At 74.4% G+C, this 110,769-nt stretch carries 97 protein-coding genes and 4 pseudogenes (1 of these 101 only partly in view); 37 read left to right on the top strand and 64 right to left on the bottom strand.

Annotated features, from left to right (window positions below; translation table 11 throughout):
- The 11 genes and pseudogenes from ACFRAV_RS00895 to ACFRAV_RS00845 all read right to left on the bottom strand — a co-directional run.
- Window positions 1-318 carry the 5' portion of a glycosyltransferase family 2 protein gene (locus tag ACFRAV_RS00895; RefSeq protein ID WP_382550122.1) on the bottom strand. Its footprint begins 573 nt before the window's first position, so only the first 318 of its 891 coding nucleotides appear in the window; the start codon lies at window positions 316-318; its stop codon lies off the left edge, out of view.
- A 209-nt stretch (window positions 319-527) separates the two neighbouring features.
- Window positions 528-1,466, bottom strand: a pseudogene (locus ACFRAV_RS00890) (glycosyltransferase family 9 protein); the annotation flags it as partial.
- Entirely contained in the window at window positions 1,463-3,007 is a 1,545-nt protein-coding gene (gene rfaE2, locus ACFRAV_RS00885; RefSeq protein ID WP_382550120.1) for a D-glycero-beta-D-manno-heptose 1-phosphate adenylyltransferase, read from the bottom strand. The pseudogene ACFRAV_RS00890 and the gene rfaE2, both read right to left, overlap by 4 nt.
- Entirely contained in the window at window positions 3,000-3,779 is a 780-nt protein-coding gene (locus ACFRAV_RS00880; RefSeq protein WP_382550118.1) for an SIS domain-containing protein, read from the bottom strand. The genes rfaE2 and ACFRAV_RS00880 overlap by 8 nt, the downstream gene beginning before the upstream one ends.
- Entirely contained in the window at window positions 3,779-5,020 is a 1,242-nt protein-coding gene (locus tag ACFRAV_RS00875) for a glycosyltransferase (RefSeq protein WP_382550116.1), read from the bottom strand. Before ACFRAV_RS00875 ends, ACFRAV_RS00880 begins: the two co-directional genes overlap by 1 nt.
- A complete protein-coding gene (locus ACFRAV_RS00870) occupies window positions 5,017-5,967 on the bottom strand; it encodes a glycosyltransferase (protein WP_382550114.1) in 951 nt (316 codons plus the stop codon). The genes ACFRAV_RS00875 and ACFRAV_RS00870 overlap by 4 nt, the downstream gene beginning before the upstream one ends.
- On the bottom strand, window positions 5,964-6,968 hold the full coding sequence (locus ACFRAV_RS00865) for a glycosyltransferase family 9 protein (protein WP_382550112.1): 1,005 nt from the start codon (window positions 6,966-6,968) through the stop codon (window positions 5,964-5,966). Before ACFRAV_RS00865 ends, ACFRAV_RS00870 begins: the two co-directional genes overlap by 4 nt.
- Entirely contained in the window at window positions 6,965-7,525 is a 561-nt protein-coding gene (locus tag ACFRAV_RS00860) for a D-glycero-alpha-D-manno-heptose-1,7-bisphosphate 7-phosphatase (protein WP_382550110.1), read from the bottom strand. The genes ACFRAV_RS00865 and ACFRAV_RS00860 overlap by 4 nt, the downstream gene beginning before the upstream one ends.
- Complete coding sequence (locus ACFRAV_RS00855; protein ID WP_382550108.1) at window positions 7,522-8,580, bottom strand: glycosyltransferase family 2 protein; 1,059 nt, start codon at window positions 8,578-8,580, stop codon at window positions 7,522-7,524. Before ACFRAV_RS00855 ends, ACFRAV_RS00860 begins: the two co-directional genes overlap by 4 nt.
- A complete protein-coding gene (locus ACFRAV_RS00850; protein WP_382550106.1) occupies window positions 8,577-10,202 on the bottom strand; it encodes a carbamoyltransferase in 1,626 nt (541 codons plus the stop codon). The genes ACFRAV_RS00855 and ACFRAV_RS00850 overlap by 4 nt, the downstream gene beginning before the upstream one ends.
- 264 nt (window positions 10,203-10,466) lie before the next feature.
- Window positions 10,467-11,456, bottom strand: coding sequence for an NAD-dependent epimerase/dehydratase family protein (locus ACFRAV_RS00845; protein ID WP_382550104.1), 990 nt, complete (start codon window positions 11,454-11,456; stop codon window positions 10,467-10,469).
- A 133-nt stretch (window positions 11,457-11,589) separates the two neighbouring features.
- On the opposite strand from ACFRAV_RS00845, the gene ACFRAV_RS00840 reads away from it, so the two are divergent.
- On the top strand, window positions 11,590-12,009 hold the full coding sequence (locus ACFRAV_RS00840; protein WP_382550102.1) for an SRPBCC family protein: 420 nt from the start codon (window positions 11,590-11,592) through the stop codon (window positions 12,007-12,009).
- A 99-nt stretch (window positions 12,010-12,108) separates the two neighbouring features.
- The gene (locus ACFRAV_RS00835; RefSeq protein WP_382550100.1) at window positions 12,109-13,491 is read left to right on the top strand and encodes a chloride channel protein; all 1,383 of its coding nucleotides are present in this window, start codon (window positions 12,109-12,111) and stop codon (window positions 13,489-13,491) included.
- On the opposite strand, the gene ACFRAV_RS00830 is transcribed toward ACFRAV_RS00835, so the two are convergent.
- The 4 genes from ACFRAV_RS00830 to ACFRAV_RS00815 are packed head-to-tail and all read right to left on the bottom strand — an operon-like array spanning window position 13,436 to window position 18,469.
- Complete coding sequence (locus tag ACFRAV_RS00830; protein WP_382550098.1) at window positions 13,436-14,572, bottom strand: XdhC family protein; 1,137 nt, start codon at window positions 14,570-14,572, stop codon at window positions 13,436-13,438. The two genes, ACFRAV_RS00835 and ACFRAV_RS00830, sit on opposite strands and share 56 nt — an antisense overlap.
- 29 nt (window positions 14,573-14,601) lie before the next feature.
- Window positions 14,602-17,094: a xanthine dehydrogenase subunit D gene (gene pucD, locus ACFRAV_RS00825; RefSeq protein WP_382550096.1), complete on the bottom strand. Its 2,493-nt coding sequence runs from the start codon at window positions 17,092-17,094 to the stop codon at window positions 14,602-14,604.
- Complete coding sequence (locus ACFRAV_RS00820) at window positions 17,091-17,579, bottom strand: (2Fe-2S)-binding protein (RefSeq protein WP_351117199.1); 489 nt, start codon at window positions 17,577-17,579, stop codon at window positions 17,091-17,093. Before ACFRAV_RS00820 ends, pucD begins: the two co-directional genes overlap by 4 nt.
- Entirely contained in the window at window positions 17,579-18,469 is an 891-nt protein-coding gene (locus ACFRAV_RS00815) for an FAD binding domain-containing protein (RefSeq protein ID WP_382550093.1), read from the bottom strand. The genes ACFRAV_RS00820 and ACFRAV_RS00815 overlap by 1 nt, the downstream gene beginning before the upstream one ends.
- 265 nt (window positions 18,470-18,734) lie before the next feature.
- Between ACFRAV_RS00815 and ACFRAV_RS00810 the strand changes: the two genes are divergently transcribed.
- The 3 genes from ACFRAV_RS00810 to ACFRAV_RS00800 all read left to right on the top strand — a co-directional run bounded on the left by ACFRAV_RS00810 (window position 18,735) and on the right by ACFRAV_RS00800 (window position 22,192).
- Window positions 18,735-20,453: a PucR family transcriptional regulator gene (locus ACFRAV_RS00810; RefSeq protein WP_382550091.1), complete on the top strand. Its 1,719-nt coding sequence runs from the start codon at window positions 18,735-18,737 to the stop codon at window positions 20,451-20,453.
- A gap of 161 nt (window positions 20,454-20,614) precedes the next feature.
- The gene (locus ACFRAV_RS00805; RefSeq protein ID WP_382550271.1) at window positions 20,615-21,418 is read left to right on the top strand and encodes a hypothetical protein; all 804 of its coding nucleotides are present in this window, start codon (window positions 20,615-20,617) and stop codon (window positions 21,416-21,418) included.
- Between the two features lie 96 nt (window positions 21,419-21,514).
- Complete coding sequence (locus tag ACFRAV_RS00800) at window positions 21,515-22,192, top strand: Type 1 glutamine amidotransferase-like domain-containing protein (protein ID WP_382550089.1); 678 nt, start codon at window positions 21,515-21,517, stop codon at window positions 22,190-22,192.
- Between the two features lie 49 nt (window positions 22,193-22,241).
- Here the strand turns inward: ACFRAV_RS00800 and ACFRAV_RS00795 are convergent, their stop codons facing one another.
- Complete coding sequence (locus ACFRAV_RS00795; RefSeq protein ID WP_382550086.1) at window positions 22,242-23,066, bottom strand: GntR family transcriptional regulator; 825 nt, start codon at window positions 23,064-23,066, stop codon at window positions 22,242-22,244.
- A 144-nt stretch (window positions 23,067-23,210) separates the two neighbouring features.
- Between ACFRAV_RS00795 and ACFRAV_RS00790 the strand changes: the two genes are divergently transcribed.
- Both ACFRAV_RS00790 and ACFRAV_RS00785 read left to right on the top strand, forming a co-directional pair.
- Window positions 23,211-24,059, top strand: a complete 849-nt coding sequence (locus ACFRAV_RS00790; RefSeq protein WP_382550084.1) for a (2Fe-2S)-binding protein — start codon at window positions 23,211-23,213, stop codon at window positions 24,057-24,059.
- Between the two features lie 241 nt (window positions 24,060-24,300).
- Window positions 24,301-25,290 carry a DUF2637 domain-containing protein gene (locus tag ACFRAV_RS00785; protein WP_382550082.1) on the top strand — a complete coding sequence of 330 codons (990 nt, stop codon included), beginning with the start codon at window positions 24,301-24,303 and terminating at the stop codon, window positions 25,288-25,290.
- Window positions 25,291-25,340: 50 nt separating this feature from the next.
- On the opposite strand, the gene ACFRAV_RS00780 is transcribed toward ACFRAV_RS00785, so the two are convergent.
- The 3 genes from ACFRAV_RS00780 to ACFRAV_RS00770 form a co-directional block, all read right to left on the bottom strand.
- Window positions 25,341-25,898 carry an ATP-binding protein gene (locus ACFRAV_RS00780; RefSeq protein ID WP_382550080.1) on the bottom strand — a complete coding sequence of 186 codons (558 nt, stop codon included), beginning with the start codon at window positions 25,896-25,898 and terminating at the stop codon, window positions 25,341-25,343.
- A 134-nt stretch (window positions 25,899-26,032) separates the two neighbouring features.
- Window positions 26,033-27,775: a pyruvate dehydrogenase gene (locus tag ACFRAV_RS00775; protein WP_382550078.1), complete on the bottom strand. Its 1,743-nt coding sequence runs from the start codon at window positions 27,773-27,775 to the stop codon at window positions 26,033-26,035.
- 92 nt (window positions 27,776-27,867) lie between these two features.
- Entirely contained in the window at window positions 27,868-28,785 is a 918-nt protein-coding gene (locus ACFRAV_RS00770; protein WP_382550076.1) for a protein phosphatase 2C domain-containing protein, read from the bottom strand.
- Window positions 28,786-30,467: 1,682 nt separating this feature from the next.
- Between ACFRAV_RS00770 and ACFRAV_RS00765 the strand changes: the two genes are divergently transcribed.
- Window positions 30,468-30,962 (top strand): DUF456 domain-containing protein, encoded by a 495-nt coding sequence (locus tag ACFRAV_RS00765; RefSeq protein ID WP_382550074.1) that lies wholly within the window; start codon window positions 30,468-30,470, stop codon window positions 30,960-30,962.
- Window positions 30,963-31,011: 49 nt separating this feature from the next.
- Here ACFRAV_RS00765 and ACFRAV_RS00760 read toward each other — a convergent pair whose 3' ends face one another.
- The 4 genes from ACFRAV_RS00760 to ACFRAV_RS00745 form a co-directional block, all read right to left on the bottom strand.
- A complete protein-coding gene (locus tag ACFRAV_RS00760; protein WP_382550072.1) occupies window positions 31,012-32,229 on the bottom strand; it encodes an SGNH/GDSL hydrolase family protein in 1,218 nt (405 codons plus the stop codon).
- A gap of 216 nt (window positions 32,230-32,445) precedes the next feature.
- Window positions 32,446-33,552, bottom strand: a complete 1,107-nt coding sequence (gene rsgA, locus ACFRAV_RS00755; RefSeq protein WP_382550070.1) for a ribosome small subunit-dependent GTPase A — start codon at window positions 33,550-33,552, stop codon at window positions 32,446-32,448.
- Between the two features lie 260 nt (window positions 33,553-33,812).
- A complete protein-coding gene (locus ACFRAV_RS00750) occupies window positions 33,813-34,583 on the bottom strand; it encodes a DUF4389 domain-containing protein (RefSeq protein ID WP_382550068.1) in 771 nt (256 codons plus the stop codon).
- A 151-nt stretch (window positions 34,584-34,734) separates the two neighbouring features.
- Window positions 34,735-35,721 carry an Acg family FMN-binding oxidoreductase gene (locus ACFRAV_RS00745; RefSeq protein ID WP_382550065.1) on the bottom strand — a complete coding sequence of 329 codons (987 nt, stop codon included), beginning with the start codon at window positions 35,719-35,721 and terminating at the stop codon, window positions 34,735-34,737.
- 554 nt (window positions 35,722-36,275) lie between these two features.
- Between ACFRAV_RS00745 and ACFRAV_RS00740 the strand changes: the two genes are divergently transcribed.
- Window positions 36,276-37,139 carry a universal stress protein gene (locus ACFRAV_RS00740; protein WP_382550063.1) on the top strand — a complete coding sequence of 288 codons (864 nt, stop codon included), beginning with the start codon at window positions 36,276-36,278 and terminating at the stop codon, window positions 37,137-37,139.
- A gap of 70 nt (window positions 37,140-37,209) precedes the next feature.
- On the opposite strand, the gene ACFRAV_RS00735 is transcribed toward ACFRAV_RS00740, so the two are convergent.
- Window positions 37,210-37,749, bottom strand: a complete 540-nt coding sequence (locus ACFRAV_RS00735; protein WP_382550061.1) for a hypothetical protein — start codon at window positions 37,747-37,749, stop codon at window positions 37,210-37,212.
- A gap of 384 nt (window positions 37,750-38,133) precedes the next feature.
- Here ACFRAV_RS00735 and ACFRAV_RS00730 point away from each other — a divergent pair, with 384 nt between their 5' ends.
- Window positions 38,134-38,778 carry a dihydrofolate reductase family protein gene (locus ACFRAV_RS00730; RefSeq protein WP_382550059.1) on the top strand — a complete coding sequence of 215 codons (645 nt, stop codon included), beginning with the start codon at window positions 38,134-38,136 and terminating at the stop codon, window positions 38,776-38,778.
- A gap of 133 nt (window positions 38,779-38,911) precedes the next feature.
- Here the strand turns inward: ACFRAV_RS00730 and ACFRAV_RS00725 are convergent, their stop codons facing one another.
- The 4 genes from ACFRAV_RS00725 to tuf form a co-directional block, all read right to left on the bottom strand.
- Window positions 38,912-40,033, bottom strand: a complete 1,122-nt coding sequence (locus tag ACFRAV_RS00725; RefSeq protein WP_382550057.1) for an AI-2E family transporter — start codon at window positions 40,031-40,033, stop codon at window positions 38,912-38,914.
- Between the two features lie 72 nt (window positions 40,034-40,105).
- A complete protein-coding gene (locus ACFRAV_RS00720; protein WP_382550055.1) occupies window positions 40,106-40,654 on the bottom strand; it encodes a putative immunity protein in 549 nt (182 codons plus the stop codon).
- Window positions 40,647-41,330: a hypothetical protein gene (locus ACFRAV_RS00715; RefSeq protein WP_382550053.1), complete on the bottom strand. Its 684-nt coding sequence runs from the start codon at window positions 41,328-41,330 to the stop codon at window positions 40,647-40,649. Before ACFRAV_RS00715 ends, ACFRAV_RS00720 begins: the two co-directional genes overlap by 8 nt.
- Before the next feature lie 248 nt (window positions 41,331-41,578).
- Entirely contained in the window at window positions 41,579-42,748 is a 1,170-nt protein-coding gene (gene tuf / locus ACFRAV_RS00710; protein ID WP_382550051.1) for an elongation factor Tu, read from the bottom strand.
- A 394-nt stretch (window positions 42,749-43,142) separates the two neighbouring features.
- Here tuf and ACFRAV_RS00705 point away from each other — a divergent pair, with 394 nt between their 5' ends.
- From ACFRAV_RS00705 to ACFRAV_RS00695, 3 genes and pseudogenes are all read left to right on the top strand, one after another.
- The gene (locus tag ACFRAV_RS00705) at window positions 43,143-43,760 is read left to right on the top strand and encodes a TOPRIM nucleotidyl transferase/hydrolase domain-containing protein (protein WP_382550049.1); all 618 of its coding nucleotides are present in this window, start codon (window positions 43,143-43,145) and stop codon (window positions 43,758-43,760) included.
- 32 nt (window positions 43,761-43,792) lie between these two features.
- Window positions 43,793-44,491 (top strand): annotated as a pseudogene (locus tag ACFRAV_RS00700) (VOC family protein); the annotation flags it as partial.
- Window positions 44,492-44,545: 54 nt separating this feature from the next.
- A complete protein-coding gene (locus ACFRAV_RS00695; RefSeq protein WP_382550269.1) occupies window positions 44,546-44,764 on the top strand; it encodes an EF-hand domain-containing protein in 219 nt (72 codons plus the stop codon).
- Window positions 44,765-44,834: 70 nt separating this feature from the next.
- Here the strand turns inward: ACFRAV_RS00695 and ACFRAV_RS00690 are convergent, their stop codons facing one another.
- Window positions 44,835-46,724, bottom strand: a complete 1,890-nt coding sequence (locus tag ACFRAV_RS00690; protein WP_382550046.1) for a CocE/NonD family hydrolase — start codon at window positions 46,722-46,724, stop codon at window positions 44,835-44,837.
- Window positions 46,725-46,848: 124 nt separating this feature from the next.
- Window positions 46,849-47,493 (bottom strand): TetR/AcrR family transcriptional regulator, encoded by a 645-nt coding sequence (locus ACFRAV_RS00685; RefSeq protein WP_382550044.1) that lies wholly within the window; start codon window positions 47,491-47,493, stop codon window positions 46,849-46,851.
- 92 nt (window positions 47,494-47,585) lie between these two features.
- Here ACFRAV_RS00685 and ACFRAV_RS00680 point away from each other — a divergent pair.
- Window positions 47,586-48,428: pseudogene (locus tag ACFRAV_RS00680) on the top strand (SDR family oxidoreductase); the annotation flags it as partial.
- A gap of 68 nt (window positions 48,429-48,496) precedes the next feature.
- Here ACFRAV_RS00680 and ACFRAV_RS00675 read toward each other — a convergent pair.
- Window positions 48,497-49,258 carry a thioesterase II family protein gene (locus ACFRAV_RS00675; protein ID WP_382550042.1) on the bottom strand — a complete coding sequence of 254 codons (762 nt, stop codon included), beginning with the start codon at window positions 49,256-49,258 and terminating at the stop codon, window positions 48,497-48,499.
- Window positions 49,259-49,447: 189 nt separating this feature from the next.
- On the opposite strand from ACFRAV_RS00675, the pseudogene ACFRAV_RS00670 reads away from it, so the two are divergent.
- The 4 genes and pseudogenes from ACFRAV_RS00670 to ACFRAV_RS00655 form a co-directional block, all read left to right on the top strand.
- A pseudogene (locus tag ACFRAV_RS00670) lies at window positions 49,448-49,693 on the top strand (pyruvate formate-lyase 1-activating enzyme); the annotation flags it as partial.
- Between the two features lie 190 nt (window positions 49,694-49,883).
- Complete coding sequence (locus tag ACFRAV_RS00665) at window positions 49,884-51,119, top strand: cysteine desulfurase-like protein (protein ID WP_382550040.1); 1,236 nt, start codon at window positions 49,884-49,886, stop codon at window positions 51,117-51,119.
- A gap of 162 nt (window positions 51,120-51,281) precedes the next feature.
- Complete coding sequence (locus tag ACFRAV_RS00660) at window positions 51,282-52,001, top strand: lipoprotein (RefSeq protein ID WP_382550038.1); 720 nt, start codon at window positions 51,282-51,284, stop codon at window positions 51,999-52,001.
- Window positions 52,002-52,088: 87 nt separating this feature from the next.
- Window positions 52,089-52,793, top strand: a complete 705-nt coding sequence (locus ACFRAV_RS00655) for a hypothetical protein (RefSeq protein WP_382550036.1) — start codon at window positions 52,089-52,091, stop codon at window positions 52,791-52,793.
- 60 nt (window positions 52,794-52,853) lie between these two features.
- On the opposite strand, the gene ACFRAV_RS00650 is transcribed toward ACFRAV_RS00655, so the two are convergent.
- From ACFRAV_RS00650 to ACFRAV_RS00635, 4 genes are all read right to left on the bottom strand, one after another.
- Window positions 52,854-54,368 (bottom strand): SulP family inorganic anion transporter, encoded by a 1,515-nt coding sequence (locus tag ACFRAV_RS00650; protein WP_382550034.1) that lies wholly within the window; start codon window positions 54,366-54,368, stop codon window positions 52,854-52,856.
- A gap of 66 nt (window positions 54,369-54,434) precedes the next feature.
- Window positions 54,435-55,106: a YitT family protein gene (locus ACFRAV_RS00645; protein ID WP_382550032.1), complete on the bottom strand. Its 672-nt coding sequence runs from the start codon at window positions 55,104-55,106 to the stop codon at window positions 54,435-54,437.
- An 80-nt stretch (window positions 55,107-55,186) separates the two neighbouring features.
- Window positions 55,187-55,627, bottom strand: a complete 441-nt coding sequence (locus ACFRAV_RS00640; protein WP_382550030.1) for a hypothetical protein — start codon at window positions 55,625-55,627, stop codon at window positions 55,187-55,189.
- Window positions 55,628-55,813: 186 nt separating this feature from the next.
- Window positions 55,814-57,178: a radical SAM protein gene (locus ACFRAV_RS00635; protein ID WP_382550028.1), complete on the bottom strand. Its 1,365-nt coding sequence runs from the start codon at window positions 57,176-57,178 to the stop codon at window positions 55,814-55,816.
- A gap of 220 nt (window positions 57,179-57,398) precedes the next feature.
- Here ACFRAV_RS00635 and ACFRAV_RS00630 point away from each other — a divergent pair, with 220 nt between their 5' ends.
- Complete coding sequence (locus tag ACFRAV_RS00630) at window positions 57,399-58,655, top strand: FAD-binding protein (RefSeq protein ID WP_382550026.1); 1,257 nt, start codon at window positions 57,399-57,401, stop codon at window positions 58,653-58,655.
- A 230-nt stretch (window positions 58,656-58,885) separates the two neighbouring features.
- Here the strand turns inward: ACFRAV_RS00630 and ACFRAV_RS00625 are convergent, their stop codons facing one another.
- Both ACFRAV_RS00625 and ACFRAV_RS00620 read right to left on the bottom strand, forming a co-directional pair.
- Complete coding sequence (locus ACFRAV_RS00625) at window positions 58,886-59,467, bottom strand: helix-turn-helix domain-containing protein (protein WP_382550024.1); 582 nt, start codon at window positions 59,465-59,467, stop codon at window positions 58,886-58,888.
- A complete protein-coding gene (locus ACFRAV_RS00620) occupies window positions 59,464-61,017 on the bottom strand; it encodes an MFS transporter (RefSeq protein ID WP_382550022.1) in 1,554 nt (517 codons plus the stop codon). The genes ACFRAV_RS00625 and ACFRAV_RS00620 overlap by 4 nt, the downstream gene beginning before the upstream one ends.
- Window positions 61,018-61,325: 308 nt before the next feature.
- Here ACFRAV_RS00620 and ACFRAV_RS00615 point away from each other — a divergent pair, with 308 nt between their 5' ends.
- Window positions 61,326-61,955 (top strand): ThuA domain-containing protein, encoded by a 630-nt coding sequence (locus ACFRAV_RS00615; protein WP_382550020.1) that lies wholly within the window; start codon window positions 61,326-61,328, stop codon window positions 61,953-61,955.
- Between the two features lie 121 nt (window positions 61,956-62,076).
- Window positions 62,077-62,841, top strand: a complete 765-nt coding sequence (locus ACFRAV_RS00610; RefSeq protein ID WP_382550018.1) for a DUF4097 domain-containing protein — start codon at window positions 62,077-62,079, stop codon at window positions 62,839-62,841.
- A gap of 22 nt (window positions 62,842-62,863) precedes the next feature.
- Here ACFRAV_RS00610 and fes read toward each other — a convergent pair whose 3' ends face one another.
- Window positions 62,864-64,162, bottom strand: coding sequence for an enterochelin esterase (gene fes, locus ACFRAV_RS00605; protein ID WP_382550016.1), 1,299 nt, complete (start codon window positions 64,160-64,162; stop codon window positions 62,864-62,866).
- Window positions 64,163-64,332: 170 nt separating this feature from the next.
- Complete coding sequence (locus ACFRAV_RS00600; RefSeq protein WP_382550014.1) at window positions 64,333-65,976, bottom strand: acyl-CoA dehydrogenase family protein; 1,644 nt, start codon at window positions 65,974-65,976, stop codon at window positions 64,333-64,335.
- Window positions 65,977-66,100: 124 nt separating this feature from the next.
- On the opposite strand from ACFRAV_RS00600, the gene ACFRAV_RS00595 reads away from it, so the two are divergent.
- On the top strand, window positions 66,101-67,345 hold the full coding sequence (locus ACFRAV_RS00595; RefSeq protein WP_382550012.1) for a YihY/virulence factor BrkB family protein: 1,245 nt from the start codon (window positions 66,101-66,103) through the stop codon (window positions 67,343-67,345).
- A gap of 10 nt (window positions 67,346-67,355) precedes the next feature.
- Complete coding sequence (gene mmuM, locus ACFRAV_RS00590) at window positions 67,356-68,279, top strand: homocysteine S-methyltransferase (RefSeq protein ID WP_382550010.1); 924 nt, start codon at window positions 67,356-67,358, stop codon at window positions 68,277-68,279.
- A 46-nt stretch (window positions 68,280-68,325) separates the two neighbouring features.
- Here the strand turns inward: mmuM and ACFRAV_RS00585 are convergent, their stop codons facing one another.
- Complete coding sequence (locus ACFRAV_RS00585; protein WP_382550008.1) at window positions 68,326-69,162, bottom strand: hypothetical protein; 837 nt, start codon at window positions 69,160-69,162, stop codon at window positions 68,326-68,328.
- 63 nt (window positions 69,163-69,225) lie between these two features.
- Between ACFRAV_RS00585 and ACFRAV_RS00580 the strand changes: the two genes are divergently transcribed.
- Window positions 69,226-69,825, top strand: a complete 600-nt coding sequence (locus ACFRAV_RS00580) for a redoxin family protein (RefSeq protein WP_382550006.1) — start codon at window positions 69,226-69,228, stop codon at window positions 69,823-69,825.
- A gap of 21 nt (window positions 69,826-69,846) precedes the next feature.
- Here the strand turns inward: ACFRAV_RS00580 and ACFRAV_RS00575 are convergent, their stop codons facing one another.
- The gene (locus ACFRAV_RS00575; protein WP_382550004.1) at window positions 69,847-70,512 is read right to left on the bottom strand and encodes a hypothetical protein; all 666 of its coding nucleotides are present in this window, start codon (window positions 70,510-70,512) and stop codon (window positions 69,847-69,849) included.
- Between the two features lie 143 nt (window positions 70,513-70,655).
- Window positions 70,656-71,627, bottom strand: coding sequence for an ABC transporter substrate-binding protein (locus tag ACFRAV_RS00570; RefSeq protein WP_382550002.1), 972 nt, complete (start codon window positions 71,625-71,627; stop codon window positions 70,656-70,658).
- Between the two features lie 96 nt (window positions 71,628-71,723).
- Here ACFRAV_RS00570 and ACFRAV_RS00565 point away from each other — a divergent pair, with 96 nt between their 5' ends.
- The 4 genes from ACFRAV_RS00565 to mgt all read left to right on the top strand — a co-directional run bounded on the left by ACFRAV_RS00565 (window position 71,724) and on the right by mgt (window position 76,068).
- The gene (locus ACFRAV_RS00565; RefSeq protein WP_382550000.1) at window positions 71,724-72,803 is read left to right on the top strand and encodes a FecCD family ABC transporter permease; all 1,080 of its coding nucleotides are present in this window, start codon (window positions 71,724-71,726) and stop codon (window positions 72,801-72,803) included.
- Complete coding sequence (locus tag ACFRAV_RS00560) at window positions 72,800-73,918, top strand: FecCD family ABC transporter permease (protein ID WP_382549998.1); 1,119 nt, start codon at window positions 72,800-72,802, stop codon at window positions 73,916-73,918. Before ACFRAV_RS00565 ends, ACFRAV_RS00560 begins: the two co-directional genes overlap by 4 nt.
- Window positions 73,919-73,975: 57 nt before the next feature.
- Window positions 73,976-74,785, top strand: coding sequence for an ABC transporter ATP-binding protein (locus ACFRAV_RS00555; protein ID WP_382550267.1), 810 nt, complete (start codon window positions 73,976-73,978; stop codon window positions 74,783-74,785).
- A 65-nt stretch (window positions 74,786-74,850) separates the two neighbouring features.
- Window positions 74,851-76,068 (top strand): macrolide-inactivating glycosyltransferase, encoded by a 1,218-nt coding sequence (mgt, locus tag ACFRAV_RS00550; protein ID WP_382549995.1) that lies wholly within the window; start codon window positions 74,851-74,853, stop codon window positions 76,066-76,068.
- 212 nt (window positions 76,069-76,280) lie between these two features.
- Here mgt and ACFRAV_RS00545 read toward each other — a convergent pair whose 3' ends face one another.
- Window positions 76,281-76,808: a flavoprotein gene (locus tag ACFRAV_RS00545; RefSeq protein ID WP_382549993.1), complete on the bottom strand. Its 528-nt coding sequence runs from the start codon at window positions 76,806-76,808 to the stop codon at window positions 76,281-76,283.
- Between the two features lie 65 nt (window positions 76,809-76,873).
- Here ACFRAV_RS00545 and ACFRAV_RS00540 point away from each other — a divergent pair, with 65 nt between their 5' ends.
- Window positions 76,874-77,422, top strand: coding sequence for a DUF1697 domain-containing protein (locus ACFRAV_RS00540; protein ID WP_382549991.1), 549 nt, complete (start codon window positions 76,874-76,876; stop codon window positions 77,420-77,422).
- 7 nt (window positions 77,423-77,429) lie between these two features.
- Here ACFRAV_RS00540 and ACFRAV_RS00535 read toward each other — a convergent pair whose 3' ends face one another.
- From ACFRAV_RS00535 to ACFRAV_RS00470, 14 genes are all read right to left on the bottom strand, one after another.
- Entirely contained in the window at window positions 77,430-78,197 is a 768-nt protein-coding gene (locus ACFRAV_RS00535) for a sirohydrochlorin chelatase (protein WP_382549989.1), read from the bottom strand.
- 11 nt (window positions 78,198-78,208) lie between these two features.
- The gene (locus ACFRAV_RS00530) at window positions 78,209-79,114 is read right to left on the bottom strand and encodes an ABC transporter permease (RefSeq protein WP_382549987.1); all 906 of its coding nucleotides are present in this window, start codon (window positions 79,112-79,114) and stop codon (window positions 78,209-78,211) included.
- Window positions 79,101-79,892, bottom strand: coding sequence for an ABC transporter ATP-binding protein (locus ACFRAV_RS00525; RefSeq protein ID WP_382549985.1), 792 nt, complete (start codon window positions 79,890-79,892; stop codon window positions 79,101-79,103). The genes ACFRAV_RS00530 and ACFRAV_RS00525 overlap by 14 nt, the downstream gene beginning before the upstream one ends.
- Window positions 79,893-79,959: 67 nt before the next feature.
- Window positions 79,960-81,063, bottom strand: a complete 1,104-nt coding sequence (locus tag ACFRAV_RS00520) for an ABC transporter substrate-binding protein (protein ID WP_382549983.1) — start codon at window positions 81,061-81,063, stop codon at window positions 79,960-79,962.
- 47 nt (window positions 81,064-81,110) lie between these two features.
- Window positions 81,111-81,299, bottom strand: coding sequence for a hypothetical protein (locus ACFRAV_RS00515; protein ID WP_382550279.1), 189 nt, complete (start codon window positions 81,297-81,299; stop codon window positions 81,111-81,113).
- Window positions 81,287-82,648 (bottom strand): sulfate adenylyltransferase subunit 1, encoded by a 1,362-nt coding sequence (locus ACFRAV_RS00510; RefSeq protein ID WP_382549981.1) that lies wholly within the window; start codon window positions 82,646-82,648, stop codon window positions 81,287-81,289. Before ACFRAV_RS00510 ends, ACFRAV_RS00515 begins: the two co-directional genes overlap by 13 nt.
- Before the next feature lie 2 nt (window positions 82,649-82,650).
- Entirely contained in the window at window positions 82,651-83,586 is a 936-nt protein-coding gene (gene cysD / locus ACFRAV_RS00505) for a sulfate adenylyltransferase subunit CysD (protein WP_382549979.1), read from the bottom strand.
- The gene (gene cysC, locus ACFRAV_RS00500) at window positions 83,583-84,170 is read right to left on the bottom strand and encodes an adenylyl-sulfate kinase (RefSeq protein ID WP_382549976.1); all 588 of its coding nucleotides are present in this window, start codon (window positions 84,168-84,170) and stop codon (window positions 83,583-83,585) included. The genes cysD and cysC overlap by 4 nt, the downstream gene beginning before the upstream one ends.
- Window positions 84,167-84,877: a phosphoadenylyl-sulfate reductase gene (locus ACFRAV_RS00495; RefSeq protein ID WP_382549974.1), complete on the bottom strand. Its 711-nt coding sequence runs from the start codon at window positions 84,875-84,877 to the stop codon at window positions 84,167-84,169. Before ACFRAV_RS00495 ends, cysC begins: the two co-directional genes overlap by 4 nt.
- Window positions 84,874-85,050 (bottom strand): hypothetical protein, encoded by a 177-nt coding sequence (locus tag ACFRAV_RS00490; protein WP_382549972.1) that lies wholly within the window; start codon window positions 85,048-85,050, stop codon window positions 84,874-84,876. Before ACFRAV_RS00490 ends, ACFRAV_RS00495 begins: the two co-directional genes overlap by 4 nt.
- Window positions 85,047-86,738, bottom strand: a complete 1,692-nt coding sequence (locus ACFRAV_RS00485) for a nitrite/sulfite reductase (RefSeq protein ID WP_382549970.1) — start codon at window positions 86,736-86,738, stop codon at window positions 85,047-85,049. Before ACFRAV_RS00485 ends, ACFRAV_RS00490 begins: the two co-directional genes overlap by 4 nt.
- Window positions 86,739-86,882: 144 nt before the next feature.
- Entirely contained in the window at window positions 86,883-86,966 is an 84-nt protein-coding gene (locus ACFRAV_RS00480; RefSeq protein ID WP_356135130.1) for a putative leader peptide, read from the bottom strand.
- A 716-nt stretch (window positions 86,967-87,682) separates the two neighbouring features.
- Complete coding sequence (locus tag ACFRAV_RS00475; protein ID WP_382549968.1) at window positions 87,683-88,267, bottom strand: GNAT family N-acetyltransferase; 585 nt, start codon at window positions 88,265-88,267, stop codon at window positions 87,683-87,685.
- 86 nt (window positions 88,268-88,353) lie between these two features.
- The gene (locus tag ACFRAV_RS00470) at window positions 88,354-89,664 is read right to left on the bottom strand and encodes a hypothetical protein (protein ID WP_382549966.1); all 1,311 of its coding nucleotides are present in this window, start codon (window positions 89,662-89,664) and stop codon (window positions 88,354-88,356) included.
- Between the two features lie 190 nt (window positions 89,665-89,854).
- Here ACFRAV_RS00470 and ACFRAV_RS00465 point away from each other — a divergent pair, with 190 nt between their 5' ends.
- A complete protein-coding gene (locus tag ACFRAV_RS00465; protein WP_382549964.1) occupies window positions 89,855-90,889 on the top strand; it encodes a M4 family metallopeptidase in 1,035 nt (344 codons plus the stop codon).
- A gap of 303 nt (window positions 90,890-91,192) precedes the next feature.
- Window positions 91,193-92,074 (top strand): aminoglycoside phosphotransferase family protein, encoded by an 882-nt coding sequence (locus ACFRAV_RS00460; RefSeq protein ID WP_382549962.1) that lies wholly within the window; start codon window positions 91,193-91,195, stop codon window positions 92,072-92,074.
- Between the two features lie 108 nt (window positions 92,075-92,182).
- Here ACFRAV_RS00460 and ACFRAV_RS00455 read toward each other — a convergent pair whose 3' ends face one another.
- From ACFRAV_RS00455 to ACFRAV_RS00445, 3 genes are all read right to left on the bottom strand, one after another.
- Window positions 92,183-92,740: a hypothetical protein gene (locus tag ACFRAV_RS00455; protein WP_382549960.1), complete on the bottom strand. Its 558-nt coding sequence runs from the start codon at window positions 92,738-92,740 to the stop codon at window positions 92,183-92,185.
- A complete protein-coding gene (locus ACFRAV_RS00450; RefSeq protein WP_382549958.1) occupies window positions 92,737-93,447 on the bottom strand; it encodes a 3'-5' exonuclease in 711 nt (236 codons plus the stop codon). Before ACFRAV_RS00450 ends, ACFRAV_RS00455 begins: the two co-directional genes overlap by 4 nt.
- 135 nt (window positions 93,448-93,582) lie before the next feature.
- Window positions 93,583-94,818 (bottom strand): SAV2148 family HEPN domain-containing protein, encoded by a 1,236-nt coding sequence (locus ACFRAV_RS00445; RefSeq protein WP_382550265.1) that lies wholly within the window; start codon window positions 94,816-94,818, stop codon window positions 93,583-93,585.
- A gap of 432 nt (window positions 94,819-95,250) precedes the next feature.
- Here ACFRAV_RS00445 and glgX point away from each other — a divergent pair, with 432 nt between their 5' ends.
- Window positions 95,251-97,386 carry a glycogen debranching protein GlgX gene (glgX, locus tag ACFRAV_RS00440; RefSeq protein ID WP_382549956.1) on the top strand — a complete coding sequence of 712 codons (2,136 nt, stop codon included), beginning with the start codon at window positions 95,251-95,253 and terminating at the stop codon, window positions 97,384-97,386.
- 208 nt (window positions 97,387-97,594) lie between these two features.
- Entirely contained in the window at window positions 97,595-99,943 is a 2,349-nt protein-coding gene (gene treY, locus ACFRAV_RS00435) for a malto-oligosyltrehalose synthase (RefSeq protein ID WP_382549954.1), read from the top strand.
- Between the two features lie 147 nt (window positions 99,944-100,090).
- On the opposite strand, the gene ACFRAV_RS00430 is transcribed toward treY, so the two are convergent.
- Window positions 100,091-100,573 carry an SSI family serine proteinase inhibitor gene (locus ACFRAV_RS00430; protein ID WP_382549952.1) on the bottom strand — a complete coding sequence of 161 codons (483 nt, stop codon included), beginning with the start codon at window positions 100,571-100,573 and terminating at the stop codon, window positions 100,091-100,093.
- A 182-nt stretch (window positions 100,574-100,755) separates the two neighbouring features.
- Here ACFRAV_RS00430 and treZ point away from each other — a divergent pair, with 182 nt between their 5' ends.
- Window positions 100,756-102,501 (top strand): malto-oligosyltrehalose trehalohydrolase, encoded by a 1,746-nt coding sequence (treZ, locus tag ACFRAV_RS00425; protein ID WP_382549950.1) that lies wholly within the window; start codon window positions 100,756-100,758, stop codon window positions 102,499-102,501.
- Between the two features lie 162 nt (window positions 102,502-102,663).
- Here the strand turns inward: treZ and ACFRAV_RS00420 are convergent, their stop codons facing one another.
- The 3 genes from ACFRAV_RS00420 to cyc2 form a co-directional block, all read right to left on the bottom strand.
- Complete coding sequence (locus ACFRAV_RS00420; protein WP_382549948.1) at window positions 102,664-103,632, bottom strand: aminoglycoside phosphotransferase family protein; 969 nt, start codon at window positions 103,630-103,632, stop codon at window positions 102,664-102,666.
- A 67-nt stretch (window positions 103,633-103,699) separates the two neighbouring features.
- Window positions 103,700-104,824 carry a M24 family metallopeptidase gene (locus tag ACFRAV_RS00415; RefSeq protein WP_382549946.1) on the bottom strand — a complete coding sequence of 375 codons (1,125 nt, stop codon included), beginning with the start codon at window positions 104,822-104,824 and terminating at the stop codon, window positions 103,700-103,702.
- Window positions 104,825-105,085: 261 nt separating this feature from the next.
- Window positions 105,086-107,413, bottom strand: coding sequence for a germacradienol/geosmin synthase Cyc2 (cyc2, locus tag ACFRAV_RS00410; RefSeq protein WP_382549944.1), 2,328 nt, complete (start codon window positions 107,411-107,413; stop codon window positions 105,086-105,088).
- Window positions 107,414-107,651: 238 nt separating this feature from the next.
- On the opposite strand from cyc2, the gene ACFRAV_RS00405 reads away from it, so the two are divergent.
- The 3 genes from ACFRAV_RS00405 to ACFRAV_RS00395 all read left to right on the top strand — a co-directional run bounded on the left by ACFRAV_RS00405 (window position 107,652) and on the right by ACFRAV_RS00395 (window position 110,638).
- Window positions 107,652-108,641 carry a hypothetical protein gene (locus ACFRAV_RS00405; protein ID WP_382549942.1) on the top strand — a complete coding sequence of 330 codons (990 nt, stop codon included), beginning with the start codon at window positions 107,652-107,654 and terminating at the stop codon, window positions 108,639-108,641.
- Window positions 108,642-108,680: 39 nt separating this feature from the next.
- Window positions 108,681-110,096, top strand: a complete 1,416-nt coding sequence (locus tag ACFRAV_RS00400; RefSeq protein WP_382549940.1) for an FAD-dependent oxidoreductase — start codon at window positions 108,681-108,683, stop codon at window positions 110,094-110,096.
- 149 nt (window positions 110,097-110,245) lie between these two features.
- A complete protein-coding gene (locus tag ACFRAV_RS00395; RefSeq protein ID WP_382549938.1) occupies window positions 110,246-110,638 on the top strand; it encodes a VOC family protein in 393 nt (130 codons plus the stop codon).
- Window positions 110,639-110,769: the final 131 nt, after the last annotated feature.

The raw sequence follows: 110,769 nt of genomic DNA, 5'->3' as shown, positions 1-110,769 counted from the left end.
GGTCAGCGCGCCGGGCTCCCACCAGGAGTCGTCGTCGCTGAAGGCCACGTAGGGGGTGTCGAGCAGTCGCACCCCGTGGGTGCGGGCGGTGGCGCCCTGGTTCTCGGCCAGGGCGACGGTCCTGACCTGCGGGAAGTCGCGGCCGATCATCTCCCGGGTACCGTCGCCGGAGGCGTTGTCGACCACGACGACGGGCGGGTTGTCGGGCAGCGCGAGCAGGCGGCGCAGGGTCCGGGCGAGGCTGACCCGCCGGTCACGGGTGGCGATCACCACGCCGACGGCGGGACCCGGGGCTTCGTCCGCTGCCGGAGTGGTCATGGCGTTCCGGTGCTCACGGTCGGTCCGGAGGGCGCGGTCGGTCCGGAGGGCGCGGCGGGGCCGGAAGGGGCGGCGGACCCCGACGGCCCGGCGGGTCCCGAGGGCCCGGCGGGTCCGCGACGTGTGCGCGGCCCGGCGCCCGCGGGGGAACCCCGGCCTGCGGCGGTGGGCCGTGCCGCCGCCTCCGCGGTGTCCCCGGCCCTCTCCCCCGGCAGCCGTCCGAAGGCGCGGAGGACCTCGTCCACGGTGATCCGCAGCAGGCCCGGGTCCGGGCGGCGGGCGTGCGGGTCGCCGGGCGGGCCCGGGTGCCACAGGACCTGGTGCCGGGGCCGGCGGGGCGGCCCCCAGCGGGCGGGCGGGGTGGGCCCGAAGAGGGTGACGGACGGCGTGCCGTGGGCGACGGCGAGGTGGGCGAGGCCGGTGTCGCCGCTGACGACGGCCCGGGCGGAGGCCACCAGCGCGGACAGCCGCCGCAGCGGCATCCCGCCGCCGAGCCGGTCGGGGCCGTCCAGCCCCGCGGCGTCGGCGACGGCGGACACCAGGTCCTCCTCCCCCGGTCCCCCGGTGACCACCACGCGGCGCCCCCGTTCCCGCAGCGCGGCCGCCACGGCGGCGAACCGCTCGACGGGCCAGCAGCGGGACGGCGAGCCGGCGCCGGGGTGCAGGACGACCGCGCCCGGCGCGGGGGAGGCGGCCTGGGGGCGGGGCAGCCGGTGGTCGGCGGGGTCGGCGTGGACGCCGTACCAGGCGAGCAGGCGGCACCAGCGGTCGCGTTCGTGTTCCTCGGCGTACCACGGGGGCCCTGCGACGCCGGGGGTGTCCGGGTGGGCGAAGGCGAACAGGCGGGCGGGCCGCAGCGCGGCCAGCAGGTCGTGACTGAGCGGGCCGTTGCCGTGCAGGTCGACGGCGAGGTCGGGCGGCGGCCCGGCCCAGTCGAGGGCGGCGGGTACGGCACGGCCCGGCGCGCAGGCCGGCAGCAGACGGTCGACGGCGCCCGACTCGTGTGCCAGAAAGCCGAGTTCGGCCGGCGCGGCGAGGGTGATCTCGGAGTCCGGGTGGGCCCGGCGCAGGCCGCGCAGCGCGGGGATCCCGGCCAGCAGGTCCCCGAGGCCCAGGGCGCGCAGCACCAGCACGCGGTGGCCGCTCACCGGGGGCCTCCCGCGTCCCGTGCGGCGGCGGCCCGGGCGGCGAGGCGGGTGGAGGACCGGCCGTCCAGGTAGGGCAGCAGGACGGCCTGGCCGCCCCACTCCTCGAGCAGGGCCGCCTCGGGCAGGTCGGCCCCGGCGTAGTCTCCGCCCTTGACCCACACGTCGGGACGGAGCCGGGCGAGGAGCTGTTCGGGGGTGTCCTCGTCGAAGACGGCGACCGCGTCGACGCAGGCCAGCGCCTTGAGCACGCGGACCCGGTCGGCGAGCGGGTTGACCGGGCGGCCGTCGCCCTTGCGGCGGCGCACCGAGGTGTCGGAGTTGACGCAGACGACGAGGCAGTCGCCGAGGCGGCGGGCCTCCTCGAGCAGACCGACGTGACCGGCGTGCAGCAGGTCGAAGCAGCCGCCCGCCGCGACCACGGTCCCGCCGGCCGCGCGGACCTTCCCGGCCAGGGCGCACGGGTCCTCGCTCCATGGCCCGACCGGGGGCACGGGGCGCGGGGCGCGGCCCCCCACGCGCGGAGCGGCTCCGTCCGCGTCCCCTCCCGCGGCACGCTCCGCCGTCCCGCCCGCGGCACGCCTCACCCTCCCCGGCACGGCACGCTCCGCCGTGCCTCCCGCGTCGGCGGGCGCCGCGGCGGCTTCCACGCCCGGGTCCGCGGTGTCGAAGCCGATCGCCCCCGCGGCGCCCGCGGCGACGAACTCGGTGGCGGCGGCGACCGCCCGGGCCACCGCCTCCTCGACCAGGGCCCCGTCCGCGAGGTGCCCGGCGGCGGTGGCGGCGAAGCGGTCGCCGGCGCCGCAGGGGTCGCCGGCGTGGGCGGTGGGCGCGGGGAAGAGCAGCGGGTTGTCGCCGTAGGACAGCAGGGCGCCTCGCGCGCCGAGGGTGACCACGACGGCGGCGGCCTGCCAGGCGCGGACGAGGGCGGCGGCTCCGCGGGAGACGGTGCGCAGGTCCTCCCCCGTGCCGCCCCCGGTGAACGTGCGGGCCTCGTTCTCGGCCGGGGTGACCAGCCGGGTCCCGGGGACGGGCGTGGCGCCGCTCGGGTGCGGGTCCCACACCTCGGGCGGCCGCTCGGCGAGGGTGTCGCGCAGCGCCTCGGCGGCTCCGCGGCCGTAGTCGGAGACCAGGACGGCGTGCGCGCGGCGGATCGCCTCCCGTGCCTCCTCGGTGGCGCCGGCCGCCCGGCCGTCGCCCCGGTCGACGCGGGCCACCGGCCGGTGCTGGGCGAGCAGCCGGGTCTTCTCCGGCAGCGGGCCGGTGACGGGCAGCGCGATCACCCGCACGGCCGGTTCCAGCAGCCGTCGCAGCCGGCGGGCGGCGGGGTCGTCGCCGAGCCCGGTGATCAGCGTGACCTGGCGGCCGTCCTGGGCGGCGAGGTACGCGGCGAGGGCAGCGCCGCCGGGGCGCAGCCGTTCGGCGCAGTCGGCGACCACCGGCACGGGGGCGTCGGGCGCCAGCCGGTCGGCGGTTCCGGCGAGGTCGCGGTCGAGCAGCGCGTCGCCGACGACGACCAGCGGGGCGCTCACCTTCTCACTCATGCCGGCGGCCTCCGCGCGGCAGGTCGTCGGGGGTGCGCCGGATCAGCCCGGCCTGCAGGGCGTGCGGGCCTCCGCCGGCGCCGCGGGCGGGCACGGTCGTGCGGCCCGGGGCGGCGTCGACGGCCCCGGCGGCCGCGGCGGCTCTGGCCGCCTCGGCGGCCTCGGTGCGGCGGCGGCCCTTGGCGCCCCAGCCGCGTTCCAGGGCGGCGTCGAACGCCTCGCACACCATGTGCACGGCGACCAGGTGCAGTTCCTGGACGGTGGCGGTGGACGGTGCCTCGACGGCGAGCACCTCGTCGGCGGCGGCGGCCAGCGGGTTGGGGGCCGGGCCGGTGAGCGCCCACACGTGAAGACCGGACTCGCGGGCGGCCTCGGCGGAGGCCAGCAGGTTGGCGCTGGCGCCGCTGGTGGACAGCAGCATCAGGATGTCGTCGTCGCGTCCGTGCGCGCGGACCTGGCGGGCGAACACCTCGTCGATGCCGTAGTCGTTGGCGATGGCTGTGGTGCTGGAGGTGTCGGCGTGCAGGGCGATCGCGGAGAACGGGGGCCGGTCGTCGCGGTAGCGGCCGACGAGTTCGGCGGTGAGGTGCTGTGCCTGGGCGGCGCTGCCGCCGTTGCCGGCGGCGAGCAGCCGTCCGCCGCCGGTGAGGACGGCGGCGAGCAGTTCGCCCCAGCGGTCGACGGTGTGCGGGGCCCGGGCGCGGAACTCGCCGAGGGCCTGGTCGAGGGCGTCGCAGTGACCGCCCGAGGCGGATACCGGTCGCATGTCCATCACGCCACCTCCGAGGAAGAGAGTTCGCGGCCGGCCGCCACCTGGCGGTAGACCTCTTCGACGCCGTCCGCGACGCGCCGCCAGGTGAAGCGGTCCAGCACGCGGGCCCGGCCCGCGGCGCCGTAGGCGCGGCGCAGGGCGTCGTCGTCGAGCAGTTCGCGGGCCGCCAGGGCCAGGGCCGCCGGGTCGTCGGGCGGGACGAGCCGGCCGGTGGTGCGGTCGGCGACGCTGTCGCGGTGTCCGCCGACGTCGGTGGCGAGCACCGGGACGCCGCAGGCCATCGCCTCCAGCGGGACGATGCCGAAGGGTTCGTAGGAGGGGGTGCACAGCACCAGGTCGGCGCTGCGCATCAGGGCGGGCATCCGGTCGCGGGAGACCGCGCCGAGCATCCGGAGGCGGTCGGCGACGCCGAGCTCCTCGGCGAGGGCGAGCAGCCGGGCCGCCTCGGGGACGGCGCCGGCGAGTTCCGGGGCGTTCTCGGTACGGCAGGCGAACGGGCCTCCCACCACGAGGAGTTCGGTGTCGGGGATCTCGGCGAGGGCCTGCACCGCCCGGTCGTAGCCCTTGCGCGGCACCAGGCGTCCGCAGGCCAGCAGCCGGCGCCGGTGCCGGCGGGCGGGCGCGCCGGCCAGGTCGGGACCGGGCCGGAACTCGGTGGTGTCGACCCCGCAGGGCACCACCGAGACCCGCTCGCCGGGCACGCCCATGGCGGCGAGTTCGGCGACCTCGTCGGAGCAGGTGGCGATCACCCGATCGCAGTCGCCGCCCAGCCTGCGCTCCAGCGACAGGCGCTGGACGGGGCTGGTGTCCAGGGCTCCCTGGTGCCGGCGCTTGACGGTGCCGAGGGCGTGGAAGGTCTGGACGACGGGGATGCCGTGCGGGCGGGCGCCGTCGCGGGCGGCCAGTCCGGACATCCAGAAGTGGGCGTGCACGGCGTCGGGCCGCTCGCGGGCCCACACCCGGTCCAGGTGTTCACCGAACTCCGGCATGTGGGCCAGGAGTTCGTCCTTGGGGATGGGCTCGGCCGGCCCGGCGGGCACGTGGTCGACGACGGTGCCTGCGGGCATCCGCACCCGGTCGGGCAGGCCGGGGTCGTCGCGGCGGGTGTGGACGGTGACGTCGTGGCCGCGCCGGGCCAGTTCCTCGGACAGGCGGGCCACGTACACGTTCTGGCCCCCGGCGTCGGGTCCGCCGAGCGCGGCGAGCGGGCTGGCGTGCTCGGACACCATGGCGATCCTCATCGGGTCACCTCCTTCAGCAGCCGTTCCCAGTCGTCGAGGAAGCGGGACAGCCCGTAGCGGGCGAGCGCGGCCGCGCGGGCACGTTCGCCGACGGCCCGGGCGTGGTCCGGGACGGCGACGAACTCCCTTACTGCGTCGGCCAGTACGTCGAGGCGGTTGGAGACGACTCCGGCGTCCTCGGGCACCGCCTCGGTCACCTCGGTGGTGGCGAGGGCGACCACCGGCATCCCCAGGTGCATGGCCTCCAGGAGGGAGAGGCCCAGGGAGGTCCAGCGGACGGGGTGCACGTAGACGCGGCGGCGGGCCATCTCGGCGTGCAGGTCGCGCTGGGCGAGTTCGTGGTCGCGGCAGCGTTCGGGGTCGACGCCGAGGGCGTCGGCGAGGCCGCGGGTGCCCATGCCGAAGACGTCGAGCGGGGCGGCGTGGGCCAGTTGCGGGAGCAGGTCGGTGCCGGTGGTCCGTCCGCGGCGCAGCGGTTCGTTGACGACCACGGCGGCGCGCGGGAGTTCGCCGGTCCACAGCGGTCCGGGGTCGACGATGCCGTGCTCGACGACCGTGGTCGGCGTGGAACCGGCGTCCCACATCAGGCGGTTGAAGTGGGTGACGTGGACGAGGGTGACTCCGGGGAGGTCGGCCGCGGGGTGGCGGGTGTCGGGGACGTCGCCGTCGGGGGCGTTGTGCTCCAGGTAGACCATGGGCGGCCGGCGGCCGAGCCACCGGTCCACCAGCTCGATCTCGTGCGGCCGTTGCACGACGACGAGGTCGATCCCGGCGTCCCGCAGGTCCCGCGGCGGCAGTTCGACCACGGAGTCCGGCCAGTCGAAGGTGCGGGCCCGGCCGAGCCCGTCCCGGCCCCTGTCGGGGGTGACGGGCACGACGTAGGTGTGCGGCCCCTGGACGAAGGCGGTCGTCCACGAGCCGTGCACGTGCCAGATCAGGATCCTCATCGCGACACCATCACTTTCTCCACCGCGGCGAGCACGTCGAGCCCGGTCACCGTGTTCAGGCAGGGGTGGCCGGGGAGCGGACAGGTGCGGGCTCTGCTGTCGGCGCAGGGCGCCTGCTGGTCGCCGAGCAGGAGGTGCGGGACGCCCCAGGGGCGCCAGCGTCCGGCGGGCACCACGGGGGCGAAGAGCGAGACCACGGGCGTGCCGACGGCGGCCGCGAGGTGGGCGGGTCCGGTGTTGCCGGTGACCACGGCCCGGGCACGGGAGAGCACGCCGGCCAGGGTGGGGGCGTCGGTGCGGCCGCCGAGGTCGAGGCCGTGGCGTCCGGCGACGCGGGCGGTCAGCTCGCGCTCGCCGGGCCCGCCGGTGACCAGCACCCGGTGTCCCGCGGCGGCCAGTTCGCGGACCGCCTCGGCGCAGCGCTCCGGGGCCCAGGCGCGGGCCGGGACGCTGGCCCCGGGGTGCAGGACGACGTAGGGCTCGGGTCCGGTGAGCGCGCTGGTCTCCGGGGGCGGCAGGACGGCGAGGCGCCCGTCGTCGTCCTCGGCGGGCGGGAAGCCGGCGGCCTCGGCCAGCCGCAGCGCGGCCTCGGCCTCGTGGTCGTGACCGGCGCGGTGGTGGCGGACGTCGAGCAGGGCGCCCGGGTAGTCCTCGCTGTCGGCGGCGATCCGGCCGACCCCGGCCAGGCGCAGCAGCAGGGCGGTGGGCAGCGGCGACTGGTGGAAGGAGGTGAGGATCAGCGCGCTGTCGGCGCCGAAGGCGGCGATCCGGTCGACGGTCCGCGCGATGTCGGCGCGGTCCACCGGCGGCGGCTCGAGGCCGACCCAGGGCGCGTCCCAGACGATCACCCGGTCCACGCCGGGCAGCAGCCGGGCGGCGCTCTCGCCGCGCGGGCCGCACAGCAGGGCCACCTCGTCGGCGCGGCGGGCGACCGCGCGGACGGCGGGCCCGGCGAGCAGCACGTCGCCGAAGCTGTCGAGCCGGACCACCAGGGCTCTCATGCGGGCCTCCCCGCCTCGACCGTCTGCCCGGCGCAGTCGAGGTAGGCGACCACCAGCCGGACCGCGCTCAGCAGGTCGGGGGCGACCGCGGGGGCGGTCTCGATCTCCTCGACGCGGGTGGCCGCCGTGGGCACCAGGACGGCGCGCGCCCCGGCCCGTCGTGCGGCCTCGACGTCGGCGCCGATGTCGCCGATCACCACGCAGCGTCCGGTGGGGACGCCGAGCCGGGCGGCGGCGGTCTCCACCATGCCGGGTGCGGGCTTGCGGCAGAGGCAGTCGTCCTCCGGGCCGTGCGGACAGATCTCCCACACGTCGAAGGGCCCGAGGAGCTTCTCCACCTGGGCGTTGACGGCGTCCACCTGGGCGCGGGTGAGCAGGCCGCGGGCGATCCCGGACTGGTTGCTGATCACCCCGACGGGCAGTCCGCGTCCGCGCAGCAGGGCCAGTGCCTCGACGGCGCCGGGCATCGGGCGGACCCGGTCCGGGTCGCCGTTGTAGGGGACGTCCTCGACGAGGGTGCCGTCACGGTCGAAGAGGACGGCGGTCGCGGGGGTCACGGGCCGGCCACCTCCTGCCAGGGCCGGGCGTCGCGGTGCCGCCACAGGCCGGCCAGCCGGTGGCGTACGGCGGCGGGCGGGATGAGGACGCTGGTGACCAGCATGGTGACCACCTCGTCGCGGGTGCGCGGCCCGGGCGCGATGCGCGCCCAGGCGAACTCGGCGGTGCCCAGCGCCCAGCCGAGGGCGGACAGCGAGGCGGCCTTCGGGCGTCCGGCGGCGGCGAGCAGGCAGGCCGCCGCGCCGGCCGCGGTGACCGCCAGGTGGCGGCGGATCCGGCCGCGCGGGGCGGCCGCCTGCTTCCACCAGTCGGCGCCGTGCAGCCGCAGCATCAGCGCGTCGTCGGCGTTGCCGCGCTGCCGGCGCAGCGAGACCCAGCGGTCGGCGGGGCGCACCGGATGGCGGGTGGTGCGCCGGCCGCGGCGGATCTGCCAGCCGGCGTCCAGGACGCGCAGCGCGAGGTCGGCGTCCTCGCGGAAGGCGCGGGGGAAGCGTTCGTCGAACCCGCCGACCTGCTTGAGGGCTTCGGCGCGGTAGACCATGTCGGCGGTGATCCACAGGGCCTGGGCGAGTGAGGCGGTGGCGCGCTCCCAGTCGGTGGGGCGGCGTTCGCCGGGCAGCGGAACGGCGATCACGCCCTGGATGCCGCCGGTGTCGGGCTCGGCGGTGGCCAGGTCCTCGGTGATCTGGTCGCACCAGTGGGGCCCGACCTGGACGTCGTCGTCGAGGAACGCGATCCACGGGGCGGCGGCCGCCCGGGCGCCGGTGTTGCGGGCCGCGGCCGGTCCCCGGCCGCCGCCGCGCAGCACGGTGGTGCGGGCCCTGAGGTCGCCGAGGACGGACAGTGGGTGCTCGAGCGCGGCGTCGTCGTCGGCGACCGTCCCCGGGCGGTCGTCGACCAGGACGATCTCGGCCGGCTTGGGCCCGTGGGCGGCGACCAGGGAGGCCAGGCAGTCGGCGAGGGTGTCGCGGACCAGGGTCGGGATCACCACCGCGTAGCCGGGCTCCTCGGCGGGCCCGGTCCCGGTCCCGGGCGTCTCGGCGGGGCCCGTCATGCGAACATCCCGGCGCGGCGGACGGCGTAGGGGCCGATGGCCAGCAGGTCGACGGGCGCGGAGCCGAAGCACTCCAGGGCGTCGCGCGGGTCGTCGACCATGGGCCGGCCGGCCGTGTTGAGGCTGGTGTTGACCACCACCGGCAGGCCGGTGCGCCGTTCGAAGGCGTGCAGCATGCGGGCCACCAGGGGCTCCCGGCGTTCCTCGACGGTCTGGATGCGGGCGGTGCCGTCGACGTGGACGACGGCCGGGATGCGGTCGCGCCAGGCCTCGGCGACCTCGTGCACGAACAGCATGTAGGGGCTGGGCAGCTGCCCGGTGAAGATCTCGGCGGCCCGGTCGGCGACGACCATCGGGGCCACGGGACGGAACTCCTCGCGGCCCTTGACCCTGTTGAGGCGTTCGAGGTTCTCCGCGCGGCCGGGGTGGGCCATCAGGGAGCGGTGGCCGAGCGCGCGGGGGCCGTACTCGCTGCGGCCCTGGAACCAGGCGACGACGCCGTCGCGGGCCAGTTCCTCGGCGACCGTCTCGGCGATGTCCGCGGGCTCCTCGAAGGGGACGGCCGCCTCCTGGAGGATCGCCCGCAGCTCGTCGTCGGTCCAGCCGCGGCCGAGGTCGGCGCCGGGCATCGGCTCGGGGTGGTCGCTGAGGTGCAGGGCGCCGCCGAGGGCGGTCCCGGCGTCGCCGGCCGCGGGCTGCACCCAGACGTTCCGGAACGGCCCCATCGCGGCGATCTTCGCGTTGGCCACGCAGTTGAGGGCGACGCCGCCGGCCAGCGTGAGCGACTCGCCGCCGCCGGCGCTGTGCAGCCAGTGGACCAGTTCCAGCATGACCTCCTCCAGCACCGCCTGGGCACTGGCCGCGAGGTCGGCGTGGTCCTGGGTCCACGGCTCGTGCTTGCCGCGCTGCGGGGCGTAGGCCGACCAGTCGACGCCGTGGGCGCGGAAACCGCCGTCGCCGGTGGCGTGGACGTGTTCGCGCAGCTGCTTGTGGAAGCGCGGCTTCCCGTGGGAGGCGAGCGCCATCACCTTGAACTCGTCGCTGCTGCGCAGGAAGCCGAGGTGGGCGGTGAGCTCCTCGTAGACCAGGCCGAGGGAGTGCGGCAGCGCCTGGGTGGCCAGGACGTCCAGCTTGCCCTCGGTGTAGCGCCCGGCCAGGTGGGAGGAGGACTCGCCGCGGCCGTCGAGGACCAGCACGGCGCTGTCCGGGAACGGCGAGGCGGGCCCCGCGGAGGCGGCGTGCGCCACGTGGTGCGGGACGAAGACGACCCGGTCGGGGTCGAGGCCGGGCAGCGCCTCGGCGAGGAACTCCGGTGCGCGGCGGGCGTACTCGAGGCGCAGCGGGTCCCACGGGTCGTCCAGGCCCATCCGGTCCGCCGGGCGGGCCAGCCGGGGGTCGAACGAGTAGGCGACCGCGTCCAGTTCCTCGGGGCGGACGCCGGCGTGCTCCAGGCACCAGCGGGCCGACAGCTCGGGAAGCTCCCAGGCGGAGAAGGGGACCGGGCGCTTGCCGTGCTTGCGTCGGCTGAAGCGTTCCTCCTCGGCCGCGGCGACCGTGCGGCCGTCGACCACCAGGGCGGCGGCGGGGTCGTGGAAGAGGGCGTTGATGCCAAGGATGCGCATGGAGTGCTCCGTCCCGGACGTGGCGTCGGGGTCTGGCGGTCTGAGCGGTCTGTGCGGGTCACGCGGTTCGTGCGGGTCATGCGGTTCGTGCGCCGGGCCGTGGTGGCGGGCCCGGTCGGCCCCGCGTCGCACCGGCGGGGCGGGTGGGCGGGTGCCGAATCGGTGGGCGGCGAAACCCGGCGCGGACCGCTGTCACCCGGTTGGCGCGCCCACCGCGCGGACGGCCGTCCGTGGTGCGCACGGCGGCCGCCGGCATGGGTGGGCTCAGGCCGCCTGGGCCGTTCCGGCGAACCAGCCGATGGTCTCCCGGAGCCCGTCGCTCCAGCCGGTGCGCGGCTGCCAGCCGAGGCGTTCGCGGGCCAGCGTGGTGTCGGGCCGGCGCCGCCCCGGGTCGTCCACCGGGCGGTCGACGAAACGGATCCGCGAGCCGGAGCCGGTCAGCTCGATCACCCGGCGGGCCAGCTCCAGCATGGTGATCTCCTCGGAGCCGCCGATGTTCATCGGTCCGCTCTCCTCCGACGCGGCCAGGGCGAGCACGCCCTCGACGGTGTCGTCGACGTAGCACAGCGAGCGGGTCTGCCCGCCGTCGCCGGCCACCGTGAGCGGCATGCCGTCCAGCGCCTGGGAGATGAAGGTGGGGACCGCGCGGCCGTCCCCGGTCCGCATCCGCGGGCCGTAGGTGTTGAAGATCCGCACGATTCCCGCGGCGGTGCGGTTCACCTGGCGGTGGGCGGTGGTGAGCGCCTCGGCGAACCGCTTGGACTCGTCGTACACGCTGCGCGGGCCGACGGGGTTGACGTTGCCCCAGTACGCCTCGTGCTGCGGGTGTTCCAGGGGGTCGCCGTAGACCTCGGAGGTCGAGGCCAGCAGGAAGCGGGCCTCGTCGACGCCCGCCCGCTCCAGCGCGTGGCGCGTGCCGGTGGAGCCGACCTCCAGGGTCTGCAGCGGCAGCCGCAGGTAGTCGGCGGGCGAGGCCGGGCAGGCGAAGTGCAGCACCAGGTCGAACCGGCCCGGCAGGTCGGCCAGCAGGCCCGGTTCGGTGACGTCTCCCTGGACGAAGGTGAACCCGCTGCCCTGCTCCAGGTCCAGCACGTTGGCGCGGGAACCGGTGCAGAGGTTGTCCACGCAGACCACCTCGGTGCCCTCGGACACGAGCCGGGCACAGAGATGGGATCCCACGAATCCGGCGCCACCGGTGACCAGGGCGCGTCGCCAGGGGCGTCGGGGTCGGCCGAACCAGTTGGGGCGGCTCATACGCCTCTCCTTCCTCTCGCCTGCGGCGGGGAACTGCGCACCGCGAGTACCCGCTTCGGGCGGCGCATGTCGAAGGCTCACCCGGTTGGGCGAATGCCGGGGTCGGGGGGCAGTGGTTCTCTACCATCGGCGGATGGCCGAATTCCTGATCGAGCGCACGGTGCCGCTGCCCCTCGACGAGGCGTGGCGGCGGGTGACGGACTGGCCCCGGCACGGGAAGGCGGTCCCCTTCACCCGGGTGACGGCGGACGACCGGTTCGTGCGGGCCCGGACGGGGGTGGGGCCGGTGGGGTTCCTCGACCTGATGGAGATCACCGTCTGGGACCCGCCGGCGGCGGGTGCCGGCGGCCGCTGCCGGCTGGAGAAGCGCGGCCGGGTGGTGCTGGGCTGGGCCGAACTGGAGGTCCGGCCGGGGCCCGGCGGCCGGGCCCACGTGGTGTGGCGCGAGGACGTCCGGCTGCGGTTCCTGCCGGGCCTCTTCGACGGCGTGCTGCGCGCCGCCGGGCGGCACCTGTTCGGCCGCGCCCTCAACCGGCTGCTGCGGTGGGAGTGACGCCGCCCGGGCGCGCGTGGGGTGCGGGGCGCGCAGGCGCCGCGTTGACTGGTCCGGGACCCCCTGGCACCCGGCGCCCGCGACCCGCCCGAGGAGAACGTGAGCACTTCCCCGGACTCGACCCCCGCACCCGCCCGCACGACGGCCCCGCCCGCCGCCGGCACCGCGGAGACGGCGCTGCGGCAGACCCTGCTGAGCCGGGGTTACCTGCGGCTGCTCCTGCTGTCCGCGCTGCTGGGCGTGCCGGTCGCCCTGGCCTGCTTCTTCTTCGTCGCGCTCCAGCACGAGCTCCAGCACTGGGTGTGGACCTCGCTGCCCGAGGCCCTCGGGCATCCGGCTCCGCCCTGGTGGTGGCCGCTGCCCGCGCTGCTGCTGGCCGGACTGATCGTGGCGCCGGTCGTGACCCGGCTGCCGGGGCGCGGCGGCCATCTGCCGGTGAACGGTCTCGGCGGCCCTCCCGTCGGTCCGGCGGCGCTGCCGGGCGTCGTGCTGGCCGCGCTGCTCACCCTCCCGCTGGGCGTGGTCCTCGGGCCGGAGGCCCCGCTGATGGCGGTCGGCAGCGGACTGGCGCTGCTGGCGCTGCGCCTGCGGAAGGGGACGGACGATCCGCAGGCCGCGGCGGTGGTGGCCAACACCGGCTCCACGGCGGCCATCTCCACCATCCTCGGCGGGCCGGTCGTGGCCGCCGTGCTGGTGGTGGAGGCGGCGGGCGTCGGCGGCGCCCGGCTGGTGGCGCTGCTGCTGCCCTGCCTGACGGCGAGCGCGACGGGCGCGCTGGTCTTCACCGGCTTCGGCAGCTGGACGGGCCTGTCGATCGGCGCCCTGACCCTGCCGTCGTCGGCCCTGCCCCGGGTGGGTCCGGACGCGGGCGACTTCCTGTGGGGCCTGCCGCTGGCCGCGCTGATCGCGGTGGTGATCACTCTCGCCCGGCGGCTGGGCCGGCGCGCCGCCGCCTGGAACGGAAGCGCCCACGGGGCCCCCGCGGCCTGGCGGGTGGTCGCCTGCGCCGTGGCGGTCGGCGTCTGCGTCGCCGCCTACGCGCTGGTCACCGGGCGCTCGCCGGCCGAGGCCGCGCTCTCCGGACAGGCCACGCTCGCCCAGCTCGCCGGCCGTCCGCACGCCTGGCCGGTCGCGGCGCTGCTCGCGCTGGTGCTCTTCAAGGGGCTGGCCTGGGGCATCAGCCTCGGCAGCCTGCGCGGCGGCCCGATCTTCCCGTCGGTCCTGCTGGGCGCGAGCGCCGGCATCGCCTGCTCCGGGCTGCCGGGGCTGGGCATCACACCGGCGCTGGCCCTGGGCATCGCGGCGGCGGCGACCGCGGTCACCGGGCTCCCGCTGACCAGTTCGGTGCTGGCAGTACTGCTCCTGGGGCGGGCGGCGTACGACCAGACGCCGCTGATCGTACTGGCGGCGGTGGTGTCGGTGGTCGTCACCCAGGCGCTGGGGCGGACGACCGGGAATGGATCGGGAGCTCACCGCCCCTGAGGGGCACGCCGGTGCCTCCCCGGCGGCAGGCGACGATCTCGGCCGCGATGGACAGGGCCGTCTCCTCGGGGGTGCGGGCGCCGAGGTCGAGGCCGATGGGGGACCGCAGGCGGGCCAGTGCCTGCTCGTCCACGCCTTCCTCGCGCAGGCGCGCCAGGCGGTCCAGGTGGGTGCGGCGGGAGCCCATCGCGCCGACGTAGGCGACGTCCAGGCCGAGCGCCGCGGTCAGCAGCGGCACGTCGAACTTGGGGTCGTGGGTGAGCACGCACAGGGCGGTGCGGGCGTCCACGACGGTGTTCTCCAGATAGCGGTGGGGCCAGTCGACGACCACCTCGTCCGCCTCGGGAAAGCGGCTCACGGTGGCGAAGACGGGGCGGGCGTCGCAGACGGTGACGTGGAAGCCGAGGAACCGGCCCGCGCGCACCAGGGCGGCCGCGAAGTCGACCGCGCCGAAGACGATCATCCGGGGCGGCGTCGCCGAGGTCTCCACCAGCAACGAGAGCGGTGCTCCGCACCGCGAGCCCTGCTCTCCGATCTCGATGAGGGAGGCGTCGCGCCCGGCGTCCAGCAGGGCCTCGGCCTGCTCGGCGACGGTCCGGTCGAGGTCGCTCCCCCGGCCGAAGCCGCCGGAGACGGCGCCGTCCGCGCCGACGAGCAGGGCGCGGCCGAGCAGTTCGGCGGGACCTTCCACGATCCGCGCCACGGCGGCCGGCTCGCGCCGCCGCGCCGCGGCGACGGCGGCCGCGTACACCGGGCGCACCGCGTCGCCCACGCGCACCGGGACGACGAGCACCTCGACGGTCCCGCCGCAGGTCAGACCGACCGCGATCCCGTCGGCGTCCGCGTAGCCGAAGCTCTCGCGCACCGTGCGGCCGTCCTCCAGCGCCCGCAGGCACAGCTCGTGGACGGCGCCCTCGACGCAGCCGCCGGAGACCGATCCGACCGCCTCGCCGTCCCGGTCCACGGCCAGCGCCGCCCCGGGGAGCCGGGGGGCGCTGCCGCCCACGGCGACCACGGTGGCGACGGCGAAGTCACGGCCCTGGCCGATCCAGCCGTGCAGTTCCCGCGCGATGTCCAGCATGGCCGCTCTCCTTTCCGCCGGGCGGACGTCTACCCGTCCGTGAGGTGTTCCGGCCGGACCGGCGCCCGCCGCAGGTCGAGGCCGGTCGCGGCGCGCACCGCGGCCAGGATCGCCGGCGTCGAGGACAGGGTGGGCGCCTCGCCCGCCCCGCGCAGCCCGTAGGGGGCGTTGGCGTCGGCCAGTTCCAGCACCTCCACCGGCATCGGCGGGGTGTCGAGGATGGTGGGGATGAGGTAGTCGGTGAAGGAGGGGTTGCGGACCAGTCCGGTGGCCCGGTCGACCACGATCTCCTCCATCAGCGCCACCCCCAGCCCTTGGGTGCTGCCGCCCTGGATCTGGCCGACCACGGCGAGCGGGTTGACGGCCTTGCCCACGTCCTGGGCGCAGGCCAGCTCCACCACCTTGACCAGTCCGAGTTCGACGTCGACGTCAACCACGGCGCGGTGCGCGGCGAAGGAGTACTGGACGTGGCCGTCGCCCTGCCCGGTGTGCCGGTGGAACGGCTCGGTGGGCCGGTGGCGCCACTCGGTCTCCACCTCGACCACCTCGTCACCGAGGATCTCCGCCAGGGTGGCCAGCGCGGTGCCGTCTGCGGCGACCACCTCGCCGCCCTCCAGCCGCAGCCCGTCCGTGGACCCGTCGGACGCCCAGCCGGGCCGCGTGGTGCCGAACCGTGCCAGGCCGAGCTCGAACACCTTCTCGCGCACCAGCTCGCAGGCCCGCTTCACGGCGCCGCCGGTGACGTAGGTCTGCCGGGACGCGGAGGTGGATCCGGCGCTGCCGACCCGGGTGTCGGCCGGGTGGATGGTGACCTGGGAGACGCCCAGCTCGGTGCGCGCTATCTGGGCGTGGACGGTGACGCCGCCCTGGCCGACCTCGGCCATCGCGGTGTGCACCGAGGCGACCGCCTCGCCCCCGGCGGCCTCCAGCCGCACCCGGGCCGTGGAGTAGTCGTCGAAGCCCTCGGAGAAGCCGACGTTCTTGATGCCGACGGCGTAGCCGACGCCGCGCACCACCCCTTCGCCGTGACTGGTGTTGGACAGTCCGCCGGGCAGCGCCCGCACGTCGACCGGGCCCGCCCCGGTCTCCCAGGGCCGCTCCTCGGGCAGCGGCAGTTCCTTGACCCTGCGCAGCAGTTCGGCCACCGGCGCGGGCGAGTCGACGACCTGTCCGGTGGGCATCACCGAGCCCTGGGTCATGGCGTTGCGCTGCCGGAACTCGACCCGGTCCATGCCGATCGCGTCGGCGAGGCGGTCCATCTGCGCCTCGTAGGCGAAGCACGCCTGCACGGCGCCGAAGCCCCGCATCGCGCCGCAGGGCGGGTTGTTGGTGTAGAGGGCGAGCGCCTCGACCTCCACGGCGTCCACCTCGTAGGGCCCGACGCCCAGCGAGGCCGCGTTGCCGACCACGGCCGGGGAGGAGGAGGCGTAGGCGCCGCCGTCGAGCACGATCCGCGCGCGGACGTGGGTGAGCCTGCCGTCCTTGGTGGCGCCGTGCTCGTAGACCAGCCGGGCCGGGTGGCGGTGGACGTGGCCGAAGAAGGACTCGTACCGGTTGAAGACCATCTTCACCGGGAGTCCGGTGCGCAGGGCGAGCAGGCAGGCGTGGATCTGCATGGACAGGTCCTCGCGCCCGCCGAACGCGCCGCCGACGCCGGCCAGGGTCATCCGCACCTTGTCCTCGGGCAGGCCGAGGACGGGCGCGATCTGCCGGAGGTCGGCGTGCAGCCACTGTGTGGCCACGTACAGGTCGACGCCGCCGTCCTCCGCGGGGACGGCCATGCCCGACTCGGGGCCGAGGAAGGCCTGGTCCTGCATCCCGAACTCGTACTCGCCGCGGACGGTGAAGTCGGCGCGGGCGGCGGCCTGTTCGACGTCGCCGCGGACGATCGGCTGGCGGTGCACGACGTTGGGGTGCGGGACGTGCGGGGCGTGGTGGTCGGTGCGGTCCTCGTGGATCAGCACCGCGTCGGGCGCGGTGGCGCTCTCCTCGTCGGTGATCAGCGGGAGTTCGCGGTACTCGACCTTGATCTTCGCCGCGGCGCGGCGGGCGATCTCGGGGTGGTCGGCGGCGACGGCCGCGACCGGCTCGCCGTGGTGGCGGATCCGGCGGTGGGCGAGGACGGGGGTGTCCTGGATCTCCAGCCCGTAGTGCCGCACCTCGGTGGGCAGGTCGTCGTAGGTGAGCACGGCGTGCACGCCGGGGGTGGCCAGCGCCTCGGAGACGTCCACGGAGAGGATCTCGGCGTGGGCCACCGTGGAGCGCAGCAGGTGCCCCCACAGCATGTGCTCGTGCCACAGGTCGGAGGAGAAGGCGAACTCCCCGGTGACCTTGAGGATTCCGTCGGGCCGCAGCACCGACTCGCCGACGCCGCCCGCGTTGCCGGAGCGCCGGGCGAAGCGGGTGGGCAGCCCGGCCAGCGGGCCGCGCGGCCCGAGCTCCGAGCGCACCCCCGGGATGACGGGCGCCGGACCCCGGCCGGTGAGGCCGGTCGTGCCGCGCGGGTCGGTGCTGTCGCTCATGCCCGGTCCCCTTCCGGCTCGGCGGAGCGCCGGGCGGCGGCCAGCCGGACCGCGTCCATGATCTTCTCGTACCCGGTGCAGCGGCACAGGTTGCCCGAGAGCGCCTCGCGGATGTCCGCGTCGGCGGGTTTCGGGTTCCGGTCCAGCAGGTCGTCGGCGGCGACCAGCAGCCCCGGCGTGCAGAAGCCGCACTGGACCGCCCCGGCGTCGACGAACGCCCGCTGCACGGTGGACAGTTCACCCTCCGGCGCGAGGCCCTCGACGGTGACCACCTCGCACCCCTCGGCCTGTCCGGCGGCGACCAGGCAGGCGCAGACCGGCACCCCGTCCAGGCGGACGGTGCAGGAGCCGCACTCGCCCTGTTCGCAGGCGTTCTTGGAGCCGGGCAGCCCGAGCCGCTCGCGCAGCACGTAGAGCAGCGACTCGCCCTCCCAGACGTCGTCGGCCTCCCGGGGGCGGCCGTTGACCGTCATCCGGACGCGCATCATGCGGCTCCCTCCGTGGCGCGGGCGCTCCCGCGGTACTCCTCCCAGGCCCAGCCCAGGGTGCGGCGGGCCAGCACGCCCACCGCGCGGCGGCGGTAGGCGGCGGTGCCGCGGACGTCGTCGATGGGTGAACAGGCGGCGGCGCACAGGTCGGCGAAGTGCCGCGCGGCCGCGGGCGGGATCACGCGCCCGCTCTCCCAGCAGCGTTCCTCCTCCAGCACCCCGCAGAGGAACTCCTCGGCCTCGCGGGCGCGCACGGGGGTGGGGGCGGCGGAGCCGATGCCGGTGCGCACGGAGCGGGTGTGCGGGTGCAGCGCCAGGCCGAAGGCGCACACGGCGATGACCATGGCGTTGCGGGTGCCCACCTTGGCGTACTGCTGCGGGCCGTCCGCCCGCCGTACGCGGACCGCGCGGATCAGCTCGTCGGGGGCGAGCGCGTTGCGCTTGGGCCCCAGGTAGAAGTCGTCGATCGGGATCAGGCGGGTGCCGCGGGCGGAGACGGCCTCGACCTCGGCGCCGGCCGCGAGCAGGGCCGGGTGCGCGTCGCCGGCCGGGGAGGCGGTGCCCAGGTTGCCGCCGACGCCGCCGCGGTTGCGGATCTGCGGGGAGGCCACGGTGTGCGAGGCGAGCGCGAGGCCGGGCAGCTCCGGCCGCAGCCCTTCCATGATCCGCGTGTAGGAGACGCCGGCGCCCAGCCGGACGGCGTCCCCGTCGGTCTCCCACTCCGTCAGCTCGGCGATCCGGCCCAGGTCGAGCAGCCGCTCGGGGCGGCGGTGGCCGAAGTTCAGCTCGACCATGAGGTCGGTCCCGCCGGCGAGGGGCACGGCGTCGGGGTACTCGGCCTTCGCCGCGAGCGCCTCCTCCCAGCCGGCCGGTCGTAGGAATTCCATGCCTGGGCCGCTCCTCCTGGACTGCGGGTCCACGCCCCGTGGCGCGAAGGGGTGGTCCGATACGTGTTGACGCTCGGTCCGGCCAGTACACCGCCCCCTCACCCGGTCGGGTCAGTCGCCGAAGACACGAAGGAATTCGCTGGCCAGGACTTCCATCTTGTAGATTCGTATGAAAGAGGGGTCCGTGCGATCCGTGCGTTTCCGTACGGGAACACGGCGGGCTCGCCTGCCCCACGACTTCGAGACCGGAACGGCGGCGACTGGAATGCGGCTCCGCGCACTGCTGGACACCCCCGGGCTCGGCCTGCGGCTGCTCGGCGGCGAGGACGAGCTGGACCGCGCGGTGCGCGGCGTCATGACCACGGACCTGAAGGACCCCAGCCGCTACCTCGCAGGTGGGGAGCTCGTCCTGACCGGTCTCGCCTGGCGTCACGAGCCGGCCGACTCGGAACGGTTCGTCCGGATTCTCGCCGATGCGGGCGTCGCCGCCCTCGGGGCCGGGGAGGCCGAACTGGCGGGCATCCCGGACGACGTGGTCGAGGCGTGCGCCCGGCACCGGCTGCCGCTGTTCGCGGTGGACGAGTCCGTTGCGTTCGCGAGCATCACCGAGCACGTGGTGCGTCAGGTGTCGGGCGAGCGGGCCGGGGATCTGGCGGCTGTCGTGGAGCGCCACCGCCGGATGATGACGGCGGGCCCGGCCGGCGGCGGCCCGGACGTGGTGCTGGAACTGCTGGGCTCGGACCTCGACCTGCGGGCCTGGGTGCTCTCCCCGGCCGGCCGCCTGATCGCGGGCCCCAAGGACGCCGGCGCCTCGCTCGCCCCGGAGGTCCGCACCCGGCTGGCCGCCGAACACCTGGCCGCCGCGCGCGCCGGACGACGGGCACCCCATCGGGTGACGGCCGCCGGGGTGACGTACTCGCTCTTCCCGGTCCGCGCCGCCGAGCGGTCGGGCCGGCCCGCGCGCCGGGAGGCCGCCCCGGCCGGTCCGGCCCTCGCCGACTGGCTGCTCGCCGTCCAGGCCGACGCCGCCGAGTGGCCCGACGCCCGGCTGGACCTGGTGAACGGCGTCACCCAGCTGGTGGCCGTCGAACGCGAGCGTCGCGAGGCCGGGCGCACGGTGCGCCGCAGGCTGGCCCAGGAGCTGCTCGAGCTGGTCCAGGCGGGCGCCGCTCCCGGCGAGATCGCGGCCCGCCTGCGGGTGGCCGCCCCGGTGCTGCTGCCGGGCCTGGACGCCGCCCCGGACTGGCAGGTGGTGGTGGCCCGCGTCGAGTGGCAGGGGGCCGAGGAGGGCGCCGAGGGCGCCCGCCGGGCGCAGGCGCTGCTGGAGGAGCTGCTGGCCGACCCGTCGGCGGCCGGGCCCGAGCCGTCCGACCGGCTGGCCGTGGCGGTCGCCGGGGAGGAGGCGGTCGCCCTGGTGCCGCTGCCGCCTTCTGGCGACGAGGCCCGGGGCGTGGCCGAGGAGACCGGTGCGGCGGACCGGCGGCCGGAGGGCCTGTCGGCCGAGTCCCTGCTGGCCGCGGTCCGCGAGCCGCTGGCGGCCGGTCTGGGCGACGAGGGCCGCGTGACGCTGGGCGTCAGCGCCGCCGTGCACAGCGCGGAGGGACTGCGCGGGGCGCTGGAGGAGGCCCGGCACGCCCGCCGGGTGGCCGCCGCGCGGCCCGGCGCGGTCTGCGCGGCCGGCCACCAGGAGCTGGCCTCGCACGTGCTGCTGCTGCCGTTCGTCCCCGACGACGTGCGGCGCGCCTTCACCGCCCGGCTGCTGGACCCGCTGCGGGAGTACGACGGGCGCCACCGGGCCGAGCTGATCCCGACACTCGAGGCGTTCCTGGAGGCCGACGGCTCGTGGACGCGGTGCGCCGCCCGTCTCCACCTGCACGTCAACACCTTGCGCTACCGGGTGGGCCGCATCGAGCAGTTGACGGGGCGTGACCTCTCCCGGCTGGAGGACAAGCTCGACTTCTTCCTTGCCCTGCGGATGAGCTGACCTGGGCGGTATCCGGCCCGGGGTACCCGGGGTCCGGCCACTTTGTGAAATGTTTCACCCGACCTCTTGGCCGGAACATCTGAATCGTGCTGAGATTCCGCCACCACCACATCCGGCTCGATGACGGCGTGCTCGGGGAGGGCAACGTGGCGTACACCGCCATGTCCGGTACCGCGACGAACACCGCAACACCCGCAGAAGGCGAGACACCGCAGGAAGCCGTATGGCGGCTGCGTTCGAGGGCGTGCTGGGCGGACGCGGCGGCCCTGCTCCCGGGCGACGGCCCCGAGGACACGCTGCAGCGGGCCGCGCTCCTGGTGGAGCGCTGTCTGTACACCGAACAGGGCTGGGAGGACGCCGAGGACGCGCTGCGCACGGCGGAGGCGGCGGCCCGCACCCCGGAGGAACGCGGAGCGGCGGCCTGCGAGAGGGGCTTCCTGGCCTACGCGGCCACCCTGCACGGCGTGCGCGACCGGGCGGACGAGGCCCGCGCCGCGCTCGGTCGTGCCGCCGCGCTGATCCCTCCCGCGACGCCCCGGCGGGCGCTGCTGGACTTCCGGCGCGGTCTGGTCGCCCAGAACCTCGCCCAGGCCCCGCAGGCGGCCCGAGCCGCCTACCGCAGGGCGCACGCCGGGGCCACCGCGCACCCCGACCCGCTGCTGCTCTCCTTCACCTGGCGGCACCTGGCCACGCTGGCGCTGCGGGACGGCGACGTCGCGGAGGCCCGGCACGGTTTCGCCGAGTCGCTGCGGCTGCGGGAGGAGATCGGCTACCTGGTCGGCACCGCCCCGGCGCTGGTCTCCCTCGCCGCGACGGAGCCGGAGAACCGGGCCCGCCGCCTGCGCGCCGAGGCGCGCCGCCTGCACCGCCTGCTGGGCGGCGTGCCGACCTGGCTGGCTTCGCAGGTGGAACCGGACGACAGCGAGGCGCCCGACGAGCCGGTCGCCACGGACGGCGCCGCCTGACACGCGCCGTCCGACCCCACCCGAAGGCCGTCCGACCCCATCCGAAGGCCGTACGAAGCCCCCCGCAGGCCGTCCGGCCCCCGTCCGAAGGACGTCATGCGCCATCTCCTCACCTCCGGCGGCGTCAGCAACCGGAGCATCCACGACGCGCTGGTCGCCCTCCTCGGCAAGCCGGTCGCCGAGTCCACCGCCCTCTGCGTCCCCACCGCCTCCTACGGGCACCCCCAGGTCACGCCGTCGGGGGCCTGGGACTTCATCGCCGGCCGGTCGTCCACGCCGATGTGCGACCTCGGCTGGAAGTCGCTGGGGATCCTCGAGCTGACCGCGCTGCCGAGCATGGACCGGGAGCGCTGGGTCTCCTGGGTCCGGGAGGCGGACGCGCTCCTGGTGAACGGCGGCGACGCGCTCTACCTGTGCCACTGGATGCGGCGGTCCGGACTGGCGGACCTCCTGCCGTCCCTGCGCGACACCGTCTGGGTGGGGCTGAGCGCCGGGAGCATGGTGATGACCCCCCGCATCGGCGAGGAGTTCGTCGAGTGGGAGCCGCCCACCGGCGACGACACCACCCTGGGGGTCGTCGACTTCTCGATCTTCCCCCACCTGGAGCACCCGTCGCTGCCGTGGAACACCATGGCCAACGCCCGGCGCTGGGCGGCCAGGATCGGCGGCCCGGCGTACGCGGTCGACGACGACACGGCCTTCGCGGTGGACGAGGACGGCACGGTCGAGATCGTCTCGGAGGGCCGCTGGGAGCTGCTGACGCCCGGGGCGTGACGCCCGCGGGGCGGCAGCGGCGGGACGGCCGGCGAACCGCCCCTCGGAACTACGCCTCCGCGCCGGCGAAGTGCTCCCCCACCAGCCGGCGGACCACGTCGAGGTCCTGCGCCACCAGGGCGTCCAGCAGCGCGCCGTGCTCCGCCGCGTCGGCGAGCAGTCCGGCGTGTCCGCGCGCCCCGGCCGCGCCGCCGGTCCGCGGCCACTGCGAGCGGCGGTGCAGGTCCTCGGTGATGCGCACCAGCTCGGCGTTGCCCGCCAGGGAGAGCAGCGCCCGGTGGAAGGCCCGGTCGGCCTCCGCGTAGGCGGCCGCGCAACCGGACGACGCGGCCAGCACGGTCCGCTCGGCCAGCGGGCGCAGTTCGGCCCAGCGCCCGGCCGGCACGGTGCAGGCCAGGCGCAGCACCACCGGCACCTCGATGAGGGCCCGCACCTCCGCCAGCTCGGCCAGTTCGCGGGCACCGCGCTCGGCGACCCGGAAGCCGCGGTTGGGAACCACCTCGACGGCCCCCTCGAGGGCCAACTGCTGCATCGCCTCGCGCACGGGCGTCGCCGACACGCCGAGCCGCTGCCCGAGGGCGGGGGCGGAGTGGACCTCGCCGGGCGCGAGCTCCCCGGAGACCAGGGCGGCCCGCAGGGCCTGCAGCACCTGCTCGCGCACCGAGGCGCGCCGCACCACGCGCGGCGCGTACGGCTCCCTGGGCCCGGGCAGCGGTCCCGCGGCGGTCGCCGGGCCCTCCTGCGGGTGCTCGCCGCGGGCTCCGGCCCCCGTCCCGCCCTCGGGGGTCCCGCCCGTGGCGTCGGGCCGCGGCCACGCCGCTTCGCCCGCTCTCTCTCGCGGGCGTGCCTGCTCCACGGGGACCTCCTGCGCCATGACTGCGGATTCCGGTTCAGGTTCCGGATCCGGGCTCCCAGCACGATAGGGGGCGGACGCCGGTGTTCCCACCCCCGGCCCGTATGAGTAAGGTAAGGCTTACCTGTTAATGCCTGATCATGCTCACGGGAACGGGAGTCCGTCGTGCCCCTTGCCACCTCGGCCTTTCAGGACGCGTACGACCGGCTCACGGCCGCCTTTCCGCACCTGACCGTGACGGAAGTCGCTCCTGGCGAGGCGCTGCCCACCGAGCGCGCCGACGCCGAGCCCGGGTGGGCGGCCTCGGCCGGCTTCACCGAGGACGGCCCCGAGATCGCGGGGCTGATCGCGCGGGACGGGGCGATGGTCGAGCAGTACTACGGCAGGCCCCCGCGGCCCGACGTCGGCGCCTCCCTGGCCCTGCACCGGTACGCCTGGCCGGTCTGCCTCCTCTTCACGGTCCCCGCCTTCCTCTCCCGCCGGGTGCCGCGGCTCACGGTGGACGACGTGGCCGTGCACCTGGAGACGGGGCGGATCGTCGTGCGGCCCCGGACCTTCGCCTGCCTGCCGGACGACCCGGCGGCCGCCCTGCCCGGCGCCCGGGTGGTGCCCGACGAGGACGCCCTGCGCGCCGAGGTGCGGGCCGCCGCGGCCGAGCACCTGAGTCCGGTCCTGGCCGTCTTCGGCCCGCGGATGCGGCGGCGCGGCCGGTCGCTGTGGGGCATGGTGACCGACGAGATGGTCGAGGGCCTGTGGTACGTCGGCAACCTGCTGGGCGAGGAGCGGCGGGCCGTGGAGGAGCTGGGCCGGATGCTGCCCGGCGCCACCCTGCCGCTGCCCGGCGCGGCCGGTTTCCGTGAGCTGCCCGGGCCGGGCGGCGACCCGCTCACCACCCGCGACCGCGTGACCTGCTGCCTGGCCTACACGCTCGCCGACGACAGCACCTGCGTCACCTGCCCGCGCACCTGCGACACCGAGCGCGTGGCCAAGCTGACGGCGGTTCCAGCGGCCTGACATCTGGTCGGATTTGCGTCCGTCGCCGTCAGACGGCCGCCTCGCGCACCACCCGCGCGCGGGATTGCCTTTCGAACGTAACTCAGCTTTTCCGTAAGGCAGTTCGACCCCGAGGCCGCCAACCCGGGGCCGATCGCCACCCCCTCGGTTCCTCTTGCTCCGAAACCCGGTACGCCGGTCTCCGGTTGGGCCAACATGGCCGCCAGCCAGGCCACCCAAGCCCGACGCAAAGGGACACCGGATGAGATTGACCGACGTTTCGCTGAATTGGCTGCTTCCCGGCGCCGTACTGCTCCTCGGCGTGCTGGCCGCAGTGGCGGTGCTCGCGCGCGGCCGGAAGGCGTCGACGGCGGGCCCGGCCTCCCCGGACGACTCCTGGGAGCGCAGCGAGGAGCGCCGCCGCCGCAAGGAGGCGGTGTACGGCACCGCCTCCTACGTCCTGCTGTTCTGCTGCGCCGCGGTGGCCGCCGCGCTCTCCTTCCACGGCCTGGTCGGCTTCGGCCGCCAGAACCTCGGCCTGTCCGGCGGCTGGGAGTACCTGGTGCCGTTCGGCCTCGACGGGGCGGCGATGTTCTGCTCGGTCCTCGCGGTGCGCGAGGCCAGCCACGGCGACGCGGCCCTGGGCTCCCGGATGCTGGTGTGGCTGTTCGCGGGCGCGGCCGCCTGGTTCAACTGGGTGCACGCGCCGCGGGGCCTGGGCCACGCGGGCGCGCCGCAGTTCTTCTCCGGGATGTCGCTGTCGGCGGCGATCCTCTTCGACCGCGCCCTGAAGCAGACCCGCCGCGCCGCCCTGCGCGAACAGGGCCTGATCCCGCGCCCGTTGCCGCAGATCCGGGCGGTGCGGTGGCTGCGCGCCCCGCGCGAGACCTACCGCGCCTGGTCGCTGATGCTGCTGGAGGGAGTGCGCAGCCTGGACGAGGCGGTGGAGGAGGTCCGTGAGGACAAGCGGATGCGGGAGCAGTCGCGGCGGCGGGACAGGGAGCAGAAGCGGGTGGAGCGGGCGCACCTCAAGGCGGTGAGCCGCGGGCACGCCCCGGCCGCGCTGACCGAGCGGGCGGCGCCCCAGGTCGAGCTCGAGCGCGCCGACGGCGCCGCCGCCCCCTCGGAGCCCGAACAACTGCCCCTGCGCAGCCGCCCGTCGCTGCCGGCTCCGGAGGAGGACACCATGGCCCTGCGCCAGCTCGACACCCTGGAGCGCAAGCTGAAGGACCTGGAGCAGCAGTTCGGCTGACCCGACGCCGGCCGCCTTCGTCAGGCAGCCGACGACGCCGGCCGCCCCGGTCAGAGCCGGACCGGTCCGGCTCCCGTGCGCGCCAGCTCGAACCACACGGACTTGCCGAGGGCGTGACCGCGCACCCCCCAGGCGTCGGCCAGGGTGGCCACCAGCAGGAGGCCTCTGCCGCCGGTGGCCTCGTCGTCGGCTTCCTCTCCCGCCGGGAGCCGCGGGGGCCGGCTGCGGACGAAGTCGCGTACCTCGACCCTCAGCCGCCGTCCGGTGACCGTCACCTTGAGCACCGCGCCGTGGCCCGTGTGCACCAGCGCGTTGGTGACCAGTTCGGTGGTGAGCAGCTCCGCCGTGTCCACCAGCTCCGCGTCCAGCGGGCGGCCCGGCACGTCGCACCGCACCAGCTCCCGTAACGCACGCCGCGCCCGTGGCACTGCGCCCAGGTCCGCCCGGCGCAGGCGCTGCCTGAGCCGGGGCCGCCGTACGCGGAGGCGTGGCCGGCCGACCGCCTGCCGATCGGCCGCCTGCGGATCCGGTGGCGCGCCTGGTCCGGTGGACGGCTCCGCCGCGTCGGCGACGGCGGAGACGCCCGCCTGTGATGCCTGCCTCTTCATGAGCCCCCGTTCACGCCGAATCGCACGTCCCTTTCTCGAACGCGCTCACGAGATGCATGCCCGCGTCCGGAACGCGGCACTCATCCCGTTCCGGTGGGCGGCCGGGCGAGGGTGGGGCGATCGCCGGGACCGGCTCAGGGACGCGGCACGTTGCGCAGGTTGGAGCGGGCCATCTGCAGCATCCGGCCCACGCCTCCGTCGAGCACCACCTTGGACGCGGAGAGCGCGAAGCCGGTCACCATGTCCTTCTTGATCTTCGGCGGGATGGACAGCGCGTTCGGGTCGGTCACCACGTCGACCAGGGCGGGGCCCTTGTGCCGGAACGCCGCCTTGAGCGCGCCCGGCAGGTCCTTGGGCTTCTCCACGCGCACGCCGAAGGCTCCGCAGGCCTCCGCGACGGCGGCGAAGTCCGGGTTGGTGTTGGCGGTGCCGAACGAGGGCAGCCCGGCCACCAGCATCTCCAGCTCGACCATGCCCAGCGAGGAGTTGTTGAAGAGGATCACCTTCACCGGCAGGTCGTACTGGACGAGGGTGAGGAACTCCCCCATCAGCATGGAGAATCCGCCGTCGCCGGACATCGACACGACCTGCCGGTGCCGGTCGGTGAACTGGGCCCCGATCGCCATCGGCAGCGCGTTGGCCATCGAGCCGTGGGAGAACGAACCGATCACCCGGCGGCGCCCGTTGGGCGTGATGTAGCGCGCCGCCCAGACGTTGCACATGCCGGTGTCGACGGTGAACACGGCATCGTCGTCGGCCATTTCGTCCAGGACCGAAGCCACGTACTCGGGGTGGATCGGGACGTGCTTCTCCACCTTGCGGGTGTAGGCCTTGACCACGCCCTCCAGCGCGTCGGCGTGCTTCTTCAGCATCTTGTCGAGGAAGCGGCGGCTGGTCTTCTCCTTCACCCGGGGGATCAGGCACTTCAGCGTCTCCTTGACGTCGCCCCAGACCGCAAGGTCGAGCCGGGAGCGCCGTCCGAGGTGCTCGGGGCGCACGTCGACCTGGGCGATCTGCACGTCGTCGGGGAGGAAGGCGTTGTACGGGAAGTCGGTGCCGAGGAGGATCAGCAGGTCGCACTCGTGGGTGGCCTCGTAGGCGGCGCCGTAGCCGAGCAGGCCGCTCATGCCGACGTCGTAGTTGTTGTCGTACTGGATCCACTCCTTGCCCCGCAGGGCGTGGCCGACCGGCGACTTGATCAGCTCGGCGAGCCGCATCACCTCCTCGTGCGCGTCCTTGCAGCCGGCGCCGCAGAACAGGGTGACCTTGCCGGCCTTGTCGATCATCTCGACCAGCGCGTCGAGTTCGGCGTCCCCGGGGCGGACCGAGGGGCGGCTGGTGACCAGCGCGGTGTCGTAGGCGCCCTCGGGGGCCGGCTCGTCGGCGATGTCGCCGGGCAGCGTGACGACGCTGACGCCGGAGCGGCCCACCGCGTGCTGGACGGCGGTGTTGAGCAGCCGCGGCATCTGCGAAGGGCTGGAGATCATCTCGCTGTAGTGGCTGCAGTCGCGGAACAGCCGGTCGGGGTGGGTCTCCTGGAAGAAGCCGAGCCCGATCTCCGAGGAGGGGATGTGGGAGGCGAGCGCCAGCACGGGGGCCATGGAGCGGTGGGCGTCGTACAGGCCGTTGATCAGGTGCAGGTTGCCGGGGCCGCAGGAGCCGGCGCAGGCGGTCAGCTGCCCGGTGACCTGTGCCTCGGCCCCGGCCGCGAAGGCGGCGGCCTCCTCGTGGCGGACGTGCACCCAGTCGATGCCCTTGTGGCGGCGTACGGCGTCGACGACGGGGTTGAGGCTGTCCCCGACCACCCCGTACATCCGCCGTACGCCCGCACGGGTGAGGATGTCGACGAACTGCTCGGCGACGTTCTGCTTGGCCATGGGTCCGCGTGCCCCTTCGCTGCGTGCTCACGATCCGAGTCCGGACCGCTCGTGTCCCCGTTCTCGGGACCATCAATCCACGCGGGACCCGATCACGCCTCCCAGACGGCCGCCGCCGTGCGGTCGTCGGCGTAACCCTTCACCCGCACCTGCACGTCCGCCAGGAAGCCGGCGAGCCCGGGCGGCTCCGGCGCGGCCCACCTGCGGCCCAGGTGGGCGAGGAGCGCGGGTTCCCCGCCGAGCGGGTCGGACAGCCCGGCGGCGCACATCAGCAGCCGGTCCCCCGGTCGGGCGACACAGGTGCGGAACCGGAACGGTTCGCGGGGCGGCTCGGGCGCGGGCTCGTAGGGGCTCGGCGGCGTCGTGATGCCGAGGTCCAGGGTCAGCTCGCCGGGTTGCGCGGAGGGGCCGGCCGGGCGGGGCTCGAGGTCCTGCCAGTCGCCGTCCCGCAGCCGGTACAGTCCGCCGTCGCCGACGCCGAAGAACACGCGGGTGCGGCAGTCGGGGTCGGCGGGCAGCAGCAGGCAGCGCAGCGTCGCCTCGTCGCCGCCCGAGCTCCACCCCTCGACCCGTGCGGTGGCCCGCAGGCGGCCGAGGCTGCGGTCGGTGAGCCGCTGGAGTCCGGCCCGCAGGTCGGCGCGGCGGCCCTCGCGGATGTCCTCGGCGAGGCGGGCGGCGCTGCGGCCGACGGCCTGGGCGATCCAGCGGCACGCCGCGGAGGCGGCCCGCTGTCCGGCGGGGGTGGCGCGGGCGCCGGTGGCCACGGCGACCAGCACCAGCGCGCGGTCGCCCACCCCGAAGCGGGCGGTCAGCAGCGCGTCGCGGCGCACCTCGCCCCGGTAGCGGGCCGAGTCCCCGCGCACCGAGGCGGCCCGCAGGGTCAGGCCGCCGTGCCGGGCGCCGTCCAGCACGGTGTCGGGGACGAGGTCCTCCAGGGCGGCGGGGTCCGCCATCGGCAGCGACGTGGGCTCGGCGTCGTAGCTCGGCGGCGCGTCCCCCACGTAGGTCACGTCCCGGCCCGCCGCGCCGCCGCCTCCTCCGCCTCCTCCGAGGTCCAGCGTCTCCCGGTCGGGCGGTAACGGGGCGCCCTCGCTGCCGCGGGGCGGTTCCGGCCGTGCGGCGGGCCCGCGCCCGGGGCCGGCGGTGTTCCCCCCGGGCCCTTCGGGCGGCGCGGGAGTGCGACGCCCGGGGGGCGCGGTGTCCCCCGGCGCGGGCACGCCGGTGCCGCGAGCCCCCGCGGCGTTCCGCAGGCCCTCCGCCTCGGCCGGACCGGCCGTACCCTCACCGGGGCGCGCTCCCGGCCCCTCACCCGCGTTCCCCGCCGGCCGTGTCCCGGGCCCGTCATCCGCGCCGTCCGGGCGGCGGGCCCCTGGGCCGTTGCCCGCGCCGTCCGCGGGGCGGATCCCGGGCCCCTCACCCGCACCGTCCGGGCGGCGGGTCCCTGGGCCGTCGCCCGCGCCGCGACCGGTGCCGTCCGCCGCCGGTCCGCCGGACACGGCAGGGTCACCGGTGCCGGGCCGGGCGCCGTTCCCGGCGACCTTTCCGGTGCCGAGGGCGCCGTCGTCACCGGGGGCGCTGCCCGCACCCGGTGCCTGCGTTGCGTCGGGGCCGCCTGGCCCTGCCTCTGCCCCGGCGCCGGTTCCGGCCGGTGGCGTCACCCCGGTGCCGAACCAGTCGGCCGCGGCAGGGGCCCGCCGTCGCCCCGCGTCACCCGCAGGACGCGCGCCACCCGCGCCGGCGCCGGCCCCGGGCCCACCGGACGCCCGGCCCAGGTCACCCCGGTCCCCGCGCGGCGACCCCTCCCCCGCGCCCGCTTCCCTGCCGTCCCGCATCGTCCCCGCGCCGGCCGGACCGGCCGGACCGTTCAGCGGCGGCCGGGCGGCGGGGCCGGGGTCGCCGGGTCCGCGTGCCGGGTCCGCCGGCCGCGACAGGTCGGGATCCAGGTCAAGGTCCAGGTCGAGGTCAGGGTCCAGATCCAGGTCCGGGCCGATGCCCGGAGCCGGGTCCTGACCGGTGGCCGGGCCCGGACCGGGGCGCGGGTCCGCGTGCTGACCGGTGGCCGGGGGCGGCCCGGAGCCCGGGGCCGAGGGCCCGCCCACGTCCGCGCTCGTCCCCCGGGGCCGACCCGGACCCCCCGCACCGGGGCCCCGCCCGTCCGCGCCGAACCACCCGTCGCCGATCGTCGGCTCGGCCCCGCCCCCCGCACCCGCGGGGAAGCCACCGTCGGGGGTGTCCCACGCCGTTCCGGCGGGCGGCGCGGAAGGGCCCGGCGCACCGGACTCAGGCCGGGGCGAGGGAACGGCGCGGCCGCCCGCAGGGTCGCGGACGCCCGCGGGGGCACCGCTCCCGCCCACCGTCCCGGCCACGGAGGCGAACCTGTCGTCCAGCGAATCGGGGGCCGCCGTCGGACCCGTGTCACCGGCGTCACCGTCGTACAACTGGCCCCACCAGTCGTCCTCGTGGTCGCGCTCGTCCTCGTCCCGGCGGCCGGTGGGCGTCTCCCCCTGTTGGCTCATGCTCCTAATCTTCGACCGCGCCACGCGTCTGAAACCGTGCATCGCGACGATCGGGCGGGACACCGCCCCCAGAACAATTTCTCGGACGACAACCCGAACAACCAGCCGAAGTCGTCACGAAACACCCGGCCGCGCCGAACCCTGCGCCCGCTCTCCTCCTCGGGCACCCTGGAGGAATGGGAGCGTGGGAACTCCTGCTGGCCGGAGTGATCATCCTGCTCGGCATGTGCGGAGTACTGACGCCCGGGGTGCCCGGGTCCTGGCTCGTGTGGGCCGGCGTCCTGTGGTGGGCGCTGAACGACCCGCGCCCGACCGCCTGGGCGGTCCTGGTGGGCGCCACCCTCCTGCTCCTGCTCGCCGGGCTGCTGCGCGCCCAGCTCACCCCCCGGCACGCCTCCCGCACCACCGATCTGGCCCGCCGCCCGGGGCCGCGCGGCTCCGCCGGTCTCGGCGCGTTCCTCGGCTTCTTCCTGCTGCCCGTGGTCGGCGCCGTGCCGGGGTTCCTGGCCGGCCTCTACGCGCACGAGCGCCTGCACGAGGGCCGCCGCCCCCGCGAGGCGAGGGCGGCGGTGCGCGGCATGATGCGGTCCGGAGGATCCGCGCTGCTGGTGGAGCTCTACGCGACACTCCTGATCCTCGGCGCCTGGCTCGTCACCGTCCTCGCGCGCTGAGCGCCCCGGGCCCGCCGCCGCTCCGTCCCCGCACGCGGCGGGGCGGCGGTCAGCCGGTGAGCTGATCGAGGTCGACCGCCCTGGCCAGCGCCTTCATCCCGGCGTCGTTGAAGTGCAGGTGGTCACCCGGGTCGAAGGCGGACCGGATCCGGTCGGGCTGCTTCGGGTCCCGCACCGCCGCGTCGAAGTCGACCACCGCGTCGAACGGGGCCTCCTTGCGGATGAAGCGGTTGATCTGCCGCCGCAGCGCCTCCCGCTGCGGGGTGTGGGCGAGATGCCCCCGGTACGGCGTGAGGGTGGCCCCGACGACCCGGATGCCCTTGGCGTGCGCCTTCTTCGCCATGGAGCGGTAGGCCTTCTTGAACGCCTTGATCCCGTCCTCGCCCGCCGCGTCGGTCATCACGTCGTTGATGCCCTCCAGCACGATCACCGTCCGCACCCCGCTGCGCCGCAGGACGTCGGCGTCGAACCGCTTGAGCGCGCCGGGCCCGGAGCGGTCGTTGAGGATCCGGTTGCCGGAGATCCCCGCGTTGAGCACTCCCAGCCGGTGCCGCGGGGGCAGTGCGGCGATCCGGTCGGCGAGCCGGTCGGGCCAGCGGCTGTTGCTGTCGGGGGTGGTGCCGACCCCGTCGGTCAGGCTGTCCCCGAGCGTCACGAGGCTGCCCGCCGCGCGGGCGGTGCGTACGTCCACCCCGGTGACGTAGTACCAGGAGCGGACCGTCGAGGTGTAGGCGGCGCCGCCCACGTCGGCGGCGTGGTCGGCGCCGTGCGCGAGGAAGTTGGTCTGCTTGGCGATCCGGTGGTAGGTCGCCGGGCCGTCGTCCAGCGGCGTGTACACCGTGACCAGCAGGTCGGAGCCGCCGGGCACGTCGAGCCGCACCGGGTCGCTGACGATCTCCCGCCCGGCCGGCACCACGGCCGTGGGTCTGCCGCCGAAGAGGACCCGCCGCATGGTGCCGGGCACCGCGTCCGGGCGGGGGAAGTAGCCCTGCTCCTGCAGCGCGACCGTGACCGAACCCAGGTGGAGCGGGTGGATGCCGAGCCGGTTGGACAGGCGCACCCGGGTCGCCGTGCCGCCGACGCTGGTGTGCACCACGTTGCGGATGGACGCGCCGGGCAGCGGCACGGCGGTCCCGGAGGCGGCGGCCGCCCAGGTCCCGGTCCATTTCTCCTTCTCCGCCCGGCGGTCGGGCGTCACCGCGTGGACGGGCGCCGTGCCCAGCAGTACCAGGAGCAGCGCCACGATGACCCGTACCGCCTTGAGCATGTGTTCCGTCCTCCGCGATGTTCAGTTGGCCGCGCGTCAGCCGATCCTCGACGAAGCCGACCGTTTCACAACGTAACGCGACCGACACGGAGCGTGTCGGTCGCGTCGCGGAGATCCACCCGGACGAGGGGTGGTGACGGAGGTTTAGCGCGGGGTGGGCGGGGTGGCGGCTGGTCCGTTCGGCCGCCGCCACCTCACCCTCCCGGGTGTCCCGGGTTACCGCGTCCGGCCCCGCTTGGCCTCCATCGCGGCCTTGCCCTCGGCGCCGCGGCGCTTCCACTCGCGCCGCATCTCGGCGCGGGCCCGGGCGTCGGTCTTGGCCACGATGTACTGGTTCTCACGGAGCAGCTTGCGGTAGCTCTCGAGCCGCCGCTCGGGCAGCTCGCCGGAGTCGACCGCGGCCAGCACCGCACAGCCGGGTTCGGCGACGTGCGCGCAGTCGTGGAAGCGGCAGTCGGCGGCCAGTTCCTCGATCTCGGCGAACACCTGCCCGACCCCGCGCCCCGCGTCCCAGAGGCCGACGCCGCGCAGGCCCGGCGTGTCGATCAGCACGCCGCCGCCGGGCAGCGCGAACAGGTTGCGGGTGGTCGTGGTGTGCCGGCCCTTGCCGTCCACGTCACGTGCCGCCTGCACGTCCATGGCGTCCTCGCCGAGCAGCGTGTTGGCGAGGGTGGACTTGCCCGCGCCGGACTGCCCCAGCAGCACGGTCGTGCCGCCGGAGACGGTCGCGGCGAGCACGTCGACGCCCTCGCCGGTCTCGGCGCTGACGGCCAGCACCGGCACCCCGGGCGCCGTCCCCTGCACGTCGCGCACCAGGTACCCGAGCGTCACGGGGTCGGGGACCAGGTCCGCCTTGGTCAGCACCACGACGGGCTGCGCGCCGGACTCCCAGGCCAGGGCCAGGAACCGTTCGACACGCGCGTACTCGAGCTCGACGGCCAGCGACACGGCGACGACCACGTGGTCCACGTTGGCGGCGAGGATCTGCCCCTCGGACCGCTTCGACGACGTCGAGCGGACGAACGCGGTCCGCCGCGGCAGGTAGTCGCGCACGTAGCGCGGCTGTCCGCCGACCGGGTCGACCGCGGCCCAGTCGCCGGTGCAGATGACCCTCAGCGGGTCGTGCGGGGTGACGAACGCGGTGTCCGCGCGGATCACGCCCTCGGAGGTGACCAGGTCGCACTGCCCGCGGTCGACCCGGATCACGCGCCCGGGCAGCAGCCCCTGCGCGGCGAACGAGGCGAACTCGGACTCCCAGCTCTCGTCCCAGCCGAAGCGGGTGAGCGGGTGCGACGAGATCGAGGAAGGAGAGGAGAGGTTCAAGGGAAACCCTTCGAAGGGCAGCCCCCGGCACCGCGCGTTCTTCGACGCGCGAGAAAAGCGAAAAGAGGTGAGGTCAGCCGGAGGCCACGGAGGTGAACGGAACGAACTGCTGGATGCGGGCAAGGCCCGTCACGGAGACAGCCATCGGTCACACCTCCTGGAGAATCCCGACTCGAACGAACGGCTCGCGTGCGCGGCGCCCACCGGGCGTCGCACGAACAGGCCACAGCCTAGGGCCGATCACGCCCGTGCGCCATCAATTAAATGGCTCCTCCCGGCGTCCGCGGCCCGTCCTGTCGCCCGGCGTCTCGTTCGGCGCCACCCTGGTCCAGCCGGAACGGCGGATAGACGTCCGTCATCAGCGCCACGTAGGCCGCCACCCGCAGCACCCAGCGGTTGCATCCGACGACCAGGTCGAACAGGCCTCGCGGATAACGGCCGGTGAAGGCCTTGGCGATGATGCCGAAGAACGCCAGGACCATGATCAGCCCTACCGACCACGTCCACGGACCGCCCCCGCTCCCACCCCCGTCACCGTGGTCACCGCCCCCTCCGTGGCCTCCACCCCCGTAGCCGCCACCACCCCCGTAGCCGCCGCCGGACAGGAAGCCCACCACGACGTAGTGCGGGATCGCCAGGAGCCACCACTTGACCAGCACCAGCCCGCGCGAGAGGCGACCGGGGCGGGCGATGTGCAGTCGCGCCGGGTAGTCGGGTTCCTCGCCCAGGCTGAAGGGCGGATAGCGGTCGGTCCCGAAGGCGCCGGCCGAGTAGTAGTGCACCCGCCAACTCCACCGCAGGACCCCGGCGTTGAAGGCGAACAGCGACCCCGGGTAGCGAGCGGTGAACAGGATCGCGAAGAAGGCGGCCACGCTCACCACCACGAAGGCGATCCACAGGAATGCCAGCACCACGTAGTGCGGTACGAGCAGGAGCCATTTCACCAGCCACAGCCAGCGGGACAGCCCGGCGTCCAGCTCCGCCTCCACCCGCACCGGCCCGGCGGGCACGGTCGTCGTCCGAGTGTCCATGCGGATCAGCTCCCACCGGTTCGGCTCCTGACGCCATCAGGATGCGGGCAGCCACCCGCCGTCGCCCGTCGAGACGTCCCGAGGGGTGGTGGAGGGACGGGACGCCGGGGCGACGGCGGACCGCGGGCGTGCCCTTCCGCCGACGGTGGGCTCACGCCTCGACGTCGAAGATGTCGTCGACCGGGCGGCGCCGTGTGCCCGCTCCGGTGGGGCCGTACCCCAGGCGCAGGATCATCTGCACGGCTCCCTGACCCTGGACCGGGTCGCGCAGCATCCAGCGGAGCGACCGGCGCTCCAACGGCTGGGTGGTCAGGCCGGTCGCCACCCGGACCGTGGTGGCCGCGAGGAGAACGCGTTCCAGTGCCTGTCCGGCGAGCACCCATGCCGGAGGATCGTCGTCGGACGTGGAGAGGACGGCCAGCTGCGGATGCCGTTCGAAGCGGACGCGGGCCCGCTCCCGGCCGGTGCCGTGTCCGAAGCCGCGGCTGTACCACGCCGTGTCCGTGCTCCGCGGGCCGACCGCGGACCAGGGCACGCCGTCGGCGGCCCTCTCCGGGGTCGGCCCGACGCGCAGCCAGCGGTTCTCGTCGGGGTCGCCGGCGTGTTCGGCGTGGTGCTCGGCCTCCGCGACGAGGTCGACCAGGAAGCGGACGTGCCAGCCGCCGGGGAACAGCAGCCGCGCCCCCTCGGCCTCGGCCTCCCGGACCAGCAGCTGGCGGACCTCGTCGGGCAGGGGGCGGTCCTCGAAGGGGAACCGGCTGGTGCGGCGGTGCGAGAGCGCCGCATGGAGACTCGCCAGCACTCCGGTGGCGGCCGCCGTGCCCTCGGTTCCGGGCCTGATGCGCGCCACGAGCCAGGGCTCCTCCGCCTCGGGCAGCAGGGAGGTGTGCACGGCCACCCCGCTGTGGGCGGCCGCGACCCGCAGGTTGAACAGCGCGGCACCACAGCTGATGAACTGGGCCCGGTGGTCGGGGTCCGCGTACGGCATGCCGCGGGTTGGGTCCGCCCTGAGGTCCAGCACCCCGGCGCCTCGGTGGTACACGAAGCGCCAGGGCTGGGCGTTGTGCATGGATGGCGCGGTCGCGGCGTCGCTGACGAGGTCGCGGACCGTCGGCGGGGAGATGTGCGGCGTCGGCATGGTTGACCTCCTCTCTTCCAGCGTTGCTCCACTCGAGGGGCGATGCCACACCGGACGGCGCGACGGGTGCGTGGATCCGGCGTGCGCCGCCGGGCAGGGAGGCGAGGCCGGCCGCGAACCGGCCGTGCGGGACCGCGAGCGACGGCCGCGGCATCGGCATCGGCATCGGCATCGGCATCGGCGGGATCGGGGCGCCGGAAGACCTGTTCCGCCCCTGGAGCGGTGACCTCGCGCTGCGACGGCTTCGTCACCGGACGGCCGTCGCACTCGACCCGGTCGGGAGCGCGGGCATGCGCACGGACGATCCGCACGGACGGCGGCCGCCCGTGCTCCTTCCCGGCCCGGTTGCGGCGCCGACCCCATATGGAATTTTTGTGCCGTGGACAGGTTGCGGCCCGCACCCGCCTCGGGGGCGCCGCTGCCGCACGGCACAGCGAGCGCCTGCGGCCCCGCGTCCCGGCGCAGGGGCTCGTGATGTTCCGGCGGCGCGCCGGACGGCGGCGCCGCGCCGGTCCCGGCACGGTGCGCGGACGCACCCCGGGCAGGGAGGCGCCATGAACGAGACGGCACGACGACCTGAGATCGTCGTCGGGATCGACCCGAGAGGGAACGGGCACCTGCCCGTGCGCTGGGCCGCGGAGGAGGCGGAGCGGCGTCGGGCGGACCTGCGTCTGGTGGTCGCCGTACCGCCCCCGCACGACACCCAGCACGTCGACGACAGCGCCCGCTTCCAGACGCGGGCGATCGCGGGCCGCAACGCCCTGGACTCCGCGGCGGACCGGGTGCGCGAGCTCGCCTCGGGGACCCAGGTCACCACCGCACTGCTCGAAGGGCCACCGGCCCAGGTCATGGCGGACCTGTCCGAGGAGGCCTCCCTGCTGGTGCTGGGGTCCCGCCACCTCAGCCGCACGGAGGAGTTCCTGAGCGCCGGATCACTCGTGGTCCCCGTCACCGCACAGGCCCGGTGCCCGGTCGCGGTGATCGGCGACGCCGAGCACGGCTCGCGGACGGCGCCCTTTCTGGTGGTCGGCGTCGACGGAAGCGAGGCGTCACGAGCGGCGCTGGCCTTCGCCGCCGAAGAGGCGCACCTGCGGGGCTGCGCCCTGCGCACGGTGGCCGTCTGGCAGCCCCCGGTCTTCACCCGGCATCCCGACCATGCCGCACTCCAGCACGCCGAGTCCCAGTTGCTCGGCGAGCTCACCGCTCCTTGGACGGAGCGGTATCCCGACGTGCCCCTGACCCACGACGTGTCCTCGGGCTCACCGGTCGAGGTACTGGCGGAGGCCGCCGAGCACGCGCTCGCGGTGGTCGTCGGACGCCGGGGACGTGGCGGCTACTCCGGCATGCGGGTGGGCTCCGTGGTGCACGGACTCCTGCACCGGGCCCGCTGCCCGGTCATCACGGTGCCGGAACCGTGACCGCGCCGGACCGGCAGAAGCCGCGGCCTCCTCGGCCCGGCCGAACGACGTGCCGAACGACGGGGCGCCCTCAGCAGGCGTCGTACTTCCAGTCGCCCCGTTCCTTCAGCCACGGCTGGTCGTGACCGAAGTAGGGCACGCCCTCGACCTCGTACTTCACGAAGACCCGGTCGTCCTCGCCGGCCGTCGTGTCCTCGCGCACCTTCACGCCGGTGGCCCGCCGCGGCCCGTACCGCTCGGCCATCCGCGTCACCGCGGCCTCGTACGCGGGGCCGCCGTGTCCGGCGGCCCCGCCGTCCGCGCCCTCCTCGTGGCCACCGGCGCCGTCCTGCTCCCCCGCGCCCTCCGCCTGGTGCTGCGTCTCGTCGCCGACCACGTGCCGGCAGCGGTCCGAGAGCATCCCGAACGCGGTCGCCGGGTCACCGCCGAAGTAGGCGGCGGTGTACTTCTCCACCGCCCCGGTCAGCGCGGCGTCCGCCTCCGTCAGCGGCAGCCCGTTCTCCGCCGCCCCGCTCGGCGCGCCGTCGGGCGGGGAACCGTCGCCCGAACAACCGGTGAGGGCGAGAAGGGCGGCGGCCGCACTCGCCGCCGGCATGACGCGGATACGCATGGGTCTTTTCTCCGTGGCAGGTGCATGGCAGATGACGGGACGAAAGGTCCGGAGTGCATGCTGCCACAGGGAGCGCCCGGCCACCGACGCCTTCAGCGCCTCCGGCTGCAGCGCCACTGGGACCGGCCGCTCCCTCTCCTGAGCCGCGCCCTGGGTGGCGGCTGAGGTTCCGGCCCGGAGACCGGACGCCCTGACCGGCCCGTCGCGGGGCCGCGCCGTCCCGGCCGGTCACCGTCGGCGCGCCGACGGCGGTTCGCTGACGGCATCCGGGGGGCGTGCGCGCAAGACTCGGGCCGGGGGAACGCGTCGGCGTCACGCGGCGGCGATGAGTTCTGCCGGGCGCAGGAGTCCCCCGTCGTCGTGTCACCGCACAAGGAGGAACGCGTGGCCCAGCTGTTGAGAGTGCAGAACTTCACCGTCTCGAGCGACGGCATCGGCGCCGGGGAGGACCAGACGCTGGAGAGACCGTTCGGTCACGTCGATCCCGCGCGTCTGCACAGCTGGGCCTTCGCCACCGCGAGCTGGCCCGGGCGCACCGACGGGGGAGGGAGCCGAGGGATCGACGACTACTTCACGCGGGACTTCACCCACAACATCGGCGCCGAGATCATGGGCCGTAACAAGTTCGGTCCGCAGCGCGGCCCGTGGGAGGACCACGAGTGGCAGGGCTGGTGGGGCGACGAGCCTCCGTTCCGCACCCCCGTGTTCGTCATGACCCACTACCCGCGGCCTTCCTTCACGCTGTCCGACACCACGTTCCACTTCGTCGAGGGCGACCCGGCCACGGTGCTGGCGCAGGCGCGGGAGGCGGCGCGGGGCAAGGACGTGCGGCTCGGCGGAGGCGTCGGCACGGTCCGGCAGTTCCTCGACGCCGATCTCGTCGACACCCTGCACGTGGCGGTCGCGCCGGTGGAGTACGGCACCGGACTGCGCCTGTGGGAATCCCCCGACGAGCTGCTCGACCGCTTCCACCTGGAGGTCGTGCCGAGCCCGAGCGGGGTGACGCACCACCTGTTCTGGCGGCGGTGACCCGCACCCGAGGAACACCCGAGAAAGACCCCAGGAACACCCGAGCCCGCCCGGCACGCACGGGGCGCGGCACGGCGGAGGCCCGGACCCCTGCACGACGGGTCCGGGCCTCCGGGGCGCGCGGCGGCCGGTCTCAGACCGTGGCGACGGTGGCGCCGCCGTCCGCCTCTGCGTCCGGCGGAGGCTGCTCGTCCGACTCGGTCAGCTGCTCACGGACGTAGTTCCACACCACCGCGATCAGCGCGGCGGCCGGGACGGCGAGGAGGCTGCCGACGATGCCGGCCAGGTTGCCGCCCAGGGTGACCGCGAGCAGGATGACCGCGGCGTGCAGCCCGAGGCCCCGGCTCTGGATCATGGGCTGGAAGACGTTGCCCTCCAGCTGCTGCACGCCGACGATGATCGCCAAAACGATCAGCGCGTCGGTGAGTCCGTTGGAGACCAGGGCGATGAGGACCGCGACGAAGCCGGCGAACAGGGCGCCGATCACCGGCACGAAGGCGGACACGAAGGTCAGCACCGACAGGGGCAGCACGAGCGGGATGTCGAGGAGCCACAGGCCGATACCGATGAGCACCGCGTCGATGAGGCCGACGAGGGCCTGCGAGCGGATGAAGGCGCCGAGGGTGTTCCAGCCGCGCTCCGCGACGGCGGGCACGTGGACGGCGTACTTGCCGGGCAGCTGGCGGCCGAGCCAGGGCAGGAACCGCGGGCCGTCCTTCAGGAAGAAGAACATCAGGAAGACGGCGAGGACGGCGGTGACGACACCGTTGATCACCGTCCCGACGCCGGTGACCACGGCGGAGACCGTGGCGCCCGCGCTGTTCTGCAGGCGCTCGACCGCGGAGTCGAGTGCCTTGCTGATCTCCGCGTCGTCGATGTTCAGCGGCGGTCCCGCGGCCCATTCCCGCAGGTGCTTGATGCCGTCCACCACCCCGTCGACCAGTTCGCCTGACTGGGAGGACACCGGGACGGCGATCAGGGCCACCACACCCGCCGCTATCACCAGGGCGAGCACGGTCACCACCGAGGCCGCGAGGGTTGCGGGCCAGCGGCGCTCGCGCAGGAAGCGGGTGACGGGCCAGGTGAGCGTCGTGAGGAACAGGGCGACGACGAGGGGCCACAGCACCGGCCACATGCGGCCCAGGAGCCACAGGGCGGCGGCGACCGTCAGCAGGAGCAGCAGCAGCTCGGCGGAGGTGCGCGCCGAGGAACGGAGCGCGGCGCGGGTTCGTATGGCACTCAACCTGTCAGGCATGAGGTCACTCTAGAGGCAGCCCCAAGTGGTGCCGGTGAGGCTCCAGTTGCGGGTCGCCGGACGGCCCCGGTGTCACCGTGGGCCGCGGTCGCGCAGGGTGGCGTCCAGGGAGCGCAGGAGTTCGCCGGTGCGGCCTCCGCCGGACGGGGCGGCCGGATAGCGCCCGAGCACGTCGACCAGAGCCGCGGTGGCGTGCCCCGCGGCCCGCCGCAGGTGGTCCTCGCCGACGGCACGGTCGTCCCCGGCGGCCAGTTCGGCGGCGCGGGCCGCGTGCGCGGCCGAGCCCAGGATGTGCTTGACCTGCGTGGCCTTGGCCAGCGGGTGCAGGTAGGCGGCGCCCGCCGCGGCCATGGCCGCCCGGGCCGCCTCGCGGGCCGCCGCGCCCTCGGCGGCCTGGGCCGCCTTGAGCGCCGCCCAGGCCGCGTCGCGCAGCGCCTTGCCCCGCTCGCCGCCCCGCGCGAACTCCCGGGCGGTGTCCAGGGCCCGCCGCGGGCGCGGGTCGTCGGGCCGGTCCGCCTCGAACACGTCGAGCACCGCCCGCGCGCAGGTCGCGGCGAAGGCGGTGACCTCGCGCAGGTCCTGCCGGCTGAGCGGAACCGGCTGGGGTCCGACCTCAGCCACGGGCGAAGGCCTCCCTGGTCACGTCCCGCTCGAGGGTGGCCGCCTGGTACCCGTAGGTGCGGATCTCCGGCACCTTGATCACTATGCAGAAACGATCCACCGACTCCAGGGCGCGCGCCACCTCGGCGTACCTGCGCCGGAGGTGGTGAACGGCCGCCCGGTTGGCCAGCGGGCTCTGGCCGCAGAGCAGGAGGACCGGGCGGCTCGCCTCCGGCGGCGTGAACTTGGCGACCAGCGCGTACTCCTGGACGTTCTTGTCGAAGGGGTACCGGTGCTCGCCGACGACGAGGGCCACGGAGTCGGGGTGACCCTCGCGGTACGGGAGCACGCGGACGCCGGGGAGGTGCGCCGCCAGGTGCCCTCCGGTGCGGACGTTGGCCTCCCCGAGCGGACCGCCGACGCAGAACTCGGTCCGGTCGTCGTTGCTGCCCCGGAACGTGTTGCTGGACTCCGTCACCACGTCGCTGCCGAACTGACCCGCCAGGGCGGCGATCTCGGCTATGACGTCGACGTCCTTGCGGTGGGTGACGTCGGGCAGGCCGTGCTTGTTGCCGACCACGACCAGGCACGGCTCACCCGGCACGACCCCGAAGAACGCGGCCTTGCGCCGCAGCGTCCTGGAGCGCTTGCCGCGCTCCCAGAGCCAGCCGCAGCCGCCTCCGATGAGGCTGGTCACCAGGCCGATCAGAACGTTGGCGATTACGGAAGAGATCGCTGCCCCCTGGGTCCCGGCGGGGCCGGCGCGCCCCGTCCGTCGGGGTGTTTCTACCACCCGCCGGTCGGGGACGGCCGCCGGTCGCCGGTGCCGGTGCCGGTGCCGGTGCCGGTGCCGGTGCCGGTGCCGGTCACCGGACATCTCCGCCACGCAGGACGGTTCCGCCCCCGTTCCCGGGGGCGGACCCGCACGACGGGCAGGACCCGCCGTCAGCCGACCTCCGTCACCGTGCCCGCGGCGACGGTCCGGCCGCCCTCACGGACGGCGAAGCCCAGGCCCGGCTCCAGCGGGACGTCGGAGCCGAGCTCGACCGTCATGTCGACGCTCTCACCCGGCCGCGCCGTGCCCGTCTCCCCCAGGTCGACGTCGCCCATCACGTCCGCGGTGCGGATGTAGAACTGCGGGCGGTAGCCCGTGGACACCGGGGTGCGGCGTCCGCCCTCGCGGGCCGACAGGATGCGCACCCGCGCGGTGAAGCGGCGGCTCGGCGTGACGCTGCCCGGCGCGGCGACCACGTGCCCGCGGCGCACCGCGTCCCGGGCCACCCCGCGCAGCAGCAGGGCGACGTTGTCGCCGGCCTGGGCCGACTCCATCGGCCGGCCGAAGGTCTCCAGCCCGGTGACCACCGACTCCAGCCCCGCGCCCAGCACTTCCACGCGGTCGCCCATGCGGACCGTGCCGCGCTCCACCGCGCCGGTGACGACCGTGCCCCGCCCGGTGATGGTCAGCACGTTCTCCACGGACAGCAGGAAGGGCGCCTCCAGGTGCCGCTCGGGCATCGGCACGTAGGTGTCGACGGCGTCGAGCAGCGCCTCGACGGCGGCGACCCACCGCGGGTCGCCCTCCAGGGCCTTCAGCCCCGACACCCGCACGACGGGCGCCTCCTCGCCCGGGTAACCGTGCGCGGCCAGCAGGTCGCGGACCTCGAGCTCGACCAGGTCGGTGAGCTCCGGGTCGCCGGCGTCGGCCTTGTTGAGCGCGACGACGATGTGCTCGACACCCACCTGGCGCGCCAGCAGCACGTGTTCGGCGGTCTGCGGCATCACCCCGTCGAGCGCGGACACCACCAGCACCGCGCCGTCGAGCTGAGCGGCGCCGGTGACCATGTTCTTGACGTAGTCGGCGTGCCCGGGCATGTCGACGTGCGCGTAGTGCCGGGTGTCGGTCTCGTACTCGACGTGCGCGATGTTGATGGTGATGCCGCGCGCGGCCTCCTCCGGGGCCCGGTCGATGCGGTCGAACGGGACGTAGCGGGAGGCCCCGCGGTCGGCGAGCACCTTGGTGATCGCGGCGGTCAGGGTGGTCTTGCCGTGGTCGACGTGACCCATGGTGCCGATGTTGAGATGCGGCTTGGTGCGGACGAATGCCGTCTTGGGCATGGCTGTTCCTCGCGATGCGACGCGCGGTGTCCGGCCCTCTCCTTCTGGGGAGCGGCCGGCGGGGACCCCGGATGCGGTTCTCCGACCCTCCCCCTACGGGGTCCGCCGGTAGTTCTGTCCGGGGAGGGTCACCTTCGGGCGCCGTCGGCGGCAGCGCCGACCGCTGCGCCTGCCGCGAGGAGTGCGGCGGCAGCCTTCGGAGCATCCGCGACCGCGGATGCTGCGACGAGGGCGAAGGCGTGCCGGAACATGTCCGAGAGCATGGCGGACGGGTGGCGGGCCCGTCGAACGGTTTTCGCGGGCTCGTCGGGTCGTCCGCGGCCCCGCTCCCCCACGGCCGCCCCGTGGGCTTATTGGGGTGCCGCTTCCCCACCGGTGGTGCAGACTCGCGCGCATGGCGGAGACGGCGGCGTTCAGGGACGCGGTGGAACACTGGGCGGCCGGCGGGCCCGCCGGGCAGGCGGGTGAACTGGCGGCGCGGCTGGGGCTTCGGACGGTGGTGCTGCTGGAGGGTCCGAGCGACCTCGCGGCCGTCGACGCGCTGGCCGCCCGGCACGGCCGGGACCTCGCGGCGGAGGGCGTGTGCGTCGTGACGATGAACGGCGCGATGAACGTGGGCCGCTTCGCGCGGGTCCTCGGGCCGCCCGGCCTCGGCCTGCGGCTCACCGGTCTCTGCGACGAGCGTGAGCGGGGCTACTTCGACCGCGCGCTGGAGCGGGCCGGGGCGCCCGCGCGGGACGTCTTCGTGTGCGTGGCGGACCTGGAGGACGAGTTCATCCGCGCCCTGGGCACGGAACGGGTCGAGGCCGTGGTCGCCGCCGAGGGCGACCTGCGTGCCTGGGAGATCTTCCTGGGCCAGCCCGCTCAGCAGGGCCGCCCCCGCGAGCGGCAGTTGCGGCGCTTCCTGGGCACCAAGAAGGGCCGCAAGATCCACTACGGTCGTGCGCTGGCCCAGGCACTCGGTCCCGGCGAGCTGCCCGCCCCGCTCGACGCCCTCTTCGCCGGCCTGTGACCCCGCAATTCCTTCCGAAGGAGACCGCCGACATGCCCTCGTACCTGCACGCGCTCACGTTCGACGCACTCGACCCCGCCCGCCTCACGCGTTTCTGGGCGGGCCTGCTGGAACGGGAGACCGGTGACGACTTCACCGTCCTGCCGACGGGCGACACCGGGTTCCTGCTCCGCTTCGTCGCGACGGACGAGCCCAAGTCGGTGCAGAACCGGCTGCACTTCGACCTGACCAGCGACTCCGTGGACGATCAGAAGGCGACGGTGGCCAGGGCGCTGGAGCTCGGCGGCCGCCACGCCGACGTCGGCCAGACCGGGGAGGAGGGGCACGTGGTGCTCGCCGACCCGGAGGGCAACGAGTTCTGCGTCATCGAACCCGGCAACAACTTCCTCGCCGGGTGCGGCTTCGTCGGCGCGCTCCCCTGCGACGGCTCGCAGGCGGTGGGGTACTTCTGGAGCCGGGCGCTGGGGTGGCCGCTGGTCTGGGACCAGGACGAGGAGACGGCGATCCAGTCCCCCGCCGGCGGCACGAAGATCACCTGGGGAGGCCCGCCGCTGATGCCGCGGGGCGGGGACCGGGACCGGATCCGCTTCGACCTCGCCGTCCCGGCCGGCGAGGACCTGCGGGCGGAGATCGACCGGCTGGTGTCGCTGGGCGCGAAGCACCTCGACGGCGACGGCCACGACGGCGGCCGGGTGACCCTCACCGACCCCGACGGCAACGAGTTCGCGGTGCACCGGGCCCGCTGGCCTGGCTCCGGTTCAGATCGTGACGACGGACGGATACGCATGACGGACATCGTGAAGGCTGCGGCGCGCAAGGTCTTCGAGCGCTACGACCTCGACGGGGACGGTCAGGTCACCGCGGAGGAGTACCGGCAGGTCGTCTCGGAGCTCGAGGGCTCGGAGATCACCGCGGAGCAGGCGCGCGCCCTGATCGACCCGCTCGACACGGACGGCGACCGCCAGATGTCCTTCGAGGAGTTCTGGGCGGGCATGAACGCCTGACCGTGCGCCGGTGCGTGCACGAGGGGCCCGGCGCGGGTGACGCGCCGGGCCCCGGTCGTGTCGGCACGGATCAGAGGTGGCGGCCCGGGGTCACCGTGAAGGTGGCGGGACCGGCCGGGAGGGTGACCGTGTACTGACGGAGGTAGGTGTCCAGGAAGGGCGAGCGCGCGCCCTGGGTGGGCACGTCGTCGGCCGGGTCGTCGAGAGCGAGCCGCAGCTGCGCCCCGGTGACCCTGATCGTCTCGCCCGAGGGCGTGTCGCGCCAGGAGCCGCTCTGCACCGAGCCGACCTCCACGGCGAGCACGTGGCCCGAACCAAGCGTCCAGTCCGTCGACTTGAGGTCGACGGAGAGCCGCCCGGTCTCCACCAGGGAGACCTGCTCGTCGAACATCACCGCGCTGCCGTCGGGGGCGACGTCGTACAGCTTGAGCATGACGTTGCCCTCGCCCCGCGCGGTCAGCCGGATCTGCGGCGTGCCCGTGACACGGACCGGCCTGTGCACCGGCTTCGACCAGACGAAGAAACTGGAGCCGACCTCCCCGGTCCTCTGCCGCTCGGCGACGCCCTTCGCCAGCCCCTCGGGCGCGGGCGCCTCCACGGCCGGAGCGTTCTCCATGTCCCACGTGCCGGATGGCGGTTCGGGCGTCCTGGCCGCGCTCTCCTGCCCGCCGGCGGCCAGGTCGGCCCGGGCGGACGCGCCGCCGTCGTCCACGTAGGAACCGCCGCCCAGCGACAGCGTCACCGACCGCTCCACCACGGGCCAGGTGCGCTGGGCCCGCCAGGCGCCGGTGCTGTCCTCGACGGAGTAGGCCGGGTACCGCACCGTGGGCCGGACGCCCTTCAGGTACTGGTCGTAGAAGGACAACGTCTCGTCGTACCAGCCCTCGCGTCCCATGGCGAGACGGCCGTCGCCGACCCGGTCGCCGCCGCGCACGTGGTCCCACTGGCCGAGCCAGCCGCGTTCGGGGCCGCGGTGGTTGTCGAGGTACTCCTCCATCTCCTCAGGCTTGGTGTTGTTCTCGACGAAGCCCTGGGTGACGAAGAGCGGGGTGTCGCTGCCGGCGGCCATCCTCGCGAGATCGCGCGCCTTCCAGTGCTCGCTCTCCTGGTCGGCGATGCGGTATCCGGCGGTGTTCTGCTCGACGCACTCCGGGTGCGACTGCTCCCAGCGGGCGTTGGCCTGGTAGCGGGCGTCGTCGTCCGCCATCGGCGGGAAGGTCGCGATGCCGTTGTAGGCGTTGGCGGTGCCGGTCACGTTCGGGCGGGGCACGCCGTTGGAGTAGATGTACTGGTACATGTCCCACACGGGCTCCTGGGCGACGACCGCCTTCAGGGCCCGCTGGTCGAGGTTGTTGCCGATCAGGCCGGTGACGGCGTCGTAGGACTTGCCGTACATGCCCACCGCGCCGGTGGACCACGGCTGCCGGGCCGCCCAGTCGATCGCGGCCTTCACGTCGGCCTGTTCCCCGGGTCCCGCCCAGTCGAGACAGCCGGTGGAGCCGCCGAAGCCGCGCAGGTCCACCATGACGAAGGCGTAGCCGTTGTCGAAGACGTCGGCGCCCTCGAGGAAGTCGTTGAACCGGGGGGACGGGCCGGTGTGGGTGAAGCCCTCGGGGCCGGTCTGGCCGGCGTGCGAGAAGTAGGGGCCGACGGAGACGATGACGGGCACCTTCTCGCCGGGGTCGAGCCCTTCCGGCAGCAGGACGTCGGCGTGCAGCTCGGTGCCGGAGTCGTCGGCGGACGGGAAGTAGTGCTGGGTCCAGACGGAACCCTCGGGGACGCGGTCGTTCTCCTGGTGGCCGACCGGGCCGGTGGCGGTGGCCACGGCTCCGGTTCCGTCCGCCGTTCCCGCGGGCGCCGCGCTCGCGGGGCCGGTGACGGTACCGGTCAGTGCGAGTGCGCCGACCAGTGCGGAGGCGGCCCAGGCGGTCGCGCGACGTGCTCTCACATGCTCCTCCATGGGTGGGTGCGAAGCAGTGCCGGTGGTGCGGTCGAGCTGGGCCGAGGCCCATGGCGCGCGAGCCTATGATCGTTCGGACGTCAGTTCAACGGGGCGGCGAGGGGCGGCTGTTGGCCTTCGGGCATCAAGGCCGGCCGGTCCGACCTCGCTTCCGGGTTCCGGCGGCGTCGGATTCGGCCCCGGTGGCGGGGACGGAATCCAGCCACTCCAGGAGCCGGCTCCCCTCACGGGTCATCACGTCCGGGTCGCGCAACGCGTTGGCCATGAGGGACATGCCCTGGTACGCGGAGACCAGGGTCAGCGCGAGGTCGTCCGGGCCGGGCGCCCCCATGGCGCGGAACTGCCGCCCGGTCCACTCCAGCAGACGCCGCATCACCGCGCCGGCCTCGCCGCCGAGCGTTCCGTCGGAGCGCTTGCCGAGCTCGACGGCCAGGGTGCCGGTGGGGCAGCCGTGGAGGGCGGCCACCTCGCGCTGCTCGATCCACGCCTCGACCAGCCCTTTGAGCCGGTCGCGCGGGTCCGCCGACAGCTGGAGCCGTGAGGTGAGTTCGTCCAGGTAGGCGCTGTGCTCGGACAGCGCGGCGAGGACCAGTTCATCCTTTGTCTTGAAGTAGTAGTAGACGTTCCCCACAGGTACGTCGGCCGCCCGCGCGATGTCGGCGAGGGTGGTCCGCTCGACACCCTGCCGGTGCAGGATACGGGCCGCCTCGGTCGTCAGCCGACGGCGTTTGTCTGCGGCCCGCACCTTGGGCGATTTCGAGTCAGTCACCCAACTGACTATAGATGCAAGCCGGTTGACCCGTGTAGCGTCTCCGGCACCGGAGTTAGTCAGCCGACTCACTCACCTACGGAGGGTTCCCCATGATCGTGGTGACAGGCGCCACCGGCAACATCGGGCGCACGCTGGTTCCGCTGCTCGCCGAGGCGGGCGGGGAAGTCGTCGCCGTCTCGCGGCGGCCGCGGCCCGAAGGGCTGCCCGACGGTGTCCGGCACGTGCGGGCGGACGTCGGTGACAGCGCGGGCATGCGTCCCGTTCTCGAGGGCGCGGACGCCTTCTTCGTCCTGCTGGGAGGCGAACTGAACGTCTCCGGCGAGAGCCCGGCAGCGCTGCTGGAGGCGGCGGTGGACGCGGGGGTGAAGCGGGTCGTCCTGCTCTCCTCGCAGAGCGTCGTCACCCGCCCCGACTCCCTCTCGCACGCCCGGCTGCGTGCGTTCGAGGACGCGGTCCGCGCGGCGGGCGTGGGTCACACCGTCCTGCGGCCGGGCGGGTTCGCCTCCAACGCCTTCGCCTGGGCCGATACGGTCCGCGCCGAGCGGACGGTGTACGCCCCGTTCGGCGACGTGGCCCTGCCGGTCGTCGACCCGGCCGACATCGCCGCGGTGGCGGCGGCCGCCCTGCTGGAGGAGGGGCACGCGGGGCGCGAGTACACCCTGACCGGGCCGCGGGCCGTCAGCCCGCGCGAGCAGGCGGCGGCCCTCGGAGAGGCCCTGGGCGAGGAGGTCCGGTTCGTCGAACTCTCGCGGGAGCAGGCGCACGCCCGGATGGCACGGTTCATGCCCGAGGACGCGGTCACCGGCACGCTGGACATCCTGGGCGCCCCGGTTCCGGACGAGCGGACGGCCGGCCCGGACGTGGAGCGGGTCCTGCACCGCCCGGCCAGGCCCTTCGCCGACTGGGCCGCGCGCAACGTGGAGGCCTTCCGACAGGACCCGCACGCGCCCGAGGAGGGAACGGTCACCTCGCGCGCCGTTCGCGCCGCCCGGCGGTCACGTCAGGCGCTGACCGCTCCCGCGGCCGACGCGATCTCCGCGCGGATCTCCTCGAGCCGGTCGTCGAGGTAGAAGTGGCCGCCCGGGAAGGTGCGCAGCCGGAACGGTCCCGTGGTGTGCAGCGACCAGCGCTCGACCTCGGCGACCTCGACCGCGGGATCGCTCTCCCCCGCCAGGGCGATCACCGGGCAGGCAAGGCGCAGCCCGTCGGGGGCGCGGTAGTGGTTGCTGGCGTGGAAGTCGTTGCGGACGGTCGGCAGGACCAGTTCGAGGAAGGCGGGGTCCTCCGGGATCGGGGCGCCGGTGTCCCCGCGCAGGAGCTCCAGGATGTCGAGCACCTCCCGGTCGCTCTCCAGCGCCGGCAGCTCGCGACGCGTCGTGAGCGACGGGGCCCGCCGGGCGGAGGCGAACAGCGCGCGGACCCTCGCCCCGCCCCTCTCCAGCCGGACGGCGGTCTCGAAGGCCACGGCCGAGCCGAGGCTGTGCCCGAACAGCACCAGGGGGAGGTCGGTCCACGGCTCGAGCTCGCGGGCGATGTGGTCGGCGAGCTCGCCGACGTCCGGGACCAGGGGTTCGGCGATCCGGTCCTGCCGCCCGGGGTACTGGACGGCCAGCGCCTGGACGGCCGGCGCGAGGGCGCGGGAGAGCGGATGGAAGTAGGTGGCGCCGGCACCGCCGTGCGGGAAGAACACGACGTGCGGCGCGTCCGCCGCCGCGGTGTGGAACCGGCGTATCCAGGCCGTTCTCTGCGGGCGCTCGCTCACTGCCCCGTCCTCCCTGCCGCTCGACTGCACACGTGCCATCCGATCATCGCACCGCCCGCTCGACTGCCGATCGGCTGCCCCACCCGCCCCTGACCTGCGACTTCACCACCCAGCGCCATTCGAAGGGATTTACCTTACGCCAAGGGGAATGTTCCGCTTCGTATCAAATGTTGTGATAAATGCGAAGTGCTGGAGTTCGCCCGGCGACCGGACCGGCTGGGGGTGCGCACCCGCATCCGGTACGTGCTGGTGCCCGGCTGGACGGACGACGCCGGGGCGATCGGCGGCCACGTGCTGCCGTTCCACGAGCTCGGGGCGGCCAAGTACGAGGCGATGGGTTTGCCCTTCCCGCTGAGGGACACCCCCTCGCCGGACGCGGAGCTCGTGGAGCGGGTCCGCGGGCCGTTCCGGGCCCGGGGGCTGCGCGCCTACTGAGTCCACCGAGCAGACGCCTGGGGGAGTTGAGACCACCGGGAGGTCACAGGCCTCCGACCTTCCGGCGAAGGGTCCGGACGCGGAGCGGCTTTGGGGAGCCGCCGAGCGTCCGGACCTGCACGTTCCGCCCCTCGCACACTGCTGCGATCATGGCCTGAAGTCGCCCTTCGACCCGCCCAGGAGGCCCCCGATGTCCCTCGAGACGTCCCTCGACGCGCCCTTCGACGCCGCCGCCGTGCGCGCCGCCTTCCCCGCCCTGCTCGCCTCCGACTGGGCCCGTTTCGACGCCCCCGGCGGCACGCAGACGCCCGCGCCGGTCGTGGAGGCGATCGCCGAGGCCCTCACCCGCCCGCTGGCCAACCGCGGCCGGCTCACCGAGGCGCAGCGCAACGCGGACGACGTCGTGGCCGGGGCCCGCCGTGCCATGGGCGACTTCCTCAACACTCCCGCCTCCACCGTGGTGTTCGGCCGCAGCGCCACCCAGCTGGTGTACGACCTGGCCCGCACCCTGGCCAAGGACTGGGGCCCGGGCGACGAGGTGGTCGTCACGCGGCTGGACCACGACTCCAACATCCGCCCGTGGGTCCAGGCCGCCGAGGCGGCGGGCGCCACCGTGCGGTGGGCCGGATTCGACACCGTCACCGGTGAACTGCGCCCGGAGCACGTCGAGGCGGTGCTGTCGCCGCGCACCCGTCTGGTCGCGGTGACGGCCGCCTCCAACCTCAACGGCGCCCGCCCGGACGTGCCGGCCCTGGCCGCCCTGGCGCACTCCGTGGGCGCGCTGCTGCACGTCGACGCGGTGCACTACGCCGCGCACGTCACCGTCGACCTGCCCGCCCTCGGCGCGGACACCCTGGTCTGCTCGCCGTACAAGTTCCTCGGCCCGCACCTCGGGGTGCTCACGGGGCGGGCGGAGCTGCTGGAGTCGCTGCGCCCCGACAAGCTGCTGCCGTCCAGCGACGCCGTCCCGGAGCGCTTCGAACTGGGCACGCTGCCCTACGAGTTGCTGGCCGGCACCCGGGCCGCGGTGGACTTCTGGGCCTCCCTCGCGCCGGCCGGCGCCGACGGCACGGACCGCCGGGCGCGGCTGGTCGCCGCCTTCGCCGCGGTGGAACACCACGAGGACCGGCTGCGGGCCCGCATCGAGGAGGGGCTGGCCGAACACCCCGGCGTCACCCTGCACTCGCGGGCCGGGCTCCGCACGTCCACGCTGCTGTTCACCGTCGAGGGCGTCGAGGCGGCCGAGGTCTCGCGGCGGCTGGCGGACCACCGGGTGGACGCCCCGGCGAGCTCGTTCTACGCCCTGGAGGCCTCCCGCCACCTGGGGCTGGGCGACGCGGGCGGCGTGCGGGTGGGCCTGGCCCTCTACAACGACGACGCGGACGTCGACCGCCTGCTGGCGGCGCTCCGCACCGTCCTGGGCTGAGCCCCGAGCCGCGCCTCAGCCTTCCGGCTGCGTGAGCCGGAAGGCCGCCCCCGGCGCGGCGGGCCGCCGGCCGTCCGCCAGGGCGGCGCGGACGCCCGCGGCCACCTGCGAGGGGAGGACCGGCACGGGATCGGAGATCCGTCGCGGGTTACAGTGCGCTGCTTGATCACGGACGACCGGAAGGGGCGGGAGATGCGGAGAGCGGCGAGCGGGGTGGTGGTGTGCGCCGTGGTGGGGGCGGTGCTGTCGGGGTGCTCCGCCGGGGAGGCGGAGCGGGGCTCGGCGGACGGGCGCGGCAAGGGTCCCTCGGCGTCGGCCCCGGGTGGGGAGAAGGGCGGTTCCGCGGAGGTCGCGAAGAGTGCGGGGACCGTGGGGCCGGACGGGTCGGCCTGCGAGCTGCCGGTGGCCTTCGACGTGGCGAAGGGCTGGAAGGCCGAGACCGTGCAGGGGGCCGAGGCGCTGGGTGAGGACGTGCCGGAGGAGCTGGAGGGCTTGGAGGAGCTGTTCCGTCAGGGGCCGGTCGCGGCCGCCTGCGAGGTCGACGCCAAGGGCGCCGGGCACATCGGCTTCCTCCGCGTGTGGACGGGCGATCCGTCCGACGACGACGCCACCGCCGTGCTGAAGGAGTTCGTCGCGGCGGAGGCCGAGGGCTCCGAGAAGGCCGAGTACAGCACGTTCCGGACCGAGGACAAGCTCGAGGCCGCCGCGGTGAGTTACCTGACCACCAGCCCGCTGTGGGAGAAGCTCGTGCCGCAGCGCGCGCTCGCCGTGGTCACCCCCGACGGACCCGTGGTGCTGCACCTCGGAGGCTCCGACGAGGAGGAGCACCGGGCCATGCTCCCGGCGTACGAACTGGCCCGCACCACCCTGCACACCACCTGACCGGACTCCGGCGTCCCCCGGCGGAACCGCCGGTACCGGCCGGCCGTCCTCCCCCGTGTCCGTCGAGTGCAGGGGAGGCACGACATCGTGGCTTGGCAGAACAACACCCCACCGCCACCACCACCGCCACCGGTTCCGCCGCAGCTGCCGTCCGCGGGCAGCCGGGCGAAGGGCTGTCTGGGGAGTCTGCTGTCGCTGGGCGTGGTGATCGCGCTCGGGTTCGGGGCCTCGCAGGTCTTCGACGACGACGACACCTCGGGGCCGTCCGCGTCGCCGTCCGCGTCCTCGTCGTCGTCCGGCGGCGACGGGAAGGCGCGCAACTGGAGCAAAGGTGACTGCGGCGGCCCGGACCCGGAGAAGGGCTCCGACAGTTACCGGATGGTCGACTGCGACGACTCCGGGGCGACCTTCGAGGCGCTGGAGATCATGGACGCCTCCATCATGCCGGAGTCCATCCAGTGTCCGGCGGGCACCGACCTGATCATCGAGGTGTCGATCACCTACGGCCGCTCGAGCTCCGGCGGCGGCATCCCCACGGAGACCGTCTGCGGCCGCAACCTGTCCGGCGACCACCCCGGCGACGCGGGCGCGGGCGGCGGTCAGCTGGTCAAGGGCGACTGCGTGGACGACCGGGCGCAGGAGATCGCCTGCGCGTCCGCGGGGTCGTCGGACCTGAAGGTCCTCGGACTGGTCAAGAAGAAGGCCGACTGCCCGTCGGGGACGACGGAACCGATGGAGCTGCTGTTCGCGATCGGCCGGCCGTACGACGTGATCTGCGGCGGCAAGGTCTGACCGTCCGGTCCCGCCCGCGCGAGCGGAGGGCCCGGTCGAGGCCGGGCCCTCAGCGGCGGGTCATTCGGAGGACAGGCGTCCCGCCAGCTGTTCGTGGATGCGGGCGCTCGCCTCGTTCAGGCCGACCACGGTGACCCGCTTGCCCCGCTGCGCGTACTTGTTCTCGACGGCGTCCAGCGCGGCCACCGAGGAGGCGTCCCAGATGTGGGCGGCGGACAGGTCGATGACCACGTCGTCCGGGTCGCCCTGGTAGTCGAACTGGGTCACCAGGTCGTTGGACGAGGCGAAGAACAGCTCACCGTCGACCCGGTAGACCACCCGCCCTTCCTCGGGCCGGACGGCGGCGGTGACGTTCACCAGATGCGCGACCCGCCGGGCGAAGACCACCATCGCGGTGATCGAGCCGACCACCACGCCGACGGCCAGGTTGTGGGTGACGACCACACAGACGACGGTGATCACCATGACCGTCGTCTCCCCCACCGGCATCCGCCGGAGCGTCCGGGGCGCGACGGAGTGCCAGTCGAACGCGGTGATCGAGACCATGATCATGACCGCGACCAGCGCCGCCATCGGGATCTCGGAGACCACCGGGCCCGCCGCCACGCACAGGATCAGCAGGAAGAGGCCGGCCAGGAAGGTCGACAGCCGGGTGCGAGCGCCGGAGACCTTGACGTTGATCATGGTCTGGCCGATGACCGCGCAGCCGCCCATGCCGCCGAAGAAGCCGGTGACGATGTTGGCGATGCCCTGGCCGACGGCTTCCCGGGTCTTGCTGGAGTGGGTGTCGGTGATGTCGTCGACCAGCTTGGCCGTCATCAGCGACTCCATCAGGCCCACCAGCGCCATGGCGAAGGAGTAGGGCGCCACGGTGGTGAGGGTGTCGAGGGTGAACGCCACGTCGGGCAGCCCCGGCACCGGCAGCGCCGACGGCAGCTCACCGCGGTCGCCGACGGTCGGCACGGCGATCCCGGCCGCCACGGTGATCACGGTGAGGATGACCACGGTGACCAGCGGGGCGGGCACCGCCTTGCTGATGCGGGGGAAGAAGACCAGCATGGCCAGACCGGCCGCGAGCAGCACGTACACCGCCCAGGGGACGTCCGTCAGCTCGGGGATCTGCGCCAGGAAGACCAGCATGGCCAGCGAGTTGACGAAGCCGACCATCACCGAGCGCGGCACGAACCGCATCAGCCGGGCGACGCCGAGCAGGCCGAGCGCGATCTGGAAGACGCCCGCCAGGATCACGCCCGCGATCAGGTACCCGAACCCGTGCTCCCGGTTGAGCGGGGCGATCACCAGGGCCACCGCGCCGGTGGCCGCCGAGATCATCGCCCGGCGACCGCCGACCACCGAGATGGTCACCGCCATCAGGAACGAGGCGAAGAGGCCGACCGCGGGATCGACGCCCGCGATCACCGAGAAGGAGATCGCCTCGGGGATCAGGGCGAGCCCGACCACCAGGCCGGCCAGCACCTCGGTCCGCCAGACCTTGGGGTCGCGTGTCCAGGCGGGCAGGGCGGGCCGGGGGCGGCGACGCGCGCCGGCCGGGGCCGGCGACGGCGTGAAGGACATACGGGACCGATCTTGAACAGGGGCGCCGGGTGGGCGCTGCGGGGAGGTGGGGCCGAGGGGGCGGGGTCAGCTGCCGTTGTAGCGGCCGGGCCGGTGGTTCATCGCTATGACCATGTTGAGGACGGCCACGCCCGCCAGCGAGGCGAGGACCACCATCGGTTCCACCAGCGGCAGGGCGCAGAGGATCACCACCGCGTCCAGGGCGAGCTGCACGTACCCGGCCCGCCAGCCGTAGCGGTCCTGGAGGTGCAGGGCGAGGATGCCGAAGCCGCCGCCGCTGGCGTTGTGGCGGAACACCACGATCATGCCGAGGCCGACGCACAGGCCGCCGAACACCGCGGCGTACCAGGGGCTCATCCCGGAGAGGGTGACCAGTTCCTGCTGGACGGGGGTCAGCGCCGAGGTGAGCGCGACCACGGCCAAAGTGCGCAGGGTGAACGACCGGCCCATGCGGCGCACGGCGAAGTAGTAGAAGGGCAGGTTGACCACGAAGAACACCACGCCGAGCGGCAGCCCGCCCGCGTAACTGATGAGGAAGGACGTGCCGGCGAGACCGCCGGTGACGCCGCCCACCGCGTGCAGGAGGGTGAGTCCCCAGGACATCAGGAAGGCGCCGATCACGTACGCCGCCAGGTTCTCCGCGAGGGTGTGCGGAGTGGCCGCGGCGGCGGGGGCCGGGGCCGGGGAGTCGACCGCGGCCTCGGAGTCGGCCGTGGTCGAGAGGGCAGAACTCGACATGACCGAAAAAGTACCACCCATTTTTCGCACGCCTGTTTCCAGGCGATGTCACCCCGTGGTACAGGGCAGCCGCGGGCCGCTCAGGCGGTGACCTCGTACCGGCTGCTGCAGATCGCGGTGTCGCCCTTCACCGCGCACACCCACATGGTGTAGCGGTTGCCCTCGCCGAGGTTGCCGCTCGCCCAGTCCTCGTACGGCGAGTTGTGCCCCGCCGTGCTGGCGATGCGGCCCGTGCTGAGGTGGGCCCGGATGCCCCAGCCGTCGGCGAGGCTGTCGTTCGCCACCAGCGTGTCACCGGGGTAGTCCAGGTAGGGGTCCTGCCACCAGTAGGCGTAGCCGGCGTGGCTGCCGTTGTTCTTCACGTCGATCCGCACGTCGCCGTTGGCCATGAAGACGGGGCTGAAGGTGAAGTTGGGCAGGGCGGAGGCCGGGGCCGCGCCGGCGGTGAGGGCCGCGCCGGCGAGCAGTCCGGCGGAGGCGAGCAGGGCGAGCGCCCGGCGGCGCCAGGTGCGTATGGTCATGCGAATCCCCCGGTTCCGGTTCCGCGCCGGCCGCCGGCGCAGCGGTGCGCCGCGCGGGAACGACCGCCCGGGCACCGGCATCCTGCCCAGCCGCCCCACCGGTCACACCCGGACACGGCGCCGCCCGCGCTCCGGGCCCTCGTGGGGCGCGGTGGCGCGGGCGGCGTTCTGGCGCGGACCGGGCGGTCAGGCCTGCTCGACCGTCGCGGCGGCGATCTCGTTGTCCACGTAGCTCTCGTCGGCGGGGAGGCTGTCCATGAAGGAGCTCACCGAGAAGACCGCGCGGCCGGGGCCGGGCTGGCCGTAACCGGGCGGGGAGGACAGGCCGAAGTCGTCCATCGTCTGGCGGTAGGCCTGCAGCAGCCGGATGTGGTACTCCAGCGGCGCCCCGTCGGGGTTGGTCTTGCCCAGCGGCGTGGTCGGCTCCGGGCACCAGGTGGTGAAGCGGGGCGTGATGCCGTTCGACATGAAGAAGCGCAGGCCCTCGGTGGTGGAGGCGATGGCCTCGTCGACCGTCTTGAAGCCGAACGGCTCGGCCATCTCGATGCCGGCCACGAAGTTCGGGATCACGTTGCGCGGGCCGAAGATCTCCGCGGAGTCCAGGATCCGCTTGTGCCACTCGTCGCGGCCGACGTAGCGCTCCTTGCCCGGGCAGTGCAGCTTGAACAGGTACTCGTCCCACACCTCGTAGTTGGGGTGGTAGATCTTGACGCCGTAGTCCTTGAACCGCTGCACGTCGTCCTTGGGCAGCGCCTGGGCGACGACCTTGCCGATCCAGCGGTCCGGGAAACGCTCCTCGATGGCCTTGGCGTAGTGACCGTAGAAGTCGGCCTCGTCGCGCCCGGCGACCTTGGAGGTGATGGCGCCGCCGGTGAGCGTGTAGGCGGTGGAGACCTTCTGGGTGTCGTACCTGTCGATGATCTCCAGGGCCTCCAGCACCTCCTCCACGTCCTTGACGCCCGTGTAGGGGCGGCCGGCCTTCTTGTGCTGGCGCCAGTTGTGGTTGATGTCGCAGTACTGGCACTCCTCCTTGGCGCCGAAGTACTGGCACACCCGGAAGACCGTGAGGTAGATCAGGTAGCCCCACTGGATGGTGGGCGCCACCTCCATCACGGACTTCCCGTTGGAGAGCTTGTGCCGGTAGTACTCGGGCATCGGCGGCACGCCGACGTCGGCGATGCGCTTCCCGTCGAGGTAGAGGCCCAGCACGTTGTGCTCGTCGGCGGCGACCCGGTAAGGGGAGGTCGGGTTGACCCGGACCGAGACGACGGTGCGCCGCAGGTCGTAGGGACCGCCGGTGAGGATGATCTCCTCCGGCGGGCGCCGCAGCGCGGCCTCGCCCAGTTCGGGCAGGGTGCCGTGGTCGAAGGAGAAGATGAAGTAGGACTTCGGCTTGACCTCGCCGTCCTCGTTGTCACTGAGGGCCGAGGCGTCGAAGGCGACGCCGCCTCGCAGCAGGTCCTCCTTGAACACGGCCTCCCGCGGTACCCCCGGGAACCGCTCCATCAGATCCTCGACCAGCGCGGTACGACTGCCCGTGTCCGTGCTCATACCGTTCTCCTTCCCGTGCAGCGACTTCTCACCGTATGCCGCCGGTGACGCGGGCGCGGTACCGGGTCCCCGTGTCACGTGCCCCGGACCGTACGGATGTGGGGGACCTCACAGTCGTCCGGGCAGGTGAGGGGTTTCCCTTTCCCGGGTGAGAGGCTGAAAGCCGGACCTCGCGCCGCGTGTGTCCTCGCGGTACCGCGCCCGCACGAAGGAACCTCGCATGCCCCGCACCACCACCGACGCCCTCACCAACTGGGCCGGCAACATCGTCTTCTCCCCCGCCGGGACGGCCCGGCCGGGATCGGTCGGGGAGCTCCGGGAAACCGTGGCCGGCGCGCGCCGCCTGCGGGTGCTGGGCAGCGGCCACTCCTTCAACACCATCGCCGACCCCGGCACGGACGGCCTGCTGCTCTCGCTGGACGAACTGCCGGCCGAGGTCGAGGTGGACAAGGCCGCGCGCACCGTCCGGGTCGGCGGCCAGGTCCGCTACGCCCGGCTGGCCCGCGAGGTGCACGCGCACGGTCTGGCGCTGGCCAACATGGCCTCGCTGCCGCACATCTCGGTGGCCGGGTCCGTCGCCACCGGCACCCACGGATCCGGCGTGGACAACGGCCCACTGGCCTCGGCGGTGCGCGAGGTGGAGCTGGTCGCCTCCGACGGCTCGCTGCTCAGGATCGGCCGCGACGACGCCCGTTTCGGCGGCGTGGTCACCTCGCTGGGCGCGCTGGGCGTCGTCACCGCCCTGACCCTGGACCTGGAGCCGGCCTTCGAGGTCGAGCAGCGGGTCTTCACCGAGCTGCCGCTGGCGGGGCTGGACTTCGCCGCCGTCGCGGGGTCCGCCTACAGCGTCAGTCTCTTCACGTCCTGGCGGCGTCCGGTCTTCGAGCAGGTCTGGGTCAAGCACCGGACGGACCGCGGCCCTCTCGACTTCGGGTGGGCGCCCGCGGCCGACGCGCCGCTGCACCCGGTGCCGGGCATGCCGGCGGGCAACTGCACCGAGCAGTTGGGCGTTCCGGGCCCCTGGCACGAGCGGCTGCCGCACTTCCGGGCCGAGTTCACGCCGAGCAGCGGCGACGAGCTCCAGTCGGAGTACCTGCTGCCGCGCGGCTCGGCCGTGGAGGCGCTGCACGCGCTGGCCGAGGTCCACGAGGAGATCGCGCCCGTCCTGCAGATCTGCGAGGTCCGCACGGTGGCCGGTGACGGGCAGTGGCTGAGCCCCGCCTACGGCCGGGACAGTGTCGCGCTGCACTTCACCTGGGTGGACGACACCGCGGCGGTGCTGCCGGTGATCGGCCGGGTCGAGGAGGCACTGGCGCCCTTCGACCCCCGCCCGCACTGGGGCAAGGTGTTCACCGTGCCCGGGCCGGTGCTGCGCGGGCGCTACACGCGGCACGCCGAGTTCGCGGCCCTCGCCGCGGAGCTGGACCCGCGCGGCGCCTTCCGCAACGCGTTCGTCGACGAGTTCCTGGGCGGCTGAGCGGGCGGCGCCCCGAGACGGGCGCCGCCGATCCGCCGCCCGCCCCTCGGCCCGCTTCAGGGCGTCCCAGCCTTCCCCGCTGTCCCGGCCGGGGTCGACGACCAGAGGTCGCCGGCCAGGCGCTCGACGGCACTGGAGGAGCTGATGGTCAGCGAGGACATGATCGAGGACGTCACCGCCTTCGCCACCAAGCGCGCCCCGCGGTGGAAGAACCGCTGAGCCTCGGGGCCTCAGTCGTTCAGGACGTCCCGGATCAGGCTCGCGACCAGTTCCGCGAGGTCTTCGGACGGCGCGGCGGTCAGGGTCTCGAGCGCCTTGGACGAGCGGCTGATCATGATGCCGGCGAGAGCGGCGGCGGCGGTCTCCGCGCGGAGCCGGGGGCGGTCGAGGCCCGCGTCCCTCGCGCGCGCCTCCAGGGGTTCCACCAGTCGGGTGAGTAGCACCGACATCGCGGCTTCCTGGATCTCGGGGTTGTCGTGCGGGCGGATGGCCGCCTGGAGGGCGGGCGTCGGCGCGGCGGACGGCGCGTGCCGTTCGAGCATGGCGCCCACCGCCTCCGGGTCGGTCAGGTCGGGCGGCTCGGCGCCGCGCACGTGACCGGCCGGGCGCAGCGCCTCGAGGTACAGGGCGGCCTTGCCGCCGAAGTACCGTGCGATGAGCGTCGGGTCGAGGCCGGCGGCGCGGCCGATGTCGCGCACGGTGGTGCGTTCGTAGCCGTGTTCGGCGAACAGGTCCCGGGCCGCCTCCAGCAGGCGGGCCCGGCTGTCGGTGGAGCTGCGGCGCCGGCGGGCGGCGGCTTCGTCGGAGGTCATCGGTTGCGGCCTCCTGCCGGTACCTCGTCGGGCTCGTAGGCGACGGCGCCGACGACGGCGGACTCCACGCTCTCCTCGACGGCGCGGTCGGTGGCGACGGCGTCCACGCCGGCCGGCTCCGGCCCGTCGGCGGCCGGACGGCCGCGCAGCTGCAGGACCAGGCTGACGACGGCGGTCAGGAGGCACATCCCGATGCCCACCCAGGCTCCGACCGTGTAGCCCTGGGTTTCGGGATAGCGGCTGGAGGCCGCGGTGTGCGCGGTCAGGATGGTGGCCGACAGCGCGCTGCCCACCGAGTAGCCGACCTGCCGCAGGACCTGGTTCAGGGCGAGGGCGCTGCCGGTCTCGCCCTGCGGCACGGCACTGACGATCATGCGCGGCATGACGGCGAAGGAGCAGCCGATGCCCAGGCCCGCGAGGCCCATGACCACGAACAGCTCCCACAGCTGGTCCCGGTCGGCGATGAAGAGCAGCAGGGCGGCAGTGAAGGCGAGCATGGCGAGGGGCAGCACCAGGCCGGGACGCAGCCACCGTCCGAGGTAACCGGAGAGCTTGCTGGAGAAGTAGCTCGCGGCGGACATGGGCAGCAGCACGAGGCTGCCGACCAGGACGGACGCGCCCAGCCCGTAACCCGTCGACTCGGGGGTCTGCACGTAGCGGATGACCATCGACATCAATATGTACATGCCGACGCCCGCCAGGACACCCGCGATGTTGGCGGTCGCCACGGTGGGGTTGCGCATCAGCCGGAGGTCGATCAGCGGAAGTCGGGTCCGCAGCTGGTGCCAGATCCAGACCGCGAGGACGACGAGGGAGAGCGCCGCGACGCCGATCAGCCGGGTGGAACCCCAGCCCCAGTCCCCGCCCATGCTGAGGCAGAGCATCGCTCCGGCCAGGCCGAGCCCGAGCATGACCGCTCCGGTGAGGTCGAAGCGCTGGGAGACGCGGTGGCCGCTGCCCGGTACGACGAGCGCGGCCAGGACGAGGGCGATCAGGCCCAGGACGGCCGCCATGCAGAAGGCGACCTGGTAGTCCAGGTGCTCCGCGACGACGCCGGTCAGCGGGTATCCGAGGCCGACGCCGACGACCGCTGTCACGGACAGGGTGGCGAGCGTGGAGCGGGCTCGTGCGGGTGAGAGGTGGTCGCGGGCCACGCCCATCACCAGCGGAAGCAGCGACAGCCCGACGCCCTGCAGACCTCGGCCGAGCACCAGGAGCCCGAAGACGCCGGTCGGCAGGGCAGCCAGCACGCTGCCGAACGTCATCGCCGCGAGTGTGGCGATCAGTAGGCGCAGGCGGTGGGGGCCGTCGGCGAGCCGGCCTATGACCGGCGCCGACACGGCACCCACGAGCAGGGTGATCGTCAGCATCCACTGGGCCGTGCCGAGGGCGACGTCGTAGTCCGTGGCGATCGTCGGGACGAGCGGTGCCCCCAGGCTGCTGATCACGGCGGTCAGAAGGCCGATGTAGACCAGCAGGGGCACCAGGAGGCGGCCTCGCCAGGTCGTGCCGTCCACCAGGGCCGGACCGGGACGAACCGATGTGCTCAAGGCGCTCCTCCGATGTCCACAGACGATGTCATCACTTGTAGACTAACGAACTCCAGAACAATCCGGACACCGGAAGCCGCTCGGACGGGCGTCGACGGCAGTGAATCCGAGCACGGTGCGCTCGCGCGGGGGATCCCGCCCGGCCCCGTCCGCGTTGCCGTCGCCGTCGTGGGGACACATGGAAGGGCGAGGGCTCACGGCCTGGGCCAGCAGCGTCCCCGCCGGCGTTCGACCGACCCCGCCCTGCTGCGCATCTTCCTCCGCGACCGCGCCGGCCGCGGGCGGGGCGCACGGCCTACCGTGGCGCCATGACACGCCGCCTGCTGGTCCACACCCGCACCACCGACTACCGCCACGACTCGATCCCCGCCGCGCTGGCCGCGGTGGGCGGCCTCGAGGGGTTCACCGTGGACGCCACCGAGGATCCGGCCGCCCTGGAGGGCGACCTCGCGCCGTACGCGGCGGTGGTGTTCCTCTGCACCTCGGGCGACATCCTCACCGACGCCGGCCGCGCCGCGCTGGCCGCCGCGGTCGAGTCCGGGACCGGTTTCGCCGGCGTGCACTCGGCGGCCTGCACCGAGGAGAACTGGTCCTGGTACACGGACGAGCTGCAGCGGTCGCGGTTCGCCGGTCACCCCCCGTTCGGGACGGACGTGGTGCTGGTCGAGGACCGCGCGCACCCGGCGACGGCCCATCTGCCGGCCGAGTGGACGTGGAGCGACGAGTGGTACGACTTCGACCCGGTCCCCGACCCGGCGGAGGTCTCCGTGCTGCTCCGCGGCGGCGAGGACCGTCACCCGCTGGCCTGGCACCACCGGCAGGGCCGCGGGCGCGTCTTCTTCACCGCCCTGGGCCACGACGCCGCGGCGTACGCGGACCCCGCCTTCCTGGCCCACCTGCGCGGCGGCCTGGAGTGGGTCTGCGAGGGCCGGAGGTAGGGACAGCCCCCGTACGACGAAGGGGGCGCACCGGATCGTGACGGCGCGCCCCGCTCCGTAGCGTCGGAAGCGTCGAAACACGTCGACGTGCACACCCCGCCCGACCTGAACGGAGGCCCTCGTGGCCGCAGTCAACCGCACCGCCCGTGTCGCCCTGGTGAGCGCCGGCGCCGTCCTCGCGCTGGCGGCCCTGAGCGGCTGCGGCGCCGACCTCGACGACGCGAAGCCGGAGAAGCGGTCCTTCGCGGCGACGGCGGGCCCCCTCACCATCGACACCGACAACGGCGACGTCGCGGTGCGCCCGGCCGACGTCGAGAAGATCGAGGTGACCCGGTGGTTCGCCGGCCGGGCGCTGATCGGCGACCCGGAGGCCACCTGGGAGATGGACGGCGACCGGCTGGAGCTGCGGACCGACTGCGGTCTGCTGGCCGGCAACTGCTCCGCCCGCTACGAGGTGCTGGTCCCCCGGGACACCCGGCTGACCGTCACCGGCGACAACGGCGACATCCAGGCCGAGGGCTTCGGCACCGCGCTGCGCATCGAGACGGACAACGGCGACGTGGAGGTGACCGGTTCCACCGGTCCGCTCACCCTGGAGGGCGACAACGGCGACCTGCGGGCCACCGGCCTGACCTCCTCGCAGGTGACGGTCGAGTCCGACAACGGGGACGTCCAACTGGTCTTCGACGCCGCACCGCGCCGCACGAACGCCACCTCCTCGAACGGCGACGTGACGCTGGAGGTGCCGGAGGGCACCGCCTACCGGGTGGACGCCGAGGCCGGCAACGGCGACGTCACCACCGGGCTGGCCACCGACCCCGAGGGCGCCCACCGGCTGGACGTGCGCTCCGACAACGGCGACATCGTGCTGCGGACGGCGAGCTGACGCCTACCGCCGGGCCAGGTGCTTACGCCTGCCGGGCGGCGTGGTCGCCGAGGAGGGCGGTCAGCCCGTCGGCCAGCTCGGTGCGCCAGCACAGGTAGTCGTGGCCGCCGTTGAACTCGCGGTAGGAGAAGTCGGCGTCCCGCTCGGCCAGCGCCTCGCGCAGGTTGCGGGTGGCGGGGGCCAGCACCCACTCCTGTGCGCCGGAGGAGAGCCACAGCAGCACGCCGTCGGGCACGCCGTGTTCACGGATCGCGCCGGTGATCCACTCGCCGTCGGTCTCGGCGTGGTTGGGCCACCAGAACGAGCCGGAGCAGGAGAGGGCGTTGCCGAACCGCTCGGGGGCGCGCACCGACGCGTACAGGGCGGCGAGTCCGCCGAGGCTCTGCCCGGCGACCACCGTACGGGCCGGGTCGTCGGTCAGCGGCAGGATCCCGCCCGCCCACGGGAGGAGTTCGGTGCGCAGGAAGTCCACGAAGGTGTCGCTGGGCGCGAGTTCGCGGTAGCGGCGCTGCGAGCCGAGGGACTCCGGCAGCACGACGGCCACCGGTGGGAGGGCGCCGTCGGCGATCAGGTTGTCCAGGAGGGCGGCTACGTCCAGTTCGGGCTGCCACATCTCCCCGTCGAAGAGGATGACGACGGGAAGCTCGGCGTCGGGCTCACGGGTGGCGGGCTCGTAGAGCCACACCCGCCGTTCGTTGCCGAGCAGTTCGCTGCGCACCAGGTGCTCGGTCACGGCGCCGCGGGCCACGTCGGGGCGGCGGCGCCAGAGCTTCTCGGCGGTGGGCGCGTCGGGCAGCTCCAGCACGGACTGCGGTTCCCCGCCCCAGCGACGGGCCAGGGTGCGGGAGTTGAGGGGGTCCACGCGCAGGCGGCCGCGCAGCCAGGGCCAGTACCGCTGGTCGTCCGGGGCCGGGGCGTCCGGGTCGTCGCCGTCGTCGACGCAGAGCGAGTAGGTGGCCTGCCAGTCGGTGCGCATCCGCAGCGTCCAGTGCCACACGTCGGTGCCGGGGAGGCGGCGCATCAGGTTGGCGGCCGGGTCGCGGGGATCGGCGAGCTTGTTGGGCAGGGCGAGGACGGCGCGGACCCCCTCGTCGCCCCGCCAGAGGAAGGTGACCAGCGCGTGGTCCGGCGTGCCCTGCGGGTCGGGCTCGACCAGGGGGGTGCCGGTGGCGCGGACCTCATCCCAGAACGCCTCGGTGCTCCCGGCCCCTGACGCGGCGAGCGCGGCGATCCGCGGGCTCTCCGCGAGCTCCATGGGGGCCGGCCTGGGGGTGCGCGGCGGGTGCGGGAGCGACTCGCGGGGCGGGGCGGGGAAGGACATCGGGCGGCATCTCCAGGGCTGCGGGGCTCGCCGGTCAGCCTACGTGGGGGCTCCCCGGGGCGAGGAGGCGGGCACCGGCCCGCCCGGAGTGCGGACCGGCGGTCCGCGGCGTGCCCGGGGGGGGGTGCGGCCGGTGCCTCCGGGTGGTGCCGGGACCGCGCGGGCGGGGCTCAGGCCACCGGGCGGGCCCGCTCCACGACCTCCGCGAGGTGCGGCGAGTGGGGCAGGGTGCCGAACGCGTTGCCCCAGTCGCCGCCGAGCCGGGAGGCGCAGAACAGGTCGGCGACCTCCGGCGGCGCGAACCGCACAAGCAGCGAGCCCTGCAGGACCAGGGCGATCCGCTCGACGACCCGGCGGGCCCGTGCCTCGGCGCCCTCCATGTCCGCGAGTTCGGTCAGCAGCTGCTTGATCGCGCCGTCCAGCCGGTGGTCGGCGCCGCGTGCCTGCCCCACCTCGCGCAGGAAGGCGTCCAGCGCCCCGGGCTCCCGGCGCAGCGCGCGCAGCACGTCCAGAGCCTGGACGTTGCCGGCGCCCTCCCACACCGAGTTGAGCGGGGACTCGCGCAGCAGCCGCGGCATGCCGGACTCCTCGACGTAGCCGTTGCCGCCAAGGCACTCGGCGGCCTCGGCCACCAGGGGGGTGCACCGCTTGGTCACCCAGTACTTGGCCGCCGGCACCGCCAGCCGCAGCAGGGCGCGCTCACCCTCGTCGCCCCGGTCCTGGACGGCGTCGTAGGCGGCCGCCAGGCGCAGCCCCAGGGTGGTGGCGGCCTCGGACTCCAGGGCCAGGTCGGCCAGCACGTTGCGCATCAGCGGCTTGTCGACGAGGAGGCCGCCGAAGGCCTCGCGGTGGCCGGCGTGGTGGACGGCCTGGGCGACGGCCTGCCGCATCAGGGCGGCGGAGCCGAGGACGCAGTCCAGCCGGGTGGCCGCGACCATCTCGATGATGGTGCGCACCCCGCGGCCCTCCTCGCCGACCCGGCGCGCCCAGGTGCCGTCGAACTCGACCTCGGCGGAGGCGTTGGAGCGGTTGCCCAGCTTGTCCTTGAGCCGCTGGATGCGGAAGACGTTGCGGGTGCCGTCCGCGAGGACGCGCGGCAGCAGGAAGCAGGTGGGGCCCTCGCCGGTCTGGGCCAGCACCAGGAAGCCGTCGGACATCGGCGCGGAGCAGAACCACTTGTGGCCGGTGAGCTCGTAGGCGCCGTCCTCGGCCAGCGGCCGGGCGACGGTGGTGTTGGCGCGGACGTCGCTGCCGCCCTGCTTCTCCGTCATGCCCATCCCGAAGACGGCGCCGGGCTTCTCGGCGGCGGGGACGAGCGCCGGGTCGTAGACGGTGGAGGTGAGCCGGGGCTCCCACTCGGCGGCGAGCGCGGGCTCGGTGCGCAGGGCGGGGACGGCGGCGTGGGTCATCGAGACCGGGCAGCCGTGCCCGGCCTCGACCTGCGACCACACCAGGAAACCGGCGGCGCGCCGCACGTGACCGCCGGGGCGGGACCAGGCGGCGGTGAGCTGCGCGGAGACCGCCTTGCGCATCAGCTGGTGCCAGGACGGGTGGAACTCGACCTCGTCGACGCGGTGCCCGTAGCGGTCGTGGGTGCGCAGCGTGGGCGGGTTCTCGTTGGCCAGCCGTCCCCAGTCCTGCACCTGGGACGACCCGGCGCTGCTGCCGAGGCCGGAGAGCTCGGTGCGGGCCTCGTCGAGCAGCTCGGGGTCGAGGTGCCGTTCCACGGCCTCGGTCAGCGCGCGGTCCGCGCTGTAGACGTCGTACCCGGCCAGGGGCGGCGGCTGATTGGTCACGGTGTGCGTTGCCGGCATGGGCGGAACCTACCCTGCCGGACCCGTCGATCACAGGGGCCCGGGAGTCCGGTCGCCCGCCGCGCGGTGATCTCCGCCACCCGGGAATGTCAGGGACGCGCCGCGCTGCCGTTACCTTTACCCCGTGCAGGCAGCAAGCGAAAACACCGACGAGCCCTCCGGCGGCCGCCTCCACCGGGCCCGCGTCCTCTACCGCAACGTCTCCAAGCGCCGGACGGCCTGGCTCCTTCTGAAGGACACGGTCAACTCGTGCATGGAGTACCGCATCCTCGGCCTGGCCGCCGAGGCGGCCTTCTTCACCCTGCTCTCGGTGCCGCCGTTGCTGCTCAGCCTGGTCGGTCTGCTCGGGTACGTGGACGCCTGGACCGGCGCGCAGACCATCGAGGGCGTGGAGCACAACATCCTGGAGGCGTCCCGCAGGGTCCTCACCGACCGCGGCGTCACCGGGATCGCCCAGCCGATCCTCGACGACGTGACCTCCGGCGGCCGGCCCGACGTCATCTCGCTCGGCTTCCTGCTGGCCCTGTGGTCCGGTTCCCGGGCGGTCAACGTCTTCGTCGACACCATCACCGTGATGTACGGCCTGGACGGGGTGCGCGGCATCGTCCGGACCCGGCTGATGGCGTTCCTGCTGTTCGTGGTGGCGCTGCTGATCGGGTCGGTGGCGCTGCCGCTGATGGTGGCCGGGCCCGACGTGGTGATGCGGGTGCTGCCGTGGTCGGAGTCGCTGGTGCAACTCCTCTACTGGCCGGTCGTGGTGGTCCTGGGAGTGATCTTCCTGACGACGCTGTACCACGTGTCGGTGCCGGTGCGCTCGCCGTGGATGGAGGACATCCCGGGCGCGCTGGTGGCACTGGCCATGTGGGTGCTGGGCAGCGTGCTGCTGCGGCTGTACCTGACCTCGACCATCGAGGGGCCGACGATCTACGGCTCGCTCGCCGCGCCGGTGGCGATCCTGCTGTGGATCGGCGTGTCGGCCTTCGCGGTGCTGGTGGGCGCGGCGGTCAACGCGGCCATCGACCGGGTCTGGCCCGCCGCTGCCACGGCAGCCGCCCGTGAGGCGAACGAGCGGCTGCGGAAGGCCCAGATCGTCGACTACGTGGCGCGCACCGCGGGTTCGCTCGCGCCCGACGACGAGGCGCACACCCCGTCGGAGTTCCCTGAGCGCTGGTCCCGTTTCCTGCCGCCGGAGGACGTCAGCGGCCGCCTGCTGCGCGCCCACGCCCGGCACGCGGCCAAGAGCGGCGCCGCCCGCAACGGCGCGGCGAAGAACGGCAAGAGCCGCGACGAGACGACGGTCAAGGAGGACACCGAGGTGGTGCGCAACAACGAGGCCGTCAAGAACGGGATGACGGACCACGAGTCGTAGGCTCGACGGTATGACCGGCGCCCCGACGCTCCCCTTCGCCGAAGCCCTGGCCTCGGCCTCCGGTCTCGTGCTGGACGGCGGGCTGGCGAGCCGGCTGGAGGCGGCGGGGCACGACCTGGACGACGCCCTGTGGTCGGCCCGGCTGCTCGCCGAACGGCCGGACGCACTCGTCGAGGCGCACCTGGACTACTTCCTGGCCGGGGCGGACGTCGCGATCACCGCGAGCTACCAGGCCACCTTCGAGGGCTTCGCGCGCCGCGGGACCGGTGCGGGGAGGGCGGCCGAACTGATGGCCTCGAGCGTCACATTGGCCCGCGAGGCGGCGCGGCGCGCCCGGGCGGGCGGCGTGGAGCGGGACCTGTACGTCGCCGCCTCCGCCGGGCCGTACGGGGCGATGCTCGCCGACGGCTCCGAGTACCGGGGGCGGTACGGACTCACCGTCGACGAGCTGGAGCGCTTCCACCGGCCGCGCCTGGAGGTACTGGCGGCGGCCGGGCCGGACGTGCTGGCCCTGGAGACGGTGCCGGACGCCGACGAGGCGCGGGCGCTGCTGCGGGCGGTGCGGGGGCTGGGGGTGCCGGCCTGGCTGTCGTACACCGTCGACGGCGACCGCACCCGGGCCGGACAGCCGCTGGAGGAGGCCTTCGCGCTCGCCGCCGACGCGGCGGAGGTGGTGGCGGTGGGCGTCAACTGCTGCGCGCCCGCCGACGTGGCGGGGGCGGTGCGGACCGCGGCGCGGGTGACGGGGAAGCCGGTGGTGGCCTACCCGAACAGCGGCGAGAGCTGGGACGCGGGGCACGGCTGGAGCGGAGGCTCCGCCTTCGACCCCGCGGCGGTCACCGGGTGGCACGCGGCGGGCGCGCGGCTGGTCGGCGGCTGCTGCCGGGTGGGCCCGTCCACGATCGCGGAGCTCGCCCGCGCGTGGCGGGCCTGAGCTCCGCAAGCCGCCACTCACCCGCGTGTACCGGCCCCGAGCTCCCTCAGGCGCCGCTCACCTGCCGCGCCGCCGGGGCCCGGCCGCGCAGGACCGGCAGCTCCAGGCAGTCCCCACGGTCCGACAGCCCCTCGCCGAGGGCCGGCAGCGACAGGAGCTCCACCGGGCGCCCGGCCGTAGCCGCTGCCTCGAACTTGTGGTGACCGTCGAGCAGGAAGTGCGCCAGACACCAGTGCCGGTAATGGTCGGTTCCGTCGCCGGCGGCCGGCTCGCACACGTCCAGGATCGAGACCGCCACGGCCGTCGGCACCGCGCCGCCGTTCATCAGGTCGGTGTACTCCTCGACGCGTTCCCTGGCGTTCCAGGTGGGCGGAACCATCGGCACGACGAACTCGTAGAGGTGGGCGAACGCGTCGACCGCGGTTTCGTAGGTCCGGTAGTACGGAGTGTGCGGGTACTGCGGCAGCCCCCAGAACGCATCGATCCCCCAGGTCGCCACCTGCTCGCCGCCGAAGTAGTCGCCGTCGTGGCCGGGCACGACGAGACGGGGCTCCACCCGGAGCAGCTTCGGAAGGTACTCGCCCTCCGGCAGCAGCGCCCCGAACGCGTCGAGCACACCGCCGTCGTCCGGGTCGGCGAGCGGGCCGGTGAGCCGCTCCCGCACGCCGTCCAGGGACAGCGTCTCCCGCGCGGTCTCGAGCCTGCGGAACAGGAACGGGCAGGTCCCGCACCAGTGGGCGAGCTCGAAGGCAGGATCCGCGTCCACCACGAGCAGCCTGCGCCCCGGGCCGGGGCCGAACGCCCGCGGTTCCGTCTCGAAGCGCAGCCGGGCCTCGGCGGCCTGGACACCCAGCGTGCGGGGATCACCGTGTCGGATCGTCACGTCCCCGACGGTACGCGGCACCCGGGACGACGTCGCGCGGAGGGCTGTGCGAGGCTGCCCGGCATGAAGCGCGCCCGTGTGTCACGGACGGTCCTCACGATCGCCCTCGCCGCGACCGGGTCGCTGTACCTGGCCGCCTGCGGGAACGGGGCGGGCGGGGAGGACCGGGCACGTGCCGCCGGAGGCGGGACGACCGCCGGGGTGACCGTGGTCGCCGAGGACGAGCGCCGCCCGCTGGGCGAGATCCGTGGCGAGACCCTGGACGGGGAGCGGCTGGACGTCGCCGACCACCGGGGAGAGGTGGTCGTGATCAACGTCTGGGCCTCCTGGTGCGGGCCGTGCCGGGCGGAGATGCCCCACCTGGTGCGGACCGCCGAGGAGACCCGGAGCGACGGCGTGCGCTTCGTGGGCATCAACACGCGCGACGGCGACGAGGACCGCGCCGTCGCCTTCGAGGAGAGGTACGGCGCGAACTACCCCAGCCTGTACGACCCCGCCGGCGAACTCCTGCTGTCCGGCTTCCCGAAGGGGACCCTGCCCCCGCAGGGGGTGCCCTCCACGGTGGTCGTGGACCGGGAGGGCAGGGTCGCCGCACGCGCCGTGGGACCGCTCTCGCGCGAGGGGCTGCGCGGGTTGATCGACCCGGTGCTCGCCGAGGGCTGACCGGGCCTTGCCCGAGCTCAGTCAGAGGACCGAAGTCCCTTGACGGGCCTCCTCCGTGCGCCCGCCGACGAGCACCGTGACCACCGTCGCGGCGGCGGCCGTCCAGGCGCAGAACACGAGGTTCAGCCGGCCGGTCCCCAGGAACGTCATGAACAGGACCAGGCACACACTGAACGCCACGGTGGCGCCCCGCTGCACCCGGGTGCCCGTGGCCCAGATCTCGCGCAGCAGTCCGCTCCCGCGCCAGTACCGCCAGAGCGTCCCCACCGCCATCAGCGGGAAGACGGCCGCGAACAACGGCGGCATCGGCAGCGGTCGTTCCGTGAGCACCGCGTGCGGGTCGTTCCGCAGCAGTACGAGGACGCCGAGCACCAGGGCGACTGCTCCGGCCAGGGCGACCAGCCCTGCCACCATGCGGACGCGGCCCAGGGAGGCGGCCAGCGGCCGTGGCGTCGGCACCGGGCCCGCGGCCGATGGCCGCCTCGCCCGCCCGGGGTTCGAGGCCGACGGCCGCCCCGCCCACCTCTGGTTCGCGACCGGCCACCGGCGCCTCGCCGCCGGGCTCGCGGCGAGGCGCAGGAAAACCCGGGCCGCGCCCCGGAGGTCGGTCGCCAGGACCAGGCCGACGGCCGTCGCCGCGAGGCCCCCGCACACCGCGAACAGTTCGCCGCCCACTTCGCTCTTCATCGCTACCGCCCCACCCTGCTTCCCGCTCCCCCGCCGACCCGCCGACCGTAGGCGGGACCGATGGGGCGGGAACATGCCGAGGTCCGGCAGTCTTCGCCGCTGCGAGACTGCCGGACCGGGGCTGAGCGAGGGCGCGCCGGGTGTTACTCGGCCATCGCCTTCTCGATGTCCTCCAGCACCGACACCGCGGCGAGCGCGCCGCCGAGGCTGGTCCACTTGGAGCCGTCGATCTCGGTCACCGAGTCGGACTTCACGGCGTCCAGCTGGGCGAAGGCCGGCTTGGCCTGGAGCTCGTCGAGCAGGGTGCCGTCGGCCGGGGTGAGGGTGCCGATGAACAGCCAGTCGCCGTCGATCTCGGAGAGGTTCTCGTCGCTGAGCGGCGTGGAGTGGCCCTCGCCCTTCTCCTTCTGGATGCCCGGACGCTTGAAGCCGAGATCGTTCAGCACGTCGGAGATGAACACGCCCTGTTGCATCACCGCGGTGCCCTTGGGCGAGTAGCGGGCGACCGAGACCTCCGCGCCGGCCTTGTCGCCCAGCTTGCCCTCGAGGGCCTCGACCTTGGCGTCGTAGTCGGAGAGGAAGGTCTTGGCCTCGTTCTCCGCGCCGAGCACCTGCCCGGTGATCTCGAGCGCCTTCTTCCAGTTTTTGGTGTCGTCGATGGTGACGACGGTCGGGGCGATCGCCCGGAGCTGCTCGAGCACCTGCTCGTCGGCCATCTGGCCGGCCAGGATGACGTCCGGCTTCGCCTCGACGACCTTCTCGATGTCCGGGCCGGTGACGGCGCCGACGACCGGGATGCCCGCGGCCTGCTCGGCCAGGTAGGCGGGGGCGCCCTGCTGGCCGCGGCCCGCGGTGAGGCCGACCGGCTTGACGCCGAGGGCCAGCGAGGAGTCCAGGTCCATCTCGCTGAGCGCGAGCACGCGCTTCGGGGACTCGGGCACCTCCACCTTCTTGCCGGTGGCGTCGGTGACGCTCACCTTCGCGCCCTTGTCCCCGCCCTCCGCGGCGCCGTCGGCGCCGTCATCGGTGGTCCCTCCGCAGGCGGTCAGCGTCAGCGCGCCCGCGACGGCGGCGGCGGTGGCGGCCACCCTGACTCGGGAGATTCGGGCATTCATACGCATGATCGGGCACTCCGGAACGTCGAACGGCGGGGGCGGTTAAGGCAGATGCGCGTCACATCCGCCCGGCGTTTCGTAGGTTAGGCTAACCTAATGCTGACTGCGCAAGTAGGGGTGGGTGAGCCAACCTCCCCGCCCCGGCCGGCGGGCCGCCTGCACCGGCCCACGCTCTGGACGGCCCTCGGTCTCCTGGGCGCGCTCCTGGTCTGTGTCCTGCTGTCGTTGCTCGTCGGCACCGGCAACAGTCCCGTCGCCCGCGCCTGGGACTTCCTGCTGGGCGAGCCCTCGGCCCGCGCGGACGCCCAGCTCCGGCTGGCCGTGGTCGACGTGCGCCTGCCGCGCACCGTCGCCGCCGTCCTGGTCGGCGCCTCGCTGGGCGTGGCGGGCTGTCTGCTGCAGGCGGCCACCCGCAACCCGCTCGCCGAGACGGGGCTGCTGGGCGTCAACTCCGGCGCCGCGCTGGGCGTGGTCGTCGGCCTCACCTATCTCGGCGTGAAGTCGCCCTACGGCGTGCTGGTGTGCGCGCTGCTCGGCGGGATGACGGCCAGCGCGGTGGTGCTGCTGCTGGCCGCCTCGGGGCGCGCGGCGGGCTCGCCGCTGAAGCTGGTGCTGGCGGGCTCGGCGCTGGGCGCCACCTTCCACGGCATGACCTCGTACGTCCTGCTGGGCACCCAGTCGACCTTCGACGTCTACCGCTACTGGACCATCGGCTCCCTGGCGGGCGTGGAGACCTCCGACACCTACCCGCTGCTGCCCCTGATCGCGCTCGGTCTGCTGATCGCCTACGGCAGTTCACGGCCGTTGGCCGCGCTCGCCCTGGGCGACGACAGCGCCCGTGCCCTCGGCCACCACCCCGGCCGGGTCCGGCTGGTGGTCGCCGTCGCGGTCACCCTGCTGGCCGGCTGCGCCGTCGCCCTGGCCGGGCCGATCGCCTTCCTCGGGCTGCTCGCCCCGTACGTGGCACGCGCCGTCACGGGCCCGCGCATCGCGGGACAGTTGACGCTCTCCGGGCTGGTCGGGGCGTGCGTGATGATCGCGGCGGACATCCTCGCCCGGGTCGTCATCCGCCCCTGGGAGACACCGGTCAGCGTGCTGCTCGCCTTCATCGGCGGCCCGCTGCTGATCTGGATCGCCCGCTCCCGGCGGTTCTCCACCGCGGGAGGCGCGGCATGACGCTCTCCGGCACGCGCGCGTCCGGTCCCGACGCGAAGACGCCCACCCCGGACGCGGGCACCGCCTCCCCCGCCCCCGACGTGACGCCCCCCGACAGCACGGTGGTGCGGGCCGGCCGGATCTCCTGGCTGTTCCCCCGCCGCACCGCCGTGGTCGCCCTCGGTCTGCTGCTGCTCGGCGTGGTCGTGGTCGCGCTGGCCTCGTTCGCCAGCTCCACCGGCATGAGCTTCACCCGCACCGTCGAGGGCCTGCTCGGCACCGGCGACGCCGCGACGGTGATGCTGGTGCGGGATTTCCGGCTGCCCCGCATCATGGTGGCCCTGCTGGTGGGCGCCGCGCTCGGCGTGGCGGGCTGCCTGCTGCAGACCTTGGCCGGCAACCGCCTCGCCACCCCCGACGTGATCGGCGTCAACGAGGGCGCGACCGCCGTGGTGGTGGCCTCGGTGGTCGGCTCCAGCACGGGGACCATCGGCGACTGGTGGCTGGGCCCGCTGGGCGCCGCCGCGGCCGCCGCGCTGGTGGTGCTGTGCGCGGGCGGCGTCGGCACCCGCGGCCACCGGGTGCTGGTGGTCGGCATCGGCGTCTCCACGGTGATCGGCGCCGTCACCGACCTGGTGATGTCCCGGGAGAACGACAACACGGCCGGCGGCGTCTTCCTGTGGACCGTGGGCAGCCTCAACGGCCGTGACTGGTCCGTCGGAACCCCGCTGCTGTGGGTCCTGGCCGTCCTGGTGCCGCTCGCCCTGGCCGCCGGCAACCGGCTCCAGCTGCTGCGGCTGGACGACGAACTCGCCGCGAGTCTCGGCGTCGACCTGCGGCGCACCCGCGGGGCGGCGCTGGCCCTGGCGGTCGCCCTGTCGGGCTGTGCGGTCGGCGTCGGCGGCCCGATCGCCTTCGTCGCGCTGGCCGCGCCGATCGTGGCGTCCCGGCTGGCCGGGCCGACCCGGGTTCCCGTCCTCGGCTCCGCGCTGGCCGGCGCGGTGCTGATCGCGGCGGCGGACGCGCTGGGCCGGGTCGTCGCCCCGGTGGAGATCCCCGTCGGCGTCGTCACCAGCGTGCTCGGCGGGCCCTTCCTGCTGTGGGTGCTGTTCCGCGACAGCTCCGAGTCCGTCTGAGCGCCCGCGCCCCGTGTCGTGCCAGAACCCCTGAGAGGAACATCCGTCTTGAGCCCCATGAGCTCCGCCGAGGGCCTCCGCCTGGAGGTCCAGGGCCTGGTCGCCGGGTACGGCGGCCGGCGTGTGGTCGACGGCGTCGACCTGTCGGTGCCCGCCGGGAACGTCGTCGCGATCGTCGGCCCCAACGGCTGCGGCAAGTCGACCCTGTTGCGCTCCATGGCCAGACTGCACGACCCCGAGACCGGCACCGTGCGGGTGGGCGAGGAGGACGTGCGGAAGCTGAAGCGCCGCACCGCCGCCCGCCGCATCGGCCTGCTGCCGCAGGCGCCCACCGCGCCCGAGGCGGTCACCGTGGCCGGGCTGGTGCGCTACGGCCGTCACCCGCACCAGGGGCTGCTGCGCCAGTGGTCCCGCGAGGACGAGGCCGCGGTGCGCGCCGCCCTGGAGGCCACCGGCACCCTGGAGCTGGCCGGCCGCCGGGTGGACCGCCTCTCCGGCGGCCAGCGGCAGCGCTGCTGGCTGGCGGTGGTGCTGGCCCAGGAGACCCCGGTGGTGCTCCTCGACGAGCCGACCTCCGCCCTCGACCTCGGCCACGCGGTGGACGTCCTGGAACTGGTCCGCGAGGTCGCCGCCGCCGGGCGCACGGTGGTGATGGTCCTCCACGACCTCGCGCTGGCCGCGCGGTACGCCGACACGGTGGTCGCCATGAAGGACGGCAGGGTCGTCGCCGAGGGGGCGCCCCGCGAGGTCGTCACCGCCGCCCTGGTGAAGGAGCTCTACGGCGTCGACGCCGACATCCTCACCGCCCCGGGCGACGGCTCCCCGGTGGTCGTCCCCGCGGCCCGCGTCCCGGCCGACCGGCTCTGACCCGGCGGGTCGTCAGCTCCCGAAAACGGGGTGAACTGCGCACCCGGCCCGGTTAGGTTCGGGGCATGACCGCCTCCCGCCCCGCGCACGTCGCCATGTTCTCCATCGCCGCCCACGGGCACGTGAACCCGAGCCTGGAGGTGATCCGGGAGCTGGTGCGGCGCGGGCATCGCGTCACCTACGCCGTCCCTCCGCTCTTCGCGGAGAAGGTCGCCGTCACGGGCGCGGAGGTCAAGCCGTGGAACTCCACCCTGCCCTCCCCCGAGGACCCGCCGGAGGCCTGGGGTGCGACCCTGCTGGACAATGTCGAGCCCTTCCTCGACGACGCGATCCAGGCGCTCCCGCAGCTCGAGGCCGCCTACGAGGGCGACCGGCCCGACCTGGTGCTGTACGACATCGCGGCCTACCCGGCCCGCGTCCTCGCCCACCGCTGGGGCGTGCCCGCGGTCTGCCTCTCCCCCGCCATGGTCGCCTGGGAGGGGTACGAGAAGGAGGTGGGCGAGCCGATGTGGGAGCAGCCGCGGAGGACGCCGCGCGGGCGGGCCTACTACGCCCGGTTCCAGAAGTGGCTGGACGACCACGGCGTGCCGCTGGACCCGGACACCTTCGGTGGACGCCCCGACCGCGCCCTGGTCCTCATCCCCAAGGCCCTGCAGCCCAACGCCGACCGGGTGAACGAGGACGTGTACACCTTCGTCGGCGCCTGCCAGGACGAGGCGGCGGCGCAGGGCGGCTGGGAGCGTCCGGCCGGGGCCGGGAAGGTGGTCCTGGTGTCGCTCGGGTCCGCGTTCACCAAGCGGCCCGACTTCTACCGGGAGTGCGTGAAGGCGTTCGGCGACCTGCCCGGCTGGCACACGGTGCTGCAGGTCGGCAGGCACGTCGACCCCGCGGAACTCGGGGCCGTGCCGCCCACCGTGGAGGTCCACGACTGGGTGCCGCAGCGCGCGATCCTCGCGAAGGCCGACCTGTTCGTCACCCACGCGGGCGCGGGCGGCAGCCAGGAGGGCCTGGCGAGCGCGACCCCGATGGTCGCGGTCCCGCAGGCGGCGGACCAGTTCATGAACGCGGACGCCCTCGCGGGCCTCGGCGTCGCACGGCATCTCCCCGCGGAGGAGGCCACCGCCGATTCACTGCGCGCGGCGGCCCTCGCCCTGGTCGACGACCCCGAGGTGGCCGCCCGCCTGTCCACGATCCGCGCGGAGATGGCCGAGGAGGGCGGCACCCGGCGCGCCGCCGACCTGATCGAGGCGGAGCTGCCCGGCGGCGAGGGTCTCTCCGTCTGATCGTGCGGCGCGGCCCGGAAAGCGAGGAGCCCTCACCGAGGCCGCACCGCCCGACGGCCCGCCCGCCAAGGCCTTGCCCCCCAACCGAGGCAAGCTTCGGCCGTCCGTCATCGCATCGGCCGTCCGCCGGGGCGTCGGCCGGCTCCGAGGCGTGGAAGGCCCTCCGGGGCGTAGCAGGCCCTCCGAGGCGTGAGACGTCCGCCGCGGGGCGGTCAGCGTGGGAGCGCGTCGACGGCCGCCTGCCACGGGTAGGCGGCCACGTCGTCCTCGCGCGGCGGATGCGGCACGAAACCGCCCTCGCCCAGGAGCACCCGCACCCCCGCCTCCCGCAGGAACGCCACGTGCCGGGCGACGGCGGGGTGGGCCGCGAGGGCCTCGTTGAAGTACGGCAGCGCCAGGGTCGGCAGTCCGCGGCCGAGCCCTTCGGTGAGCGCGAGCAGGGCCCGGCTGTCGCACATCGCGCAGGCCCAGCGGGCCAGCGAGTTGACGGTGAGCGGGGCGGCGAGCAGGGCGTCCGGCGCGGGCAGGGCGTCGTCCGCCCCGGTCCCGTACTCCCAGCGCACCTGCGCGCCCGTGCGCTCCCGCAGCTCCTCCGGGTCCCCCACCCACCGGCGGGCGGCGGGCGTCAGCAGCACGCACACCCGCCAGCCGGCGTCCTGGGCGAGGCGCACCCCCACGTCCAGCCGGTCCAGCGGCGGCGCGGCGCAGCCGATCACGTACAGCGTCCTCGTCGTCGTCACCCGCGCAGTCCACACCGGGCCGCCGACTCCCCGCAAGCGCACGGGTCCCGCCGTAGGGTGACGTCATGACGAGGTATGCGGCCCTGCTGCGCGGGGTCAACGTGGGGGGCGGCCGGAAGATGCCGATGGCCGAACTGCGGGCCGTGCTCGAGGAGCTCGGGCACGAGGACGTGCGGACGTACCTGCAGAGCGGTCAGGCGGTGTTCACCGCCGCGGGCGGCGACGAGGAGGCGCTGGCCGCGGAGCTGGGCGCCGCGCTGGAGAAGCGGTTCGCCTACGCCTGCGAGGTGCTGGTCCGCGACCACGCCTACCTGGCCGGCGTCGTCGCCGACTGCCCTTTTCCCGCCGCCGAGTTGGAGGGGAAGCAGTTGCACGTCACCTTCCTCGACCGGGCGGTGGAGGAGGACCGGTACGCGGAGGTGGACCGCGAGGCGTTCCTCCCGGAGGAGTTCCGCCTCGGCGACCGGGCCGTCTACCTGTACCTCCCGGACGGCATGGGCCGCTCCAAGCTCGCCGTCCAGCTGTCCAGGCCCCGTCCGGTGAAGGGCCTGACCGCCACCACCCGCAACTGGAACACGGTCCTCAAGCTGGCCGAGCTGACGGCGGCGCCCTGAGGCCCCGTCACGCCCCCAGCGCGCTCAGCGCAGGGCTCCGGGCCGCGTCGTAGCGGGCGAGGAGCACCCGGGCCACCTCGGGGGACGGGCCGAGGACGTCGGCGAGGACGTCGGCCCCGGCGGACGCGGCGCCGGCCGCGATGCGGTCCGGGAGGCGGCCGGGGGCCAGGACGTAGGGTGCGACGGCCACCCGTGCGCAGCCGGCGGCGCGGAGCTCCCGTACCGCGTCCTCGGTGCGGGGGAAGCCCTCGGGAGATGCCGCGGAGGCGAACGCGGGTCGCACGGCGCACCAACCGGTGTGCCGCAGCTCCCGCGCGATTTCAGCGATCACCGCGATCGCCTCCGGGTCCGTGGAGCCCGCCGACGCGAGGACGATCCCCGTGGCGGGCCTGTCGGCGGGGGTGAGCCCCGCCTCGTGCAGCCGCCGCTCCAGCGCCGCGAGGAGCAGCGGGTCGGGGCCCAGCACCTCGGCGGTGGTGATCCGCAACCGGGCCGGGGCCTGGCGAAGCACGGCCGGGATGTCGGCCTTGGCGTGGAAGGCGCGGGTGAGCAGCAGCGGCTGGGCGACCACGTCGCGCACCCCCTCGGCGGCCAGCGACTCCAGCGCCCCGGTCACCGAGGGCACGTTGAAGTCGAGGAACGAGGTCTCCACCCGCAGGCCGGGCCGCTGTTCCCGCACCCGCTCCACCAGGGCGTGGACGGTGGCGGCGTGGCGCGGGTCGCGGCTGCCGTGGGCCATGACCAGCAGGACGGGGCGGGCGGAGGCGTGGTGCATGGCAGGACCGTTCAGTTCTTGACGAGGAGGCCGCGGCCGCGCAGGATCCGCCGCTCCAGGGGACTGAAGATCAGCAGGTCGATGGCGATGCCGACGACCAGGATCAGGATGATGGCGAGGAAGACCAGGGACATGGAGGAGGCGTTGCGGCCGTTCTCCAGCAACTGGCCCAGCCCGATGCCGAGATCGGGCGAGGAGGCGATGATCTCGGCGGCCATCAGGGAGCGCCAGGAGAACGCCCAGCCCTGCTTCATGCCGGCCACGTAGCCGGGCAGCGCGGCCGGCATCACGATGTGCCAGGCGCCCTTCAGCCCGGTGGCGCCCAGGGTGCGGCCCGCCCGCAGGAACAGCGGGGGCACCTGGTCGACGCCGGAGACCAGTCCGTTCGCGATGGAGGGCACCGCGCCGAGCAGGATCACCGTGTACATCATCGAGTTGTTCAGGCCGAGCCAGATGACGGCCGGCGGGACCCAGGCGACCGAGGGCAGCGACTGGAGGCCGGAGAGGATCGGCCCGATCGCGGCGCGCACGAACTTCACCCGGGCGACGAGCAGACCGAGCGGCGTGCCGATGACGAGCGCCAGCAGGAAGCCGAGCAGGCCGCGGGAGACGCTGGTCCAGATGTAGCCGAGCAGTTCGCCCTCGAGCCAGGACTCCTCGATCTCGGCCCACACGTCCGAGGGCGCGGGCAGCTTGGTCGGGTCGTCGACGATCTTCAGCGAGACCAGGAGCTGCCAGACGAGCACGACCAGCAGGACGGCGACGACCGGCGGGAGGACCTTCTGCAGCAGGGTCTGCCGCAGCGAGGTGCGCCCGGTCTCCACCGACTCCAGGGCGTCCAGGCCCGCCTCGAGTCCGGCGGTGTCGTCCGCCTGCCGGTCTTCCCTGGTGACGGCGGTGGTGTCAGTGCTGGCCATGTCGGCGGATCTCCCCACGGAGTTGTTCGGTGATCTCCAGTGACAGCTCCGCGACCGCGGCGTCCTCGATGCGGCGCGGGTGCGGGATGTCGACGCGCCATTCGCGGGCGATCCGGCCGGGCCGGGAGGACAGCAGCACCACCCGCTGGGCGAGCCGCACCGCCTCGCGCACGTTGTGGGTCACGAAGAGGACCGAGAGGTTGGTCTCCCGCCAGATGCGGGTGAGTTCGTCGTGCAGCACGTCGCGGGTGATGGCGTCGAGCGCGGCGAACGGCTCGTCCATCAGCAGCAGCCGGCTGTCCTGGGCGAGCGCGCGGGCCAGGGCGACGCGCTGGCGCATGCCGCCGGACAGCTCGTGCACGCGCTTGTCGTAGGCGCCCTTGAGCCGGACCAGCTCGAGGAGTTCCTCGGCCCGCTCGCGGCGCTGGTTCTTCTCCACCCCCCGCAGCTTCAGGGCGAGTTCGATGTTCTTCCCGGCGGTCAGCCAGGGGAACAGGGCGTGTTCCTGGAACATCAGGGCGGGACGTCCGTCGGTGGTGATGTCGCCCGCGGTGGGCCGGTCGAGGCCGGCCACCAGGTTGAGCAGGGTGGACTTGCCGCAGCCGGACGCCCCGAGGAGGGTGACGAACTCGCCGGGGGCGACGTCGAGGGTGATGTCGTCCAGCACGAGCTGGGTTCCGGTGGGCCCGGCGAAGGACTTGGAGACGTGCTCGATGCGCGCGGCACTGCGGACGTCGGTCCGGTTGTCCTCGGCCGTGGCGAGGGTGATGGTCGCCATGGTCACCTCCTGGGGAAAGCTCACGGGTGGGTGGGGTCGTTCGGCGCGGCCGCCGGCGCCGCCGCGGTCAGCCGGCACCGAGGCCTGCGTCGTCGACGGCGGGCTTCCCCGCCTGTTTCAGGACCGCGTTGAGCGGGCGCAGGTCGTAGATGCCGTCCAGCAGCGGGCTCTCGAGCAGTCCGGCGTCCACGGCGTGGGCCGCCTGGGTCTCGAGGGTGGCGGCCAGCGGGTCGTCGGTGACCTGGATCGACTTCCACGCGGGGTCGAGGATCTCGGCGGGCAGCGCCTTGCCGGAGTCCTCCTCCAGCTGGGCGTTGGCGGCCTGCTTGGCGTCGGCGGGGTGGGCGTCGATCCACGCGTTGGTCTTCACGGACGCCCGCAGCACCGCCTCGACGGCCTCGGGGTGCTCGGCGAGGAACGTCTGCGAGACGACGATGTTGGTGATCACGAACTTGTCGTCCGGCCACAGGCTGCTCTCGTCGAGGAGCACCTCGCCGCCCTCGGCGACCAGCTTGGAGGCGGTCGGCTCGGGCACCCAGGCGCCGTCGATCGAGCCGGACGCGAAGGCGCCCGGGGTCACCCGGTTGTCGGAGCGGACGACGGAGACGTCGCCCTTGCCGCTCTGCGGGTCGGCCGTCCAGCCCTGCTCGGAGATCCAGTGGAGGAAGGCCACGTCCTGGGTGTTGCCGAGCTGCGGGGTGGCGATCCGCTTGCCCTTGACGTCCTCGAGCGACCCGATCCGCTTCGGGTCGACCACCAGCTTGACGCCGCCGGACGCGGAACCGCCGACGATCCGCAGGTTCTTGCCCTCCGACCTGGTGTAGCCGTTGATCGCCGGGGAGGGTCCGATCCAGGCGATGTCGACGGAGCCGGAGTTGAGCGCCTCGATCGCGGACGGGCCGGCGCCGAAGACGTGGTACGAGGCCTCGGTGCCGCCGAGTTCCTGCTGGAAGAAGCCCTTCCGGTGGGCGACCAGCGGGGTGGCGTGCGTGAGGTTGCCGAAGTAGCCGATGCGCACGGTGTCCAGGCCGTCGGTCTTCGCCCCCACCGGGACGACGTCGGACGCGTCGTCCTTCGCCTGCGAGCCGTAGCCGCAGGCGCCGAGCGCCAGCAGCGGCAGCACGGCCGCCACGGCGAGGCCCCGGCGGAACGGGGAGCGGTTGGCAGGCACGGGAGGGTGTCCTCTCGGTGGCCCGGCGGTCACCGCCTGTCGTCGTGTCAGGCGGGGGCCGGGAGGCGGTCGGGTCTTCGTTCGGTGCGGAGTCGGTGGTGCCGGACGTGCCGGGTGCGGCCCGCACATCGGGCGACTCCGCCCTGCCCGCTGCCGAGGGTGCCGCTGCCGACGCGGCCGCCCTCCTTGGCGAACGTGTCGAAGAAACCGGGGGTGTTCATGGTCAGAAGTCCCACCCGTCCTCGTCCGCCCGGGCCGCCTCGGTGACCTGCTTGGCGGAGGCGAAGGAGTCACCGGCCATGCCTGCGGTCAGCGTGGAGCCGTCGGCCGGGTCGATCAGGATGAACGCCCCGGTGGTGCGGGAGGTCTCGTAGGCGTCCAGCGGCAGCGGCTCGGCGGTGCGCAGGACGACGCGGCCGATGTCGTTGGCGGCGAGCTGCCCGGGCCTGGGGTGCAGGGAGAGGTCGTCCAGGGTGAGCCGGGACGGGATCTCCTTGACGACGGCCTTCACGGTGCGGGCGCCGTGCTTGAGCAGCACCCGGTGGCCCTCGGTGAGCGGCCGGTCGGCGACGTGGCAGACGGTGGCCTCGACGTCCTGGCCGGCGGCGGGAGCGTCCTGGCTCGGGGCGATCAGGTCGCCGCGGGAGATGTCCAGGTCGTCCTCGAGCAGCAGGGTCACCGACTGGGGCGCGCGGGCGCTCTCCACCGGCACGCCGAGCAGGTCGATGCCGGAGATCCGGGTGGTGCGGCCGGAGGACAGCACGGTGACCTCCTGGCCGACGCGGAACGAGCCGGCCGCGATCTGGCCCGCGTAGCCGCGGTAGTCGGGGTGCTCGGCGGTCTGCGGGCGGATCACGTACTGCACGGGCAGCCGGGCCGGGAGCGTGTCGACGGTGCCCTCGGCACCGCCGACGACAGGCACCGTCTCCAGGTGCTCGAGCACGGTGGGGCCGCCGTACCAGTCCATGTGGGCGGAGGGCTCGACGACGTTGTCGCCGGCCAGCGCCGAGATGGGGACGGTGGTCACCTCGGGCACGCCCAGCTCGGTGGCGTAGGCGGTGAACTCCTCGGCGATGGCCGCGAACACCGGCTCCGCGTAGTCGACCAGGTCCATCTTGTTGACGGCCAGCACGACGTGCGGGACGCGCAGCAGGGCGGCGATGGCGGCGTGCCGGCGGGTCTGCTCGACGACGCCGTTGCGGGCGTCGACCAGGATCACCGTGAGGTCGGCGGTGGAGGCGCCGGTGACCATGTTGCGGGTGTACTGCACGTGGCCGGGGGTGTCGGCGAGGATGAACCGCCGCCGCGGCGTGGCGAAGTAACGGTACGCCACGTCGATCGTGATGCCCTGCTCACGCTCGGCGCGGAGGCCGTCGGTGAGCAGCGCCAGGTCGGGCGCGTCCTGGCCGCGGCTCGCGGAGGCCCGCTCGACGGCCTCGAGCTGGTCGGCGAGCACCGACTTGGAGTCGTGCAGCAGCCGGCCCACCAGGGTGGACTTGCCGTCGTCGACGGATCCGGCGGTGGCGAACCGCAGCAGCGTGGTGGGTTCGGCGGCCCGTGCGGCCTGCTCGGTGGTGGTCGTCATGGTTAGAAGTACCCCTCGCGCTTGCGGTCTTCCATCGCTGCCTCGGAGAGCTTGTCGTCGGCGCGGGTGGCGCCGCGCTCGGTGAGACGGGAGGCCGCGATCTCGGCGATCACCTGGTCCAGCGTGGCGGCGTCGGAGTCGACGGCGCCGGTGCACGACATGTCGCCGACGGTCCGGTAGCGGACCTGGCGGAACTCGAGGGGCTCGCCGTCCTTGGCGCCGCCCCAGTCGCCGGCCGTCAGCCACATGCCGTTGCGCTGGAAGACCTCGCGCTCGTGGGCGAAGTAGATGGCCGGCAGCTCGATGGCCTCGCGCTTGATGTACTGCCAGACGTCCAGCTCGGTCCAGTTGGAGAGCGGGAAGACCCGCACGTGCTCGCCGGGGGCGTGCCGGCCGTTGTACAGGTTCCACAGCTCGGGGCGCTGGCGGCGCGGGTCCCACTGGGAGAACTCGTCGCGCAGGGAGAAGACGCGCTCCTTGGCGCGGGCCTTCTCCTCGTCGCGGCGGCCTCCGCCGAAGACCGCGTCGAACTTCTCGCTCTGGATGGTCTCGGTCAGCGGGACCGTCTGGAGCGGGTTGCGGGTGCCGTCGGGGCGTTCGCGGAGCACACCGCGGTCGATGTAGTCCTGGACCGAGGCCACATGGAGGCGCAGCCCATGTTCGGCGACCACACGGTCGCGGTACTCGAGGACCTCGGGGAAGTTGTGTCCGGTGTCCACGTGGAGCAGCGCGAAGGGCACCGGCGCGGGCGCGAAGGCCTTGAGCGCCAGGTGCAGCATCACGATGGAGTCCTTGCCGCCGGAGAAGAGGATCACCGGCCGTTCGAACTCGCCCGCGACCTCGCGGAAGATGTGCACGGCCTCGGACTCGAGCACGTCGAGGTGGCCGAGCGGGCCCTGGCCCGCGGCGGTGTCGCGGAGTGCGGCGACGGTGGTCATGCCAGGCCCCTTTCGGTGAGAGCTGCGTGGACGGCGGCGGCGGACTCGGCGACGGTCTGGTCCTGCGACTCGATCCGCAGGTCCGGGGCCTCGGGCGCCTCGTACGGGTCGTCGACGCCGGTGAGCCCGGATATCTCGCCGGCCGCCTGCTTGGCGTACAGGCCCTTCACGTCGCGCACCGAGCAGACGTCGAGCGGGGTGGCGACGTGCACCTCCAGGTAGGGGGTGCCGCCTGCCTCGTGGCGCTTGCGGACGGCGTCCCGGCTGTCGGCGTAGGGCGCGATCACCGGCACGAGCGTGGTCACGCCGTTGCGGGAGAGCAACTCGGCGAGGAAGCCGATGCGCTGGACGTTGGTGTGGCGGTCCTCGCGGCTGAAGCCGAGGCCCGCCGAGAGGAACTCGCGGATCTCGTCGCCGTCGAGGACCTCCACGCGGTGTCCCTCCGCGCGCAGGCGCCCGGCCAGCTCCAGGGCGATCGTGGTCTTGCCGGCGCTCGGCAGACCCGTCAGCCAGACGGTGGCTCCGCTCACGTGCTCGTTCTCCTTGGTGGTCGCTTGCCCCGGTGCCCGGGTGCCGCCGGTCATCCGTGCAGCCCGCACTCGGTCTTGCCGCGTCCGGCCCAGCGGCCGGCCCGGGCGTCATCGCCCTCCAGCACCCGGCGGGTGCAGGGCGCGCAGCCGACGGAGGCGTAACCGTCCATCAGCAGCGGGTTGGTGAGCACACCGTGCTCGGCGACGTAGGCGTCGACGTCGTCCTGGGTCCAGCGCGCGATGGGCGAGATCTTCACCTTGCCGCGCTTCTCGTCCCAGCCGACGACGGGCGTGTTCGCCCGGGTCGGGGACTCGTCGCGGCGCAGGCCGGTCGCCCAGGCCTGGTAGCCCTGGAGGCATTCCTCCAGCGGCCGCACCTTGCGCAGCTCGCAGCACAGGTCGGGGTCGCGGTCGTGCAGCTTCGGCCCGTACTCGGCGTCCTGCTCGGCGACGGTCTGCCGCGGGGTGAGGGTGAGAACGTTGACGTTCATCACGGCCTCGACGGCGTCCCGGGTGCCGATGGTCTCCTCGAAGTGGTAGCCGGTGTCGAGGAAGACGACGTCGACGCCGGGCTTCACCCGGGAGGCGAGGTGGGCCACCACCGCGTCCTCCATGGAGGAGGTCACGCAGAAGCGGTCGCCGAAGGTCTCGACGGCCCAGCGCACGACGTCCAGGGCGGAGGCGTCCTCGAGCTCGCGGCCCGCCCGCTCGGCGAGCGCCTTGAGCTCCTCGGCGGTGCGCTGCTCCTGTGCCGTGGTCATGTCCCCTCCTGCTGCGTGTCCTTCTGGAATCCGCGGGCGAGCAGCCCGAGGAACTTCAGGTGGAATGCGCGGTTGCACGCCCCGCATTCCCAACTCCCGTGTCCCTCCTCGCCCGGCCTGAGGTCCTCGTCCCCGCAGTAGGGGCAGTGGAAGGGGGCCGCCCGCTCGCTCACGACAGGTCCCCCTCGGCGGCGCGGGTCGTCCAGGCGGCGAACCGCTCGCCGGGCTCGCGCTGGTCCAGGTAGCGGCGCAGCACCCGCTCGATGTAGTCGGGGAGTTCGGCGGAGGTGACCTTCAGGCCGCGGACCTTGCGGCCGAACCCGGCCTGGAGCCCGAGGGCGCCGCCGAGGTGGACCTGGTAGCCCTCCACCTGCTGTCCGCTCTCGTCGAGCACCAGCTGGCCCTTGAGCCCGATGTCGGCGACCTGGATGCGGGCGCAGGCGTTGGGGCAGCCGTTGAGGTTGATGGTCAGCGGCTCGTCGAACTCCGGCAGGCGGCGCTCGAGTTCGTCGATCAGCGCGGCGCCGCGCGCCTTGGTCTCGACGATGGCGAGCTTGCAGAACTCGATGCCGGTGCAGGCCATGGTGCCGCGGCGGAACGAGGATGCCTCGACGACGAGGTCGAGCGCGCGCAGCCCCTCGGTCAGCGAGGCGACCTGCTCCTCGGCCACGTCCAGCACGATCATCTTCTGCTCGACCGTGGTGCGCAGCCGCCCGGAGCCGTGTGCGGCGGCCAGGTCGGCGATCTTGGTGAGGGTGGCGCCGTCCACGCGGCCGACGCGCGGGGCGAAGCCGACGTAGTAGCGGCCGTCCTTCTGCCGGTGCACGCCGACGTGGTCGCGCCAGCGCTCCACCGGCTCGGCGGGGGCCGGACCGTCGGCCAGCTCGCGCTTCAGGTACTCGTCCTGGAGCACCTGACGGAACTTCTCCGGGCCCCAGTCGGCGACCAGGAACTTCAGGCGGGCGCGGTTGCGCAGCCGGCGGTAGCCGTAGTCGCGGAAGATCGAGATGACGCCCTCGAGGACGTCCGGCACCTCGTCCAGCGGCACCCAGGCGCCCAGCCGGACACCGAGCTTGGGGTTGGTGGAGAGGCCGCCGCCGACCCAGAGGTCGAAGCCGGGGCCGAGCTCCGGGTGGCGCACGCCGACGAAGGCGATGTCGTTGATCTCGTGCGCCACGTCCAGGAGCGGGGAGCCGGAGATCGCGGTCTTGAACTTGCGCGGCAGGTTGGAGTAGGCGGGGTTGCCGACGACGCGGCGGTGGGCCTCCTCCAGGGCGGGGGTGCCGTCGATGATCTCGTCCTCGGCGATGCCGGCCACCGGGGAGCCGAGGAAGGCGCGCGGGGTGTCGCCGCAGGCCTCGGTGGTGGACAGGCCCACCGCCTCCAGGCGGTTCCAGATCTCGGGGACGTCCTCGATGCGGATCCAGTGCAGCTGGATGTTCTGCCGGTCGGTGATGTCCGCGGTGCCGCGGGCGAACTCCTGGGAGATCTCCCCGATGACGCGCAGCTGCTCGGTGGTGAGACGGCCGCCGTCGATGCGGACGCGGAGCATGAAGTAGCTGTCGTCCAGCTCCTCCGGCTCCAGGATCGCGGTCTTGCCGCCGTCGATCCCGGGGCGGCGCTGGGTGTACAGACCCCACCAACGCATGCGGCCCCGGAGGTCGTTGGGGTCGATCGAGTCGAAACCGCGCTTGGAGTAGATCGTCTCAATGCGTGTCCGCACATTGAGACCGTCGTCGTCCTTCTTGAACTGCTCGTTCCCGTTGAGCGGGGTGAAGTGTCCGGCGGCCCACTGACCCTCGCCGCGGTGTCGGCTCACCTTGCGGCGGGAGGCGGCGGGATTCTCGGGCGTGGCTGCCATGGTTCACAGTCCTTCGGGACAGACGGGCATACGGCTCTGACCTGGGCGGATGAGCGCAGGGACAAGGAGACGTCCCGCGGCGGCGTCGGGCGCGGAACGAGGAGGGAGGGGTGACGCGGGGGCTGTCGGGCGGCTGAGGTCTCGTCAGCAGGCCGGACAGATGGCGCTGGACATGCGACCGAGGTCGACGTGTCGTCGACTCACCAGGGCGATTCCAGTTCCGAACATGGCGGAAGCGTGGCACGGGGTCCTGGCGAGCGTCCACTGTCGTCCATGATCCGGACACTTGCGTCTCGCCATGCGATATCGCTGTGTCATGGACATCGGCGCACGTCAGCGGTGTACGCCCTGGTCAGTGGTGTCCGGGAGAGCCGTTGGAGAGAGAGGTCCTGAGGCAGGTGAAGGGCCGCGGGGGGCGTGAGGCGCGTGCGCCGGGTGGGGCCGGCGGGGCGAGCGGGACGAAGCAGGGGGAACCGTCCGGCTCGGGTCGCGGGGGCGGTGGGCGCGTGGGGCGCCAGGGGCGCGGGTGCCGAGAGCGCAGGTGCCGAGGACCCGGGCACCGAGGGCGGGGCCCCGAGAGCGGGGGCGCCGAGGGCACGGGTGCCGAGAGCGCAAGTGCCAAAAGCCCGGGCACCGGGAGCGGGGGGCGCCAAGGGCACGGGCACCAAGGGCGGGGGCGCCGAGAACGCAGGTGCCGAGAGCCCGGGCACCGAGGGCGAGGGCGCCGAGAGCCCGGGTACCAAGGGCGGGGGCGCCGAGAGCCCGGGTACCAAGGGCGGGGGCGCTGAGAGCACGGGCACAGGGGCGGGGGCGCCGAGGGCACGGGGGCCGAGGGCGGGGGCGGGCGTCCCGGTGGCGTGCGGGCTGCCGCCGATCACGTCGCGGCGGGGCATGCGGGCCGGGTGGCCCGGGCGGCCTGGTGGCGGGGTCGCCCGGACGCGGGGTCAGGCCGGGAACGCGCCGGGCCAGGGGCCGGGGGCGGCGGGGACGTTCTCCTCGGCGGTCTCGGTGCGGAAGAGGCGGAACCCGCGGCGCAGGTAGTTGTCCATGGCATGCTCGCCGTCCAGGCTGCAGGTGTGCAGCCAGACCCGCGTGGTCGGCGTGCGCTCCGGCCGGCGGCCGGCCAGGTCCCAGGCGCGGGCGACGCCCTCGGAGAGCAGGTGCCCGCCGATCCGCCGGCCCCGGAAGTCCGGCAGCAGGCCGAAGTACACGATCTCCACCACGCCCTCGTCCTGCGCCTCCAGCTCCACGTACCCGGCGGGCGTGCCCCGGTCGTACGCCACCCAGGTCTCCACGCCGGGCCGCTCCAGGTGCTCCCGCCACCGGGCGTGGGACCAGCCGAGCCGGTCGATCCAGGTGATGTCGCCGCCCACCGAGGCGTACAGGAACCGGCTGAACTCCGGCGAGGGCACCTCGGCCCGGACCACGCGGACGTCGCCCTCCGGCACGGCGGCCGGACGCAGGTCGGCGGCGGAGGTCTGCTCGAGGGACCAGGTGGTGACCGTGGTGGTGGTGGTCGTGCTGCTCATGCGGTCAGACAATCATCCGGGCGGGGACTCTGTCGAGAAACCGCCGGTCACCTCACACCTCACCCGTCGGGCCGGCTCCGGCCGCGTCACTCCAGCGAGGCGTCGACCGCGCGCAGCGGCACGGCGAACAGGGTCCGCTCCCCGTCCCCCGCCGCGTCCGCGACCCCCCAGAGCTCACCGGTGCCCGATCGGTACGCCAGCCCGCGCGCTCCCGCGGCCCAGCAGAACGGGAGGTCGTAGTCGCCGCACCGCGCCGCGCGGGCGGTCCGCTCCCCCGCCGACTGCGCCCACAGCGCCCCGCGGCCGCCCCGGGCCTCGCGGGGGTCGGCCGCCAGGTACCACCGGTCCTCGACGGCGCCCTCGGGCCGGTGCGCCACCACGCCCCGGATGCCGGTCGCCTCCGTCCGGTAGCTCTCCACCGGCCGCGCGAAGCCGCTGTCGTCCACGGAGAGCAGGCCCTCCCGGCCCTGGTAGCCGCTGAAGGTGTAGCGCCACAGCCGCGACGGCCCCTCGTCCCGCCGCTCGGCGGCGACCAGGGTGTCGGGGGAGGTGGAGCGGTCCACCGAGAGCGCGCCGAGACAGGCGGAGCCGTCGTCCCCCTCGGAACACCCGGCGCCGCGCAGGCGGTACGAGGCGACGGCCGGCAGGACGAACCGGCTCCCGTCGTCCGCCCGCGTGCCCTCCGCCCGGTGCACCCGGTCCAGGGAGAAGACGTGCAGGGTCTCGCCGCCGCCGGGCCCGCCCACGGTGGCCAGCAGCTTGTCCTGGTACCAGACGATGCCGCGCAGTTCGGCGCCGAGCGCCCGGTACCCCTCCCCCGGCCCGTCCCCGGCCTGCGGGGTGGGCAGGGCGAGCAGCCCCCAGGTGTAGGTGAGCCGGTCGGGGTCGCCCGCGTCGACGAAGGCCACCCGCGCGGATCCGGGCCCGTCCGCGTCGCCGGTCCGCGTCCAGGCGGACACGATCACCGGATCCTCGCCCCACCGCCGGTCGGAGTCGGCGGGCGCGGCCACCGACACCGGGGCCCAGTCCTCGTCCCGCGCGTCGGTCTTCTCCCAGCAGTAGGAGCGCACCGCCTCCGGTTCCGCGGGCAGGGACCCCTCGTCCGCGCAGTCGTCGCCGCCCGGCATCGGGTGCTCGGCCTCGCGCAGCACCGTGCGCAGCGGGACGGCGCCGCCCAGCCGGTCGGCGAGGGCGTCGAGCCGGGGCCACGGAACGGCCTCCTCGCGGAGCACGGGCCCGGTGGCGGCGGGGAGTCGCTGCAGGCCGCCCGGGGTGTCGTCGGTCGCCTGCGACACGCTGATGACGGTCGCCGCTCCGGTGAGGGCCAGCGCCGTCCCACCCAGCAGGGCACGCAGCGCGACACCCCTTCTGCGTCTGCGGTGCCTGCCCCGTGCCATCGGGTTCCTCCTGTGTCCTCGCCGTAACACTGTTCCGCGGCAACGGAGTTGTGTCCACCGCCGGTCATGAGGAGTTGTCCGTGGATGGTACGGCAGTTGAAGCCGAGCCTGGTCAACACCCTGGTGGATGGGGAAGGATCGCCGCCACCCACCCCCCGTTCCTTACCCACGGACACCGGAGGATCCACACATGATCCGTCACACTCCTCGCCGCGCCACCGCAGCGGCCGTCGCCGTGGCGGCGCTGGCCACTCTGGCCACCGCCGGACCGGTCGTCGCGGCGGAGGGCGCCCCGGCCGGGCGGGTCTTCATGGTCAACCCGGTGCAGGCCACCGGCGACCAGACCCTGGTGGACGCCAAGGACGCCGCGTCCGCCGTGCCGGAGTCCGCCTACGCCCTGGCGACGCTGCGCAACCTCGACGGCAGCGGCCGGCTCTCCGGCCGGTGGGTGACCGTCCGCTCCGAGACCGGATCACCGGCCGACGTCGCGCGAGCGGGCGCCTACGACCGGCACGACGACGAGTTCGAGCAGGTGATGGCGTACTTCTGGATCAACGAGGCGCAGGAGTACCTGCAGGGCCTCGGCTTCGGCAGCGAACTGCCGGGCGTCAACGACCGGGCCCAGCCGGTCCGGCTGAACCAGTGGGGCGCGGACAACTCCTACTTCACCGACAAGAAGGCGGAGATACGCCTCGGCAAGGGCGGGGTGGACGACGCCGAGGACGCGGAGGTGATCGTCCACGAGTACGGGCACGCGGTACACCACGCGCAGGTGCCGGGATACGGCACCTCGGTGGAGGCCGGGGCGATCGGCGAGGCCTTCGGCGACTACCTCGCGGTGACCGTGGGCGACCACGCGGTCCGTCGGTACGGGTGGACGCGCGACGCCGACCTGGCCTGCGTCGCGGACTGGGACTCGGTGCCGTACTCGGGGACCCCGCACTGCCTGCGACGGGTCGACGGGTCCAGGACCTACGCGGACCGGGTGGGCGAGGTCCACGCGGACGGCCAGATCTGGTCCCGCGCCCTGTTCGACATCCGCGGGGCCCTCGGCGCCCGCACGGCCGACCGGATCATCGTGAACGCCCAGTTCGACTTCGCCCCGGACACCAGCTTCAGCGACGCGGCGCGGGCGACCGTCGCCACGGCGGAGGAGATGTACGGCGCGAAGGCGGCCGACGCGGTCCGCGCGGCCTTCCGGGCGCGCGCGATCCCGGGCGTCTGACGCCCGCCGCGCGGCGGCCTGAACGCCGGTCCGGTGCCCGACCTCCTCCGCATCGCGGTGGGGCGGAGGTCGGGCACCGCCGGACACTCGTCACGCACGGTCTGCCGGCGCCCTTCCTTCGTGCGGGTGACGACTCCTTGTCCTGCTACCGCCGGCTGCCGAGGGCTCCTGTCCGAGCCCGCGAAGGGGGCGCCCCCGACGCCGTCGAGCGGTGCGGTGGGAGACTGGAACCGGACCAGAGCGGACCGGATCCGCACGGTCCGCACGTCATCCGCACGTCATCCGCACGTCAGAAGGACCCTCATGGACGAGGCAACGGCCCGCGCCGTCCTGGCCACCGCCGCCGCCACGCAGTCGCACCCGGAGCTCCGTGGCATCGACGCCGGGGCGGCGCCGCTGCTGTCGTTCGGCGACAACGCCGTGTTCGCCTGCGGCGGCCTCGTCGCCAAGATCGCCCGGACCTCCGAGCTGCTGGACCGCGCCCGCCACGAGGTGGCCGTCGCGCGCTGGCTGGAGGAGCAGGGGGTGCCGGCGGCGCGCGCCGCCGGGGAGCCCGAGCTGGTCGACGGTCACCCGCTGACCCTCTGGCACCGCCTGCCCGACCCGGTCCGCCCGGCCGGGGCCCGGGACCTGGCGGAGCTGCTGCGGGTGGTGCACGCCCTGCCCGCCCCGCCTCTCCCGCTCCCCCGCCGTGAGCTGCTCGGCGGTGTCGAGCGCTGGCTCACGCTGGCCGGCGACGCGATCGACCCCGGGGACGCCGCCTACCTCCGCGCCCGCCGGGACGGCTTCGCCGCCGAGGCCGCCGCGCTCACCCCGCACCTGGAGCCGGGGACGATCCACGGCGACGCGCTCCCCCGCAACGTCCTGATCGGCCCGGACGGCCCGGTCCTGATGGACCTGGAGACCTTCTCCCACGACCTGCGTGAGCACGACCTGGTGGTCATGGCCCTCTCCCACGACCGCTACGGCCTGCCCGGCGAGGCGTACGACGCCTTCTCCACCGCGTACGGCTGGGACGTGCGGGAGTGGGAGGGCTGCGCGGTCCTGCGCGGGGCCCGGGAGACCGCGAGCTGCGCCTGGGTCGCCCAGCACGCGCCCACCAATCCGAAGGCCCTGGCCGAGTTCGAGCGCCGGGTTGCCTCGCTGCGCGACGGCGACCCGACGGTCCGCTGGTACCCCTTCTGAGGCACGGCCCCGGCCGGCCCGGAACGCGGGCCTCAGCGGGCCCGGGGCGCGGGCTTCAGCGGGCTCAGCGGGCTCAGTGGGCCGGGGACGCGGCCCCGGCGGGCACGTTCACGCCTGGCGGGCCCGTTCCCAGGCGGCCTCGAACTCCTGCCGGGTCGCCCGGCGGGAGGCCAGGTCCGGGTCCCACAGGTCCACCGGCGGATCGAACAGCCGGTCCTTGGGCCCGGTCCGCACACCCGTGCCGTCCGCGGCGATCTCGACCTGCCGCAGCCGCCGGCCGTCGGGACCGAGCTCGAGCAGGAACACGACCGGTTCCCCCTCCTCGTCCCAGACCTCCCGCAGCCACACCCGCTCGCGCCCGGCGAGCACCCCGAAGCCGGGCCGGCCGCGCTGCTCGTCGCGCCGCCGGCGAAGGCTGGTCAGCGGGTTGGGGTCCGGGTCCGTGAGCCCCACCTCCGCGAGGTTCCAGCCCCGCGCACACCGCGCGGTGTCCGGGTCGTCGACCACCTCGACCTCGGCGACCGCCTCCACGACCGCCCGGGCCGAGGGCGCCCGCACCCACCACCACAGCTGCCCCATGCCGTAGTCGTGGCAGACCAGGAACCGGCCGCCGTCCCGCGCACCGGGGGCCCCTGCCTGGGCGGCGCTCGCCGCGGCGGCGCTCACGCCGCTTCCCGCAGGGGCCACGCCCCGTCGACCACCGCGTCCGTCTCCCCCTTGGCGCGCAGGAAGTCCTGCAGCCCGGCTGCCCACGAGGCCCGCCACCCGATCTGCTGCCGGTGCAGTTCGGCCACGCCCAGGCCGGCCACCTTGGCGTGGCGCTCGGCTATCGCCCGGGCCAGGCGGGCCGCCGCCAGCGCGTCGGCGGAGGCGTCGTGGGCGCCGTCCAGCGGGACGCCGTACTCGGCGCAGACCGCCTCCAGGGTTCGCTTGCCGCGGCGGTAGCGGTCGACCTCCCGGTCGACGGTGTAGGGGTCGATCACCGGCGCGGGGTCCTGGCCGCCCATCCGCTCGCGCAGCGAGGGCAGGCCGTGGCGGCGCAGTTCGGCGGACAGCAGCGTGAGGTCGAACGCGGCGTTGTAGACCACCACGGGTATGCCGGACTGCCAGTAGCCCGTGAGCACGCCCGCCACCTCGTCGGCCACCCGGTCGGCGGGCAGGCCCGAGGCCGTGACCCGCTCGTTGGTGATGCCGTGGACGGCAACCGCCTCGGCGGGGATCTCCATGCCGGGATCGGCCAGCCATTCCCGGCGCCCGGCGACCTCGCCCTCCCTGACCTCGAGCACGGCGGCGGTGACGATGCGGGCCTCGTGCGGATCGGTGCCGGTGGTCTCCAGGTCGAAGCCGATCAGCGGTGCGTGGTGCCAGCCCATGGCGGCCCCCCTTTCGTGGTGATGCGTTCCCCCAGGTGTTCCTCACCTTCGCACGCGCCACTGACAACGCCGGGGCCGCGTTCCGTCCCGTCCCGCCCCCTTACGGCCGAAATCGGCCCGGCGGATATCGGGACATCAGGACACCGGGCGCGAATCCGCCCAGGCCACCTCGAACTCCTCGCGGTAGGTGGGGAACAGGGCGCTCTCCTCCGCCTCCCCCGACCTGACGACCCGGCCGCCGTTGCGCAGCAGCATCACCGGGGCCTCCATGCCCCGGGTGCGCCGCAGGTACGACTGGACGACCGCGACGCCGTCGGCGCCGTCCCCGTCGACCAGGTAGGCCGTGAAGCGGGGCGTCTCGTCGTAGACCTGGATCTCGAAGGCGCCGGGGTCCCGCAGCCGGGAGCGCACCCGGCGCATGTGGAGGATGTTCATCTCGACCGCGCGGGCCAGCTCGCCGCGCTTGATGCCGAGTTCGCGCTCGCGCCGGCGGACAGCGCTTGAGGCGGGGTTGAGGAACAGCAGCCGCACCCGGGTGCCGGACTCGGCGAGGCGGACCAGCCGCCGCCCGGAGAAGTTCTGCACCAGCAGGTTGAGGCCGATGCCGATGGCGTCCAGCCGGCGCGCGCCGCCGAAGATGTCCTCGGCGGGGAAGTGGCGCAGCATCCGCACCCGGTCGGGGTGGACGGCGACCACGTCGGCGTACCGGTCGCCGACCAGGTCCTCGACGGCGTCGACCGGAAGGCGCCGGGCGGAGGGCACGTCCCCGCCGGCGCCGAGCATGTCCAGCAGCCGGGCGGAGGCCCGCTCGGCCTGGGAGAGGACCGCGGCGGACAGGGCACGGTTGCGGGTGACCACGTTGCGGGCCACCTCGAGCTCGTCCAGCGCCAGTTCGAGGTCGCGGCGGTCGTCGAAGTAGGGCTCGAAGCAGGGCCAGTGCTGGACCGTCAACTCGCGTAGCTGGGGCAGCGTGAGGAAGCTGAGCACGTTGTCGTCGGCGGGGTCGAGCAGGTAGCCCTTGCGGCGGCTGACCTCGCGGACGGCGACGGCGCGCTGCACCCACTCCTGTCCGGCGGGCCCTGCTGCGGCGACCACCCAGTCCTCGCCGTGGACCGGCTCGTATACGGGGCGCAGCACCGCGGCCACCACCGCGCGCATCCGCTGTTCGACGAGATTCAGCCAGATGTAGGCGCGGCCGGCCCGCTGGGCCCGGGTGCGCACCTCGCTCCAGGCCTCGGCGCCCCATTCGAGCTCCGGCCCGATGGCGGCCTCCATCGGCCGGGCGAGCGACACCGCGCCGGGCGGGGCGTCTGCCGGGTTTCCCTCACGACCGCCGTCGCCAGGGGGCAACTCCAGGCCTCCCGAGCCCACCCCTGCACCGCCTTCCGCTCCCCTGGAGCCGTCCTCTTCAATGATCAAGAAAGATTACTCCGGGTTGGCGGGCGGTGCAGCCGGATGCACAGGCTCGTTCCCCAACTACCGCATCCTGCACGCCCGTTCCAGCAGTGCGACGGAGACGGAGTGAGTCTTTTCATACCGCATCGGCGGTGGTCGGAGGGGTGCTCGTCGGCCTCGGGAGCGACGCCGGCCCAGAATGGCCGATTCCGCTTCTTCCGGATCCTCCTCCGGGCCCTCATGATTCCGCGTCCCCAATCCGGGTGAGGTTGCGACCAACTCCGTTGACCCGGGGTATCCGATCGGGAGCATCGGTGCGTGCTTCGCCGTCTTTCGGGAAGAATCGGCGGGAACTGGGCGAGGCGCACAGGCACCGCCGATCCGTACCTACCTGGGAGAGTCGAGTCCATGCAGGTCTGGCCGGGAGAGGCGTACCCACTGGGCGCCACGTACGACGGCGCCGGCACCAACTTCGCGGTCTTCACGGAGACCGCGGAGCGTGTCGAGCTGTGTCTGCTGCACGACGACGGTTCGGAGACGGCGGTCGAGCTCAAGGAGAGCGACGCCTTCGTCCGGCACGCCTACCTGCCGGGGGTGATGCCCGGTCAGCGGTACGGCTTCCGGGTGCACGGCCCGTACGCCCCCGAGCGCGGACTGCGGACCAACTCGGCGAAGCTGCTGCTGGATCCATACGCCAAGGCGGTGTCCGGGTCCGTCCGCTGGGGCGAGGAGGTCTACGGCTACCGCTTCGGCGAGCCGGACAGCCGCAACGACATGGACTCGGCGCCGCACACCATGACCTCGGTGGTGGTGAACCCCTACTTCGACTGGGGCGACGACCGGCCCCCGCGCACCCCGTACCACGAGACGGTGATCTACGAGGCCCACGTGAAGGGCCTGACCATGCGGCATCCGGGGCTGCCGGAGGAGCTGCGCGGCACCTACGCGGCGCTGGCCCATCCGGCGATCCTGGAGCACCTGACCGATCTGGGCGTGACGGCGCTGGAGATGATGCCGGTCCACCAGTTCGTGAACGACCACCGTCTGGCCGACCTGGGCCTGAGCAACTACTGGGGCTACAACACCATCGGCTTCTTCGCGCCGCACAACGCCTACGCCTCCTGGGGCGACCGCGGACAGCAGGTGCTGGAGTTCAAGTCGGCAGTGCGGGCGCTGCACGAGGCGGGCATCGAGGTCATCCTCGACGTGGTCTACAACCACACCGCCGAGGGCAACCACCTGGGCCCCACCCTGTCGTTCCGCGGCCTGGACAACTCCTCGTACTACCGGCTGACCGACGACCCGCGGTACTACATGGACACCACGGGCACCGGCAACAGCCTGCTGATGCGCTCCCCGCACGTCCTGCAGATGATCATGGACTCGCTGCGGTACTGGGTCACCGAGATGCACGTGGACGGTTTCCGCTTCGACCTGGCGGCCACGCTGGCCCGCCAGTTCCACGAGGTGGACCGGCTGTCGTCCTTCTTCGACCTGGTGCAGCAGGACCCGGTGGTCTCCCAGGTGAAGCTGATCGCCGAGCCCTGGGACGTGGGCGAGGGCGGCTACCAGGTCGGCAACTTCCCGCCGCTGTGGACGGAGTGGAACGGCAAGTACCGCGACACCGTGCGCGACCTGTGGCGCGGTGAGCCGCGCACCCTGGCCGAGTTCGCCTCCCGGCTGACCGGTTCCTCGGACCTGTACCAGGACGACGGCCGCCGTCCGCTCGCCTCGGTCAACTTCGTCACCTGCCACGACGGTTTCACCCTGCGCGACCTGGTCTCCTACAACGACAAGCACAACGAGGCCAACGGCGAGGAGAACCGGGACGGCGAGAGCCACAACCGGTCGTGGAACTGCGGGGCGGAGGGCGACACCGACGACCCGGGCGTGCGGGAGCTGCGCGGCCGGCAGATCCGCAACTTCGTCGCCACCCTGATGCTCTCCCAGGGCGTGCCGATGATCAGCCACGGTGACGAGTTCGCCCGCACCCAGCAGGGCAACAACAACGCCTACTGCCAGGACAACGAGCTGGCCTGGGTGGCCTGGCCCTCCGGGGAGGACGACGGGGAGCTCGACGAGGAGACGCTGCGGATCCGGGAGTTCACCCGGGCGATGGTGTGGCTGCGGCGCGACCACCCGGTCTTCCGCCGCCGCCGCTTCTTCCACGGGCGCCCCGTCGCGGGCACCCACGACGAGCTCTCCGACATCGCCTGGTTCACCCCCGAGGGCGCGGAGATGACGCCGGAGGACTGGGACACGACGACGGCCGGGGCGCTGACCGTGTTCCTCAACGGCAACGCCATCTCCGAGCCGGGGACGCGCGGCGAGCGGGTCGCCGACGACTCGTTCCTGCTGCTGTTCAACGCCTCCCCCGAGCCGATGGAGTTCACCCTGCCGGACGACCACGGCCAGCACTGGCAGGTGGTCGTCGACACGGCCCTCGCCGAGGGCGTGCCGGGGGGCGGCGGGGTGAAGCTGCGCGCCGGTGAGCGGCTGACGCTGACGGACCGTTCGCTGACGGTGCTGCAGCGCCCGGCCTGACAGCGGCGGCCGGGGACCCTGAGTGCCCGGCCGCCACCGCACGGCACACCGCCCCGCCCCGCCTCGGCCCCGTCGCCCGGGCGGGGCGGTGCGGTGCCAGGCCGGGGCGGTCCGGTGCCGGGGCGCCCCTCCCGTCCCGTCGGCCCCTCGCGTCACTCGTCCGGCGGAACGCGGCAACGCCCGCCCCGAGTCGGGGTACACCCCTTGCATGGACTCCCGCGCGCCCACCGCCACATACCGGCTGCAGCTCCAGCCAGGCTTCCCGTTCGCCGCGGCCGAGGCCGCCGCCCCGCACCTCGCCGCCCTAGGCGTCTCGCACCTGCACCTGTCCCCCGTCCTGGAGGCCGTGCCGGGCTCCACGCACGGCTACGACGTCACCGACCCGACCAGGATCCGCGAGGAGCTGGGCGGGGAGGATGCCCTGCGCTCCCTGTCCCGCACGGCCCGCTCGCTGGGCCTCGGGCTGGTCGTCGACATCGTGCCGAACCACATGGCGATGGCCCCGCTGTACAACCGTCCGCTGTGGGAGGTGCTGCGCAAGGGGCCCGGCTCCCCGTACGCCGCCTGGTTCGACATCGACTGGGAGGCCGGCGGAGGCCGCGTGCTGCTGCCGGTCCTCGGCGCTCCGCTCGGCGCGGAACTCCCCCACCTGCGCGTGGAAGGGGACGTGCTGCGCCATCACGACCAGGCCTTCCCGCTCCGTGCCGGCACCGAGGACCTGCCGCTGCCCGAGCTCCTCGACGCCCAGTTCTACCGCCTCGGCTGGTGGCGGCTGGCCCGCACCGAACTGAACTACCGGCGCTTCTTCACCGTCTCCGAGCTGATCGGCGTCCGGGTGGAGGACCCCGAGGTCTTCGACGCCACCCACGGCAAGATCCTGGAGCTGCTCGACGAGGGCGTCGTCGACGGCCTGCGCATCGACCACCCGGACGGCCTGGCCGACCCCGGGGCCTACCTGCGACGCCTGGAGAAGGCGACCGGCGGCCGCTGGACGGTGGTGGAGAAGATCCTCGCCGAGGACGAACGCCTCCCCGAGGCCTGGCCGGTGGCCGGCACCACCGGCTACGACACCCTGCGCCGGCTGGACGCGGTCCTCACCGACCCGGACGGCGCCCGCGCCCTGCTGGACCACCACCGGCGGCACACCGCGGCGCCCGACGACCTCGGCGGCGACTGGGAGGCCACCCGGCACCGCAGCGCCGAGCGGGTGATCGACCACGAACTCGCCGCCGAGACAAGCCGGCTGACCCGCGCGGCGGCCGCCGCCTGCGCCTCCTGCGCCGATCCGGAGCTGCGCGACCGCGCCCCGTGGGCGCTGCGCGCCGCGCTGCGGGAACTGCTGGTGCGCATGGAGGTCTACCGCCCGTACACGCCGCGGGACGCCGTCACGGTGCTCACCGAGGAGGCCGCCGCCGAGGCCCGCGCGGCATTCACGGTGCCCGAGGAGGCCGAGGCGGTCGACGTCGTCCGCGGGCTGCTCGTCGGCCGGTACGGGGAGTGGCCGGAACAGGTCGAGCTGTGCACCCGCTTCGCCCAGACCTCGTCGGCGCTGCGCGCCAAGTCCGTGGAGGACAGCGCCTTCTACCGGCACGTCCCGCTGCTGTCGGCCAACGAGGTGGGCGGCTCCCCCGACCGTCCCGCCGTCACCCCCGACGAGTTCCACGACTGGTGCGCCCGCCTGCAGCGGGAGCGGCCGCTGACCGGCACGGTGCTCTCCACCCACGACACCAAGCGCAGCGCCGACGTCCGGGCGGCGATCGCGGTGCTGAGCCAGTGCCCGGACCGCTGGGCGGAGGTCGTCGAGGAGGCGAGCGCCGCGAGCACCGCGAGCGGCGGCGGACCCGACCGGCAGCTGGCCTGGGCGGGCTGGCAGACGCTGTTCGGGCTCGGCGAGCCCTCCGAGGAGCGGCTGTCGGGGGCCCTGCTGAAGCACGCCCGCGAGAGCGGCCTGCACACCACCTGGACCGAGCAGGACGCCCGTTACGAGGAGACGGTCACCACCTTCGTCACCTCCGCGCTGTGCGGGTCGCCCGGCGGACGGGTCACGGAACTGCGCCGGTCGCTGGAGCCGCACCTCCGGGCCAACGTGCTGGCAGCGACGCTGCTCCACCTGACGATGCCCGGCGTCCCGGACGTCTACCAGGGCGGCGAGGGCGAGTACCGGGCCCTGGTCGACCCCGACAACCGCGACCCCGCCGTCCTCCCGCACCCGGACCCGGGCGTGAAGGGCGTGCTCACCACCGCCGCCCTCGCCCTGCGCCGCCGCCGGCCCGAGCTGTTCGGGGCGGACGCCTCCTACCGCCCGCTGGCCGCGGAGGGGGCCGCGGCCGGGCACTGTCTGGCCTTCACCCGCTCCGGCCGGGTGCTGACCGTCGTCACCCGGCTGTCGCTGCGCCTGGAGGAGTCCGGCGGCTGGGGCGGCACCGAGCTGCCGCTGCCGCCCGGCCGCTGGAGGGACCTGTGCGCTCCGGGGCGGGTGTTCGAGGGGCGGGTCCCTCTCGCCGACCTCCTCGGCCCGCTGCCGGTCGCCCTGCTGGAGCGCGCGGACGACGACTGACCCCGGACGTCCGGCCCCGCGACCGTGAGCCCCGCCGACGGAGCGGGGCCACGCGGACGGGCGGGGCGCGGCCCGCCGACCGCGCCCCGCCTGCCCCTCAGCCCGCCGGCACGTCGCCCGCGCCGGACCTGGCGGCGGATCACGCCGTCACGCCGGGCCGGGGGCCTCGGCCGGCGCCGTCTCCGCGAGCGTGAACACATCACCCGTTCGGGCGGTCATCACGCACTCGTTGGGAAAGGTCTCCGTGTACTGCACCAGCTTGCCGCCCCATTCGCCGCGGGCCCGGGCGGTCACCGGCGCGTACCGCATGGGGCAGACCGCGTCGGACCGCGCCGGGATCGCCTGGAGGTCACCGCGCGCGTCGGCCAGCTCGGCGCAGGCGCGGACCGCCTCACGATGGCCCACGGCCTGCGGCGGGTCGCACAGCAGCAGCGTCCCTCGGGCGGCGGCCGGCGCCCCGGAACGGGCGTCGGCGCCGGTCACCGACAGGTAGACCCAGTTGCCCTGGTAGGGCTCGGGGGCCGCCTGGGCGAGGGCCGTGGGCGTCGTCAGCAGCAGCGCGGCCGCCGTCAGCAGGGCGCCGCGCACCGGAAGGCCCCGGAAGGCCGGGGCGCAGGGGATCAGTCTCATAGCCCATGCATCGGCATGCGCGGGGGTCTGCCACACCCAAGTCACCTGAAGGGAGTAGGGCGTGAGGCGCCGCACGGGAGGGAAAGGTCTGATCCGGAGCGCGATGATCCCTCGGTGCCGCAGGATGGACCCGCTGCAACCAGGGAATCCGGGCCAATCGCTGGAACGAAGGGGAGCCGTTCGTGGAGTTCGAGGTGTGGGCGCCGCAGGCAGGCCGGGTGACGCTCCATTGCGACGGGAGCGAGCACGCGATGGAACCCGACGCGCTGCGCCGGGGGTGGTGGACGGCGCAGGCCGACGCGGCGGACGGGTCGCGGTACGGGTTCGCGCCGGACGACGGGCCGGTGCTGCCGGACCCGCGCTCGCGACGGCAGCCGGACGGCCCGGACGGGCTGAGCGCCGTCGTCGACCACGGGCGTTACCGGTGGCGGGCGGACTGGCCGGGGCGGCCGCTGCCGGGCGCGGTCCTCTACGAGCTGCACGTCGGCACCTTCACGCCCGAGGGCACCCTGGACGCGGCCGCCGCGCGGCTGGAGCACCTGGCGGACCTGGGCGTCACCCATGTGGAGCTGATGCCGCTCTGCCCGTTCCCCGGCCGGCACGGCTGGGGCTACGAGGGCGTCTCCCTCTGGGCGGTGCACGAGCCGTACGGGGGGCCCGAGGCCCTCAAGCGTTTCGTGGACCGGGCGCACGAGCTGAGGCTCGGCGTCGTGCTCGACGTCGTCCACAACCACCTCGGCCCGTCGGGCAACCACCTGCCCGCGTTCGGCCCGTACTTCACCGAGACCCACCACACGCCGTGGGGCGCCGCGGTGAACCTGGACGCCGCGGGTTCGGACGAGGTCCGCGACTTCCTGGTGGACAGCGCCCTGTCCTGGCTGCGGGACTACCGGCTGGACGGGCTGCGGCTGGACGCGGTGCACGCGCTGTGCGACAACCGGGCCTACCACATCCTGGAGGAGCTCTCCACGGCGGTGGACCGGCTGGCGGTGGGGCTGGGCCGTCCGCTGTTCCTGATCGCCGAGTCGGACCTGAACGACCCGCGCCTGGTCGCGCCCCGCGAGACGGGCGGGCTGGGGCTGCACGCCCAGTGGAACGACGACTTCCACCACGCGGTGCACACCACGCTGACCGGCGAGTCGCAGGGCTACTACGAGGACTTCGCCCGTGACCCCCTCGCCGCGCTGGCCAAGACGCTGACCGCCGGGTTCTTCCACGACGGCACGTACTCCGGCTTCCGCGGGCGGCGGCACGGGCGGCCGCTGGACCGCAGCCGGTTCGCGGCGCACCGGCTGCTGGGGTACTCCCAGACCCACGACCAGATCGGCAACCGCGCACAGGGCGACCGGCTCTCCGCGACGCTGTCGCCGGGGCTGCTGGCCTGCGCGGCGACCCTCACGCTCACCTCGCCGTACACCCCGATGCTCTTCATGGGCGAGGAGTGGGGCGCCTCCACGCCCTGGCAGTTCTTCACCGACCACACCGACCCGGAGCTCGCGGAAGCGGTCCGGCGGGGGCGGCGGCGGGAGTTCGCGGCGCACGGGTGGGCCGAGGAGGACGTTCCCGACCCGCAGGACCCGGCGACGCGGGACCGGTCGTGCCTGGACTGGACGGAGCCGGCGAAGGAGCCGCACGCGCGGCTGCTGGCCTGGTACCGGATGCTGATCGCGCTGCGGCACGAGCAGGGGGACCTCACGGATCCCGACCTCGCGGACGTGCGGGTCGCGTACGACGCGCAGGCACGGTGGTTCGCCTTCCGGCGTGGGGACCTGCGGGTGGTGCTCAACCTCGGCGACGCCCCGGCGGAGATCCCCCTCGGCAGCCGTCCCGTCGAGGTCCTCGCCTCCTGGACCCCCCTGGAGACCCCCGCCCCCGACGGCCACCTCCACCTCCCCCCACAGTCCTGCGCCGTCCTCCTCCAGACCTGACCTCCACCCCTGCGGGCAGTCGTGCCGCTGGGGCGGCCCGGCCGCCCGCAGGGGTTCACCGCCCGCAGGGGTTCAGGCGGCGCGAGCGGGCGCAGGCGAGCCCTGGGCGGGGCAGGGCGGGACGTCGGGCCCCGTGGGGCGTGAGCGGGCCGAGGCCGTCGGTCAGTAGGCCTCGTCGCGGAGGTCGGAGAGGCGTTCGAGGAGGATGGGCTCCCAGGCCTGCGCGAGCTCCGTCCGCAGCAGCGTGTGCCGCTCCGACTCCCTGGGCCCGAACCGCTGCACCAGCGCCGCCAGCCGCAGCACCGCGTCGCACCGGGCCAGCCACAGCCCCCGCAGGCACGGCCGGGGACCGTACCCGGCGAGCGTCGCCGCCCGGACCGCCGCCGGGGACCCGATGGCGCGGGCGAGGCCGGCGATGTCCTCCGCCGGGTCCCCCAGCACCGCGTCGGTCCAGTCCAGCACCCCCCGCACCCGCCCGTCCGCGCTGATCACCAGGTGTTCCGCGCTCAGCGCCCGGTGCACCAGGGCCGCCGTGCCGGGCCGCACCTCCAACTGCGTCGCCCCCGCCTCGCTGAGCGGCCGCAGCCACCCCGCGTCGATCTCGTCGGCGGCGACCAGTTCCTTGGCGGCCTGCCGGGCCTCCCGCCGCAGCGTCTCCAGCGACCGGGGCGCGGCCTTGGGCACGCCCACCGCCTCCGCCTGCCGCAGCGGCACCGCGTGCAGCCCGGTGAGCAGCCCGGCGAGGTCCGCCTCGCCCAGGGCGGTCACCTTGTGCCGGGCTCCCGCGCCGCCCTGGAGGGCGGTGTCCAGGGTGTAGACCAGGCCCGGCCGCCACTCGCCGTGCCCCCGGCTGACGGGGACCGGGACCCCCACGTGCGGCCTGACCAGGTCCCGCAGCCGCAGCTCCCGAAGCCGCCGCGCCGACTGCTCGCGGTCGTGGGCGAGCCGCAGCACGTGCCGGTCGCCGACCCACCAGGTGCTGTGGGCGCGCTCGGGCTCCGGCGTCTTCTCGTCCACCACGGGACGGATCGCGGGTTCGCCGGAGGATCCGTCGCCGGACTCGGACGGAAGGAGGGTGCGGACCAGCTCGCGCAGCTCGTCCTCGGAAGGCGGATTCGGTGCCTGATTCATGATGGTGGTGCCGTTTTGTTCGTGCCGGAGGGGGTTCGGGCGGGGGTGGGCCGGTCCGCGACGCGCATCAGCCGACCGTCACGATCTCACGAGGGGCGTCGTTGAGCCGCCGTCCCCCTCCCTCGGTGACCGTCACGACGTCCTCGATCCGGACGCCGAAGCGGCCCGGCAGGTAGATCCCGGGCTCCACGGAGAAGCACATGCCGGGCACCAGCGGCTGCCGCTCCCCCTCGATCATGTAGGGCGGCTCGTGGGTGGTGACGCCGATGCCGTGGCCGGTCCGGTGGATGAAGTACTCCCCGTACCCCGCCTCGGTGATCACGGCCCGGGCGGCCCGGTCGACGTCCTGGCAGGCGGCGCCGGGCCGCACCGCCCGGAAGCCGGCCTCCTGGGCCTCGCGGACGATGTCGTGGACGCGGCGCTCCTCGTCCGCCGGCTCGCCGACGTGGACGGTGCGCGAGATGTCGGAGCCGTAGCCGTGCATCAGACCGCCGAAGTCGAGGACCACCATGTCGCCCTCCTCGACGACCCGCTCCCCGGCCTCGTGGTGCGGGTTCGCGCCGTTGGGGCCGGAGCCGACGACGGTGAAGTCCACCTGCTCGTGGCCGAAGCCGCGCAGCAGGCCGGCGAGGTCGGCGGCGATCTCCTCCTCGCGGCGGCCGGCGAAGCGGACCTGGCGGATCCCCGCGAAGGCGGCGTCCGCGGCGGCCCCGGCGGCGGCCATGCGCTCGAGCTCGACGGCGTCCTTGACCGCCCGCAGCATCGGCAGCGCCTCGCTGAGGGCGACGTGGGAGCTGTCGGGCAGGGCACGCCGCATTCCGAGGAGGTGGAGGGCCCAGGTGTTGTCGCTGACGGCGTAGCGGCCGCCCTTGTCGAGGCCGAGGGAGGCGACGGCGTAGGGGTCCTTGCCGTCCGTCCAGTCCCGCAGGGTGAGGGCGCCGGCGCCGGCCGCCTTCGCGGCGTCGGGGGCCTCCAGGGTGGGCACCACCAGGACCGGCTCCCGGCCGGGCGTCAGGGCCAGCAGGGTGAGCCGCTCGGTGGCGGCGGGCGGGGTGTAGCCGGTGAGCCAGACCATGTCGGGGCCCGGCGCGATCAGCAGACCGGCCAGTCCGGCGGCCTCGGCCTCCCGGGCGGCGCGTTCCATCCGCACCCGGTGGTCGTCGGCGCTGAAGGGTTCGAACGGGCCGGTCATCCGAGGGCCTCCCTGGAAGGTGAAGGGCACGGTGGGGCATGAGCAGCGGGTACGCCCCAGGCCTCAAGTGTCCCGCATCCGCACCTGCGGCGTTGCCTCATTGACGTGTTCCCGCCCGGCTTGCGCCCCTGGTGGGCCCGGTCGTGGCCCCCGCGGCGGGCCCGTGCCCGGGGACACAGGGAGCACACGGGGACACACGGGGCACACCACCGGGCGGACGCCGGCCGCGGCCGGCCAACGGCCGTGCACCGCGGCGCCGGGTCACTGCCGACGGTCGGCCCCGACGCCGGGCGCCGGAACGCCGGGGATCGCCCAGGCTCCGGCCGTCCGACCGGACGGCACAAGGTCGGCGGGGGCCGCCGCGGCGGACGGGGGCGACGACGCGGACAGGGACGGAAGCCCGGGCGAGGGGAGAAGGCTGCGCGGCCCCGGAAGCCCGGGCGGGGACGGCACGGCGCCCGGCACGAACCGGTGGGCCCGCCGGGAGAGCCAGGCGTCCTTGTACCGGTCGACCTCGCGGTGCCAGTTCAGGATGCCCGCCATCCAGTTCCGCAGGTCGGCCACGTACCCGTCGACGGCCCGGCGGGCCTCCACACCGAGCGCGAGGTCCTCGTACAGGGCGGGGAGCTCGTGGGCGACGACGTGCTGGAACTGCTCCATGCGCCGGGCCGTCAGGTCCTGCACGACGCGGAGGGCGTCCGGGTAGTCGCAGCCGAAGAAGTTCTGCACCACCAGCACGGCGTTGTGGATCTCGCCCTCGAACTCGATCTCCTTCTGGTACGAGAAGATGTCGTTGACCAGGCAGGCGTAGTCGACGGCCGCGTTCTCCAGGGACCGGACGGGCCCGCTGCGGTAGACCTCCGCCGGGACGGCGGGGCCGTGGCCGAGGCGGCACAGGCTCATCGTGAGGTCGGCCCCGAAGGTGGCCCGTCGCATCTCCAGGTAGTCCACCGGGTCCGGGACGCGGTGCAGGAGCTGGTTGGCGAGCTCCCAGACCCAGCTCTCGGTCATGTCGTCCACGGCCTTGCGCAGGATCTTCCGCTCGTCGGGCGACATCGCCGCGGTGGTGCGCGCCCACAGATCGGCGAGACCGCGCTCCATGGCGTTGGCCGGGGGCCCGGCGGCCTCGCCCTCGAGAGGCATGCAGGCGGAGAGGCGGGCCGTGGTGAGGCGGGCCGCCGCCAGGTCCCGGCGGTGCCCGAAGACCAGCGGGTAGTAGTCGTCGCCGTAGGTGCCCCAGGCCAGCCAGGCGGAGGCCAGGTCGAGCCCTTCCCGGGTGCCCGAGGGGTGGATCCCGGCGGCGCAGAGCGGGAGGTCGTAGGCGCGCAGCTTGTCCTCGTCCCACACACCCTCGGCGAAGATCCCCGTGTCCTCCACCCAGTCCCGCAGCCGGTGGCGGGCGCCGTCCAGGTGCGGGCTGAGGGTGAGCTCGAACGGCATCGGCAGGTCGGGGATCCGGGCCGGGCCGACGCGCCGGCCCGGCACATGCGTGTGGTTCCGCAGCCGCGCGGCCCCGGCCCCCGCGAGCAGCGCCCGCACGTCGGCGGCGGAGGCGCCCGGCCCGGTCGGGCCGCGGAGCGGGTCGGTGCGGGCGGCGAGCGCGCCTTCGTTCATGTAGCGGCTCGAGCGCAGGTGCCACTCGTGGCCGCCGGACTGCCAGTCCTGCAGGCCGCGCGTGTAGGCGGCGACGGCGGCCACCTCGTCGGGGGTGAGGCCGGCCTCCAGGGCGAGGGCGGGCACCTCGGTCAGTGCGGTGTGCTCGAACTGGTGGAGGCGGGAGGTGAGGATGTCGTTGACGGTCTCGGCGGCCTGCTGCGGCGGGCAGCCGAAGAAGTCCTCCAGGACGAGGACGCCGTTGCTGAGCTCGCCCTCCTCCTCGACCTCGCGCTGGTAGGAGAAGAGGTCGTTGCGCAGGTGGACGCCGTCGGAGAAGGTCTCCATCAGCACCCGCAGCGGCCGGGACCGGGCGACGCGGTGCGGGACCTCGGCGGTGGCGTACTCGACCAGGCCTGCCGACCAGGGGGCCCCGCCGACCTTGCGGCGCATCTCGATGTACTCCACCGGGTTGGCGATCCGGCCCTCGCCGATGTTGGAGAGCTCCCACAGCGACTCGTTCAGCAGGTGTTCGGTGGCCAGGGCGAAGCGGCGGCGCCAGTGCTCCGACATCGCGGGGGCGGTGCGCGCCCACAGGTCGGCGAGCCCGGCCTCCACCGGGTTCCGCGGCTCGGGCACGGGGGTCGCGAGGTCGGGCGGCATGAACTGCGGGAGCCGCTCCAGGTGGGCCCGGCCGCCGGCGCGGTCCAGGCCGCGTTTGAACATCTCCAGGAAGTGGTCGTCGAAGAAGAAGACCCACACGTACCAGTCGGTGATCAGGGAGAGCGCGGGCCCGTCGCAGTCGGGGTGGGTGTAGGCGCACAGCAGGCCGTAGTCGTGCGCGTCGAGGTCGGACTGCTCCCAGACGCCGGATCCCTCCAGCATCCCCATGTCCCGGGCCCACCCCGTGGAGTGGGCGCGGGCCTCGTCGAGGTGCGGGTTCAGCCGCGCGGGATACGGCATGTAGAACTGCGGGAGTTCGAACGGCTGCGTCATGGCCGGGTCCTGCCCCGGCCCACGCCCCGCCATCCGCCACCCGACCCGGCTCCACACCTTCGCGTGAAACCGGGGCGAACGGGAACTCCCACCCGCCGCGGTGCCGTCGAGGAGGCGCCACGACCTCCCGCCCGGCGGCAATCGGACGCCCTGGCCGAATCTTGCTCTGGCCTCGCACGGATCAACGATGTTCGAATCGTGTTCCACTTCAGACCCAGTGGCTTACGGGGGAACAGCAGTGCCCTCCTTGACCTACCAGGACCTGCACGCCGCGCACGCCGGGGCCATCGAGGCCGAGGTGACCGCCGCACTCGAGGCGGCCGGCCCGCCCGGCGGGCTGTTGAGGACCGCCTGCGAGGAACTGCTGGACCGGCAGCCGATGCGGTACCCCTTGTCGGTCCTTCCCCTGGCGGTCCACGGCGCGGAGACCGGGGACCCGGAGCCCGCGCTCCCGCTGGCGGCGGTGCACCTGCTGTGGTGGACGGCCGCCTGCCGCATGGACGACGTCGCGGACGGGGAGAGTGCCGCCGGGGAGGGGGCGTCCGGCCCCGAGACGTCGCTCTCCACCCTGGCCCTCGGCACGCTGCTCCCGCTGCGCCTGCTCGGCTCGCCGCGCCTGCCCGGCCCCTCGCAGCAGTCCCTGGCCGCCGAGTTGATCTCCTGCGGCCTGGCCGCGGTGGGCGGCCAGCTCGCCGACCTGCGGGGCGCCTCGGGGATCGCGCCGCGGCGTGGGGCGGTGCTGGCCGCCTACCGCGGCAAGTCCGGCGCCCCCTTCGCGATGATCACCGGCATGGCGGCGCTGCTCGCCGGCGCGTCGCCCGAACGCACCGCCGCGTGGCGCGAGTTCGGCGACCTCCTCGGAATCCTCTGGCAGTTCTTCAACGACCAGGAGGACATCGCCTCCGGCCGCAACGAGGACCTGGCCAACGGCACCGCGACCCATCTGCTGGCCTGCGCCGCCGAGTCGGCCTCCCTCGCGGAGGCCGCCCGGCTCGGCCTGCTCCGTCAGGCGGCCCGGACGTCCCCCCGGGCCCGAGAGGAACTCCTCGGGATGCTGCTGCGCGACGAGGCGCTGGAGCTCTTCCGGCAGGACGTGGAACGGCACCGCGTCCTCGCCCACCAGGTCCTCGGCCGCCTCGGCGGGCGGGAGCCCTACGCGTCCTGCCTCCGCGACCTCGTCGACCAGGCCGCACGTCCGTCCCTGCCCGCGCCGGTCCCCGCCCGCTGATCGCGTCCCCGCTCCCGTCCCCCGCGAAAGAGTCCGCCCATGTCCCGCCGCACCGCCGTCGTCGTCGGCGGCAGCATCACCGGAATGCTGGCCGCCGCCGTCCTGGCCGAGTACGCCGACGTCACCGTCGTCGAACGCGACCGGCTTCCCGAGGGACCCGAGCCGCGCCGGGGCCTGCCGCAGGCCCGGCACGCGCACGTGCTGTGGTCCGGCGGCGTGAAGGCCATGGAGTCGCTGCTGCCGGGTCTGGCCGAGGAGTTGACGGCGAGGGGGGCCTGGCGCGCCCGGATCATGACGGACCTGGTCTCCAAGGCGCCCTCGGGGCAGTGGTTCCGCCGCTTCACCCATTCCCGGCACACCAACGTGGTGTGCGGCCGGGACCTGCTGGACGCCGTGGTCCGCGCCCGGGTGCTGCGCGACGCCCGGGTGACGCTGCGGACCGGCGTCGAGGCGGTCGGGCTCGCGGGCGCGCCCGACCGGGTCGTCGGCGTCGACGTGATGGCCGGTGAGGGCGGGGCGCGCGAGCGGCTGACCGCCGATCTGGTGGTGGACGCGAGCGGACGTGCGGGCCGCGCCCCGGTCTGGCTGACGGAACTGGGCCTGCCTCCGGTTCCGGAGCGCACCGTCGACTCGGGCATGGGCTACGCCAGCCGCCTCTACCGCGCCCCGGCGGGGGCGGAGCGCTTCCCGGTCGTCAACGTCCAGGCGGACCCGCACGCCCCGGTGGGGCGCGGCGGCATCCTCAACCCGATCGAGGGCGGCCGCTGGCTGGTCACCCTGGCCGGCAGCCGTGACGGGCGCCCGACCGCCGACCCCGACGCCTTCGTGCCGTTCGCGCGATCCCTCCCACATCCGGTGATCGGCGAACTGATCGCCGAAGCCGAGCCGTTGGGACCGGTGGTCACCACCCGCAGCACCGCCAACCGGCGCCGCTACTACGAGCGGGCCAGGCGTCTGCCGGCCGGTTTCGTCGTGCTGGGCGACGCGATCGCCGGCTACAACCCGGTGTACGGCCACGGGGTGAGCGCCGCCGCGCAGAGCGTCGTCGCGCTGCGCGAGGTGCTGCGCCGGCACGACCTGACCGACCCGCTGACCGCCCGGCGGGTCCAGCGGGCGGCGGCACGGCCGGTGGAGAACGCGTGGAACCTGGCGGTCGGGCAGGACGTGTTCTACCCGGGCGCCGCCGACCGGCCGCCGAGCCGCGCGGAGCGGCTGCTGGCCGCCTACGTGGACCGTGCCGTCGACGCCGGAGCCCGCAATCCGCGGGCGCTGCGCGTCCTGCTCGACGTCATGAGCATGGAGCGGCCGGCCACCCGGCTGATGCGGCCGGACATGCTCGCCCTGCTCCTCCTCGGGCGCCGCAAGCCCCTGCTGGACGGTCCGCCGCTGAGCGAGGCCGAACTGCGGGCGGTGGGACTTCCGGTGAGCGCCGTGGAGCGGACGCCTTCGGTCTAGACTGCCGCCATGACTGCCGGGTCGGCCACGGGCCACACACGAGTGAGGCGCCCGGCCTCGGCGTGACGCCGGCGCGGGCCCGCGGCCCGCCCCCGGTTCCGGATCCCCGCGCCTTCACCTTCCGGAACCGACACTGGAGCGTCACCCGTATGTCCGTCACCGCAGTCCAGCTCGACCACGTCGTCGTCCACGCCAGGGACCGCGAACTGTCCGCCGAGTTCCTCGCCGCCGTCCTCGGCCTGAGCGTCGGGGCCCCCTTCGGCCCCTTCCTCCCCGTCGACCTCGGCAACGGCGTCACGCTCGACTTCTACGAGAAGCGCGACGAGCCGGTCCAGGGCCAGCACTACGCGTTCCTGGTCCCCGAGGAGCGGTTCGACGCGATGGTGGACCGCCTGGAGGCCCTGGGCGTCACCTACTTCGCCGACCCGCGTCACACCGAGCCGGGCCAGGTCAACCGGCTCTTCGGCGGACGCGGCGCGTACTTCGCCGACCCGGACGGCCACAACATGGAGATCATGACCCGCCCGTACGCCCGGCCCTGACCGCGCGGCGGCCGGGACCGAGGAGGGCGCCGCCCGGGCCGAGGGAGCGGTGGGGGGGGGGGCGCCGCGCGCGCGCCACATCCCGGCGAGCAGGGCCGCGACGGCCGCTCCGACCGTCCCTCGCCGCCACC

This window comes from Streptomyces sp. NPDC056600, from assembly GCF_042792855.1.
In the GTDB taxonomy this organism is placed as follows: Bacteria; Actinomycetota; Actinomycetes; order Streptomycetales; family Streptomycetaceae; genus Streptomyces.
The sequence above is the reverse complement of the archived record's forward strand: the minus strand, read 5'-3'. Positions and strand labels throughout refer to the sequence as shown.

What these genes read in the sequence shown, in the direction of transcription:
- ACFRAV_RS00740 (WP_382550063.1), top strand. Translation starts at nt 36,276, where the DNA reads ATGAACGAGACGGCACGACGACCTGAGATCGTCGTCGGGATCGACCCG.
- ACFRAV_RS00485 (WP_382549970.1), bottom strand. Translation starts at nt 86,738, where the DNA reads ATGGCAGCCACGCCCGAGAATCCCGCCGCCTCCCGCCGCAAGGTGAGC.
- ACFRAV_RS00615 (WP_382550020.1), top strand. Translation starts at nt 61,326, where the DNA reads ATGACACGCCGCCTGCTGGTCCACACCCGCACCACCGACTACCGCCAC.
- ACFRAV_RS00625 (WP_382550024.1), bottom strand. Translation starts at nt 59,467, where the DNA reads ATGACCTCCGACGAAGCCGCCGCCCGCCGGCGCCGCAGCTCCACCGAC.
- ACFRAV_RS00880 (WP_382550118.1), bottom strand. Translation starts at nt 3,779, where the DNA reads ATGGACATGCGACCGGTATCCGCCTCGGGCGGTCACTGCGACGCCCTC.
- ACFRAV_RS00635 (WP_382550028.1), bottom strand. Translation starts at nt 57,178, where the DNA reads ATGAGCACGGACACGGGCAGTCGTACCGCGCTGGTCGAGGATCTGATG.
- ACFRAV_RS00725 (WP_382550057.1), bottom strand. Translation starts at nt 40,033, where the DNA reads ATGCCTGACAGGTTGAGTGCCATACGAACCCGCGCCGCGCTCCGTTCC.
- ACFRAV_RS00465 (WP_382549964.1), top strand. Translation starts at nt 89,855, where the DNA reads ATGATCCGTCACACTCCTCGCCGCGCCACCGCAGCGGCCGTCGCCGTG.
- ACFRAV_RS00805 (WP_382550271.1), top strand. Translation starts at nt 20,615, where the DNA reads ATGTCCGGTACCGCGACGAACACCGCAACACCCGCAGAAGGCGAGACA.
- ACFRAV_RS00540 (WP_382549991.1), top strand. Translation starts at nt 76,874, where the DNA reads ATGACGAGGTATGCGGCCCTGCTGCGCGGGGTCAACGTGGGGGGCGGC.
- ACFRAV_RS00640 (WP_382550030.1), bottom strand. Translation starts at nt 55,627, where the DNA reads ATGACCATACGCACCTGGCGCCGCCGGGCGCTCGCCCTGCTCGCCTCC.
- ACFRAV_RS00690 (WP_382550046.1), bottom strand. Translation starts at nt 46,724, where the DNA reads ATGGAGGAGCATGTGAGAGCACGTCGCGCGACCGCCTGGGCCGCCTCC.
- ACFRAV_RS00765 (WP_382550074.1), top strand. Translation starts at nt 30,468, where the DNA reads ATGGGAGCGTGGGAACTCCTGCTGGCCGGAGTGATCATCCTGCTCGGC.
- ACFRAV_RS00810 (WP_382550091.1), top strand. Translation starts at nt 18,735, where the DNA reads ATGCGGCTCCGCGCACTGCTGGACACCCCCGGGCTCGGCCTGCGGCTG.
- ACFRAV_RS00535 (WP_382549989.1), bottom strand. Translation starts at nt 78,197, where the DNA reads ATGCACCACGCCTCCGCCCGCCCCGTCCTGCTGGTCATGGCCCACGGC.
- ACFRAV_RS00525 (WP_382549985.1), bottom strand. Translation starts at nt 79,892, where the DNA reads ATGGCGACCATCACCCTCGCCACGGCCGAGGACAACCGGACCGACGTC.
- rfaE2 (WP_382550120.1), bottom strand. Translation starts at nt 3,007, where the DNA reads ATGAGTGAGAAGGTGAGCGCCCCGCTGGTCGTCGTCGGCGACGCGCTG.
- ACFRAV_RS00555 (WP_382550267.1), top strand. Translation starts at nt 73,976, where the DNA reads ATGAGCTCCGCCGAGGGCCTCCGCCTGGAGGTCCAGGGCCTGGTCGCC.
- ACFRAV_RS00395 (WP_382549938.1), top strand. Translation starts at nt 110,246, where the DNA reads ATGTCCGTCACCGCAGTCCAGCTCGACCACGTCGTCGTCCACGCCAGG.
- ACFRAV_RS00575 (WP_382550004.1), bottom strand. Translation starts at nt 70,512, where the DNA reads ATGAAGAGCGAAGTGGGCGGCGAACTGTTCGCGGTGTGCGGGGGCCTC.
- ACFRAV_RS00475 (WP_382549968.1), bottom strand. Translation starts at nt 88,267, where the DNA reads ATGAGCAGCACGACCACCACCACCACGGTCACCACCTGGTCCCTCGAG.
- ACFRAV_RS00495 (WP_382549974.1), bottom strand. Translation starts at nt 84,877, where the DNA reads ATGACCACGGCACAGGAGCAGCGCACCGCCGAGGAGCTCAAGGCGCTC.
- ACFRAV_RS00705 (WP_382550049.1), top strand. Translation starts at nt 43,143, where the DNA reads ATGGCGGAGACGGCGGCGTTCAGGGACGCGGTGGAACACTGGGCGGCC.
- ACFRAV_RS00780 (WP_382550080.1), bottom strand. Translation starts at nt 25,898, where the DNA reads ATGAAGAGGCAGGCATCACAGGCGGGCGTCTCCGCCGTCGCCGACGCG.
- ACFRAV_RS00800 (WP_382550089.1), top strand. Translation starts at nt 21,515, where the DNA reads ATGCGCCATCTCCTCACCTCCGGCGGCGTCAGCAACCGGAGCATCCAC.
- ACFRAV_RS00850 (WP_382550106.1), bottom strand. Translation starts at nt 10,202, where the DNA reads ATGCGCATCCTTGGCATCAACGCCCTCTTCCACGACCCCGCCGCCGCC.
- ACFRAV_RS00870 (WP_382550114.1), bottom strand. Translation starts at nt 5,967, where the DNA reads ATGAGGATCCTGATCTGGCACGTGCACGGCTCGTGGACGACCGCCTTC.
- ACFRAV_RS00480 (WP_356135130.1), bottom strand. Translation starts at nt 86,966, where the DNA reads ATGTTCGGAACTGGAATCGCCCTGGTGAGTCGACGACACGTCGACCTC.
- ACFRAV_RS00530 (WP_382549987.1), bottom strand. Translation starts at nt 79,114, where the DNA reads ATGGCCAGCACTGACACCACCGCCGTCACCAGGGAAGACCGGCAGGCG.
- tuf (WP_382550051.1), bottom strand. Translation starts at nt 42,748, where the DNA reads ATGCCCAAGACGGCATTCGTCCGCACCAAGCCGCATCTCAACATCGGC.
- ACFRAV_RS00580 (WP_382550006.1), top strand. Translation starts at nt 69,226, where the DNA reads ATGAAGCGCGCCCGTGTGTCACGGACGGTCCTCACGATCGCCCTCGCC.
- cysD (WP_382549979.1), bottom strand. Translation starts at nt 83,586, where the DNA reads ATGACCACCGTCGCCGCACTCCGCGACACCGCCGCGGGCCAGGGCCCG.
- ACFRAV_RS00565 (WP_382550000.1), top strand. Translation starts at nt 71,724, where the DNA reads ATGCTGACTGCGCAAGTAGGGGTGGGTGAGCCAACCTCCCCGCCCCGG.
- ACFRAV_RS00645 (WP_382550032.1), bottom strand. Translation starts at nt 55,106, where the DNA reads ATGTCGAGTTCTGCCCTCTCGACCACGGCCGACTCCGAGGCCGCGGTC.
- ACFRAV_RS00400 (WP_382549940.1), top strand. Translation starts at nt 108,681, where the DNA reads ATGTCCCGCCGCACCGCCGTCGTCGTCGGCGGCAGCATCACCGGAATG.
- ACFRAV_RS00420 (WP_382549948.1), bottom strand. Translation starts at nt 103,632, where the DNA reads ATGAATCAGGCACCGAATCCGCCTTCCGAGGACGAGCTGCGCGAGCTG.
- pucD (WP_382550096.1), bottom strand. Translation starts at nt 17,094, where the DNA reads ATGAGCGACAGCACCGACCCGCGCGGCACGACCGGCCTCACCGGCCGG.
- ACFRAV_RS00630 (WP_382550026.1), top strand. Translation starts at nt 57,399, where the DNA reads ATGCCCCGCACCACCACCGACGCCCTCACCAACTGGGCCGGCAACATC.
- mgt (WP_382549995.1), top strand. Translation starts at nt 74,851, where the DNA reads ATGACCGCCTCCCGCCCCGCGCACGTCGCCATGTTCTCCATCGCCGCC.
- treY (WP_382549954.1), top strand. Translation starts at nt 97,595, where the DNA reads ATGGACTCCCGCGCGCCCACCGCCACATACCGGCTGCAGCTCCAGCCA.
- ACFRAV_RS00795 (WP_382550086.1), bottom strand. Translation starts at nt 23,066, where the DNA reads ATGGCGCAGGAGGTCCCCGTGGAGCAGGCACGCCCGCGAGAGAGAGCG.
- glgX (WP_382549956.1), top strand. Translation starts at nt 95,251, where the DNA reads ATGCAGGTCTGGCCGGGAGAGGCGTACCCACTGGGCGCCACGTACGAC.
- ACFRAV_RS00875 (WP_382550116.1), bottom strand. Translation starts at nt 5,020, where the DNA reads ATGAGGATCGCCATGGTGTCCGAGCACGCCAGCCCGCTCGCCGCGCTC.
- ACFRAV_RS00460 (WP_382549962.1), top strand. Translation starts at nt 91,193, where the DNA reads ATGGACGAGGCAACGGCCCGCGCCGTCCTGGCCACCGCCGCCGCCACG.
- ACFRAV_RS00415 (WP_382549946.1), bottom strand. Translation starts at nt 104,824, where the DNA reads ATGACCGGCCCGTTCGAACCCTTCAGCGCCGACGACCACCGGGTGCGG.
- ACFRAV_RS00745 (WP_382550065.1), bottom strand. Translation starts at nt 35,721, where the DNA reads ATGCCGACGCCGCACATCTCCCCGCCGACGGTCCGCGACCTCGTCAGC.
- ACFRAV_RS00865 (WP_382550112.1), bottom strand. Translation starts at nt 6,968, where the DNA reads ATGAGAGCCCTGGTGGTCCGGCTCGACAGCTTCGGCGACGTGCTGCTC.
- ACFRAV_RS00820 (WP_351117199.1), bottom strand. Translation starts at nt 17,579, where the DNA reads ATGCGCGTCCGGATGACGGTCAACGGCCGCCCCCGGGAGGCCGACGAC.
- ACFRAV_RS00840 (WP_382550102.1), top strand. Translation starts at nt 11,590, where the DNA reads ATGGCCGAATTCCTGATCGAGCGCACGGTGCCGCTGCCCCTCGACGAG.
- ACFRAV_RS00510 (WP_382549981.1), bottom strand. Translation starts at nt 82,648, where the DNA reads ATGACGACCACCACCGAGCAGGCCGCACGGGCCGCCGAACCCACCACG.
- ACFRAV_RS00470 (WP_382549966.1), bottom strand. Translation starts at nt 89,664, where the DNA reads ATGGCACGGGGCAGGCACCGCAGACGCAGAAGGGGTGTCGCGCTGCGT.
- ACFRAV_RS00735 (WP_382550061.1), bottom strand. Translation starts at nt 37,749, where the DNA reads ATGCGTATCCGCGTCATGCCGGCGGCGAGTGCGGCCGCCGCCCTTCTC.
- ACFRAV_RS00570 (WP_382550002.1), bottom strand. Translation starts at nt 71,627, where the DNA reads ATGAATGCCCGAATCTCCCGAGTCAGGGTGGCCGCCACCGCCGCCGCC.
- mmuM (WP_382550010.1), top strand. Translation starts at nt 67,356, where the DNA reads ATGACCGGCGCCCCGACGCTCCCCTTCGCCGAAGCCCTGGCCTCGGCC.
- ACFRAV_RS00600 (WP_382550014.1), bottom strand. Translation starts at nt 65,976, where the DNA reads ATGCCGGCAACGCACACCGTGACCAATCAGCCGCCGCCCCTGGCCGGG.
- ACFRAV_RS00695 (WP_382550269.1), top strand. Translation starts at nt 44,546, where the DNA reads ATGACGGACATCGTGAAGGCTGCGGCGCGCAAGGTCTTCGAGCGCTAC.
- cysC (WP_382549976.1), bottom strand. Translation starts at nt 84,170, where the DNA reads ATGACCGGCGGCACCCGGGCACCGGGGCAAGCGACCACCAAGGAGAAC.
- ACFRAV_RS00760 (WP_382550072.1), bottom strand. Translation starts at nt 32,229, where the DNA reads ATGCTCAAGGCGGTACGGGTCATCGTGGCGCTGCTCCTGGTACTGCTG.
- ACFRAV_RS00650 (WP_382550034.1), bottom strand. Translation starts at nt 54,368, where the DNA reads ATGTCCTTCACGCCGTCGCCGGCCCCGGCCGGCGCGCGTCGCCGCCCC.
- fes (WP_382550016.1), bottom strand. Translation starts at nt 64,162, where the DNA reads ATGTCCTTCCCCGCCCCGCCCCGCGAGTCGCTCCCGCACCCGCCGCGC.
- ACFRAV_RS00560 (WP_382549998.1), top strand. Translation starts at nt 72,800, where the DNA reads ATGACGCTCTCCGGCACGCGCGCGTCCGGTCCCGACGCGAAGACGCCC.
- ACFRAV_RS00815 (WP_382550093.1), bottom strand. Translation starts at nt 18,469, where the DNA reads ATGGAATTCCTACGACCGGCCGGCTGGGAGGAGGCGCTCGCGGCGAAG.
- ACFRAV_RS00430 (WP_382549952.1), bottom strand. Translation starts at nt 100,573, where the DNA reads ATGAGACTGATCCCCTGCGCCCCGGCCTTCCGGGGCCTTCCGGTGCGC.
- ACFRAV_RS00830 (WP_382550098.1), bottom strand. Translation starts at nt 14,572, where the DNA reads ATGCTGGACATCGCGCGGGAACTGCACGGCTGGATCGGCCAGGGCCGT.
- ACFRAV_RS00785 (WP_382550082.1), top strand. Translation starts at nt 24,301, where the DNA reads ATGAGATTGACCGACGTTTCGCTGAATTGGCTGCTTCCCGGCGCCGTA.
- ACFRAV_RS00855 (WP_382550108.1), bottom strand. Translation starts at nt 8,580, where the DNA reads ATGACGGGCCCCGCCGAGACGCCCGGGACCGGGACCGGGCCCGCCGAG.
- ACFRAV_RS00845 (WP_382550104.1), bottom strand. Translation starts at nt 11,456, where the DNA reads ATGAGCCGCCCCAACTGGTTCGGCCGACCCCGACGCCCCTGGCGACGC.
- ACFRAV_RS00665 (WP_382550040.1), top strand. Translation starts at nt 49,884, where the DNA reads ATGTCCCTCGAGACGTCCCTCGACGCGCCCTTCGACGCCGCCGCCGTG.
- ACFRAV_RS00750 (WP_382550068.1), bottom strand. Translation starts at nt 34,583, where the DNA reads ATGGACACTCGGACGACGACCGTGCCCGCCGGGCCGGTGCGGGTGGAG.
- ACFRAV_RS00775 (WP_382550078.1), bottom strand. Translation starts at nt 27,775, where the DNA reads ATGGCCAAGCAGAACGTCGCCGAGCAGTTCGTCGACATCCTCACCCGT.
- cyc2 (WP_382549944.1), bottom strand. Translation starts at nt 107,413, where the DNA reads ATGACGCAGCCGTTCGAACTCCCGCAGTTCTACATGCCGTATCCCGCG.
- ACFRAV_RS00450 (WP_382549958.1), bottom strand. Translation starts at nt 93,447, where the DNA reads ATGGGCTGGCACCACGCACCGCTGATCGGCTTCGACCTGGAGACCACC.